Genomic DNA, 115343 nt, shown 5'->3' on the forward strand with positions numbered 1-115343 from the left:
TGTAGCATTAATAAGGTATAGATTGCTTCGTGTGCACCTGCTGCACCTAAAGAGTGACCAGTCATTGATTTGGTTGAGGAAATCGCTGGAATTTTGTCACCAAATACATTTTTGATCGCACCTAATTCTTTCACGTCACCAACTGGTGTTGATGTACCGTGTACGTTGATGTAATCAATTGGGGTATCTACCGTTGCCATTGCTTGTTTCATACAACGCTCTGCACCTTCACCACTTGGCGCTACCATGTCGTAACCATCAGAGGTTGCACCATAGCCCACGATTTCTGCGTAGATTTTTGCGCCACGTGCTAATGCGTGTTCTAATTCTTCAACCACTACAACAGCGCCACCACCAGCGATAACGAAACCATCACGGTCTGCATCGTAAGCACGAGACGCTTTTTCTGGGGTATCATTGTATTTAGTTGAAACCGCACCCATTGCATCGAATTCAGTTGCACATTCCCAAGATAATTCTTCCGCACCACCAGCGAAAACCACATCTTGTTTACCTAATTGGATTAATTCAACTGCGTGACCGATACAGTGTGCAGACGTTGCGCAAGCAGAGCTGATTGAGTAGTTCACACCACGGATTTTGTAAGGGGTTGCTAAACAAGCTGACACACTTGAAGCCATGGTTTTAGTTACTGCATAAGGACCAATTGCTTTCACACCGCGTGGACCACGCACTGCATCACAAGCCACTAATTGGTTATGTGCTGAACCAGTACCTGCACCGATTACCAGACCTGTACGGTCATTTGAAACTTGATCTTCTGTTAAACCTGAATCTTCAATCGCTTCACGCATAGAAAGGTATGCATAAGCTGCCGCATCACCCATAAAACGATACACTTTACGATCGATATGCTCGCTTGGATCAAGTTTGATTGTGCCGGCAACATGGCTACGCATTTTCATTTCAATAAACTCAGGCACGACTTCAATACCAGATTTACCTGCTTTTAATGAAGCCAAAACTTCTTCTTTGTTGTTACCGATACTTGAAATAATACCAAAACCAGTAATTACAGCTCTTTTCATTCTTTATTCCTTATGAGTTAGGGGAAATTTAATTCAACTTACAGTTGTTAGCTGAACGCAATTTACTATGAAATGAAAATATTGCAAGCAATAATTCATTTGTTCGACCAGTTAAGTTTTAACCGACTCAAAATTTCCGTGCTATTATAAAAGAATTTGATAAGGCAAAAAAGGGCTAACACATGTTCACCATTCAGCACGCAAAAATTCATTTTAACCAAGAGAATACGCCTGTTTCGGATAAATTTGATGATGTGTATTTTTCTAATCAAGATGGTTTAGCGGAAACCCACTATGTGTTTTTAGAAGGTAATCAGTTGTGGGAACGTTGGGTTCATTACCAAGAAGCCCACTTTGTTATTGCTGAAACGGGATTTGGCACAGGATTAAATTTCTTTGCGGTGACCACGCTATTCCTTGAATTTCGCCAGAAATATCCAGATTCGCCTTTAAAACGCCTTTATTTTATCTCTTTTGAAAAATACCCTTTGCCACTTGATGCATTAGAACAAGCCCATTTAGCCTATCCACAATTTTCTCGTCTTGCTCAGCATTTACAACAGCATTGGCTTAATCCCATTCAAGGTTGCTATCGTTTTCATTTTGATGAAACTACGTTAGATCTTTGGTTTGGCGATGTCGCTGAAAATCTGCCACAACTTGGCGATTATATGAATAGCAAAATTGATGCCTGGTTTTTAGATGGTTTTGCGCCGAGTAAAAACCCCGACATGTGGAATGAGCAGCTTTATCAGCAAATGTTTCGTTTTACCAAGCTACAAGGTACCTTTGCGACCTTCACTGCGGCAAGTGCGGTTAGAAAAGGCTTAGAAAATGCAGGCTTTAATATTAAGAAACGCAAAGGCTTTGGTAAAAAACGGGAATGTCTTTCTGGTCAAAAAATTCATGAAAAACCGACCGCACTTTCTATGCCCTGGTTTCATAGTCAGCCCGCCAATCTCAAAGAACAAGATATTGCCATTATTGGTGGTGGAATTGCTTCGCTTTGTACAGCCATTTCATTGGTTAAACGCGGGGCTAAAATCACAATTTATTGCGAAGATGAGCAAACTGCCCTCAATGCATCTGGCAATAAACAAGGGGCTTTTTATCCGCAACTGAGTGATGATAACGATCGCAATATTTGTTTTTATATTCATGCCTTCGCCTATGGTCATCAATTCCTACAGTGGGCAATTCAACAACAAATCGAATTTGAACATAAGTTCTGTGGTGTCGCACTTTGTGCTTACAATGAGAAAGCTGAAAGTAAATTAAATAAAATCGCTGCGCTGAATTTACCTTCTGATTTATATCAGTCATTAAGCCAATCTGAATTAAGTGAAAAAGTGGGCTTACCGTTACCTTTTGGTGGCGGTTTTATTCCTCAAGGCGCTTGGCTTGCACCAAGTCAGTTAGTTCAACATGCTTTTGTCTTTTTAGAAAAACAAGGTGTCCAGATTAAAACATCACAAAAAGTAACTGCACTTTCTCAAACAGAAAATAGTTGGCAAATCACCACAGCTAAAAATGACACTTTCTGCCATGAAGTGGTTGTTTTAGCAAACGGACATAAACTCACTGAGTTTGAACAAACACAGAAACTCCCACTCTATCCTGTTCGCGGGCAAGTGAGCCAAATTCCGACATCGGAAAACTTACTTAAACTCAAAACCGTGTTGTGCTATGACGGCTACCTGACGCCAGTCGATCAAGCGAAAACCAGTCATTGTATTGGCGCAAGTCATGTTCGTGATAATGCAACTCGTGAATTTAGCCTAACCGAACAACAAGAAAACCAACAAAAAATTCAGCAGAATATTCCTGAATATTGGACAAAAGAAGTAGATACATCGGGTAATCTTGCTCGAATCGGTGTGCGTTGTTCGGTACGTGATCTCACGCCAATGATGGGCGCTGTTCCTCATTTTTCTGCTCAGCAAACACAATATCAAAATTTGTTTAATTTGCGACGCCGTAAACATCCAATAGAACAAGCTGAAAACTACCCTAACCTCTATTTAATCGGTGCACTAGGCTCACGAGGATTAACCTCTGCGCCATTTTTAGGGGAAACACTGGCTTCCTTAATTTATGATGAACCCTTACCGATGAGTGAAGATCTGATTCATAATTTAATGCCAAACCGTAGTTGGGTCAGACGCTGGTTGAAGGGGGCGAACGTGAAATAAAAAAGTGCGGTTAAAATCAACCGCCTTTTTCTTAATACAAGCTTAAACGTTGTAATCGCTGTCTAGCGATTTCTTTAATTTCATTATTTTTTGCTGTATTCATAATTTCTAAATAAAGCAATTTGGCTAAACCAATGTTAATCTGTGTACCAATACCCTCTTCATACATCCGTGCTAAACGAAATTTACCTTGATTGCTCCCCGCATTTGCAGCTTTTTGGAACCATTCAAAGGCTTTGGTAAATTCTTTCTGATTGGTATAAATTTCCCCTAATGTAAGCATGGCATCAGGATCTTTCGTTGCACTGGTTTCAAATAATTTAATCGCTTGAGCAGTATCTTGTTTCACATAGTTATTGCCGTTAAAATACATGACCGCCAAATTATTGATGGCTTTAATACTGCCTCGCTCAGCGGCTTCGCTAAACCACCAATAAGCCAATTCTTTATTTTCATTCACACCACGGCCTAAATTATAAAGCATCCCTAAATTGCTTTGTGCTTGTAAATTACCTTCCAAAGCTAAAGGATACATAATTTCAAAAACGGCTTTCCAATCTTGTTTATCCGCTAGTTTTTGCGCCAGATTCATTTTTTGCTGATCCGTCATTTGCGCTTTATCGACCAAATCAATGGTTTTCATCGCAAATGCTGAACTGCTTAAGGTGAGCGTGGTGAGGAGTAAAAGTTTGGCTAATGTCTTCATCTTATAATGTCGCTATCAATAAAATAATCAAAAAAATGGCGGATGTTCCGAATTCTATTAGACCGACTTGCTTAACCGAAAGTTTCTTGGTGGGTAAATAAATAGCACGAATTAACGCCGGCACAAAAGCAAGTGATAAGACATATTGTTGGGTAAACAAGCAACCGAGCACGCAAAGCACATGGAAAATAATAGAGGCTTTGAGATAAAGCGGATTTTTACGCTCACGCATCATTGATTTGACGTAAAGCGTCGTACCAATAAAAAATAAGCTTGGATATAACGCGACCCACCAGATTTTTTCATCAAAAGTGCGGTCAGAAAAATAATAGGATCCCATACCTGCAAGGGCAAAAATCGCAATACCCGCTAAATCATTGAGAAGATTCCGTTCATCTTTTTTCTTAGTGTAATAGATACTCACCAACACAAAAGGAAACATGGCTGCAATAAAGAAAAGAATCTGCCAGTTATAAAAAATGGCAGGAAGCGCAAACAAAAAAGCCGCAACACCATAGATAATTGTCCACTTTTTATATTCCGCCATATTTTTGCCTTTGAAGAGACTAAGCATTGGGTAACTCAGCAAATACATCGTGAACCAAGCTAAAAGCAAAAAGAAATGCGCCCAAACAGGTGAAGCTAATAACATACCGTAAACAAAAGGCAATAATGCCATCACAATGGCGCCATATTGATTCGAAATCAGGAGTTTCATAGTTTCCTTTAGTTGATAAAAATTCTCAATTATTTTATCTCACAATTTCTTGATTTACAAAGTCTAAAACCACCTTTAGAATGGAATTATCTTCATCAAAAAGGAGCCATTATGTCGATTCAACGCATTCAACCAAGCAAACGCTTTTCTGAAGTGGTCATTCATAACAATACTGCCTATTTTGCAGGCCAAGTACCGGAAAAAACCGTTAAGCAAAATGCTTACGAGCAAACCAAAGAAGTCCTTTCACTGATCGATAAATTATTGGCTGAAATTGGTTCTGAAAAAAGTAAAATTCTTACCACGCAAATCTTCCTTGCTGATATGGCTGATTATGCTCAACTCAACCAAGCATGGGATGAATGGGTCGATAGTCAAAATCCACCAAGCCGAGCAACGGTAGAAGCAAAACTTGCGGATTCTGATTGGAAAGTTGAAATCGTGATTATTGCAGCTGTGTAAACACTGCTTTTTCAAAATGTGATCAACCGCAAAGAAACTTTTTTATTTTTCCTTTACACTAAACACTGAATTAAAAAGAAGGAGTAATGTATGCAATCATGGACACCAGAAATATGGCAAGCCGCTGTGATAGGGCTTGTCGTTGGCGTAATCTTAGGCTACGTGCTATTACGTTTAACAAAAGGTTCTGTTAAAAAACAAGCTCAGACCGAAGCTGAACTGAAAGAAGTGAAAACACAGTTAAGCGATCAACAAGCACAACTTGAAAAACATTTCGCTGAAAGTGCTGAATTATTTAAAACCTTAATTGGTGATTATCAAAGACTGTATCGTCACTATGCAGTTTCATCTGAAACCTTGCTTGGTAATAAACCCGCCAACAAAGGTTTATTCACTCAACAATTGGTGACCGCCTCATCAGAAAGTAAATCAGAAGAACCCCCACGTGATTATTCTGAAGGTTCATCTGGCTTATTAAAAACAGATAAAGAAAACCAATAATGATTAACGGTTGAGCAATAAAAAAATCAGGGATTAAATACTTAATCCCTGATTTTTTATTAATGATTACTCAACACTTGAGCCGGTTGTAATTTTACTGCCCTACTGGCTGGATAAAGACTCGCGAGTAAACTCAATACCAATGCTGCCACGAGAACTAATACAACATCGAACCAATGTAATTCACTTGGTAAGAAATCAACGAAATAAATACCATCTGATAACAGTTTTTTACCGAGTAATGTTTCAATGCCTTGAATAATCGGCGTGAGATTCAATGCGAGTACAACACCTAATACAATACCAATCAAACATCCTTTCATCCCTGCAAGTAAACCATACCAAATAAAGATTTGTTTAATAAATCCATTATTTGCCCCTAGTGTTCGCATAATCGCAATATCACCTTGCTTGTCTTTTACCGCCATAATTAAGGTAGAAACGATATTAAAACACGCCACCCCAATTACAAGCACCATCGCGATATACATCACCGTACGAATAAGCTGAATATCTCGATACATATAGCCAAATTTTGCCACCCAGTTTTGAATATAAAGCAGTTGCGGATAACTATTCAGCATCGAATAATCCATTTCTTGTACTTTAAATGGATCATCCACTTTCAATTCAACACCGGTAATTTGATCTTCTCGATACCCCATTAACTCTTGCGCTTGAGGTAATGCCAGTAAGGCATAGCTATGGTCTAGCTGACCATCTAAACGTAAAATAGCGGTCACTTGAACACGCTCACGATTAGGCTGAGCCATTTGATCTTCACCATTAGGTTGAGAAATCAATAACGACACCCAATCGCCTGCTTTAACATCTAACTCTTTGGCAATACCAGAGCCCAGCACTAATCCGCCTTCTTCTGCGAATTTCTGCCAGCCATCACCTTCCACAAACTTACCAAGAGAACTCACTTGATCTTCAGCTTGTTTATCGACCCCTTTCACTTGTACAACTTTAAGTTTATTGCCATTTTCGACTAAGGCAGTAAAACTCACAAAAGGTGAAAGTGCGGTAATTTTTTTGTTTGTTTTTAGACGTTCCGCAAGGTTCTGCCAATGGTTTAATGTGGCTTCATTGGCATGTGGATTAACGGTGATTTCCGTATGTGGTACGACAGCCAAAATACGTGAATTCAACTCACGCTCAAAACCATTCATCGCGCTTAAGCCAACAATTAAAACTGCAACACCCAGCGCGATACCGATAGCTGAAAATTTTGCAATTAACGCAACTAAAGGATTTTTCAGCTTGCCACGTTGATAACGCCAACTAATAAAAAAAGGCGTATTCATTATTCACCTTCCTTCAAAATACCATCTTGCATAACTAAACGGCGTGATAATTTTTCAGCAAGTCCCATATCGTGAGTAACTAATAAAAAAGCGATATTTTGCTCTTGGTTAAGTTGTTGAATAAGTTCAAAAATGCTTTCTGTGGTCTTGTGATCGAGATTCCCTGTGGGCTCATCCGCTAAAACTAATGATGGATTATTCACTAAAGCCCGCGCAATCGCCACACGCTGACGTTCCCCACCAGAAAGTGCAGAAGGACGATGCGTAATTCTATGACTTAATCCCACCGCACTTAGCATTTTTTCAGCACGATCTTTCGCTTCTGTTTTATTTTGATGACCAATCAACATCGGCATCATCACATTTTCAAGTGCGGTAAAGTCCGCCATTAAATGATGGAATTGATACACAAATCCTAAATAGCGATTACGCAAAGCAGCTAATTCATTAGCCGATGCTTTTTGCAAGGATTGTCCATTAATAAACACTTCTCCACTACTTGGCTGATCTAAACCACCCAAAGTATGCAATAAAGTACTTTTCCCTGAACCAGAGCTTCCCACAATCGCAACCAACTCTGCGGGTTCCATAGAAAAAGAAACGCCTTTTAATACTTGCGTTTGATTTTCACCTTCTTGATAAAATTTATTGATATTTTCGCATTTTAATAAATAGTTATTCATTTTTTACTCGTTTTAACCGCACCTTAGCAGCAAATCATCTCATTAAAAACTGGCGCGAGTCTATCACACTTTTCCCTGAGCTTAAATTTCAATGCGCCCAAAGTATTCCAATCCCGTTTCAGGAAAATGTTTTTTAAGATAACCTTTTAAATAGCCTTGTGTCTCTTGACTAATAATAGGATCGTATTCAGGATAACCGTTATACATTACGCTTAGCACTGACACACCATGAGAACGACAAGCCTCTAAACTTAACAATGTATGGTTTATGCTACCTAATTTTCCCGATGTCACTAAAATCAAAGGGTAATTATTTGACTGGATATAATCTAACGTAGTCGCCTCTTCACAATAAGGCACCATTAACCCACCGGCCCCCTCCAACAATACATAATCATATTTTTCTGCCAAAAGTGCGGTGGATTTTTCAATAATTTTTTCATTAATTTCTCGCCCTTCGAGCTTTGCCGCTAAATGAGGAGAACAAGGATATTCAAAAAGATAAGGGCAGGTGTCGCCTTCTAAATCTTCTTCCGTCAAATCAATGCCTTGAATCTTTCGATGTACAAGCAAATCATCAGCAATATTTTTACAACCTGTTTGAATCATTTTTTGTGTAATCACGGAAAAGCCTTGTTCCATCAACTTTTTAGCATAAATGCCTGTTGCAACAGTTTTACCTACATCGGTATCAATGCCCGATACAAAAATAACCTTGCCCATAAATACGCCTTACTGATTTCCAGCACGAAAATAACGTGCGATAAAAAACAATGGATGATAAGTTAACCGCACTTTACCCGATGGCAAACTAAAAGCCTTCAAGTAATCATCAATAAATTTGTTGAGATTTTTTCTTGTCCAATTTTTCTGGTTAGTCGCTGTTACACCGGTATATTTCAGATGTTTGAGTACATCCAATGGTGTATCAAAGTCTAGTATTACATTAAAATCCTCACACCATAAAAGCTCAAAATCATTGGCTAACCAATTTTGCCATTGAGATAAATTCGGATAACTTAACCCCACATTCGTCATTTGGCGAATTTCCTTTAAATTATCTTCACCAAAGGTCGTAATCGCCAATAAACCATTAAGTTTCAATCCTGTTTTACAATGGGAAATAAAATTGTCAGGATGATGGAACCACTGTATAGCTGATGCACTTGCAATCAAATCAAATTGTCGTTGAAAAGGAAAGTTCTCTGCATCACCACAAGAAAAATCAAAAGGTTGAATCAGCTTTTCAGTGAGTAGAGAGCGCACATCGCACAAATCGTTAAATAACCAATAATTCGCTGAAATCTGTTTTTGCAACAATGAACTCAACGTACCAGACCCGCAACCAAGTTCCAAAACGCTATCTAGTGACCCATTTGGTAAATAGTCTTGTAAATGCATCATTAACTTAATATTCATTTTTTGTTGAATTAACGCATGTTCATCATAGCTATTTAAGGCTTTTTGGAAGGCTTGTTGAATCCGCGATTTATCTATGGAAGTTAATGATTCCATAATGCCGACCAGTGGGTAAATCTTGAAAACACATAATGCTCCCCCTCTATTTCCTGAACCACACAACGCAATGCCCAATATTGGTGTTGATTAGCTGGCATAAAAATTTTATCGCGAGAACTAACCCATACATTTGTCCAGTGAATAAGATCGGTGCGTTTATCCTGCTGAATCATCGCAAAAAGTGCGGTGAGTTCTTGATGAATTTCGTTAAATGGTCGTGCAGAAAATTGTTGATAACGTTCAAAAGAGACTTTGTCACCACAGATTCTACGTTCAAACTTTGAACGAGTATTTTCTGCGAGATTATCTAACGTACCTTTAAAAATAGCGTAGGGAATACCGAAGCTATCATTACAAGGTAAACCTGTGCCATTCACTGCTGTTGCAGATTGTAAGGTTATTCCTTGTAATACTCGCTCTGCCACCCAAACACCCATTGACCATGCCACTACACGAATTTGCTGATAGGCAGAAAAATCAAAATCTAACTTCAAATCTTGATAATCGTAGCAAATTAATAAATCATGATCTGTTGGCAAAATCAAATGAGCTACAGCATCAAGAGGTGTCCCCCAGCCAGCAAAATAAACTATTAAATGCTCACCTTGATGATCATAAAATTTCGTTTTCACATTATTTCCTTATAAGCATGCCACAAACTGTTTTACTTCATCTATTGTCATATCTGCCGTCAAGGACAATCGTATTCTTGATGTACCTTTTGGTACTGTCGGTGGTCTAATCGGCAAGCAATAATAACCTTGCTCCTGCAGATCTTTCGCCTTAGCAAGGGTTGCTTCATTCTCGCCTAAAATATAAGGAACGATGCAAGTTTGGCTTGGCATTATTTGCGTTCTATGCTCCACTTCTTGGCGTAAAAATGCACTTAACTGCTCAAGATGCGTTCTTTCTTTTGAAAATTGTGGCAATCGTTCAAAAATAAAATGAGTCCACGCCACATTAAACGGCGGAAGTGCGGTTGAAAAAATCAATGGACGCATTTGATTAATCAAACATTCTTTTAATATTTGATCACAGACGACATAAGCCCCCATTGAAGCTAAGGCTTTTCCAAAAGTACCAACCAATAGATCTATATCAGCTATCACATTAGCTCGTTCGGCAATACCTAATCCGTTTTTACCGTAAACGCCTATTGCATGGGCTTCATCCACATAAAGATAAGTATTGGGAAACTGTTTTTTTAGTTGCACAAGATGTTTTAAATCAGCTACATCGCCATCCATACTAAAAACGGACTCTGTCACAATAAAAGTGCGGTCAAATTTTACAGCATTTTTTTCGAGCAGATCTTTTAGATGTTCATAATCATTATGACGATAACGAAAGAACGCACATTGGCTTAAACGAATACCATCAATCATACTGGCATGCACTAATTTATCTGCCAAAATTAAACTTTTTGTTGTCGTCAACGCCGGTAAAATACCAAGATTGGCGTGATAGCCACTATTAAACAATAAAGCACTTTCTCGTTGGAAACGTCGAGCAATAAGCTGCTCAAGATCGGTATATACAGGAAAATTTCCCGTTAATAAACGAGACGAAGAACTGGTAAAAGAAGGGAAATTATCGCCATATTGCAGTAAAAAAGACTGACGCAAGTTTTCATTGGATGCCAAACCTAAATAATCATTAGATGACATATTCAACATTTTGCTATTTTCTCGCGTAATATATCGTCCTTGATGAACTAAATCTGGAATTGAACGATATTGATTTTGCGCGCTAAGCTGTTCCAGTTGCTGTTTAAAAGCATCCATTTTTCATCCTAATGTTCATATTCCTGAGTTAAAGCCAGAATCATGCCTTCTGTTAATTTCTGAAGTTCATCATCTTTAATCACAAATGGTGGCATCACATAAACCAATTTTCCGAAAGGTCGAATCCAAACACCTTGTTCCACAAAACGTGGGACTAAAGTTTTCATATTTACCGCACTTTTCATTTCAACCACCCCAATCGCCCCTAATACGCGAACTTCTTTGACGTAATCTTTTTCAGCTAAAGGCGAAAGCTGTTGTTTTAAGGAAGACTCAATTCGCTGAATATTTTGCTGCCAAGGGCTTTCCAACAATAAACGGATAGATTCTGCTGCAATCGCACAAGCCAACGGATTTGCCATAAAAGTGGGCCCGTGCATAAAGCATTTAGCCTCACCGCTACAAATAGTTTGCGCAATTTCAGTGGTCGTAATGGTTGCTGATAAAGTTAAATAACCACCCGTTAAGGCTTTACCGATACACATAATATCTGGCGAAATCCCAGCATACTCCGCAGCAAATAATTTCCCTGTACGGCCAAAACCCGTGGCAATTTCATCAAAAATTAGCAATACACCATATTGTTTACAAAGCGCTTGCGCTTTCACTAAATAAGTTGGCGAATAAAAATACATACCGCCCGCACCTTGCACAACAGGCTCTAAAATAAGTGCGGCGATTTCGCTCCCTTTTTTCTTAAGTAAATCAGCTAAAGGTTCCATCACACAATCATTCCAAGATTCATTAAATGGAATGTTGGGTTGAGGAAGAAAATATTGTACGGGCAGGCTATGATGAAATAAATGATGCATCCCTGTGGTTGGATCACAGACTGACATCGCATTCCAAGTATCACCATGATAACCCGAACGAATAGTGGCAAATTTTTGTCGTTGTACTTCTCCTTTAGCGTGCTGATATTGAATAGCCATTTTCATTGCTACTTCCACAGCAACAGAACCACTATCAGCAAAAAAAATCTTATCTAATCCATTTGGCAAAATTTGTACCAATAATTGAGCTAATTCCACCGCGGGTTCATGAGTAAAACCGCCAAACATAATATGGCTCATTTTTGCCAACTGATTCTGTGCAGCCGCATTTAAACGAGGATGATTATAACCATGCAACGCTGCCCACCAAGAAGACATGCCATCAATTAAACGACGTCCATCTTTTAAGGTTATTATCACGCCATCTGCACGTTCTACCGCATAAAGTGGCATATCAGAAGAAACTGAAGAATAAGGATGCCAAATATGTTGTGTATCAAAAGCTAAAAGTGATTGTTCATCCATCATTCATTTACCATTAAAAACTTATTCGTATCTCAAAGCAGCCGCAGGTTCTACTTTCGCCGCTCGATAAGCGGGATAAAGTGTAGAAAGTAAAGAAAGCAACAAGGAAAATCCAATGACAAAAATCATTTGAACAAAGGACAATTCTGTCGGCAAGAAAACACCGTTCGGATTGACCACACTTAAAATTGCCCCAAGGTTTAAGGTGATTAATACGCCCAGTACGGCACCAATCAATGTGCCCACTAACCCCACCAATAAACCTTGATAAATAAAGATCGAACGTACTTGTGATTTAGTCACACCTTGCGTTTGCAAAATGGCGATTTCCCCTTGTTTATCCACCACCATCAAACTTAAAGAGGTGACAATATTGGAAATCGCCACGACAATGATCAAACTAATTAGCAATCCCATCATATTTTTTTCCATTCTCACTGCTTGGAAAAACTCCCCTTTTTGGACACGCCAATCGCTGATATAGCTCTCTTTAAAATAGGTCGGCAACTCTGTGATTTGGAAAGGATCATCCAGGAATAAACGATAGCCTTGAGCCTCACCTGGTTGAATACGCATTAGGCGACCAATATCAGCTAAATTAGCAAAAACTTCATAGCCTGATGCTTCGCCATAATCATAGAAAAGCTCGCTCACCGTAAATAAACGCTGCATCGGCACGCGACCAAATGGGGTATATTGGCTGTTTTCCGTAATCATTAAACGAACTTTATCGCCCACCGCTAAACCTAATTTTTGCGCTAACTTATCGCCCATAATCAACTTAAACTCACCTTGCGGTAAAAGCTGATTAAATTTACTCGGTTCGAAACCTTCCAGTAAAGGATCATCTGAAAAAGACTGAATACCAATCACTTGTCCCGCACTTACGCCTTTTACTGTTTGAAACACGACATTCGCGGTATTAATCGGCACGGCTTTTTGCACAAAGTGCGGTATATTTTCAAGCAGTTTTTCTGCCGAAATAGGCGCTTCTTGGCTAACAATCGCGTGTGGAATGCTCGAAAGTACCTGTTGTTTTTGATAGCCTTCTAATCCATTCATGACAGAAAGCACAATAATCAATGCCATCACACCCAGTACGATGCCAAAGCTTGCCAAATTAGCAACAAGTCGCCCAAAACGATCGGCACTTTTTGCACGCCAATATCGCAGGGCGACGTATAAAGAAATAGGTAAATTCATTATTTTTGATTTAATTGTTGAACGAAATCTTCAATATTTTGCGCCACTTTTTTCGTTAGCGTGGTTACCGCACTATCACTCGCCCAAGCAATATGAGGTGTGATAATTAAATTCGGCATCGTTTTCGCTAATTCAATCAGTGGATTATTTTTCTCTGGTGGTTCTTTCACTAACACATCTAATGCGGCACCACCTAATTGTCCTGATTTTAATGCGTCACAAACTGCTTGCTCGTCAATCAATGGACCACGACCAGTATTGATTAAATATGCACCTTTCTTACAAAATGACAAGGTTTCTTGATTGATTAAATTTTTGGTTGTTTCAGTCAATGCACAATGTAATGTCAGAATATCGGCCTGTTTTAGCACCTCTTCAAAAGTTGTGTAACCTTCACGGCACGTTATGGCATTTCGATGTTCAGCATAAAGCACTTTCATGCCTAAAAGCTCGGCTAAACGCCCCACTTCTGTACCTAAACAACCTTTTCCAAATACGCCTAACGTTGAACCTTTAACATCCGTAATGGGATAATCAAAATAGCAGAACTGTTTGCTTTCTGTCCATTTACCGGTTATTTGATCGCGCTGCCAGCCAGCCAAGCTGTGTTTTAACGCAAAAATCATGCCCAACACATGCTCAGGTACGGTTGTGGCAGAATAACCCGTCACATTTTTAACCGTCACACCCAATTCTTTTGCCGCGTCTAAATCCACGTTATTGCTGCCTGTTGCGGTGATAGCAATCAATTTTAATTTAGGTAGTTGTTGCAACACCTCGCGGCTTAAAATCACTTTACTGGTGATAATAATATCTGCGTCTTTTGCTCGCTCAATGGTTTGTTCCGCAGAAGTATATTCATACTCTACCCAGTTATGCGGAAAGCTTGGACGAGGAGTAGGAATATGTTTTGGAATTGCGGTGCTGTCTAAAAATACGATATTCATTGTTTTCTCCTTTTAATAGAACAAAAGTGCGGTCAAAAACAACACTGTTTTCAACCGCACTTCTCAATTAGATGGACGTATCTAATTCAGGGAAAGATTTCACTAAATCATCAATGGCTTTCATCTGCGAGACAAAACCTTCTAATGCTGAAAGTGGCAATGCAGAAGGGCCATCACATTTTGCCTGATTTGGATTTGGGTGAGCTTCTAAGAATAAGCCTGCAATGCCAATTGCTAAACCAGAACGGGCTAATTCGGTCACTTGTTCACGACGACCACCTGAAGCGGCACCAAACGGATCACGGCATTGTAATGAATGGGTCACGTCAAAAATAACTGGACTGCCTTTAGATGCTTTTTTCATTACGCCAAAACCTAACATATCCACCACTAAATTATCGTAGCCAAAGTTTGAACCGCGATCACAAAGGATAATTTTATCGTTACCACATTCTTCAAATTTATCCACGATATTACCCATTTGACCTGGGCTTAAGAATTGTGGTTTTTTCACGTTAATTACCGCACCCGTTTTTGCCATGGCTTCGACTAAATCTGTTTGACGAGCCAAGAATGCCGGTAACTGAATCACATCCACCACATCAGCAACAGGCTGACATTGATAGATTTCGTGCACATCGGTAATTACTTTCACGCCAAAGGTTTCTTTTATCTCTTGGAAAATTTTTAAACCTTCCTCCATGCCTGGACCACGGTAAGAATGAATTGAAGAACGATTAGCTTTATCGAAAGATGCCTTAAAAATATAAGGCACACCCAACTTTTCAGTCACTTTCACGTAAGCCTCACAAACTTGCATCGCCATATCGCGACTTTCAAGCACGTTCATTCCGCCGAAAAGTACAAAGGGTTTGTCATTTGCGACATCAATATTGCCAATTTTTACAATTTTATTTTGCATAATATTTCCTTTTTAATGGATGGCATTGGCATCTTTCAATGCTTCGCCTTTTAGTTCTAAAAGTTGAGTTTTTAACAGAGAAGAGGTGGGATCATTTGGACATTGATCCACAAAATATTCTAAATCCTCAATGGCGGAAGAATAAGCGCCCATTTGCGCCAACACTAAGCCGCGATCGCGAATATCATAAGGATCTTTTCTTACCGCTAACAAGAATTGGATATAATTAAAAGCAAAATCGTTTTGCTCTTCACGAATTAAGGCATTTTTGGCGAGCTGACGAAAACGTGTAGCCAGCATCGGAATATCTGCTCGAGCTAAATCTTCAGGTTGAATTTGAGCGCCAAAACCAAAGGCGCCTTCATAGAGTTTTTTCAATTCATCCACTGAAATATATTTTCCGCTCCAAGGATCAATAAATGCTACTTCTCCGTCTACTTCTGCACGTAAAATCAGCTGGGTCGGGAAATTTACGGGATAAATCGGCAATTTTAAACTTGCAGCTAAATAAAGTATTAAGGCACCAAGACTCACAGGCATGCCTTCACGCTCTTCTAAAATATACGGAAGATATAAATTGCGGGCATAGAAATAATTATCCGCATCACAATGAAAGCCCCAATCACCGTAAAATAGCTGTAGTAATTGATGAATTTTAGCTTTATCATCCCATTCCTCTGGAATAGCTTGGCGAGCTCTACGCACTAAGCCACCCACAAGCCCTCTTATACGAGGCTCATCAACTTGCTCTTTCTCATAAACACTCAGATAAAAATGAGTCATTTCAACATATAAAGCTTTTTGATCGTATTTCATTACCGCTTCCAATATCCCAACGTTACGCGCTCATTGTCGCCATAATCCCGTATGGTTGCAACCCCTTGCCAATGATTTTGCCAGAAAATTGACTGCACTTCTTCACCCTGTTTCCAGCCGTGCTCTAACAATAAATAGCCATTATCTTTTAAATATACTGGCGCATACTTAATAAGATGACGTAAATCAGCTAAACCGTTTTCACCCGCCACCAACGCTGAACGAGGCTCGAAACGCACATCACCTTGAGAAAGATGTTCATCGGTTTCATCAATATAAGGCGGGTTGCTCACGATAATATCAAACTGTCCCTCAACATGTTCAAACCAACAACTCTGTAAACATTGCACCTTGAGCTGATTTTTTTCTGCATTGGATTGTGCTAATTTGACGACTTCTGGCATTAAATCAACACCAATGACATCCAATTGAATAGCCTTTTTTTGACAAATTAGAGAAAGCTCAGAAGCCAACGCCAACGCAATGGCACCCGTGCCGGTTCCAAGATCGAGAATACGAAAGTGCAGTGGATTTTCTTCCAGTTTTTCTAACGCAATTTGTAATGCTTTTTCTACGAGAATTTCGGTATCGGGGCGAGGAATTAATGTTCCTTCAGACACATTTAAAGGCAAGGACCAGAATTCTTTTTCACCGAGGATATAAGCGATAGGTTCGCCTTTTAAACGACGATCTAAAAGTGCGGTCAATTTTAACCGCACTTTTTCATCAATTTCCGTTTCATCGAAAGCTAAAATTTGCGTTCTCGATTTGTCTGTTGCGTGTTGCAATAGCACTAACGCATCAACTTTGCTATTCTCTGTCGGATTTACCTGATTTAAGGCTTGCGCAGCATCGGCAAGCCATTGTTGATAGGTCATTAATTACTCTCAGATAACGCCGCTAATTGATCGGCTTGATATTCAGTAATAATCGGTTGAATAAGTTCGTCAATTTTGCCGTTCATCACTTCATCTAAGCGATAAAGCGTTAAGTTTATACGGTGATCTGTGACACGACCTTGTGGGTAGTTATAAGTACGAATTTTATCAGAACGATCGCCTGAACCTAATAAGTTACGTCGGGTATCCGCTTGCTCTGCTGCTTGACGCTCTTTCTCCGCTTGAACAATACGTGAAGCCAATACAGACATCGCTTTAGCTTTATTTTTATGTTGTGAACGCTCATCCTGACATTCCACCACAATACCCGTTGGGATGTGGGTAATACGTACCGCAGAGTCTGTTGTATTAACGTGCTGACCACCTGCACCAGATGAACGGTAGGTATCAATACGTAAATCTGCAGGATTGATTTCCGGCATTTCAGATTCAGGTAATTCAGGCATAACCGCAACAGTACAAGCTGAAGTATGAATACGACCTTGGCTTTCTGTTTTTGGTACACGTTGTACACGATGGCCGCCTGATTCAAATTTCAACTGACCATACACGCCATCACCGCTTACTTTCACGATCACTTCTTTATAACCGCCCTGCTCGCTTTCATTTGCGCTGAGCATTTCAACACGCCAGCGTTTACTTTCTGCATAACGGCTGTACATACGGAATAAATCGCCGGCAAAGATACCCGCTTCATCACCACCAGTACCCGCACGAATTTCTAAATAGCAGTTATATTCATCATTTGGATCTTTCGGTAATAAAAGAATTTGAAGTTGTTGCTCCACTTCTTCAATTTCGGCTTTGGATTCTTCAATTTCCATTTCTGCCATTTCTTTCATTTCAGGATCATCTAACATCAACTCTGCTTCAGCAATGTTAGAATTAAGCTGATTCCAACGATTAAAACATTTCACTACATCTTCAAGTTGTGAATATTCTTTAGAATATGCACGGAATTTATCTTGATCTGAAATCACTGACGCATCGCCTAGCAATGCCTCTAATTCTTCATAACGTTCTTTTAAACTTTCAAGTTTTGCAATAATAGAATCTTTCATATTTTTATAAAGTTAAAGCCAAAAATAAAATCGGCTTATTCTAGCCGATTTTAAGGAAAATTGACAGCAAAGAGGAGATTAAGAATCTCAGGCGCTTTGTTGGTGACTTACTCACTATTTATGAGTCTCTTCTTTTTGATTGCCAATTTTCATTATTACAATTCCCCTCTATTTAGCTTACCGTAATATTCACACCCTTTTTTTTCTCCATTATCACAAGCCTTACCAAACCATTCTTTAGCTAAAGGTTTATTTACTTGAACTCCTTTTCCGTAAATATATGCTAATCCTAATATAACTTGAGCCTTTGAATTCCCCTGTTCCGCCGTTTTGCGATACCATTTCATCGCTTCAAAATAATCCTGTTTTACTCCTTGTCCCACCCTATACATCACGCCCAAATTATATTGAGCATCAGCATCCCCCTGCTCCGCAGCTTTGCGATACCACTTCACAGCTTCAAAATCATCTTGTTTAACACCGCGCCCATCGGCATACATATTGCCCAAATAAAATTGAGCCTTTGCATTCCCCTGCTCTGCCGCTTTGCGAGACCACTTCACCGCTTCAAAATCATCCTGTTTGATGCCTCGTCCTTTGTCATACATCCAGCCCAAATTAAATTGAGCGTTTGCATCCCCCTGCTCCGCCGCTTTGCGATACCACTTCACAGCTTCAAAATCATCTTGTTTTACGCCTTGTCCCTCAAAATACATCACGCCCACCAAAAATTGACTAATTGCATTTCCCTGCTCCGCCAGAGGTAACCAAAGTTTAAAGGCGGTTTGATAATCGCCCCTTTCTGTAGCTTCAAGACCTTGTTGGAATTGCTGTTCCAGAGTATCCGCCCAAGCAGTGGAGTGAAAAGAAAATACAGAAGCACCGAAAAGTGCGGTGGTAATAAGTGTTTTTGTTAGTTTCATTTTGTTTTCCTATTAAATTGAATGAATGGATAATCTTTTATTTTTATTCACTAAAATTGGCGTATAAGTCGAAAAATCTTTAAGTACTTCGCCATGTGGGTGCCCATTTCGTCGTTGACTATCAGCTGAAAACACACTAATACAAGGTGAAAATATGTTAGCTAATCCTTGTTGCCAATTATGCTTTGAACCGTGATGGGGAACTTGCAAGCAATAAGTTCTCGCCATTCGTTCAGCACCTAATGATTGCGTTAAATCGGTTAATAATGGCAAATCATTTAAAAACGCATCGCCGGTGTATAAAATGGCATTTTTTGTTTTATCCTTTGGAATAACCGCTATTTCATTTTCATTGTCTGTCGAAACATCAAAAATATGATTATTTCCCATTCCCCAAAAAGAAGGGAGTTTTATATTTCGAATATATAAATATTGAGAAATGATATTTTTGTTTTTACTTCCATTTCCAAATGCGAGAGAGTAGAGTGTTTTTAAGGCTGGCGTTGGGTCTGTGGAATTAGACTGATGAGATTGAATAATTTGTTTAACCTGCTTTTGAAAAGCGGTCAAATTTGTTGGCACTTTTGCAAGCAAATGAAATGGCACATTATATAAAACAAATTCAAACTGTTCTTCGCCTTTTCTTAATAAAAGGGCTTTATCAGGATTGAGCCAATGTACATTTTGTTCTAAGTTATCAAATTCACCTGATAATTTTTTAGTAGTTTCAAAAGAAAGTACATCATCAGAATTACTTGGTTCAAGATTTATCGAAATTTCACTCTCAATTTCTTTTTCAGGTAATAAGAGAAATTTTGTTGTTTTTAATTCTTCAGCAAAATAAGTTTTAAAATATTGAATAGGGTTCTGATAAAACGCCCATTCCTCATCATCTGGCTGAATCTCTAAAAACAAAGCAATTACTAAACGTTGCCATAAAGGATAATAAGGCACAACCCAGCGTTTTATTTTTCGCCCATTTTTGAGTAGTTCCTTTACACCACTAATATGATCTTTATCAAAATGCGAAAGCACTAATAAATCAATATTCCCTTGATTTTTATCAGAATTATATTTATTTACTGCATTTTGAATAAGTTTTTGGCTTGAACTTGTGCCACAATCATAAACCCAATGAAAGGATGGTGCATTTCTCATTTGAATACGCCCACTTGAAAATAATCCCTGCCCCACATTCCAAAATTCGCATTATAGGATTGGCATTAGAGTTCCCCTCTATTTAACTTACCGTAAAACTCACAACCATCCTGCTCTCGATTATCACAAGCCTTACCAAGCCATTCTTTGGCGAGTGTTCTATCTTTCTGAATACCTTGTCCCAAAAGATACGACAGACCTAACTTAAGCTGGCCATCAGCACTACCATTTTCTGCTGCTTTCTTAAACCACTTCACGGCTTCGGCATAATCTTGTCTTACGCCACGCCCTGCACGATAAACCGAACCTAAATTAGCCTGAGCATCTGCATTCCCCTGCTCAGCCGCTTTGCTAAACCACTTCACTGCTTCAAAATCATTTTGTTTGACGCCTTGTCCGTTTGTATACATCAAACCCAAACTAGATTGAGCAGCGGCTTCCCCCTGATCCGCCGCTTTGCGATACCATTTCACTGCTTCAAAATCATCTTGTTTAACACCGCGCCCATCGGCATACATATTGCCCAAATAAAATTGAGCCTTTGCATTCCCCTGCTCTGCCGCTTTGCGAGACCACTTCACCGCTTCAAAATCATCCTGTTTGATGCCTCGTCCTTTGTCATACATCCAGCCCAAATTAAATTGAGCGTTTGCATCCCCCTGCTCCGCCGCTTTGCGATACCACTTCACAGCTTCAAAATCATCTTGTTTTACGCCTTGTCCCTCAAAATACATCACGCCCACCCAAAATTGACTCGTTGCATTTCCCTGCTCCGCCAGAGGTAACCAAAGTTTAAAGGCTGTTTGATAGTCCCCCCTCGTAGTGGCTTCAAAACCTTGTTGGAATTGCTGCTTGGGCGTATCTGCCCAAGCAGTAGAATGAAAAGAAGCAAGTGAAAAGCCAAGAATAGCAGTAGTAATAAGTGTTTTTGATAATTTCATAAAATCGTCCATTTATTAATCAATAATTGAAATAACCAAACATTTTTTGTTTAGCAAGATGTTTTGTTGTACTCTCTGTAAAGAGAGTACAACACCCAGTATACTGGGTGTAAAATGATTAAAAATTAGACTATTTAGTTAGGGAGGAATTAGGGGGTATTAAGACTGAAAAAAGTGAGCCATCTTGCTCACTTTCTGCTATTAAATACGCGCGACATCAAACTTCGCTAAATCAATTTCATCTTCTGTGCCATAAAATACCACTAACGCCTTGCGTAACGTTTCAGCTCGTTTTGGTAAACCTTTTTCCGCATAGATTTTCACTTGTTCATACACGGCTTGTTTAAAAGGTTGTGTATCGCCTGGATTGCCATTCAAATTATCCGCACTGGCAAAATAACGGAAACCTGCCGCTGTTGCTAAAATCCACTCTAATGCTTGAGGCTTCACTTCCACCTTTTCAAAATCACGCTGACGTTCTTCAGAACGGCCATCCGGCTCATACCAATAGCCAAAATCTTCTAATTTACGGCGTTCTTTCCCCGCCACTAACCAATGGGCAATTTCATGTAATGCACTGCTGTAAAAGCCTCTCGCAAAGTAAATGGCGTTATAAGGCACCTCATCATTTGCAGGAATGTAAATCGGCTCATCCCCACCTTTAACCAATCGCGTATTATATTCTTCTTCAAAACATTGATTAAAAATCGCAATGATATCCTCAAGTTTATGTTCCATGCTTTCTCCAAATATTTTTATAAATAAAGCCTCTTAAAAGGTTTGAGAATTATCTCATTTTTCATGTCTTTCACAAAATCTTGGTTAAATAAAAAACGTCTGAAATTAACGTTTCAGATTTTTTTCATCATAAAGTGCGGTCAAATTTTTAGGTGTTTTTAAACCTATCTTTAAGCCCCATCTATTTAATATCCCCCTTGGGCGCATGCCCGAAATACCGTTTGTATTCACGGCTGAATTGGCTAGGTGATTCGTAGCCGACTTGGTAAGCGGCTTCGGTAATACCTCGTCCTTCTTGTGCGATCAATCGTCTGGCTTCCATCAAACGTAAGGATTTTTGGTATTGCAGCGGTGAAAGGCTGGTTATCTTCTTAAAATGACTATGAAAGCCAGATAGCGACATACCACATAGATTTGCCAAGGTTTCCACGGTGATGGTTTCACTAAAATGTTGTTGCAGATAGTAGGTGGCTTGGGCGATTTTTTTGGTATTCGATCCATTGCTTACCATGGCTTTAAATTTGCCACCTTGTTCGCCTGTAAGGAGTCGATAATATATTTCTTGTTGGATAAGCGGTGCAAGAAACCCAATATCTTTTGGATTTTCGTGCAAGAGTAATAAGCGTTCAACAGCATTTTTGAGAGATTCATCCAAATGCCATTGTGCAAAACCTTCGTCGCCCTGTTGAACATCATCTGCAAGGTTTGGATTTGCTAATAAAATCTTGCTAACGCTTTCAATATCAATTTTCATCGACATCACTAAAAACGGCTTTTTCGGCTCGGCATATTTAATTTCGCCACGCATCGGTATGTTTACTGGGCAAAACATAAAATGTTGATTATCAAATCGGTAGCATTGTTCGCCTAGCTGCACTTCACGTTCTCCGCTTAACACGATGCAAATGCTCGGCTCTTGAATAATACCTTCGTAACAAAATGGTTGATCTGAATGGCGAAGAAATAAGCCTTTAATCGATGATGAATAGAGTTCGTTATGTGGAATAACCTTTAATAATCGTTCTATCATTTCAGTTGAGAACATAATTTTGTAGGAATAGGCAAGTAATTTGGATAAATCATATAACACTTAATATTGCCGTTCAATATAATGAACTCACTTTTAACGGCGGTACGCCAAACCATATTAATCAACATTAAATGAGGAAAACATTATGAAAATTTTCTACAAAACATCAGCAACAGCAACCGGCGGACGTGATGGTCGTACCCAAGTGGACGACGGTTCAATCAGCTTTGATTTGGTTTCATTTCAAAATGACGGCACCGGAGCTGATGAAAAACACCAACGCGCCGAGTATGGCAAGCACCGCCGCACCGACGAAAAACGGCCGCATGGGGTGGGTAAAAAACTTATTCATGGTTTGGCTTAATTCTGCATGAAGATGCTTTCGGATATGGATTTATTGGGCGGACAGGGTTGTATCTTGTATTGAAGAAGCAAGCCGAAGGTTTGTCAGATACTCAAATGCCCGTATCATTCATATTATTGATATTATTGTTTGAATTGTATTATTTTCAATAATAATAAATAACCCTAAACCAATATAAATAACAGCCATTATCCAACGACTAAACTTCTCTACAATTTCACCAACACCTGAAATATTAGCCAATCTTTGTGCTGTATATACTAAAACAAAAATCAATATTAAAAATACAAGAAGAGTAACTAATAAGTCGACAAGATCTAAAGTCACAAAGTAAGGAACAAAAAGTCCAATATTATCTGCACCACAACTAGCAACTGTAACCAAAGCAACAATACCGACTAATTTTGACAACCCTTTTTCATCCAATTCTTTTTTAGCTCTTTTTTCGCCCTCACAATCGTCGTAAATAGCAACTTTAATACCTAAGTAAATCGGTATTAAACCTAATAAACCCAACACCCATTTTTCCGGAACATAATTCAAAACAAAAGCTAGAAATAAACTAACTAATATTAAAATTACAGAACCTAAATATTGTCCGATATAAATATCTCGATATTCTTTTCTAGTATTTGCTCTAGCAAAAAATATTAATAGTATTACCAACAAATCTACTGCTGTAGCAATATATAAAACAGCAGCAGTAATCACAGTCGAAAACATAAAGCACCTCATAATAAATCCCCTGAAACTCTCTTGCCACCACGGCTTCTTCAAAAGCCCAATCGCGTTCGGACAGCGGCGTAGACAGGGTAATCACGTTTTGCACGTTCATGCCCTTAGTGGAAAGCAGCATGATTTCATGGCTCAGGCGTGCGGCTTCGAAGCGGTCGTGCGTTACCAGCATACACGCCATGTCCTGCCGCTCGATTTTTTCCACCAGCATGGCGACCAAAATATCGCGCAAATCGCGGTCCAAACCGACGAACGGCTCGTCCAGCAAGGCAAGGTCGCAGCCGCACAGCAACAGGCGCAAAAATGCTACCCGTTTCGCCATGCCGCCGGACAATTCGGTCGGATATTTGTTCAAATCGCCAGCAGTCAGCCCGACTTTCGCCGCCAGCGCGATGATTTCGCCTTCATCGGGTTTGTCCATAAAAATAGCGATATTCTGCATCGCGGTCAAGTTTTCCAGCAGGCGGTTTTCCTGAAACAGAAAACCCGTTTTTCGGAAAGTATTGCGTATCGTGCCCGATTTCGGCGTTTCCAAGCCCGCAATCAAACGCAAAACCGTCGTCTTTCCACAGCCGCTCGGCCCGAATGTTGATTATCAAATCGGTAGCATTGTTCGCCTAGCTGCACTTCACGTTCTCCGCTTAACACGATGCAAATGCTCGGCTCTTGAATAATACCTTCGTAACAAAATGGTTGATCTGAATGGCGAAGAAATAAGCCTTTAATCGGTGATGAATAGAGTTCGTTATGTGGAATAACTTTTAATAAGCGTTCTATCGTTTCATTTGAGAACATAATTTTGTAGGAATAGGCAAGTAATTTGGATAAATCATATAACACTTCATATTGCCGTTCAATATAATAAACTCACTTTCAACGGCGGTACGCCAAAACATATTAACTAACATTAAATGAGGAAAACATTATGAAAATTTTCTACAAAACATCAGCAACAGCAACCGGCGGACGTGATGGTCGTACCCAAGTAGACGACGGTTCAATTGGCTTTGATTTGGTTTCATTCCAAAACGAAAGCGGTAAGCACGGTACAAACCCCGAGCAGCTTTTCGCTATGGGTTACGCTGCCTGCTTTGATAGCGCGATGAACCATGTAGCACCGACACTCGGCTTGAAACCGACGAAATCTTCCACTACTGTCGGTGTAGGTATCGGTCAAAAAGCCGATGGTGCATTTGGCTTAGATTTAGATATCATGATTACCGTAGCAGGTTTGACTGAAGATGAGGCGCGCAAATTGATTACTCGTGCTCATGAAGTTTGCCCTTACTCTAACGCTACTCGTGGCAATGTCGATGTACGCTTACATGTGAATGTTATTCAATCGTTTGATTTGTAATAAAAATTAGCATAATAATTAATTTCGAAATAAAAGCCATCTGAAATTTCAGACGGCTTTTTTATAACAAAGTGCGGTCAAATTTTTAGGTGTTTTGCAAATCTCCATCAAAACTTGACCGCTTGTTTTTAAAACTTCACCGTTTCACCATCTTCTGGAATTGCTACATTTTCAAGCTTGTTTGCTTGGACAAATTGGCGTAAATCCTTACGGTACACAGACATATGATTTACTGCATCCATGTGCACCGTGATAAGTTTTGTATTTGGTAGCATGTTACGAGCATGAGCAACATCTTGTAACCCCATAATAATGCCGTCATTCGGAAAAGCTAAGGTACGCGCATCACCAGTGTTCATAATCATTACATCAGGTTTATAACGATTAATAGCTTTGTTTACTTCAGCAGTCCAAATTGTGTCACCAACCAAGTAAACCGTTGGATGGTCTTTCGCTTGGAATGTTACGCCCATCGCCTCATCTAAAATCTCAGCTAATTGTGGTACAGCGTACATTTCCGTTATGCCGTGAGAACCGCCGGTTTTATTTAAAATAATACCTTCAAACTCCACCGATTTTTCCAACGATAAACTGGTTATATTAGTAAAACCTTGCGCTTTGAGTAGGTCGCCATCCCGTTCATGTTGCACAAAAATTTTAATGGATTTAGGTAAAATTTTTTGTGCAACCTTATCCCAATGATCTTCATGTGTATGAGTCAAAATAATGGCATCAACATCTTTGAAAGTATCTTCTGCTTTCATCGGCAATTCCACAAGTGGATTACGCAAATGGCTATTTAATGTTCCTTCAAAGCCTGCATAACGTCCTTTTTCAGCAAGCATCGGATCAATTAAAAAAGTTTTCCCTGTGTAGTTCAGACGACCAGTAGCATTGCGGATATGTTGGTAGCTATCAGTGTTTTTAGAGGCAAGATCTACAGCGAAAGTATTTGCGCTAATAGCCAATGCTGTAGTGCTAATTAAGGTTTTTAAGTTCATTGTTTTTCCCTTTCTATATACGTTATTGAATGAATAAACATATTATAGTGAGAACAAAATTGCGCAAAAATAGACAAAAAATCAATAAACGTAATAATCAGGTCATTTTTGTGCTATGCTCATATCAAATAGGAGAAATAAAATGAATACACCCACAGTTGCTTTGATTGTATATGAACAAATGATGCCTATTCATTTTGCGATGGCATATTCCGTTTTTTCTATGTCGGATTTAAACGGCAAGCCGTTATTTGACTGTAAAATCGTTAGCGATTCAGACAACCTGACAAACTCGCTATTTCACATACATTTAGATGGTGGTTTAGAATGGTTAGAGAATGCCGATATTGTTGTGATGACTGGATGGCATGATACTCAAGTGATGCCGAGTGAGACTTTATTAACAGCGTTACGGCAAGCGTATCAACGTGGTGTGACAGTGGTGGGGTTATGTTATGGCGCCTATGTGTTAGCGTGCAGTGGCCTACTTAATGGCAAAAAAGCAACCACACATTGGCTAGGAGATAGTGATTTTACTCATCGTTTTCCGCAGGTGAAATGGGATTTAAATCCTATTTATTTGGAACAAGATCGACTGATTACCTCAGCAGGAACAGCCGCTTCCATGGATTGTTGCCTTTCTATTGTTCGTAAATTATATGGTGTAAAAATTGCCAATCATATTGCCCGAATACTGGTTATCCCCCCTCATCGTGAAGGCGGACAAGCACAATTTATCGAACGCCCTATTTCTCGTTCCACACCTAATCATAATATCAATGCATTACTTGCTTATTTAAATGAAAATCTGACCGCACTTCATTCGACTGATAGCCTTGCCGAACGTTTGTCAATGAGCCGTAGCACTTTCACCAGACATTTTCGCAAAGCAACCGGAATGTCATTAAATCAATGGTTAATTGAAGCAAGGCTACAACGAGCAAGAGAGCTTTTGGAAAGCACAGATTTATCTATTACTGATATTGCAGAACAAAGTGGATTTCATAGCGATACCGCCTTGCGTCAGCATTTCTTGAAAAAACATAAGATTTCACCGAATCGCTGGCGTAAGCAGTTTCAAACTGAGGATGTTTAGATCTTTTTATTTTAAAGTGCGGTCAGATTTTTGGATGTTTTTGCAAATCTCCGTCAAAACTTGACCTCTTGTTTTATCTAAACTCAGTCTATTCCTCTTCCCGTTAGGAAATTTGATTAGATAAAAATAAAAAAGGTGAGCCAAAATGCTCACCTTCTAAACTCATATTTTGTAATTATCCGAACACTTTTTCCAAATGTGCTTGGTAGTCTGCTAAGTATTGTTCTACTTGTGGATTTTTAATCACATCGTTACATAGGAATGTCGGCAGACGGGTCAAGCCGATGAATTCGTTGAGTTTGTGGAAGTGCATGTATAACGCATCCACGCCTTTGCCTTCGAAGAAATCGCCTTCGCGGGTAAAGGCTTCAATCGGCGCATTCCACGTAAGCGAAAGCATATGTTTTTTGCCTTGCAACAAGCCACCTGTGCCGTAGCCTTCTGTCGGATTGACACGATGGCGACCATCACTGTGGTAAAGCTTGCCGTGTCCAGCGGTTAATACTTCGTCTATGTATTTTTTCACTGTCCAAGGTTCGTGCATCCACCAACCTGGCATCTGCCAAATCACGGCATCCATCCACAAGAATTTTTCAATTTCTGCTTCAACATCATAGCCGGCATCAATCACGGTTTCTTTTATATTGTGTCCAAGTGCGGTCAAAACTTCTTTCGCTTTTTTATGAAGCGTGTGGTTCAACTCGCCATGTGAATGGCCGAAATCTTTACCACCGTCTAATAATAAAATATTCATTTTTTCTCCTTTAGCTGATAATTTACCGATTACTAAGCACTTTACTAATGCAACAATTTAACCAATCAATAAGCGCCAACTATTAAACTTACTACTCAAGTTCGAGAGTTTGATAGAAGTTAAAAGCGTAATAAAAAAGCCTTGAAGTCATTATTTTCAAGGCTTTAAAGTCTCTCATAGGACTTGATAGGTTTATTTTGTGGTGGAGCTGGCGGGAGTTGAACCCGCGTCCGAAATTACTCTACCTTCAGTACTACACGTTTAGTCTCGTCTTTAATTTCACTTAAGCATGCGGACAGACACGCTAAACTTAAGCTAGTTTGATTCAATTTAGTGCTTCGATCCTCAAACAGCGGCTTCCACACGATCTCGTTTTGGTTTGACTCCGCTTTATCCCCGTCTTACGAGCGGAAGCTGGGGAGCGAAGGCTATGAGCAGGTTATTAAGCTGCTAAAGCGTATTGTTCGTCGTTTGCGACTATTTTTTTGCGGTTTATTTACGAGGCCTACCGCACCTCGACGTGCACCTTGGGCTTCGCTAATCCCGTCGAATCCAGAATCAGCCCCAAAATCGTTCGACAGTTTATCAAAAAATCTAAGAAAGGAAAAGAAGCTATTTATTAACCTGAGAAGTTAGAGTAAAATTTTGCCACTTTTTTATAAGGAATCGAATAATGAAAACATTAAAATCTCTGACCGCACTTTCATTAGGTGCATTATGTTTAGCATTTAACACGCAAGTTATTGCAAAAGAAGCAACACCAGCAAAAGCGACACAACAAGTGACCAAAGCCGATGACAAAATTGACCAATATCTTGCCATTAATGTTGGAAAACGTGAAATGGTTGTCGATGAAAAAGGCCAAGCATTAAGTGCATTTAAACATGAAATCACTAACATTGGGGAAAAGCCAATCCAAAATATTCAATGGGTTGGGGTGTATGTAAATAATCGCGAGGTTATCTACAGCCAAGATATGCAAATCAATTTGGAAAACCCATTACAACCAGGACAATCCCTAGATATTAATTTGCAGATTCCATTTGTACAGTTATCAGAGAATGCTCGCAAAGCCTTTATGAATCAACAAGAAAAAATTGACGTTTATACGATTGAACGTATTGTAAAATTCTCCGATAAAACTATCCTTTCTGATCGTTAATTCTTTTATCTAGCCCACGCAATGTGGGCTTTTAACAACTGTATACTTGAACAGTTATTTTCTTTTCGATATACTAAAAACACGCCTAATTTTGACCGCACTTCAACTATGAATTCCACCCGAAAAATTATTCACATTGATATGGATTGCTTTTATGCCTCTGTTGAAATCCGTGAAAATCCAACGCTACAGGGAAAACCTGTCGCGGTGGGGGGAAGTTCTCGACAACGTGGTGTACTCACTACCTGTAATTACGAAGCACGAAAATTTGGACTGCACAGTGCGATGCCTACGGCACAAGCTATCAAAAAATGCCCGAGTCTAATTTTAGTGCCAGTTAATATGCCGCTTTATAAACAGGTATCCGCACAAATTCATCAAATCTTTCAACGCTATACTTCTATTATTGAGCCACTTTCCTTAGATGAGGCTTATTTAGATGTTACGGATTGTACACAATGTTCAGGATCCGCCACTTGGATCGCACAAGAAATTCGCCAAGCCATTTTTGATGAATTAAAGCTGACTGCCTCTGCTGGTGTGGCTCCCCTTAAATTTCTTGCCAAAATTGCTTCCGATATGAATAAACCGAATGGGCAATTTGTGATTAAACCTCATGAAGTTGAGCAGTTTGTAAAAACGTTGCCATTGAAGAAAATCCCTGGTGTGGGGAAAGTCACCTCTGAACGTTTATTGAAAATGGGGCTAGAAACTTGCGAAGATGTGCAAAAACTCGACCAATCTATTTTATTAAATATCTTCGGTAAAATGGGTAAGCGAATTTGGGATTTTAGCCATGGCATTGATGACCGTGAAATTCAAGCGCATCGGGAGAGAAAATCTATCGGCGTAGAACGCACTTTATCCGAAAATGTTCGTCATCTCGAACAAGGCATAGCATTGTTAGATAATCTCTATACCGAACTTATTCGTCGCATTGAACGAAGCGCGCCGAATATCCCTTTAACCGCTTTTCGCAAAATTGGGGTGAAATTAAAATTTGAAGATTTTCAGGTGACAACCTTAGAAAAAACTGGCCTAACTTTATCGTTAAAAAGCTTTCAGCAATTACTGGAACAAATTTGGCAACGTAGCCATGGGAAATCCATTCGTCTCGTTGGATTACACGTGAATTTACCAGAAGAAAGCCATTTAGAACAAATGAGCTTGTGGTAAAACACAAAAGAAAATGACCGCACTTTTATTCATTCCATCCCGAGTTGGATAACTAAAAAACAAAAGTGCAGTCATTTTTTGATGAACTTGTTGAGTTGGTCGATAAGCCGAGTTCTGTCGTGGACAATCATTCCTCTAGGCGACAAATTACTCTGCCGCTCAAGCAACCTACCCGAACTCTGGACGGGCCATCCATTGAGTTCCTATTTGGTCTTGCTACGAGTGGAGTTTACCTTGCTGCACGTTGTTACCAACGGCACGGTGTGCTCTTACCACACCCTTTCACCCTTACCGTTTTCACGGCGGTCTGCTCTCTGTTGCACTGGTCGTCGGCTCACGCCGCCCGGACGTTATCCGGCACTCTGCCCTTTGTAGCTCGGACTTTCCTCTCGTTTACTTGTCCCACTAGGTCGTGCGAACACGGTTAAGGGCTTCAATAAACCAGCGATTGTCTAACCAACTCGCGGCGTAGTATAGGGGGAATTCAAAGAGCGGTCAAATTTTCATTCTTATTTTTAATAACTTCCGTTAAAATAGCCCTACAAAACACGGTTATTTTCAACCGCACTTTTATCATAAGGATTTCCTATGAATTATTTACAAATCGCACAAGAAACCCTTTCCGTTGAAAGCCAAGCGCTCGCTCAACTAAGCCAACGTTTGGATGATGCGTTTTCTCAAGTTGTCGATCTTATCCTTACTTGCGAAGGTCGTTTAGTCATCGGTGGTATTGGTAAATCAGGGCTAATCGGTAAAAAAATGGTCGCGACTTTTGCCTCAACGGGTACTCCAAGTTTCTTCCTGCACCCTACCGAAGCCTTTCATGGCGATTTAGGTATGTTAAAACCCATCGACATCGTGATGCTGATTTCTTATAGCGGTGAAACCGATGATGTAAATAAACTCATTCCAAGTTTGAAAAACTTTGGTAATAAAATTATTGCTTTAACCAGCAATAAAAACTCTACGCTTGCTCGCCATGCGGATTATGTTTTAGATATCACGGTAGAGCGTGAAGTCTGCCCAAACAATCTCGCACCAACCACTTCTGCGTTAGTCACGTTAGCCTTAGGCGATGCTCTTGCGGTTTCATTGATTACTGCGCGTCATTTCCAACCAGCTGATTTTGCGAAATTCCATCCGGGTGGCAGCCTTGGTCGTCGTTTGTTATGCAAAGTAAAAGATCAAATGCAAACTCGCCTACCGATTACCACACCAGATACCAGCTTCACTGATTGCTTAACTATTATGAATGAAGGTCGTATGGGTGTGGCATTAGTCATGAAAAACCAACAACTTAAAGGTATTATTACCGATGGTGATGTGCGCCGAGCATTAACGGCTAACGGTGCTGACACACTTAATAAAACCGCGAAAGAATTGATGACCTCGTCACCAAAAACTATTCATGAAAATGAATTCTTAGCGAAAGCGGAAGACTTGATGAAAGAGAAGAAAATTCACTCTCTTGTTGTGGTCAATGATGAAAATAATGTTGTGGGCTTAGTGGAGTTCTCAAGCTAATGATTAACGAAAAATTAAAGAAAATTAAATTGGTCATCACCGATGTCGATGGCGTATTAACTGACGGACTACTCCATTATGATGCAAATGGCGAAGCGATTAAAAGTTTCCATGTGCGCGATGGACTTGGTGTCAAAATGTTGATGGATGCAGGTATTCAAGTAGCCGTATTATCGGGCAGAGATTCGGCGATTCTGCGTAAGCGAATTAGTGATCTCAGAATTAAATTGTTCTTTTTAGGTAAGCTTGAAAAAGAAAGTGCTTGTTTGGATCTTATGAAACAAGCAGGTGTTACCGCGGAGCAAACGGCCTATATTGGTGATGACAGCGTCGATCTCCCCGCTTTTGCTACCTGTGGCCTTTCTTTTGCCGTGGCAGATTCTGCACCTTATGTGCAAAATGCCGTGGATTATGTGCTTGCACTTGGAGGCGGGAAAGGCGCTTTCCGAGAAATGTCCGATATGATTTTACATGCTCAGGGCAAAGATGAAGTCTATACTTCAGCCAAAGGCTTTTTAAAATCAGTCAAAAATATGGGTCAATAGCACTCCTCAAAACACCTAAAAAAATAACCGCACTTTGATGATTCAAAAGTGCGGTTATTTCTTTTTATGTTTTATTGATTTGCCGGTAAAGCACCTGAATTCCAAGTTGGCGCTTCAGCTGGTTTCTTCACTTGTAACATAAAGCGCTGATTTGCCGTTGCTTGTGGTTGAACGATCGTACCCGATGGAGTCGAGAACGAAATACCACCTTTCAACAATTGTTGTACACTACCGGTATTAAATTCAGCCCCTTTCCAACCAAGGTTGAAATCATAACCCGATGAAACCCAGAATTCTGAATTTTTACGTACCAAATGTTGATACTTCGGTGTAATCGCAATATGTACCAACACACGATCGCCTAAAGAATTTAATTCAAACTTACGAACGGTTCCCACTTCAACACCGCGATAAAGCACTGGTGAGCCTTCCGTTAAATTCATCGCATCACTGGTTTCCAAAATAAATGGCACGCCATTGCTGTATTTATTTCGAGGTTGTGCAGTTTGCGCTAAATTAAACTGTGTTTTTGGTTGACCTTTGCCTAATTCAATATCAATGTAAGGCTGTAAAAGGCTATCTAAGTTTTCAATTCCACCCGCTGAGATTTGTGGGGAAATCACTTTAAATACCGTCCCCTCTTTTGCAATCATCCCCATATAACTTGGGTTAATTAATGCTTTCGCTGTGATACGGTTTGTCTTTTGATCAAGAGCAATCTGCTCGACCTCACCCACATTCATACCAAGATAACGTAAGCTCATTCCTTTACTTAAAGCCGTTGCATCATCTGTGAGTAACGTAATCACTTGCCCTGCTGATTTTGCTCGCAATTCACTTGGATAAAGCGTTTTATTTTTACCTGAACCTGTATTATCAAAGCTTATTGCACCTTTTAATGATCGCGCAACCGGTGATGCCTGGATACTAATACCTTTTGGCGTAATATCAATTTGTGCTGCACTTTCTACCCAGAATACACTTTTATCTGTCAGAAGATGTTGATAAGCCGGATAAATATACACATCAATATCAAAGTTATTGGCTTTCGGTCTTACGTTAATAATTTTACCCACTTCAAACTGACGATAAAGCACGATTGAACCTTTACTAATACTTGGTAAATTAGTCGAATGTAATACTATAGTTGGATTTACCAAATTACCCGTAATGCCCGTTTCTGCACTACTAATATCTTTATAAAGTGGATAGCTTGAATGTGGGGCACCACTTCCTTTTTTGGGTAATACTCTCACCCCACCTTGTAGCCATTTTGATGGCGTTGCTGATTCAAAACGTAATCCGTCGATACCAAAACTGACATCAAAATTAGAGGCTGCCACAAATTGAGTATTTTCATGAATAAGATTGCGGTATTCCGCCGCAATTGCCGCTTCAAATTTCACACCATCAACATTTAAGTGCTGCTTCACAATTTGACCAATGGCAATATTGTTATAAAACACCGATTGCCCTTCAGTAATACCATAAGTTTCTGGTGCGGTTAAAGTTAAGACTAAAGTATTCGGTGCTTTGAGCAATAACTCATATTCTCGAATCACATCAAATTGCGTTTTGCTTTCTCCACTACCCGGAATAATTTCAAAATAATCTCCACGGAAGAATTTTTTCGGATTAGCCACATCACCCAAATCTAACTTACGATTTTTTAACACAATACGTGTATTTGTTTTTAACAGGCTAGCTTGACTTGGATCAATTAATAATGTGCCTTTTAAAATTTCTTCATTATTTTCAACCGCACTTAAAGATGAAAGAATACCTACCGGTTCATTACCATAATAAACCGAAGTCTGCTCTGCCTGTAAACCCGCTGTGACCGGAATTGTTATACTTACTTCAATCCCTCGTTTGGCTGCTTGTAAATTAGAGTAAAGCTTGTAATTACTGTCTGTAACGGCCTGTGTGCTATCTGCTGGCGAGTCAAATGATACCGCACCTTGCACCACAGAATTTAAACTTTCTATTGCCACATGCATCCCTGATGAATTAATGTTTGCGTTAATACCACTAATATTCCAAAAACGTGAATCTTTCTTCACAAAATGTGCAAAAGATTTATCAATTACCACATCAATTTCTACTTTATTCTCTTTATTGAAGCGGTAATCATAAATTTTCCCGACCGGCATTTTTTTGAAATACACGGAAGCGCCAATCGAAATTGAGCCTAAATCATCTGAAATTAAATGAATGAGCAAATCGCCAGGATTGACTTGTGCAATAGGGCCTTGCTCTTCAGCAATAAATTCATCTTCTGAATCGCCATCACCCGGTTGAAGCGTAATGTAATTTCCTGACACTAAAGAGTCTAAACCCGAAATCCCCGCAAGCGATACACTCGGTTGGACAAGCCAGAATTTGGTATTTTCCTTTAACACATCGGTGGCTTCAGAATAAACGTTAGCCTCAACTTTCACTTTTTGCATGTTGTCGGTAAAGTTAACCTTCTTCACAACACCGATTTGCAAACCCTGGTAACGTATAGGCGTTTTATCTGCAACGAGCCCTGCGCCATTGGAAAACGTGATCGTAATAGTCTTCCCTCGTTCTTGCACAATTTGGAAAAATAAAATGGCACCAATACATAATGCAATAAAAGGCAACAACCAAAACGGTGAGATGCGTTTATTCTTGCGTAATAACGCTTCTACATTGTTATATTGCTCATCAATAGATTGAGATTCTGGTTTATTGTTTTCTGTCATAAATTTTCCAAATTAATCGACTATCAAACTGAGAAGTTGAAATCATAGTTAAAAACACAGCTGCGCCAAAATAAAATGCGGCAGGGCCTACAGTAAAATTAATAATCTGTCCGCGTGTTACTAGAGACATCATCAAAGCTAACACAAAAAGATCCAACATTGACCAACGTCCTACAAAATGAACAATATGTAATAACCGCATTTGCCATTTGATCGAATGTCGCCATTTAAAATGTACACTCGCAAGCAAATATACCATAATGAGAATTTTACTTATTGGAACAAAAACACTGGCGAAGAATACCACGAAGGCAACAAAATAGCTGCCCATACTAACAAAGGAAATAACACCAGACATTAAAGTATCTTCTGATAGACTACCGGTTAAATAAACACCTGATATAGGAAGTAAGTTTGCGGGAAAAAGCATGATAACCCCTGAGACTAATGTTGCCCAAACTCGCTGTAACTTAATACTATCGGGTATATCAATAACTGATTCACAACGAGGACAAATCGCACGATGACGATGATCATATTCTTGATCTTCTTTTAAAAAAGTGTAATCACAAGCTGTACAAAGTTCTAACGGCTTATCACTTTGAGTAACGGGTTTCTGCTCGGGATAAAAATCATGCCATAAGTCATCTAAATTAATTTTAATAAACAATAAAGTGGTTAAAAGTGCAGTAAAAACAAAAGCAATTAAATATACATCTACTTCTAACGTGGCATATTCGCGCACTTTAAACATAGTAACAGCGAGTGCAACTAAATACACGTCAAACATGACCCAAGGCTTAATATAACCCAAAAATAATAAGACATTACGAGGCTTAATTTTGAGTAATTTAGAAAGCTGCAACATAATGACTAAAATCGCAAAAGATACAGGCATTAAAACAGCACAGATAAAAATCATAAATGCAGTATAGGAATATCCCTCTACTGCCATTTTCCAAATCCCTTTCCAAACAGAAGCATCAATTTTAGTACCCAGTAAATCTAAGCTCAATAAAGGATAACCTAAAGCAAATGGCATTAAAATTAAGATAGAAAGGGCGATTAATGAACAACGTTTAAGAGACCAACGACTTCCCGATTGCAATTTATGATGGCAACGCGGACATTGCGCATACTCACCTTCTTGCGGACGACAAACAGACACCGTTGCATCACATCCGATACAACGCACGAGTTTATAAGTGGCATGAGAAAAATCAGGTGTTTTTGTCATTATGTTTTGAGAAATTATAAAAGTGGACTATTTTAGCCTGAATTAAGGGAATTTGTGAAGTTATACATTTGAGCTAGAAACGGAATTATTCTGTCCAGACATTGTCAATTCTTATAAAAGTGCGGTAAACTGTGCAAGTTTTTATTTTTTATCCTAGGAAAACTCAGAAATGACAGATTCTCAAGTTGAAGCCCAAGTTGAAAATAGTGCTGAAGGCATTCAAAAATTAACTGATACAAAAGCGATCATTGCATATCTTGTGGAAAAATTCCCACTTTGCTTTATTGCAGAAGGTGAAGCTAAACCATTAAAAATTGGTCTTTTCCAAGATCTTGCTGAAGCATTAAAAGATGATGAACGTGTCAGCAAAACTCAATTACGTCAGGCTTTACGTCAATACACCTCTAACTGGCGCTATTTACACGGCTGTCGCGAAGGTGCTGAGCGTGTGGATTTATACGGCAATCCTGCAGGTGTCTTAGATGCAGAACATGTTTCTCATGCGGCTCAGCAATTAGCTGAGGCAAAGGCAAAATTTGCAGAAAAGCGCAAAGCAGAATTAGCAGCGAAAAAAACACAACAAAAACGCCCTGCTCGTAAACCAAATACAAATCAAACAACTCGCAAACCGAAAGCACCACAAGTGAAACTAAGTGCGGTTGATTTCACGACACTTTCTACTGGCAGTAAAGTTAAAGTAAAAGTTGGTGAGCAAGCAAAAAATGCGACCGTATTAAATGTGGAAAAAGATGGCGCACGCGTAGAACTTGAAAATGGTTTAGTGATGACAGTCACCGCAGATCGTTTATTTGCCTAATAATTTATTTCTTATCGGGATAAGGTTAAATGAAATTACATACAACCAAAAGTCTTATTGCGACAGCAATTTTAGGTGCGTTATTTCTTCATTCGTCTGACACATTTGCTGTGCAGCCGAAATTAAAGCAAAATGATATTACGATTCCTTCCGCAACTGATGCAAATCAGTTGGCAACAAAGCGTGCAACAACACGTTTAACCCAATCACATTATCGCAAATTCCAGCTTGATGACGCCTTTTCCGACAAGATTTTTGATCGTTACATTAAAAGCTTAGATTACAGCCATAACACCTTTTTAAAATCAGATATTGATGATTTACGTGCTAAATATGGTTCTAAATTAGATGATCAACTTAATGAGGGTGATCTTTCAGCTGCATTTGCGATTTACGATCTGATGATGAAGCGTCGCTATGAGCGTTATGCTTATGCACTATCCTTATTAGATAAAGAACCTGATTTAAAAGGTAATGATCAAATTGAGATCGACCGTGAAAAAGCACCTTTTCCAGCAAGCGAAGAAGATGCAAACAAGCTTTGGGAACAACGAGTCAAAAATGATGTAATCAGTCTGAAGTTAAAAGATAAAAAATGGCCTGAAATTAAAGAAAAACTGACTAAACGTTACAATTTAGCCATCCGTCGATTAACTCAAACCAAAGCGGATGACATTGTTCAGATTTATATTAATGCCTTTGCTCGAGAAATCGATCCGCATACAAGCTATCTTGCGCCACGTACCGCAAAAAGCTTTAATGAAAGTATGAACCTTTCTTTAGAAGGAATTGGTGCAACATTACAATCTGAAGATGACGAAACCAGCATCAAGTCTTTAGTGCCAGGTGCGCCTGCTGAACGCAGTAAAAAATTACAAGCGGGCGATAAAATCATTGGTGTAGGTCAAGAAAAAGGTGAAATCGAAGATATTATCGGTTGGCGTTTAGAAGATATCGTTGACAAAATCAAAGGTAAAAAAGGGACAAAAGTTCGTCTTGAAATTGAACCTGCAAAGGGTGGAAAAAGCCGTATTATCACTTTAGTACGCGATAAAGTCCGTATTGAAGATCAAGCAGCCAAACTCACTGTTTCTAAAGTTGAAGGTGAAACGATTGGCGTCATTAAAATCCCAAGTTTCTATATTGGTCTAACTGATGATGTGAAAAAATTATTAGTGGATGCTGAGAAGAAAAAAATTGGTGCCCTAATTGTGGATCTTCGTGAAAATGGCGGCGGTGCGTTAACGGAAGCCGTCGCATTGAGTGGTTTATTCATTACTGATGGTCCGGTGGTTCAAGTTCGTGATGCTTATCAACGTATTCGTGTACACGAAGATGACGATAATGCTCAGCAATACAAAGGGCCATTGCTGGTAATGATTAATCGTTTCAGTGCATCTGCCTCTGAAATTTTTGCTGCCGCAATGCAAGATTACAACCGTGGTATCATTATTGGGCAAAATACCTTTGGTAAAGGTACAGTACAACAAAGTCGTTCATTAAACTTTGTTTATGATTTAGATCAAACACCACTTGGTGTGTTGCAATATACTATCCAAAAATTCTACCGAATTAATGGTGGTTCAACCCAATTAAAAGGTGTGGCAGCAGATATCAATTTCCCTGAAATTATCGATGCAAAAGAAATTGGTGAAGAAAAAGAAGATAACGCATTGCCTTGGGATAAAATTCCTGCAGCGACTTATTCTGAAACCAATAAAGCGCGTAAAGATGTTGAACCATTAAATGAAAAACATCTTGAGCGTATTGCAAAAGATCCTGAGTTTATTGCGTTAAATGAAGATCTTAAAATCCGTGATGAACGTCGTGAGCGCAAATTCTTGTCATTGAATTTCCAAGAACGCAAAGCGGAAAATGACAAAGATGATGCAAGACGTTTAAAAGATCTCAATGATCGTTTTAAACGTGAAGGTAAAAAAGCATTAAAAGATATTGATGATTTACCGAAAGACTATGAAGCGCCAGATTTCTTCTTAAAAGAAGCGGAAAAAATGGCAGCTGATTTAGTGAAACTCAATGCTAATCAACAAAAAGTGGATGCTGAAATAAAACAAGAAGCGGCAAAAGCAACAAAATAACGATTATTTTGACCGCACTTTAGCAGATAAAAAAACTGAAGTGCGGTTATTTTTATGAATATTTTTAAAGGTACAGTAATGTTAAAAGGAACAATGAAATTAAGCACATTAGTCTTATCATTATCAATGATGACATCAGGTTGTGCGTTAGCAGACTGGGCAAAAACAGTTGGGCAACCTCAACAAACCGAGAATAAAGGCGTTGATATGTCTAAATTAAGCCCTGAAGAGCGTGCAAAACTTGAAGCGGAAATCAAAGAAGACCAAGCTCGTCTAGCAGCTGAAAAGCAAACCATGCTAGAGATGTCATTAACTCATGAAATTGGTGAACAAAATCTGCAGTTCAAACCAATTTTGGCAAAATTATATGCCGATAACAAATATGACTTAATGTGGAAAGACAAGGCTGCAGAAAAACAATTCCTACGCGAATATGCGGCCATGGTAGCGTCTGGTATTTCTAAACGTTCCGCGCAATCATTAATCAATTTACATAACGCTGAAAAGACTGGCGGCCTTACCTACGATGTGTTATTAAGTGATGCTTTCCTTGATTACTTGTATTACAGCAAGAACGTAAATCAACAAGCACAACGTTGGTTATATGCAACGAATGCTTACAAACCAGAATTACCAAATCAAGAAATTATTGACCAATGGCAAAGTGCGGTTAAAAACAATGCTGTTTCTGACTTTGTGAATGGATTATCGAACCATAATCGTTTATACCGTGAAACTGTACAAGCACTTCCATCAATGATTTCAGCTTCTGGTATTTCTGCAATGGGTAAAAAACTTGCTCTCAATGCGCAGCGTTTACGTGTTATTCCTGATTTTGAAAATGGCATTTTTGTCAATATTCCGAGTTATAAATTAAAATATTACCGTGATGGGAAAGCAATCTTAGAATCACGTGTTATCGTAGGAAAAAATGAACGCCGTACACCAGTAATGTACAGCCGTTTAAGTAACGTGGTGGTGAATCCACCTTGGAATGCCCCAACACGTTTAATCAATGAAGATATTTTACCAAAACTAAAACGTGATCCTAGCTATGCAACAGCTCACAACTATTCTATTTTGGATAGTCGAGGTAATGCCATTGATCCTCACTCTATTAATTGGAGTCGTATTGGTGATAAATTTCCATATCGCATCCGTCAAGCTGCTGGCGACAGTGCGTTAGGTAACTATAAATTCAATATGCCAAGTTCTGATGCAATTTATCTTCACGATACACCAAATCATAGTTTATTTAGTAAAAAAGATCGCGCATTAAGTTCTGGCTGTGTACGCGTAGAAAAATCCGACCAACTAGCCTCCCTTTTATTACAAGAAGCGGGCTGGTCAGATGATAAAAAGCGCAATGTTTTAGCAAGTAAGAAAACGACTTCTGCGAATATTCGTACAAATGACCCTGTATTCTTATATTATGTCACCGCATGGGTGGAAAATGGTCAAATACAAGTTTTACCCGATATTTATAAATATGATGATGCGGCAAGTTTTAGCGGTATTGACTGGAATATCGTAAAAAAATACCTTTAGAAAACATACAAATTAGAACTTTTTCTGATAGACATTGTCTAAAGTTAGACATTAATAAAAAAGAAACTAGCAAATGAGTAAAATTGATAATAATCGCCGCAAATGGATTTCATTAGGCGGCATTGCTTTAGGTGCAAGTATAATGCCAAGCTCAGTGTTAGCCATGGTCTCTACGACAAAGCCTCGCATCCTTAGCTTTTATAATCTCAATACCAATGAACGATTAAGCGGAGAATTTTCTGCAACCTCTGGGTTTAGTCGCTCATTACTGGTTAAACTTGATTATTTTATGAGAGATCGCCGTACTGACCAAGTCCATCATATGGATCCTAACCTCTTCATGAAATTTTATCATTTACAAAATAACTTAGGTTTACGTACGGCACAAATTGATGTAATTTGTGGTTATCGTAGTGCTAAAACAAATGCTGTACGCCATCGCCAAAGTCATGGTGTAGCAAGTAATAGCTATCATATTAAAGGACAAGCCATTGATTTTAGAATACCCGCTATCCCTTTAGCTAAATTACGTCAGGCCGCTGAAAATCTCAAGAGTGGTGGCGTAGGATATTATCCCTATAGTAATTTTATTCATGTTGATACTGGACCAATAAGAGCATGGCGTGGTGCATAGAAAAATGTGATTAAAACCGCACTTCTGTGTGGTTTTTTGTTATCAACAATAAGGAAAAAAGATGAATATTGAAATTATTCCAGTTACAGCCTTTCAGCAAAATTGCTCACTTATTTGGGATGATGAAAAAAATGCAGCAATTATCGATCCTGGTGGTAATGCGGAAAAGCTTATTCAACGCATTGAAGAACTCGAATTAAACCTTAAAGCAGTCCTATTAACGCATGGACATCTTGATCATGTGGGTGCCGCTGAAGCGATTCGTGATCATTTCAACATTGAAATTTGGGGTTCGCAAGAAGAAGATCGTTTTCTATTTGAAAGTCTACCACAGCAATCTCAACAATTTGGTTTACCTTATGTTTCCGCATTTACACCTGATCGCTGGTTTAATCAAGAAGGCGAAGAAATTCAAATTGGCACATTAACCTTTGAAATTTTTCACCTTCCAGGCCATACCCCAGGTCACATTGGCTTTATTGAGCATGAAAAAAATATCGCTTTTACTGGCGATGTCCTTTTTCAAAATAGCATTGGGCGTACAGACTTTCCTCGTGGGAATTTCGATACATTGATCTCATCAATTAAAAATAAATTATTTACATTAAACGACGACATGGTTATTGTTGCAGGGCATGGTCCTTACACAACTATTGGACAAGAGAAACAAAATAATCCGTTTTTGAAGTAAAGATCTGAATTTTGGCTAAAAAAAAGCTCCTAATTTCTTAGGAGCACCAAAAAGGAATTTATGAATAAAATCTCTAAAGTTTAGCTTTATCAAAGGAATCTCGATAAAACATTAACTATTATATTGTTACGCTATAACAAATGCAAGTTTTTTCTTTACATTAATTTACAAACCTTTACAATTTGTAGTATTACTTCAACCGATTTTCCCATTCCTTCTAGAGTAATTAATTCATGCTTACTATGGAAATTATAGCCACCAGTAAAAATATTTGGACAAGCTAATCCTTTTTCCGCTAAAAATGCCCCATCCGTTCCACCGCGTATTAGTTTGTGATTTGGTGTAATACCGCAAGCTTTCATTGCTGCATCCGCAAGTTTAATCGCCAGTGGAACATTTTTAACTGTGTCATACATATTTTTGTAACTGTCTTCAATGACACATTCCACGGGCTCTTTCAGGCTTTTCTCTCTATTAAATTTTTCCACTAATTGATAAATAAACGCCTTGCGTTGCTCAAAATGAGCTTGGTCAAAATCTCGAATGAGATAATGTAGCTCAACTTTCTCAATATCCCCTTTAAAATCATCTAAATGGAAAAAACCCTCTTTACCCGATGTTTTTTCAGGAACATCATCTTTTGGAAAACCTTGTTGAAATTCACAAGCTAACGTAAGCGCATTCACTAATTTGTTTTTAGCATAACCTGGATGAATGCTCCGACCTTTAAAGGTAATTTTTGCGGTCGCAGCATTAAAGTTCTCATACTCTAATTCGCCCACTTCTCCACCATCAATGGTATATGCCCAATCACAAGGAAAATCGTCCAATGGAAAATAATGCATCCCTAAGCCAATTTCTTCGTCTGGTGTAAATGCAACCCGAATATTACAATGTGCTATATTTTCTCGTTGCAAGATAGAAAGTACAGTCATAATTTCTGCGATTCCAGCTTTATTATCTGCACCAAGTAGAGTCGTTCCATCTGTCACAATCAAGGTTTTACCAATAAGCTGATGTAAAAATGGATAATACACGGGACTAATAAATTCAATTCCTAAACCTAATGCAATATCTCCCCCCCGATAATTTTCAATCACTTCGGGTTGAACATTTTTTCCGCTGCATTGTGGTGAGGTATCAAGGTGGGAAATAAATCCAATAGTTTGTGTTAACTCGGGATGATTTGAAGGTAAATAAGCTGTGACAATGGCATGCTTAGTCACATTGACATCTTGTAAACCAAGTTCAATTAATTCTTGCTGCAAATGTAAAGCCAACTTCATTTGCCCTACTGAACTTGGTGAATGCTTTGCAGACGATTTAGATTGCGTATCAAACGCAACATAAGTTAAAAATCGCTCCAGTAATTTATTATAATCTTGTTCTTCCATTTTGACATTCTCCTTTGTTTTACTGCTAGTCTAATCCCAAAAATCCTTGCTGTTCTTGATATATAACAAGAAAGTGAAGAGTTATAAAATTTTCTAAAAAAAGTGCGGTCAGTATTTCAATAAAATTTTTCCTAAAAACGTGATTAAATCCTTTTCATCATTAACAATTCGCTATATCATAGCTGTTCAATTTTATGTCGCCCCTGCATCATTTTTGCAGGTTCATTTCTACTCAGTACCGATTAAATTGGTGAAATTAGGGAGAAAACCAAAGCTAGTGGAAAATCTGGTTCAAAAGCCTATTATTGAGCTTCGTTCAATCAAAAAATCCTATGGTTCTAACACAATTATTAATGATTTTAATCTAACCATTAATAACGGTGAATTCGTCACAATTCTTGGCCCGTCAGGCTGTGGTAAAACTACAGTGCTACGTTTATTAGCAGGTTTAGAAGAATTAGATGAAGGTCATATTATTTTGGACGGTGAAAATATTACTAATGTTCCGGCAGAAAAACGCCACATTAACACCGTATTCCAAAGTTATGCATTATTCCCGCATATGACTATTTTTGATAACGTGGCTTTTGGTTTGCGTATGCAAAAAGTGGCAGAAAGCGAAATTAAACCTCGCGTTCTGGATGCATTGCGTATGGTGCAATTAGAAGAAATGGCCGACCGTAAACCAACTCAACTTTCTGGTGGTCAGCAACAACGTATCGCGATTGCTCGTGCAGTAGTGAATAAGCCGAAAGTGTTGCTACTTGATGAATCTTTATCTGCGCTGGATTATAAGTTACGTAAACAAATGCAAAATGAACTTAAACAATTACAGCGTCAACTTGGCATTACCTTTATTTTCGTTACCCATGATCAAGAAGAAGCGATCACCATGTCTGACCGTATCGTCTTATTACGTAAAGGTAAAATTGCACAAGATGGTTCACCTCGTGAAATCTATGAAGATCCAGCTAACCTATTCGTCGCTCGCTTTATTGGTGAAATTAATGTATTTGATGCCACTGTGATTGAGCGTAAATCTGACGATGAGTTACTTGCTAACGTAGAAGGTCGTGTATGCGATATTCACACGAGTATCTCTGCTGAAAAAGGTCAAAAACTACAAGTGTTATTACGCCCAGAAGATATTGTGATTGAAGAGCTTGACGAAAATGAGCACTCAAATGCAATTATTGGTCGCATTGTGGATCGTACCTATAAAGGGATGACACTTGAGTCTACCGTAGAATTTGATCATAACGGCAAACGCGTATTAGTAAGCGAATTCTTTAACGAAGATGACCCACATATGGATCACAGCGTTGGTCAACGTGTAGGTATTACATGGCACGAAGGTTGGGAGGTTGTACTCAACGATGAAGATAATCAATAATAAATTCCAGAAAATTACTGTTGCAATTATCTTTAGTTGGTTAATCTTCTTTGTGCTAATTCCAAACTTATTAGTATTAACCGTAAGTTTTTTAACCCGAGATGGTAGCGACTTTTATGCTTTGCCATTTACTTTAGATAACTACACTAACCTGTTTAATCCGCTTTATGCACAGGTTGTGTGGAATTCATTGTATATGTCTGGTATTGCGACGATTATTTGCTTACTCATTGGCTATCCATTTGCCTTTATGGTCAGCAAAATTAATCCAAAATATCGTCCATTTTTGTTATTCCTTGTGGTATTGCCATTCTGGACAAACTCACTTATTCGTATCTATGGAATGAAAGTCTTCCTTGGTGTGAAAGGGGTGTTAAATACCATGTTAATGGATATGGGCATTTTGAGCGAGCCTATTCGTATTTTAAATACCGAAGTAGCTGTAATCATTGGTTTAGTGTATCTCCTTTTACCATTTATGATTCTACCGCTTTACTCTGCTATTGAAAAATTAGACGGACGTTTATTAGAAGCGGCAAGAGATTTAGGGGCAAATGCAGTTCAACGTTTCTTCCGTGTTATTCTGCCATTAACCATGCCAGGTATTGTTGCAGGTTGTTTATTAGTACTACTACCAGCAATGGGTATGTTCTACGTAGCTGACTTGCTTGGTGGGGCGAAAGTATTATTAGTAGGTAACGTGATTAAGAGTGAATTCTTAATTTCCCGTAACTGGCCATTCGGTTCGGCAATCAGCATCGGTTTAACTATCTTAATGGCATTGTTGATTTTCGTTTACTATCGTGCAAATAAATTGTTGAATAAGAAAGTGGAGTTAGAATAATGAGTCGCTTACTACGTAATATTTTTATGTTTGTGGTGTACGCTTATTTGTATATCCCAATTATTATCTTGGTGACTAACTCCTTTAATGAAGACCGTTATGGTTTAAGTTGGAAAGGTTTTAGTTGGAACTGGTATGAGCGTTTATTTAATAACGATACCTTAATCCAAGCTGCGTTCCACTCTGTCACGATTGCTTTCTTTGCCGCAACCTTAGCAACTATTGTGGGTGGTTTAACCGCGATTGCACTTTATCGCTATCGTTTCCGCGGAAAACAAGCGGTAAGTGGCATGTTATTTATTGTCATGATGTCACCAGATATCGTGATGGCGGTTTCTCTACTTGCCTTATTCATGGTTGTAGGAATTTCGTTAGGTTTCTGGTCATTATTATTGGCACACGTAACGTTCTGTTTACCTTATGTTACCGTGACGATTTTCTCTCGCTTAAATGGCTTTGATGCCAGAATGCTTGAAGCAGCAAAAGATTTAGGTGCGAGTGAAGTCACGATTTTACGTAAAATTATTCTACCACTTGCCTTACCGGCTGTCGTATCTGGTTGGTTGTTAAGCTTTACTATTTCACTAGATGATGTTGTTGTATCCTCTTTCGTAAGTGGTGTAAGCTATGAAATCCTACCGTTGCGTATCTTCTCACTTGTAAAAACAGGTGTAACACCGGAAGTAAACGCATTAGCAACGATTATGATCGTGCTTTCATTAGGGTTAGTCATTTTAAGCCAATTAATTGCACGTAAAAATAATCATTAAACATTGATATAAAAAGGTTTCACAAATCTTTTAAGATCAAATAGAATACGCCTTGACGCACAATCAAGGCGTTTTTTTATACCTGCATTAATGCAGGTGGTTTTTTACCCCTCTTTTACGGAGAACAGAGAAAAATGAAAAAATTTGCAGGTTTGCTTACTGCGGGTTTAGTTGCCGCTACATTAACTGCTTGTAACGACAAAGAAGCCAAGTCTGATGCAACAAAAGCACAGGCTCCAGCAAATGATACTGTGTATTTATATACTTGGACTGAATATGTACCAGATGGTCTTTTGGATGACTTCACAAAAGAAACTGGTATCAAAGTTATTGTAGCAAGTCTTGAATCTAATGAAACGATGTATGCCAAAATGAAAACCCAAGGTGATGCAGGCGGTTATGATGTGATTGCACCATCTAACTACTTCGTATCTAAAATGGCACGAGAAGGCATGCTACAAGAATTAGATCACAGTAAATTACCTGTTATCAAAGAATTAGACCCTGATTGGCTCAACAAACCTTATGATAAAGGCAATAAATACTCACTTCCTCAGTTGTTAGGTGCGCCAGGTATTGCATTTAATACCAATACCTATAAAGGTTCTGACTTCACTTCTTGGGGCGATTTCTGGAAACCTGAATATGCAAACAAAATCCAATTATTAGATGATGCGCGTGAAGTGTTCAATATTGCGTTATTAAAAATTGGTCAAGATCCAAACACCAAAGATCCTGCAATTATCAAGCAAGCTTATGAAGAGTTGTTAAAACTACGTCCAAACGTACTTTCTTTCAATTCTGATAACCCTGCAAACTCTTTTATCTCTGGTGAAGTGGAATTAGGTCAGTTATGGAATGGTTCTGTACGTATCGCAAAAAAAGAACAAGCGCCATTAAATATGGTGTTCCCAAAAGAAGGTCCTGTTCTTTGGGTTGATACTTTAGCGATTCCTAAAACCTCTAAAAACCCAGATGGTGCACACAAGTTAATTAACTACTTATTAGGTGCAAAAGCAGCGGAAAAATTGACTTTAGCAATTGGTTACCCAACAGCTAACCTTGAAGCGAAAAAAGTACTTCCAAAAGAAATTACAGAAGATCCATCTATTTATCCACCAGCAGAAATCCTTCAAAAAAGCTACTGGCAAGATGATGTAGGTGATGCAATTCAATACTATGAACAGTATTACCAAGAGTTAAAAGCAGCAAAATAATGCGTTTTTAAGTGATAACAAAAAGAGCGGTCAGATCAATTTGACCGTTCTTTTTATATTTACTGTTTTTAAAGAAACTATTTATAGCGTTTTTTTAACGAGTTTTTATCTTGCTCTTGTAAACGCTCAAGTTTTTCTTTAATCTGAATTTCCATGCCTCGGTTAGTTGGGAAATAATACTGCGTATCTTTCAGTTCTGGTGGGAAGTAATTTTCTCCTGCAGCATAAGCATTTGGTTCATCATGTGCATAACGATATTCAGCGCCATAACCTAATTCTTTCATTAAAGCCGTTGGCGCATTACGTAAATGAGGTGGCACATCGAAATCAGGAAACTCTTTTGCATGTTGTTTGGCTGCATTAAATGCGTTGTAAACCGCATTACTCTTCGGAGCTACAGCCAAATAAATAATGGCTTGCGCAATGGCTCGCTCTCCTTCATAAGCGCCCACTCTTGTAAAACAATCCCAAGCCGCTAGTGCAACTTGCATTGCTCTTGGGTCAGCATTACCCACATCTTCTGAGGCAATCGCTAATAAACGTCGTGCAACATAAAGCGGATCGCCGCCTGCAGTAATAATTCGTGCATACCAGTAAAGCGCCGCATCTGCTGCTGAACCTCGAATGGATTTATGTAAAGCAGAAATCAAATCATAAAAACGATCGCCTTGTTTATCAAAACGCGCTTGTCTCTCACCTAATACTTCTTTCAACAAAGTGCGGTCTAATTTTTTACCGTTTTCTGTGTCAGAAGCCATATCCACCATCAGTTCAAGACAGTTTAAAGCCAGGCGAGCATCACCATTCACATATTCGGCTAATACCTGTAGTAAATTCTCTTCTAAAATTAACCGTTCTTTACCTAATCCTCGCTCAGGATCAGAAATCGCCAGCTTTAGAACTTGTTCGATTTCAGCAACTGTCAATGACTTAAGGAGATAAACTCTCGCACGAGAAAGCAATGCATTATTTAATTCAAAGGAAGGATTTTCCGTTGTTGCACCAATAAAAATAATCGTCCCATCTTCAATATGGGGTAAAAACGCATCTTGTTGGCTTTTGTTAAAGCGATGCACTTCATCCACAAATAAAATCGTTTGGCGATCTGCAAGTCGATTTTGTTTCGCACGCTCAATTGATTCTCGAATTTCTTTCACGCCACTTGTTACCGCTGAAATCCGTTCAACTTCTGCATTGATACGATGAGCAATAACTTCTACCAGTGTTGTTTTACCTGTACCCGGCGGTCCCCACAAAATCATAGAATGAACATGCCCTGCTTGAATTGCTTTACGAAGAGGCTTTCCTTCCCCAATTAAATGCGTCTGTCCATAATATTGTTCCAAATTTGTTGGACGCATACGAGCAGCTAAAGGGCGAAAGTCATTTTCAGCAAAATCAAAATTCAGATTAGACATATTCTTTCCTTAATAAGCAAAAGATGTGAAAATTATCATTCACACCTTATGAATTATTTTTTACTTTTACGTTGGTCATCCAATTCCACACCTTTCGGTACGCTAAATTGGAATAAGCTATCAGCTAGTGTTTGATTCGTAATGTTACGCAACACATAAAGATTGGTTTGGCCATCTTTTTCTGTGGTGCTGAAATTTTTTAACACACCATTTGTATCTACACGAATATCAAACTGTTTAATGTTGCTATTTTTTGCCTTTGGTTTTAGCACAAATGTATCTGCATTCTGCGTCACTGAATACTGATTCCAGTGGTTTTTATCGTTACTGGTTAAAAGGACGAAAGGGGTATTATTTACCGCATCCTTTACCCATTGAGCTGTCACTTGTTGCACAAATGGATCGTAATACCAAAGGGTTTTGCCATCTGCAATAATTTGTGTTTCTTGCGGTAATTTGGTATCCATACGGAAAAGATTTGGACGTTTAATTTGAAGTTTCCCACTTCCTTGTTGAACGTTTTTACCGCCAGCAGACGTCACAATTTGAGAGAAATCAGCACTTAATACCGTCACTTGATTTAAGCGATTTTGCAGCTCATCTGCGGCATCAGCAAAAGCAAAGTTACTTGCGCTTAAAAGTGCAGTAAGTGCGGTCATTTTTATTAATGTTTTTTTCATTCTACTTTCCTTTTTGTAAAGTGAAATTTAAGAGAATTAATATTCGGAACGTCGGGCTAAAATTTCTCGTTTTCCATTTGTCATAGGACCTAAAATGCCTTGTTCTTCAAGCTGATCCATAATTCGAGCTGCTCGGTTAAACCCCACACTAAATTTACGTTGAACATAAGAGGTTGACGTATTGCCAGTACTTAATACAAACTCCACAACGTCATCAAATAACACATCAAGATCGCCACTGCTTGCCGTTGATTTCTCACCTGAGTATTCATCATCCGCGCCGTCTAAAATGCCATCAATATAATTCGGTTTACCTCTTGCTCGCCAATCATCAGCTACTCTTGCAACCTCATCATCGCTCATAAAGGCGCCATGTACTCGAATAAGATCCGACGAACCTTGACCTGAATATAACATGTCACCACGCCCCAATAAGGCTTCAGCACCGCCTTGATCCAGAATCGTTCTAGAGTCAATTTTGCTTGCTACCGTAAAAGCAATACGACTCGGAATATTGGCTTTAATTAAACCAGTTATAACATCAACTGAAGGACGTTGCGTTGCTAAAATAAGGTGAATACCAATGGCTCGGGCTTTTTGTGCTAAGCGAGCAATTAATTCTTCAATTTGTTTACCCGCTACCATCATTAAGTCAGCAAACTCATCAACAATTAGGACTATATAACTTAATTTTTCTAATGGTGGCGGCATTTTATCCATTGTATCACCTGGCTTCCAAATTGGATTTGGAATAGGCATATTCAGTTTTTCATATTCTTCAATTTTTTCATTATAACCTTCAATATTACGCACACGTAAAGCTGATAGTAATTGGTAGCGACGTTCCATTTCATCTACACACCAACGTAGTGCATTCGCTGCTTTTTTCATATCAGTCACAACTGGAGTCAGTAAGTGAGGAATATCGTTATAAATAGAAAGCTCGACCACTTTTGGATCTATCATAATAAATTTCACTTCATCGGGTCTGACACGGAAAAGTAAACTTAAAATCATAGTATTCACTCCAACAGATTTCCCTGAACCTGTTGATCCCGCAACCAGCAAATGAGGCATTTTAGCCAAATCTACAATGACAGAATTTCCTCCAATATCTTTCCCCAAAGCCATTGAAAGTAATGATGTTGACGAGCGGAACTCATTACTATCAAGTACATCACGCAATGGTACCATTTGTCGATGAGCATTCGGTGTTTCAATACCAATATAAGGTTTGCCTGGAATCACTTCCGCTACACGGATCGCGCGGAACATTAAGGCTCTGGCTAAATCGGTATCAATACTCGTTACTTTTGATGCTTTTACGCCTGGTTGTAACTCCAATTCATAGCGAGTCACTACAGGCCCCACCAACACATCTTGTACTTTCGCTTTTACATTAAAATTCTTTAATTGTTGTTCTATACGTGCGGATGTGTCTAAAATTTCTTTACGCGTAATATCTTGAGCCTGTGTAGGACGATGCTCAAGTAAATCTAAACTTGGTAAAGGTGTTGTCGGTTTCTCTCGTTTATTCGTTGGTTGTTGAAATGCTGGATGAATAAGCGTATCAGAATATGGCTTATAGGTTATTTCATCGCTATTCTCAGTATAAATTTCACGCTCTTTAGTTGGTGAAACCGCTGGCTCATGTAAGATCACTTTTAATGCATCTTCAGCATTTGAGGCTTTCGCTCGAGCTTCCATTTCTTGCAAACGAGCTTGCTCTTGCTCTGCAAACTGACGAGCTAATTCATCTTCTAAACCATCATTGTCTGATTCTAAAGATTCATCATAAGTTGGATAAAGTGCGGTTGTGTTTTCAGGTATTTTGAGTGACACTTTGGGCATCATATTTTCTTCAAAAATATCATCTGAATCATCCACACTTTGGTGATTCACTTGTGAATTTTTCCATGTGACTGAAAAATCTTCTTTTGTTGGTAATTCAACGGAAGAGGCGGTGGAAATAGATACATGAGGTAAATGGTCAGATTCAACCGTAAAACCTTTAAACTTATCTTCTAATTTTTCAACATCTGCAGACTCTGAAGCACTTGTTGAGGATAGCCCACTGATATTTATCAGTTGTTCTGATTTAAAAAAGGTATTATCTACCTCTTCCTCTTTTTTATTTTCTGTATATCCAGTTCCTAATTGAGAATGGGAGAAAGAAAGCGCTTGAGAGGAATCAACCACGATTTGTTCAAGATCATCCACAGAAGTATGCTCGGTTTGCTTTTCTTCTGCTGGCTGATTTTTCATGGTTAACCAATGATAGAACTTCACCATTAAACGGATTAATGATGCACCTGAACAGAAAATAAAGCCAATTACTGCACAAATAAAACCGACTAAGATGCAACCAAACTTACCAAGCAAAGGGTATAAATTTACTACTAAGCTACCACCCAAGACACCTCCAGCTAAGTAATAGTTCGTATTTGAAAGCAACAGTGTCGCCATCATCGTTAAACCAACGATGAAAATAATAAATCCAAAAGAACGCAATAAAATGCGAGTCACAGAAATAACATGAACAGCTTTTGTTTTTAATAAAAAAATAGGTACAAGGAAGATTATAAATGGGATAAGATGGCCCATATAGCCTAAAAAAATAAAAAACGTATCAATCATCCAAGCACCCAAAGCACCTGCCTTATTAATAGTTTCAGTCTGAAAACTTGCTGTTGACCAAGAATTGTCCAATGGTGTATAACTTGACCATGCGACAATTAGATATAAACCTAAGAGTGCAACCAATCCGAGTAATAACTCGGCTAAATATTGTTTAGGCGTAAATCTTTTTGTAATTCGTTTAATCATTTTTTATTTTAGTACGAGATAATTAGTTTGTTTCACTTCTTCCATTACAACATAAGTTCGAGTGTCATTCACACCTGGCAAATGCAACAATGTAGTACCTAATAATTTTCGATATTCTGCCATATCCGCTACACGTGTTTTGAGTAAATAATCAAAATCGCCCGATACCAAATGACATTCAAGAATTTCATCAAGCGCTTGAATCGCCGCATTAAATTCTTCGAAAACATCGGGTTTACCACGCACGAGCGTGATTTCAACGATCACCAATAAAGGGGCATCCAATAATTCAGGATTTAATAGGGCACGATACCCCATTATGACACCTTGTTTTTCTAGGCGTTTTACCCTTTCTAAACAAGGTGTTGGCGATAACCCAATTTTTTTTGATAAATCGATGTTCGAGATTTTACCATTGCGTTGTAATTCATTTAAGATTTTGATATCAATGCTATCCAACGCTTTATTTAATTTCTTTTCCATAACCTTTCCTTATGTACGGCGCATATTCTATCTAATTTATCAAAAACTTTCAGTAATCAGACAACAGTAGGACAACGTTTTTTTAGAAATTATCCAAAATGGCAAGTGCATCAGCGAGTTTTTTCACCGTAAAAACGTCCATATTCTCAACCGCACTTTTCGGCTTATTGGCAAAAGGGACGATCGCGCGTTTAAAACCATGTTTTGCCGCTTCACTAATACGTTCTTGACCACTGGTTACCGGTCGAATTTCACCGGCTAACCCAACTTCCCCAAAGACAACTAAATCTTGTGGCAACGGTCGATTACGGAAACTGGAAATTAATGCAAGTAACAATGCAAGATCCGCCCCAGTTTCCCCGACTTTTACACCACCAACGACATTGACAAAAACATCTTGATCTGACATTTGTAATCCACCATGGCGATGCAATACTGCAAGCAATAAGGCTAAACGATTTTGTTCTAGTCCTACTGCCACACGACGCGGATTAGCGAGCATGGAATGATCCACCAATGCTTGAATTTCAACCAAAAGCGGACGGGTGCCTTCCCAAAGTACCATGACCGAGCTACCAGGCGTTTGTTCATCTCCTCGGCTTAAGAAAATCGCCGATGGATTTTTCACTTCGCGCAGGCCTTGCTCTGTCATACCGAATACACCCAGCTCATTCACTGCGCCAAAACGGTTTTTATGGCTACGTAACGTACGGAAACGGGAATCTGCCTCCCCTTCCAGCAATAACGAACAGTCAATGGCATGTTCCAATACTTTCGGACCTGCGAGGGTGCCGTCTTTAGTGACATGCCCAACCATAATGATAGCAACCTGTCGTGTTTTAGCATAACGAGTCAGGAAAGAGGCACATTCACGCACTTGTGCCACACTTCCTGGAGAAGATTGAATATCTGAAAGGTGCATAACCTGGATCGAATCCACCACAATAATTTGAGGTTTCAACTGATCCGCCAAATTACAAATTTGCTCAACAGACGTTTCAGATAACATATTTAATTTATCTGTCGGTAGATTTAAGCGATTAGCCCGCATTGCCACTTGTTGAAGCGACTCTTCCCCTGTTACATAAAGTGCGGTCATATTTTTTGCTAATCCACACATCACTTGAAGTAACAAAGTACTTTTCCCCGCACCAGGATGCCCACCAATTAAAATGGCACTCCCTGGTACGATCCCGCCGCCTAATACGCGATCTAATTCTTTAAATCCACTGGTGAAACGCGGTGTTTCTTGTAAGCTAATTTCAGAAAGTGTTTGGATTTTTGCACGGGTTTCTCCTGCATAACCACTAAAACGATCATTTTTTGCGGAATTTGAGGCTGAAATTAACCGCACTTCACTAATGGTATTCCACGCTTTACAGGCAGAACACTGCCCTTGCCAGCGCGAAAATTCAGCGCCACAATCATTACATACATAAGCGGTTTTAGGAGCTTTTGCCATTTTTATTATCCTTTCGAGAAACTGTTTTATGCCATCAACATCATTAAACCAAGCATTCTTTCAAAATACGCACGGCTCTTTAATAACGCTTTTAACTTCTCAATAGTTTGAAAATTATCTTTTGTTTCGCTATGAAAGGTAATCAAGCCTTTTATTTCATTAAGGAAAAATTGATTACTTACTAATAACTCAACTGATCGATTTTCTTCCAGTTTTTCAAACAAGGCTTTGTGGTCATCATAATAATGATAAAGATTGAAAAATGCGCCAACACGTTCAACGGTTTTCATAAAATCGAAAGCAAACACATCTGTTGGGAATGAAAGCGTTTCCTCAATCAATTGCTGCTCCATTTTCATGACAGTACTTAATTGTTCGCGAGAATTAACCGCACTTCCCTCACGTTCTTCTTTTAAGAAATCCCGCCATTTATTTAACCAATCTGTCAGAAGTGGTTTACTGGCTAGTTGGTAGCCTCGTTTCGCTTTACTTGCCGAACTAAAATACACATCCTGTTCAAAAGGTAAAAGTGAGACAAAATAGAAAAGATCTGAAACAAGCCCTTCTTTTAATTCAAATTCAATTTCGCAGATAGGCTGCGTTTTCTCCCCTGACAGAATCTTCCCTTGATCAAAAGCCACTTCAATTTTTGATGCACCAAATGCAATCAACCAAAAAGTGCGGTTAAAATCTGTTGAGAAAATCGGCTGTAATGCAGCGGAAGGCAAGTGTTCAAATGGATACAATGACGTTAATTGTGCCGATGTAGGTACTGAATCATCAAGTATAGATAAATTATATTCTGGACGGCTATGCAATCCACCAACCACTTTTCCGTCAGTTTTTAAGGTAAGTGTGAAATCATTATTTTCTCGACGGATACGCAATCCCATTTTTTGTTTCGCTAAAAAATGATCAGGATAATCAAAATAAGTATTTCCTAGAAAGATCGTATTTTGCTCTAAGATATTGAATTGATTTAGGTGTGTTTTTAGGATATCAAAAGCATCAGAGGTGACTGCAAGCTTTAATTCAACTTCATTACTCATTTTATTTTTCCTTATCAATTTTAACTGTTTAAATATACAGATAATTTTATACAAATCAAGATCTTTTTCGTGTATTTCCTTATAAAATCAGGTAATATGCAACGGAAATTTTAACCCTTGTTATGGAGTAAAACACCTATGGCAATGAATAATATTCTCGGATTATTTGCCCATTCTCCTTTGAAGCCTCTGCAAAAACACTCAAAAAAAGTAACAGAATGCTGTGACTTACTGGTTCCATTTTTCAAATATACGTTTTTAAAACAATGGAATGATGCAGAAAAAACACGTTTGGATATTTCTCAATGTGAACGTGAGGCTGATAGCTTAAAACGCGAAATTCGTTTGAAATTGCCTCGTGGTTTATTTTTACCTATTGATCGTACTGATTTGCTCGAATTAGTTACACAACAAGATAAATTAGCTAATTATGCTAAAGATATTGCTGGTCGTATGGTTGGTCGACAATTTGGTATTCCTGAAGAAATGCAGGAGGAATTTTTACATTATGTTCAGCGTAGCTTAGATTCTATTCATCAAGCACACTTGGTGATTGAAGAAATGGATAAATTACTTGAAACGGGTTTCAAAGGACGTGAGTTAACGTTAGTTAATAATATGATTCAAGAGCTTGATAGCATTGAAGATGATACAGATCAAATGCAAATTAAGCTACGTAATATGCTCTATACGATTGAAAGTCATTACAATCCTATTGATGTGATGTTCCTATATAAAATCATCGAGTGGGTAGGCGTATTAGCTGATCAGGCTCAACGTGTTGGCTCTCGTATTGAATTAATGCTTGCTCGTTCCTAATTTTGACGACATTAACTACAACATAGGAAATCACTATGGAAATTATTAATGCATACGGCTCGTGGTTAGTCTTAATTACTGCGGTATTCGGCTTTTTTATGGCATTTGGTATTGGTGCCAACGACGTATCAAACTCAATGGGAACTTCCGTAGGTTCGGGAACCATTACAGCAAAACAAGCGATTATTATTGCTTTAATTTTTGAATCTGCCGGAGCATATTTAGCCGGCGGTGAAGTCACTGAGACTATTAAAAGTGGCGTTATCGATCCGACTCAATTTATCGAATCTCCAGATCTCTTAGCGCTAGGGATGCTTTCGACTCTCTTTGCATCAGGTGCTTGGTTATTTATTGCCACTAAAATGGGTTGGCCTGTTTCTGGTACCCACACCATCATCGGTGCTTTAATCGGTTTTGCTTGTATTACCATTGGCCCTGGTTCCGTTGACTGGTCTACAATCGGTGGAATTGTTGGTAGTTGGTTTATCACACCAGTAATTGCGGGGCTTTTAGCTTATACGATCTTTGCGAGCATCCAAAAACTCATATTCGATACGGATAAGCCTCTACAAAATGCTCAAAAATATGGTCCATACTACATGGCTGTTACTGTATTTGTGCTTTGTATTGTGACCATGGCAAAAGGTTTAAAACACGTTGGATTAAACCTATCAACAAATGAAACGCTCGGTATTTCATTTTTAATCAGCGTCATTGGTATGATTTTCTGCCACTTCTACTTCCGTAGTAAAAGATTCACTGAAAAAGCGACAAAAGGCACATTCGGTTCAGTAGAAAAGATTTTTAGTATCTTAATGCTTTTAACCGCTTGTGCTATGGCATTCGCACATGGTTCTAATGATGTAGCCAATGCAATCGGTCCGCTTTCTTCTGTGGTATCAATCGTAGAAAATGGTGGGCAAATCCTCAGCGGTGGGAAATTAACTTGGTGGATTTTACCCTTAGGTGCATTAGGTATCGCAGTCGGTCTTATTGCGATGGGACAAAAAGTGATGGCGACGGTAGGCTCAGGTATTACCGATTTAACTCCGAGCCGTGGTTTTGCCGCACAATTTGCAACTGCGATGACTGTTGTTGTGGCATCAGGTACTGGTTTACCAATCTCCACTACACAAACTTTAGTAGGGGCAATCTTAGGTATCGGTTTCGCTCGCGGTATTGCGGCGCTTAACTTAACGGTTATCCGTAACATCATTAGTTCATGGGTTGTTACATTACCTGCTGGTGCATTCTTTGCAATTATGATTTTCTACGTTCTTCGAGCAATTTTTCACTAATATAATTATTAAAAGTGCGATGATTTTTCATTACATTTTTTAATCGCACTTCGCTTATTTACAGTTTTGGGAAATATTATGTCAAAAATCAATAAAGTTTTATTTTCTTGTGTTGTATTGATTTCAGCTATTGGAACAGTACAAGCAGAGACAAAATATGTGACAGAAAATCTGAATACATATTTACGTCGTGGTGCTGGCGATCAATTTAAGATCGCAGGCGCCATTCAATCTGGTGAAGCTGTGACCGCATTGGAACAACAGGGAAAATATACCCTGATTCGTGATAATAAAAATCGCGAGGCTTGGATTTTAACCTCTGAACTAAGTTCTACACCAAGTAGCCGCGAAGAAAATCCAAAATTAAAAGCTCAAATTCAAGAACTGACTTTAAAATTAAATCGTGTTGATTCTGATTGGCAGCAGCGCACAAGTGAAATTCAACGTCGTAATAAGCAATCTGAGCAACAAAGTGGGGAGTTACTTGAACTAAATTCACAACTTAAACGTGAATTAGACATGATAAAAAATAAAAATCGTGATTTAGAAGCAATGCTTGATGCTGGTAAACGTGAAATTGCGATCCAATGGTTTATTTATGGTGGCTCGGTATTAGGTGTAGGTTTATTAATCGGTTTAATATTGCCTCACCTTTTACCAAGACGTAAACGTCGTGATAGCTGGTAATGATTTATCGTTGAGGTAGGCATTCGCCTACCTTTTCTTTATATTTTGACGGGAGAGCAAAATGGAAATTTATATTGTAGGCGGTGCAGTTCGAGATCAACTTTTAGGTTTACCAGTGAAAGATCGTGATTGGGTCGTCGTCGGTGCAACACCTGAAATCTTGCTTGCTCAAAGTTATCAACAAGTTGGCAAAGACTTCCCTGTTTTTCTCAATCCTGAAAGCCATGAAGAATACGCACTTGCCCGTACAGAACGAAAATCAGGAAAAGGTTATACGGGGTTTATTTGTGATTTTTCAGATGATATTACGCTTGAACAAGATTTAATTCGCCGAGATCTTACCATTAATGCCATTGCACAAGATAAGGAAGGCAAGCTGTACGATCCTTATCATGGCGTAGAGGATATTCATCAACGTATTTTACGTCACATTTCGCCTGCTTTTGCTGAAGATCCACTTCGTGTATTACGTGTCGCACGCTTCGCTGCTCGTTTTCATCATTTAGGTTTCTCAATTTCCGAAGAAACCCTTAAATTAATGACTGAACTCACTGAACAAGGCGAACTCGCCCACCTAACGGCTGAGCGTGTTTGGATGGAAACAGAAAAAGCATTAAACGAACCAAATCCTGAAATTTATTTTGAAACGCTTCATCATGTGGGGGCACTCAAAGTGCTCTTCCCTGAGATTGCCGCCTTAGATGGCGTACCGAACCCAGCCAAATATCATCCTGAAATTGATAGCTTTGTTCATACCATGCTCGTATTGCAGCAAACCGTTAAACTCACTGAAAATACCAATTTGAATAAAAGTGCGGTCCGTTTTGCAGCGATTTGTCATGATCTTGGAAAAGCCCTTACACCAAAAGAAATATGGCCTAGTCATCATGGACATGAAAAAGCGGGGATTAAACCGACTCGTTCATTATGCAAACGCCTTAGAATTCCTAATTATATTCAAGAATTAGCTGAATTAACTTGTGAATATCACACGCATGTACATAAAGCCTTAGAGCTTCGCCCAGAAACAGTAGTGAAACTCTTTAATACGTTTGATGTTTGGCGCAAACCTCAGCGCTTTGAGGAATTTTTATTAGTATGTTTATCTGATACTCGCGGACGAACTGGCTTTGAAAATAAAGAATATCCGCAAATTGATTACCTCAAAACACTTTATCAAGCTGCTCTAGCCGTTGATGTGCAACAAGTCATTGCAGATGGTTTTGAAAAGCAAGGTATTCGAGATGAATTAACCCGTCGAAGAATTGACGCAGTGAAAGCCGAGAAAACTCGCTTAAATGCTTAATCCAGCTTTACTAAAAGTAAACTAACCCTTACAATATGCGCAATTTTTTAGTAAATATTTTGTTATGAAATTATTAAAATCGCTTCTCGCACCTGCATTTGCAAGCGTGATCTTATCTGCTTGTACCCTTGATGCAGAGCGCCCAATAGATGTTCAACATATTGATAAAAATGATATTACATGGCAACAGCATCTCAAAAAAATCAAACAAATTCAATCTTATAGCACAAAAGGACAAATTGGTTACATCAGTCCACAAGAGCGTTTTTCTAGCCGCTTTGAGTGGCAATATCAAAATCCGAAAGCCTATAAGCTAAAACTTTATTCTCTCATTAGCAAAACGACGCTAACTATGGAGATGCATCCAAATGGTATGACGATTTCAGATAATAAAGGCAACCAGCAATCTGATAAAAATGCCAAATTATTGTTACGTGAAATCATCGGAATGGATGTACCACTAGAGCATTTATCTTATTGGTTAAAAGGTCAGCCAGCTGATAATGCGGATTATCAAGTTGGAACAAATCACCTTTTATCCGAATTTAGCTATCCACTTGATGGCTCAATGTGGACAGCCGATTACTTAAGTTATCATGCAGATAATTCGATGCCTGAAAATATTCTGTTAAAGAATAAAAGTACATCACAAACCCTAAAAATTCGTGTGGATGAATGGGCGTTCTAATGAAAACACATCACTTTTCGACCGCACTTTCAACTTCGCTTGGAAAGCCTAACCGCTTTCCAAGCCCCGCAAAACTCAATTTATTTCTCTATATAAACGGTAAACTGCCAAACGGCTACCACGAATTACAAACCCTTTTCCAATTTCTTGATTTCGGCGATTGGCTTACCATTGATATTCACCAAGATAAACAAATTCGGATCACTCCTGAAATCCCTGGCTTACCTCTAGAGCAAAACTTAATCTATCGTGCAGCTACGCTCCTACAAGAAAAAACAGACTGTACACTCGGTGCGACAATTCATTTAGATAAAATTCTGCCAATGGGTGGTGGGATTGGCGGCGGCTCATCCAATGCCGCAACGACTCTGCTTGCTTTAAACTATTTATGGCAAACCCATCTATCCATTGATGAACTTGCCGAGCTTGGGCTAAAACTTGGGGCTGATGTGCCGATTTTTGTCCATGGACAAGCCGCTTTTGCAGAAGGTGTGGGTGAAAAAATTCAATACTGCGAACCACAAGAAAAATATTATGTGGTACTGAAACCTGAAACTGCGATTTCTACTGCAGTAGTTTTTAGCGATCCCGATTTGCCACGCAATACAGAAAAAAGCTCCCTTGTACAGCTTTTAAACCAACCGTTTGCAAACGATTGCGAAAAAGTTGTGCGGACTCAATATCCTGAAGTTGAAAAAGCCCTACTATGGTTGTTACAATATGGACCAGCCAGATTAACAGGGACAGGGGCTTGTGTTTTTGCTGAATTTGATGATGAAAAATCAGCACAAGCGGTTTTCCAACAAAAACCGAAGGAATTTTTCGGCTTTGTTGCTAAAGGATTAAACGTTTCACCATTGCATACCATGCTGAAACAACTCTCGACCAACTAATTTATCTATACTCAACCTGAGGTTATATAAAATGCCAGACATTAAACTCTTTGCTGGAAATGCTACGCCTGAGCTAGCAAAAAAGATTTCTGAACGTCTTTACATTTCATTAGGCGATGCCACCGTTGGACGCTTTAGCGATGGTGAAATCCAAGTGCAAATTAATGAAAATGTGCGTGGTGCAGACGTATTTATTATTCAATCCACCTGTGCACCAACGAATGACAACCTGATGGAATTGATTGTAATGGTTGATGCTTTACGTCGTGCATCTGCCGGTCGTATTACAGCCGTTGTTCCTTATTTTGGTTATGCTCGTCAAGATCGTCGTGTGCGTTCTGCTCGTGTACCTATCACTGCAAAAGTGGTGGCAGATTTACTCTCAACTGTAGGAATTGACCGCGTATTAACCTGTGACTTACATGCTGAGCAGATTCAAGGCTTCTTTGATGTACCAGTTGATAACGTATTCGGTTCACCAGTTTTACTTGATGATATCTTGAAGAAAACCGATCTTGTAAACCCTATTGTTGTTTCGCCAGATATCGGCGGTGTGGTACGTGCACGTGCGGTAGCGAAATTATTAAATGATACCGAAATGGCAATTATCGACAAACGTCGCCCACGTGCAAACGTATCGCAAGTTATGCACATTATCGGGGATGTCGCAGATCGTGATTGTATCCTTGTCGATGATATGATTGATACAGGTGGTACATTATGTAAAGCCGCTGAAGCATTAAAAGAACGCGGTGCAAAACGCGTATTTGCTTACGCAACTCACGCCGTATTCTCTGGTGCTGCAGCACAACATTTAGCAAGCGATGCGATTGATGAAATCGTGGTAACGGATACTGTTCCACTTTCACCAGAAATGAAAGCACTTGGTAAAGTACGCGTGCTGACTCTTTCTACCATGCTTGCTGAAGCAATTCGTCGTATCAGCAATGAAGAATCTATTTCAGCAATGTTTGAATAATTCTTTCGCTTAGTATTCATTTTAAAAGTGCGGTCGGAAAGTCTTGTGTTTTTCGACCGTACTTTTTTATACTTTTGCTAAAAATAGACATAAAAAAAGTGCCCCATTGGGGCACTACTCGGAAAGCAAAATAGATGTCGGCTATTTAAAAATAGCACTTGTTTTTAGTGGTTTAAGAATACGGCAAAGTACTTTTTATTGCAAATAGCAATGTTCAAATTTGTGAGCTAAATCACGATTTTTCTTCACTTTTTTATTTTTAATCGTTTATGTATAAAAAAGAGGAGCATATAGCTCCTCTTCTCTAGAAATAGAATTAAATTAGCCGTTAATAAATTTTTCGCCTAATTCAATATCAGCACGCAATGTTGGTAACATTGCTTCTAAAGCTTCTTGTTCAAATTTGCTTAAGGTGCCGATAGGTAAAATTTCTTCTACACCTTCCTTACCTAAACGTACTGGTTGAGCGAAGAAACGTGCGTATTTACCGTCACCTTCTACATAAGTACATTCAACGACAGTCTCACCACTTAAGCCTTTCACTAATGAACGAGCAAAACGTGCTGCCGCTTGGGCCATAGAAAGTGTTGCAGAACCGCCACCTGCTTTTGCTTCAACCACTTCGGTACCTGCGTTTTGGATACGTTTAGTTAATGGTGCAATTTCCTCTTCTTTCCATTCAGCATATTGAACTTGTGAAAGTAATGGAAGAATGGTTACACCTGAGTGACCGCCAATTACCGGTACACTTGTACGAGAAACATTTAAGCCTTTTAATTCAGAAACGAATGTTTCAGAACGTAACACGTCTAAAGTGGTGACACCGAATAATTTACGTTTGTCGTAAACACCCGCTTTTTTCAATACTTCTGCAGCAATCGCAACAGTCGTGTTCACCGGGTTGGTGATAATACCTACACAAGCTTTTGGACAAGTTTTTGCAACATGTTCAATTAAGTTACGCACGATACCTGCATTGATATTGAAAAGATCTGAACGATCCATGCCCGGTTTACGTGCTACCCCTGCAGAAATTAAAACGACATCAGCACCTTTAAGTGCAGGGGTTGGATCTTCACCCGCAAAACCTTCTACTTTCACCGCTGTTGGGATATGACTCACATCTTTAGCCACACCTGGTGTCACTGGTGCAATATCATAAAGTGCTAATTCACTTTCAGCGGGTAATTGTAATTTAAGTAATAAGGCTAATGCTTGACCAATACCGCCTGCTGCGCCTAATACTGCAACTTTCATAAAATACTCCTTATGTATTAATTAATACTAACTAGGTAGAATTCTAAAGTTTTGGTCGTTAAATTACAAACAGAGAAATGCAATAATGCGATCTAGCTCAAACTTTTCAACGAATAATTTCATTTTAATTGCATAAAATGAATTTTTATGCAACTCTTATGCAAATTTCCCTGTACGAGAATAACTATGTCTGATCAATTAACAAAAGCATTTAAAGAACTGCTAAACCAAGAGCGATTTGCCTCTCAAAGTGAAATCGTTGAAGCCTTAAAGAATCAAGGATTCCAAACCATTAACCAATCCAAAGTTTCACGAATGTTAAGCAAATTTGGTGCGGTTCGTGCGAGAAATACTAAAATGGAGATGGTGTATTGCTTACCAAGCGAATTAAGTGTGCCCGCTACCAGCAGTCCATTAAAAAATCTGGTTTTAGATATTGATCATAATGATTTTGTCATCGTCATCAAAACCTCTCCAGGTGCTGCACAGCTGATTGCTCGATTATTGGATTCCATTGGTAAACCCGAAGGAATTTTGGGCTCGATTGCAGGAGACGACACGATATTTGTCACCCCTACCCAAAATACAACAATTAAAGCGCTTTTTGCACAAATTCAAGCGCTCTTTGAAAGTAGCTTATAATGAATATCTTAGTGACTGGTGGGACAGGATTTGTTGGGAAAGCCTTGGTTACGACACTACTATCTCGTGGCGATAGTGTTACCGTATTAACTCGCTCCATTGAAAAAAACCAATCTATTTTTCCTGAAAAAACACTTCAATTTTTGACCACACTTTCAACACTCAAAGACTTGAATACCTTTGATGCGGTTATTAATCTTGCTGGTGAGCCAATCTTCGATAAAAAATGGACGGTTCAACAAAAAGAGAAACTGCGTCATAGCCGAATTAATTTAACACAACAACTTGTCCAACTTATTAACCAAAGTGAATATCCCCCAGCCCTGATTTCAGGTTCCGCAACCGGAATTTATGGAAACTGTGGTAACGAGCAGATCACTGAAAACACAAATCCAAGTACTCAATTTACCGCACAGCTTTGTATTGATTGGGAAAATGCGGCAAAGCAAGCCAACACAAGAGTCTGTTTAGTGAGAACCGGATTAGTACTTTCTCCAAAAGGCGGGGCTTTTGCTAAAATTCTACCGCTCTATCGCTTTGGATTAGGCGGCAAATTAGGGAATGGTGAGCAATATTGGAGTTGGATCGCGTTAGAGGATATGGTAAAAGGACTTCTCTTCTTACTTGATCATAATGATTGTGAAGGTACATTTAATTTTACGGCGCCACATCCTGTTAAAAACAAGACATTCAACCAACTATTAGGTCAAGCATTACATCGCCCTTGTTTTGCTCATGTGCCTCAATTTTTACTCACCTCTCTTCTCGGTGAACGAGCTTGTATTCTATTAGACAGTCAAAATGTCTATCCAACACATTTGTTGGATTACGGATTTACATTCGAATACTCTGAATTAAATGATTACTTTCACAAAATACTTTAAAAAAACAAAAGGCTGGTCAAAACCAGCCTTTATTTTTTACAATCCTATTATGCTAATTCTAAAAACTCTCCCACGGTGTGGAAAGATCCAAATACCAGAACAATATCATTTTTATCTGCATTTTTAACCGCACTTTGCACACCTTCAACTACAGAATCTTCAGAAACACTTTTTGCTGATGGGTAAACTGATGTTAATTTTTCATTTAAGTCATCACCTGATTGACCACGGTGACCGCCTAATGTGACACAGTGCCATTGGTCAATAACGGAAGTAAGTTGGGTAAACACCGACTCGGCATCTTTATCTTTTAACATTCCGCAAACTGCAATAATACGCCCTGAAATTTGTGTTTTAAGTGCGGTCAATTTTTCGGCTAAATATTTTGCCGCATGAGGATTATGCCCAACATCGATGATCACTTTTGGCAACTGTGAATTGGATACCTTCAAGCGTTCTGCCAATTTTTCTAATTGATTACCTTTTAATTGTTGGAAACGTCCCACCAATTCCACTTCAATTAATGAACGTTTAATGGTATCGACAGAAATATCAAAAGGCAGCTGTTCAACAGCAGCCAAAGCTGTTGCCGCATTAGCTAATGGAATTTGGCAAAACGGCAGATTTTCTAACCGCACTTTGTTGCTCTGCCACATCCAAGTTTGCTCATTGGCTTTAAACGACCAAGTGACACCTCGGCGTGAAACGTGGCAATGTAATTTCTCCGCTTGTTCTAGCATTGATTGCGGAACATTGGGTTCGCCAATTACAACCGGTTTATTCGCACGGAAAATCCCTGCTTTTTCAAAGCCAATTTCTTCGCGAGTTGAACCTAGAAAATCTGTATGATCAATATCAATACTGGTTATAACCGCCAGATCATTATCAACAATATTCGTTGCATCCAAACGTCCACCAAGTCCCACTTCTAAAATGACGACATCAAGCTTCGCTTGTTTGAATAAATGCAAAGCTGATAAGGTGCTAAATTCAAAATAAGTGAGGGACTGCGTTTTATGCTTTTCGATGAAATCAAAAGAAGCAGTATGCATTTCATCAGTCAAGTCTTGATTTTGAATACGAACACGTTCGTTATAACGCAATAAATGAGGTGAGGAATACACACCCACACGCAAGCCGTGATTTAACAAAATGGTTTCAAGCAAACGGCAAGTTGTGCCTTTACCATTTGTGCCTCCCACTGTGATCACATAGGGTGCGGGATTCAAAAGATCCAATTCTTCTGCCACGGATTTAATACGATCTAGCCCTAAATCAATAGCTTTAAAGTGACTGTTTTCCAAATAAGAAAGCCACTCAGCGAGTGGCGAAGTGGCTTTTAAATTCATTGTATTACTCATGTTCAACAACTTCTACTTCAACAAAAGGTGAAGGTTGATTGGTGAGTTTACTTAAAAGGTTTCCAAGGGTTGAACGCATTTCTGAACGTTTCACGATCATATCAATCGCCCCTTTCTCGAGTAAGAATTCACTACGTTGGAAGCCTTCCGGTAATTTCTCACGTACAGTTTGTTCGATAACACGTGGGCCTGCAAAACCAATTAATGCTTTTGGTTCAGCTATGTTCACATCACCTAACATCGCAAAACTTGCAGATACACCACCTAATGTTGGATCCGTTAATACAGAAATAAACGGTACACCTTTTTCACGCATTTTTGCTAACACCGCACTGGTTTTCGCCATTTGCATTAATGAGAAAAGTGCTTCTTGCATACGCGCACCACCACTTGCAGAGAAACACACAAATGGACAATTTAACTCAATGGCTTTTTCCGCGGCTTTCACGAATTTTGCACCTACAACAGAACCCATTGAACCACCCATAAAGCTAAAGTTTGAAGCAGCAACGACTACGGGCATATTGTAAAGTGTACCCGTCATTGTGATTAGCGCATCTTTTTCACCGGTTTCTTTTTGTGCCGCAGTAATACGATCTTTATATTTTTTTAAATCTTTAAATTTAAGAATATCTTTTGGTTCTAAATCAGCTGACAATTCTTGGCTTGAACCTTCATCTAACAAGGCTAAAAGGCGCTCACGAGCATCAATACGCATATGATGGCCGCATTTTGGGCAAACATATAAATTACGTTTTACTTCTTCGCCGTAAAGAACTTGTTCACAAGAGGTACATTTTGTCCAAACCCCTTCAGGTACGTTAGCTTTACGTGACGCAGAGGAAGAGGTTCCTTTGCTAAAAATTCTATCAATCCAGCTCATTTTTTACCTTTTTTATTAACTAGAAAAGTCTGCGTATTTAATCATAATTTAGCGAAATTTGCTAGTCAGATGAGATTATCTTCTAAAAACAACGGCCCTAAATTTTTCTGTGGAATCGCAAATTTTTCAGGGTAAATCACATTCACTAAATATAAGCCTTCGGATTTCGCTGTTGGCGCCGCCAATTTACGATCTTTTTGCTCTAGCAACCATTTCATCCACTCAACAGGTTGATTGCCCGCACCAACTTCAATCAAGCTTCCCACTATATTGCGTACCATATGATGCACAAAAGCATTGGCTTGAATATCCACAATAATGTACTGTCCTTTTCGCACCACATTTAAATGATGCACATTTCGCCAAGGGGTATTTGATTGACATTGTGCTGCACGGAAAGAAGAAAAATCATTTTCGCCCAATAAAAGTTGCCCTGCTTGGTGCATTTTCTTTTCGTCCAAATCTAAATGACAATGGGTAATTCCCTCCGGTAAAATGGCTGAGCGTAATTTATTACAATACAAAATATAACGATAACGACGCGCAGTTGCCGAAAAACGGGCATGAAATTCATCATCCACCACTTTTGCCCAACTTACTGAAATATCATCGGGTAAATTCGCATTAGTACCAAATGCCCAGGCTTTTTCAGGGCGAACCGCTGTGGTTTCAAAATGCACCACTTGCCCCGTGCCATGCACACCAGAGTCTGTTCTGCCTGCACAAAACACTTCAATTTTTTCATTTGCCACAGAAGATAACGCGTTTTCTAATTCTTCTTGTACACTATGCACTTTCTCTTGTCGCTGCCAGCCACAATACTGTTTTCCGTTATATTCAATGCCTAAGGCTATCTTCATTGGAAAATACTCCTAAAACGATTTCAAATTTGACCTCACTTTGCCCGAAAAGAAAAAACACCAATAACTCATCATTATTGGTGTTCTTATCACAAGCTAAAAATTAAGCACGTTTGAAGTCAATGTGAACCAATTTTGGTTTGAATGGGTGACGTTGCATTGCTTGAACTTTCACTGCAACTTCTTTACCTTCAACCACTAAAGTGATTACATCGCTATAGAAAGAATCGTGAACTTGTGCGTTGTTTAATTCATCGTGATTTAAGATGATTGAAACAGGTGCTTCGCTGCCACCATAAATAATTGCAGGGATTTGACCGTTGTGACGCAGGCGGCGGCTCGCACCCTTACCTTGCGCTTGACGAACTTCAGCGTTAAATTTAAATGCCATTTTAATGTTCTCTTGATTAAAAGTTTAAAATAAAAAATTGCAGGCGACCCAGCAATTTTCCTAAATTTGCTCAAAGACAAACTTTGAGAGCGACGGATTATAAAATATTCAGCCCCACAATGCAAATTTACTCAGCAAATTTTTTCTGGGCTTTTCAAGGCAAAGCGATTAAAATAAACCCCAATTTTTAATTAATTTTAACTAACTGATTGTAAGTGGGTTTCAAATGGAATTTCTTATCAGCTTTTTTACCGATTACGGTTATTGGGCGGTGCTATTTGTTCTTATTATTTGTGGTTTTGGTGTACCCATTCCAGAAGATATCACGCTTGTATCCGGTGGCGTAATTGCTGGCCTTTATCCTGAAAGTGTAAACTCCCATTTAATGTTATTAGTCAGTATGATCGGCGTACTTGTTGGCGACTCTTGTATGTATTGGCTTGGTCGCATTTACGGCACCCGAATTCTTCGTTTCCGTCCAATGCGCAAAGTGATCACTCTACAACGCTTAAAAATGGTACGTGAAAAATTTTCCCAATACGGCAACCGCGTACTATTTGTGGCTCGCTTCCTTCCAGGATTACGTGCGCCAATTTATATGGTTTCTGGTATTACCCGCCGCGTCAGTTACACACGCTTTGTATTAATTGATTTCTGTGCTGCCATTATTTCCGTACCAATTTGGGTTTATCTTGGCGAATTAGGTGCTCAAAACTTAGATTGGTTACACGAACAAATTCAAAAAGGTCAGCTTGTAATTTATATCCTTGTTGGCGCATTAGCGGTTTTCTTATTTTGGAAATGGAAAAAAGCGAAGAAACAGGCTAAATAATTTCGTATAAAGTGCGGTTAAAATTTTATAAATTTTCGTCAATTAAAAAACGCTTAATAATTTTATTAAGCGTTTTTTATTTCTCTAAACAACTCTATTAATCTCTCACAAAACACCTTGTCTATCTTTTAATATATTTTCTGAGTTAATTATTATGAAAATCATTGCCAAAGAAACTTCCCAAATCACTATTAAAAGGACCTCCTAAATCATGAAAAGAAGTATCAATAGAGCTATTAAAATCTGTTTCGATAGGATTACCTAATATATCTACACCACTGTAAGAAGGGAGTCCTGTAGCTGGATTTATTTCAATAGTATCCAGTAATTCATTTTTTTGATTATCCACCAATTCTACTTCATTTTTTGGTTAAATTCTTCTAAACTCTTGGTCTCAGAAGAATATTGAATCAATGGATTAGATACTGTTTCTTCTGATTCACTTAATATATTTTTAAAAAAAATCATAAAATTTTTTTATCACATTATTCTCCTCGTATTTCCTATAGTAGTATTTTTTACGATTATTAGTGTGTTCATCTATCTCGTTATCATTACTTGATTTGAATCAGATTTTATCATGCAAGTCGCTTTTAAGGCTCTCTTTATTAATAACTAAACTCAAATAATCAAATTTCTTCCCTTCAAATATCGTTCCACAGTATCCACAATCGCTTGAGTTTGCGGATCAATTTCAATATTCACTAAATCACCAATTTGGCGTTTGCCGATTAGGGTTCGGTGTAAGGTTTCAGGGATTAAATTCACGCAGAATTCATCGCCTTTCACTTCACCAATAGTAAGACTGATGCCGTCAATCGCAATAAATCCTTTTGTTAGGATATATTTCATCATGTCTTTAGTAGGTAATTTAAACCAAACCTGACGATTATTTTCGCTTTCGATAATTTGTGAAACACTTGCGGTACAATAAACGTGCCCAGATAAAATATGTCCGCCAATTTCTGCCCCCATTTGCATTGCGCGTTCGATATTGACAAAATCCCCCTCTTTTAAGCAGCCAAGATTGGTAATGCGCAAAGTTTCCTGCATTAAGTCAAAGCTCACAAGATCATCATTAATTTCAGTTACGGTTAAACATACCCCATTATTCGCAACAGATGCGCCAATTTCTAAACCTTTTCGAATTTCAGCTGGTAATTTCACAATCTGAGTTCTAAAATTAGTGCTATCTTTAATTACATGAATTCGGGCTATGCCCTGTACGATTCCAGTAAACATTGTCGTTCCTTTTTGGTAAAAATTTTCAGTATTATAGCAAACTTTATGAATTATCGTCTTTTTTCTCAATACCGTATTGATATTAAAAAACTTATCCGAATTGCGACACCTATCGGACTTGCCCAATTAGCTCAAACTGGCATGGGTACCGTGGATGTGGTTATGGCGGGGCGTGTGAGCTCGGCTGATGTAGGCGGTGTCGGTATTGGTGCCTCTATTTGGCTACCTTTGGTTCTTTTCGGGCAAGGCTTATTACTCGCCTTGCCTCCAACAATTTCCTATTTAAATGGTTCAGGGCAGCGCCATCGCATTGCTCACCAAGTGAGACAAGGCCTTTGGATTTCATTTTTAGTGATGATACCCCTTGCACTCATCATCTATCATAATGATTTCATATTGCAGTTTATGAATATGGATGCCCATATGGCAGATGTGACGATGAATTATTTGCGTGCGATGGTGTGGGGCTTACCAGCCTATTTATTGCTGATTAATTTCCGCTGTTTGAATGATGGCATTGCTAAGACCAAACCGGCCATGGTGATTACCTTCATAGGGTTAATGCTGAATATTCCGCTGAATTATATGTTTATTTACGGAAAATTTGGTGCCCCTGCATTAGGTGGTGTAGGTTGTGGTGTGGCAACGGCTATTGTTAACTGGGCGATGGCGATTTTGATGATTACCTACTCGGCCAAAAACTATAACGAACGTAGTTTGAAAGTCTTTGAAAAGATTATTGAAAAGCCAGACATCAAAACACTGAAAAAATTGACTGCACTTGGCTTGCCTATTGCCATTGCTCTGTGCAGTGAAGTCTCACTGTTTGCCTTAAGTAGTTTATTACTTTCCCCATTAGGTGCGGATGTGGTTGCCAGCCACCAAATTGCCTTAAACACTAGTGCTGTAGCCTTTATGTTTCCCATGTCTATTGCAATGGCGGCCACTATTTTGGTCGCTCAAGAACTCGGTAATCATGCACCACAAAAAGCCAAGATAATGGCTTACGCTGCTATTATTCTTGGCTTAATTGTGGCAACGGGATTAGCTTTGGTTATTTGGTTATTTAGCGATAAAATTGCGGTATTAATTGTTGGCGATAACACGACGGTTATTGCTCTTTCGGGAAGCTTATTAGCGATAGCTGCAATTTATCAATTCTCAGATTCAGTACAAGTCGTTGTGAGCGGTATTTTACGTGGCTATAAAGACACTAAAATTATCCTTTACATCACACTACTTGCCTATTGGGGCGTAGGTATTCCCGTTGGGTATATTCTTTCCCGCACGGATTGGATTATTCCAAGCATTGGTGCAAAAGGTTTCTGGGTTGCGTTTATCATTGCATTAACCATTGCCGCTACTTTGCTCTTTATACGTATGCGAAAAATCCAATCACAACCTGATGAGGCCATTATTCAACAGTTAGAAAGATTGAAATAGTTAAAATAAAAAGTGTGGTCAATTTGATTTGACTGCACTTTTGTCTTTTACATCACCACCACATCAAACTGTTCTTGGTTGTAGTACTGCTCTGTTTTGACCTGAACCTGTTTGCTGATGAACATTTCGATCTCTGGCAATAAACCGTGCGATTCTTCTTTGATTAAGTAATCCGCTACAGCGGGAGAGGCATAAACCACAAATTGTTCACTCGAGAATAAGTGATTAACACGAATGATCTCACGCATAATTTCATAGCATACTGTTTCAACCGTTTTCACACGTCCACGACCTTGACAAGTTGGACACTCATCACACAAAACGTGTTCTAAACTTTCGCGAGTGCGTTTACGGGTCATTTCCACTAAACCAAGTTGAGTAAAACCATTTACATTCGTTTTTACGCGATCTTTCGATAAGGCCTCTTCCAAGGATTCAATCACGCGATTGCGATGCTCATCGGTTTGCATATCAATAAAATCAATAATAATAATACCGCCTAAATTACGCAATTGTAGCTGCTGTGCAATGGCTTTAGTCGCTTCAATATTAGTGTTAAAAATCGTTTCATCTAAATTTCGATGTCCCACGAACGCCCCCGTATTGATATCAATGGTCGTCATGGCTTCGGTTTGCTCAATAATGAGATAGCCGCCTGATTTTAAATTCACGCGTTTTTCAAGTGCATTTTGGATGCCTCGTTCTACACCATAAATATCAAAAATCGGCTGACTGCCCGTATAAAGCATTAATTTTTCACTTAATTCAGGTATAAATTCATCGGTAAATTCTTTAACCTCGTTAAAACAAAGTTTAGAATCAATATGAATTTTCTCTAAATTAGAGCCGATAAAATCACGCAAAATACGCTGTGGCAATGCGGGTTCGCCATAAATTTTAGAACGGATTGGATATTTGCCTTTACGCTCAAGCACTTTACGCCATAAACGTTTTAAAAATTCTGCATCTTGGTGCAATTCTTCTTCCGTTGCACCTTCGGTCGCTGTACGAACAATAAAGCCACCTAACTCATCACAAAAAGGCTCAACCAATGCTTTTAATCTTGCGCGCTCTTCTTCACTTTCAATACGTTGTGATACACCAACATGGCTATTTTCAGGCATAAAAACAAGATAACGAGAAGGCAATGTAATATCCGTGGTTAATCTTGCGCCTTTTGTACCCAAAGGATCTTTTACCACTTGCACGACTATATCCTGACCCTCGCGTACGAGTTCAGAAATGCTTTTTGCTCGGAATTGCTTTTGTTCGTTCACATCCACACATTCGGTATGTGAAACAATATCAGAAGCATGTAAAAATGCCGCTTTTTCTAAACCGATATCCACAAATGCGGACTGCATTCCGGGTAAAACACGGGTTACTCGCCCTTTATAAATATTCCCCACAATGCCACATTTGGCTTGACGTTCAATATGAACCTCTTTTAAAACGCCCGTTTCCACCAACGCAATACGGGTTTCATTGGGCGTAACATTCATTAATAATTCAACTGAATTCATTTTTGTAACCTTCGTTTCAATCGTACTAGTCTATCGAAAAGGGAAATAGAATAATAGTCCCAAATAAGGTAAAATATGACCTTTCTCAAATTTTCATGACTTGTTTTGGGGTATTTAATGTTTGGTTTAGACCCAACACTTATTACTTTTAGTATTTATATTTTCGGCATGATTTTAATCGGTGTCCTTGCCTATTATTATACAAACAACTTATCCGATTATATTTTAGGTGGCCGTAAACTCGGGAGCTTTGTAACAGCCATGTCTGCTGGCGCTTCTGATATGTCTGGCTGGTTATTAATGGGCCTACCCGGTGCAGTATATGTATCTGGATTAGTTGAAGGTTGGATCGCCATTGGTTTAATTCTCGGCTCTTATTTTAACTGGTTGCTCGTGGCTGGTCGCTTAAGAATTTATACCGAATTCAACAACAACGCACTCACATTACCGGAATATTTCCATCAACGTTTTGGTACATCACATAATCTCTTAAAAATTGTGTCAGCAACAATCATCTTAGCCTTCTTCACGATTTATTGTGCTTCAGGTGTGGTTGCGGGTGCTAAATTATTCCAAAACTTATTTTCTGTCGAATACTCTACGGCGATTTGGTACGGTGCATTAGCAACCATTATTTACACCTTTATTGGTGGATTTTTAGCGGTAAGTTGGACTGATACGATTCAAGCGACATTAATGATTTTTGCCTTAATTTTAACACCACTTTTTATCTTTTTAAGCTTCAGTGATGCATCACAATTTACAGAAGTATTACATCAAGCTGAACTCGCTGCCAATAAAGATTTTACTGATTTATTGAGTTCTACTACGCCATTAGGTTTATTAAGTTTAGCAGCTTGGGGAGTCGGTTATTTTGGACAACCACATATTCTAGCCAGATTTATGGCCGCTTATTCAGTGAAATCTTTAATCAAAGCTCGCCGCATCAGTATGACATGGATGGTCATTTGTCTAGTAGGTGCGATAGGTATTGGTTTTTTTGGTATTCCTTATTTCTTTGCCAATCCAGAGATTGCAACTTTAGTTAATTATGAACCCGAGCAAGTCTTTATTGAACTAGCCAAATTGCTCTTTAATCCATGGGTTGCTGGTATTCTATTATCCGCAATTTTAGCGGCAGTAATGAGCACACTTTCTGCACAATTATTAATTTCTTCAAGCTCTATTACTGAAGATTTTTACAAAGGTTTTATTCGTCCCAAGGCCTCTGAAAAAGAATTAGTTTGGCTAGGTCGAGCAATGGTTTTGATCATTGCGGCAATTGCCATTTGGATTGCACAGGATGAAAACAGCAAAGTTTTAAAACTTGTTGAATTTGCATGGGCGGGCTTTGGTTCTGCATTCGGACCTGTCGTACTTTTATCTTTATTCTGGAAAAGGATGACTTCTGCAGGCGCCATGGCTGGTATGATTGTTGGTACTGTCGTCGTATTTAGTTGGAAATCTGTAATTGTCGAAACGAGTGAATGGTTTAATGTTTACGAAATGATACCCGGATTTATTCTTGCGAGCCTTGCAATTCTTATCGTATCTCTCATTTCTACTGAACCGAATAATGAAGTCAAAGAAACCTTTGAAAAAGCAGAAAAAGCCTATAAGGAAGCAAAATAATGGTTAATTTTCGTCCTTTTTATCAGCAAATTGCCACCACCAATTTATCTGCCTGGCTAGAAACGTTACCTTTACAGTTAAAAGAATGGGAAAAGCAAACCCATGGTGATTATGTCAAATGGTCAAAAATTGTGGACTTTCTCCCTGATTTACAGGCAGATACCATCGATTTAAAAAATTCGGTGAAATCTGACTGCACTTCGCCACTCTCAGAGGGCGAAAAACAACGTATTATCCATCATTTGAAGCAATTGATGCCGTGGCGAAAAGGACCTTATCATTTATTTGATATTCACGTAGATTGCGAGTGGCGCTCTGATTTCAAATGGGATCGTGTTTTGCCTCATCTTGCGCCATTAAAAGATCGTACCATTTTAGATGTAGGCTGCGGTAGCGGCTACCATATGTGGCGCATGGTTGGTGAAGGTGCAAAAATGGTAGTGGGTATTGATCCAACCGAACTTTTCCTTTGCCAATTTGAAGCCGTTCGAAAATTATTAAATAATGATCGACGAGCTAACTTAATCCCACTAGGTATTGAAGAAATGCAACCTCTTGCGGCATTTGATACCGTGTTTTCAATGGGGGTGTTTTATCATCGTAAATCACCGCTCGATCACCTCACTCAACTAAAAAATCAATTAGTAAAAGGTGGCGAGCTTGTCTTAGAAACCTTAGTGGTTGATGGCGATGTGAATACGGTATTAGTGCCTTCAGATCGCTATGCAAAAATGAAGAATGTGTATTTTATTCCTTCCGTTGCCTCACTCATTAATTGGTTGGAAAAAGTCGGCTTTACTAATGTGCGTTGTGTGGATGTCGCCACCACAACATTAGAAGAACAGCGTAAAACGGATTGGTTAGAAAATGAAAGTTTGATTGATTTCTTAGATCCAAATGATCACAGTAAAACCATCGAAGGTTATCAAGCCCCAACTCGTGCAGTGATTTTAGCGAATAAATAATGGTTTAAATAAAAAGAGCGGTCAAAAATTCAATGTTTTTTTGACCACGCTTTGCTTTTCTATTTTAAGGCAATATGCACTGTAATCTCTTCGCGATCGTGATATAAATGCTTCGCTTGAATATCAAATTTCAGTTCTTTTTCTGCTAACATCGCCGCAAGATTTTCTAAACACAACATCACTTCTTGATAGCGTTTTTTCATTGGCAATTTCAAGTTGAAAATAGTTTCTCGGCACCAACCATTAATTAACCATTTTCCTATTAAATTCACAATTCGACTTGGTTGCTCCACCATGTCACACACAAGCCAATCAATATGCTTACGTTTTGGTGGTTGGAATTTAAATCCGTCTTCCGGGCAATGTTCTATTCTGCCAGTATCATGCAAACTAGCTGCCATTTTGCCGTGATCAACTGCATACACAAATAAACCACGTTTCACTAATTGATAGGTCCAGCCGCCAGGGCATGCACCGAGATCAACGCCAACCATATTTTCATTTAAGCGTTTACTTTCTTCATGTCGAGGAATAAAAGTTAAAATCGCTTCTTCCAATTTCAAGGTGGAACGACTTGGTGCATCCGCTGGGAATTTCAAACGTGGTATCCCCATAAAATAGGTAGAGTTATTGCCAAGATAGGAATACCCTACATAACAGCAATTCGGCTGAGTGAAAAAACAATGTAAAATCTGACCGCGCTTTACATTCGGCTTACCTTGTAACCAACCTTGTTTTTTCAACGCTTGGCGTAACGGCACGGTAAATTTTCGGCAAAATGTCAAAAGCGCTTTGGCTTCATTCGTATCTGCTGTTTCGACAAATAGCTCTACCGCTTGCTTAAGATTAATATCTTCTGCAATGCGTTTATATTGAGCAAGAATTGGCGAGATACGATCTTGAGGATCGAGATTCTCTAAGAAATCTGAAACAACGATCATTTGACGCGCAAAAATCAAGCGATTAAAAGGGATTTCTCGCGCTAAACGATCTGCATCGCCTGGTTGATAGCATTCAAAAATGACATAGCCGCTGTTTTCTACTACTCGAGCAAAACCAAATACACCACGCTCAGAGGCTCGGTCGGTAATTTCTGCGGCGACTTCTTTTTCAAAGCCAATTCGACAATATAAGGCTAATTTATTCATGTTTTCCTAATTTAATTGAATCTTTAATCCATTTTCTAAAGGCTTGAATTTGTTCATCATCTAAACGATCTAAATGATTGACCACATAGAATGATTTTGGATCCCGCAATTCGGTTGGTAACACAATTTGCAAATGACCGTTTTCAATTTCTTGCTGAGCCAAAATACGATTAGCTAGCGCAATACCCTGCCCATGAACGGCAGCTTGCAATGCCATAAAGGTGTGGCTAAATAACGGACCTTGTTGAATATTTAAATCATCTAATTTGAGATAATCCGCCATAGTTTTCCAGTTATCTCGGGTATGCGTATGAATCAGCGTATGCTTTTTCAAATCATTAGGACAACTTACTGGTGTTTTCTCAAGCAATGAAGGCTCGGCTAAAATCACGAGGTTTTCTTCGCCTAAACGATCAACCTGTAAATTTTCCCAATCACCTTTACCATAATAAATGGCAATATCTATTTCTTTATCCAATAAACCTTCATCTTGATCAACGCCTTTTAAGCGTACTTCTATTTCAGGATACTGCTCATTAAAATCATTTAAATGCGGTACAAGCCACTGAATACCAAAGGTCTGTGGAACACTAATGGTTAAATGGGGCTCGGCCTTAAATGTTAATAATCGTTCCGTCGCTTCGTTTAATTTTCTTAAAATTTTATTAATATCGATAAAATACGCTTTCCCAAACTCAGTCAATTCTAGCAAACGATTCTTACGAATAAAAAGCTCAACGCCTAAAAAATTTTCTAGTGATTTAATTTGATGGCTTACTGCTGCTTGTGTTACACACAACTCATCAGCTGCTTTTGTAAAGCTTAAATGCCGTGCAGCTGATTCGAAAGACTTCAATGAATTAAGGGGAGGCAAACGTTTATACATAATTCTTCCCAAGGGTTAAATTTTAGTTTATAATTAAAAAATATATATCGGATTAGTTTTTTTTATGCTTCAAATAAAAAAACATCACTTGCCCTTTCAAAACCTTCTATCTAAAATACGCACATACTTAATGATTGGTAATTCCTTACAAGTTAATGAGTTTCGGACTTAAGTATGATGTTGTGTTTGCATATAGTTCGGTCTCCGAACTAGAGTAACGATTAAGTTACTCATTTACTTCCTGTATATATTGAACCATTTTGGTTAAGCGCTGCTCACTCAGAGCAGCGTTTTTTTATGCCTATCATTCTAACATAAGCTGCATTTTATTTCCTAACCGAGTTCACAAATTTAAAAATCCACACAAAATTTTTGAAACATTATCATATTTTACGTTTAAATATTTTCATTCTGGTGATTATGGTGTAGATTAATTAATGTTCTCATTTCATTATTTATTTGTACAACAACATATTAAGGAAGCAAAATGAAAGACTTAGACTGGAAAAATCTTGGATTTAGTTATATCAAAACGGATTACCGTTTCATTGCTCATTGGAAAGATGGTAAATGGGATAAAGGTAAACTGACCACTGATAATATGCTGCATATCCATGAAGGCTCAACGGCAATTCACTATGGCCAACAATGCTTTGAAGGCTTAAAAGCCTATCGTTGTAAAGACGGTTCAATCAATCTATTCCGTCCAGATCAAAATGCAAAACGCATGCAACACACCTCTGATCGCTTATTAATGCCACAAGTACCAACCGAATTATTTATCCGTGCTTGTAAAGAAGTAGTCAAAGCAAACCAAGAATGGTTAGGCCCTTACGGTTCTGGTGCAACGTTATATTTACGTCCCTTCCTATTTGGTACCGGTGAAAATATCGGTGTGAAAACTGCACCTGAATTTATTTTCTCTGTATTCTGCTGCCCTGTGGGTGCATACTTCAAAGGTGGTTTAGCACCATCTAACTTCATTACGACTGATTACGACCGTGCTGCCCCTATGGGTACGGGTGGCGTAAAAGTGGGTGGTAACTATGCTGCAAGTCTACTTCCACATGAATTAGCGGCAGAAGCAGGTACACCTGAGCGTAAATTTGCAGATGCGATTTATCTTGATCCAAAAACTCACACGAAAATTGAGGAAGTGGGTGCAGCAAATTTCTTCGGTATCACCAAAGATAATAAATTTATCACTCCTGCATCTGAATCCATTTTACCAAGTATCACCAAATACTCTTTGCTTTACATTGCAAAAGAACGTTTAGGTATGGAAGCTATCGAAGGTGATGTGTATATCGATCAACTTGATCAATTTGCAGAAGCGGGAGCTTGTGGTACTGCTGCAGTGATTACGCCAGTAGGCGGTATTCAACACAAAGGTAAATTCCACGTGTTCTATTCAGAAACTGAAGTGGGTCCTGTCACACGTAAACTTTACAATGAATTAACCGGTATTCAATTCGGTGATGTTGAAGCGCCTGAAGGCTGGATTGTAAAAGTAGAATAATTTTTGCTTTCTATCATAAAAGTAAGACTCATGTAATCCAAGGACTGAGTTCTCTCACGACAGGACTTAGTCCTTTTAGTTTTTTACACGCTTCGTATAAAGTATATTTCGATAAAAATACCTCATTAATAATATTTAGAGCTCACTGTGTAAATCCACTAAAACAACAAAACAAAAATCAAATAGGGATTTGGCGAAATTTTAAGGACGTAAGTGGGCGGAATTATTGAAAAATGGGGCTTTGCGATGCATTGCCCCTTTTTTATTGAAAAGAAAACTAAAAACAATGAATTGCGAAAAATTGGCGAGAAATGACCGCTTAAGCCATTAAAACTGCGAAAATATAAAGCACGTTTAAAAGCGTTTAAGCGGCGTTTAAATTATCTGGAAGATCCTGAAGTAAGTTTTCCATTGAAACAATATGCCCAGACAACTACGCAAGACATTATTGCGTTAGGGCGTGAAAAAGAAATTGCAGATCTTGCTCTTAACGATGCGAGCTATGACAGCACAAATAAAATTGTGTTAAGTGGAACATCGCAATTCTCTGATTATAAAAATTCAGACCCGTTTTCTGTGATTGAAGCAGACAAAACAGCCATGAAACGCTCTATAGGTCACGCCGTTAATGTTTGTGTTATTTCTGACAATGTGTGGGCGGTCATCAAATCGCACCCTGCAGTGATTGAAAAAATCAAATACTCACAAAAAGCAATTGTTACCCCTGAATTATTTGCCGAATTGATTGACGTGAAGACCGTGAAAATTGGTGAAGCAGTGTATGAAGATCAAGGTGCATTAAAAGACATCTGGTCGGGTGCGATTGTGTTGGCTTATGTGCCTGAAAAAGGTGATGGTCAGAAACACAATATCTACAAGCCATCATTTGGTTATACCCCACGTCGTAAAGCTGGTTTACACCTATCACCCAAACACTTTGTAATACTTCATTCGGATCATCTGATGCCACATAATGTGCTTCAAAGAAGAAAGAAAAAGCAAAAGAACTAAATAGAAGGGCCATAATAGTAAGCGCTTGAATGATACCGTTTGCCATACCGATATTTTCAGTGCCTACAATCGATTTAATAATGCTATATTTGGCAGGAGAATAGACCGCACTTTGCGCTGCCAAAATAAATGTCAATACAAAGGAAATGGCAAACATTCCCGTCATATAACTCAATAAAATCCCAGCACTGATCACCACAGCTGCTAAACTGCTATAACGAATGACTTTAGTGCGGGAAAATTTATCATTAATAAATGCCGAAGGCGAAAATAAGAAAATAAATGGCAATAAAATCATCGCATTAATTAATGCCGTTAAAACGACCAAACTCTCGCCTGAAAAACTTTTCAGTAACACATTTTGAATGGTAATTTTATGTGCCAAATCCACACTGGCATTAATAAAGGCAATGGCTAAATAAGGTACAAAGCCAGCATATTTTAAGAGTTTCATTTCGCACTCTCCGCTTGATAAAGATTAAAGGTTTTCATATTCAAGAGATAAGGTTTTAACACCAACAATAAATCAAATAAATGTTTTAATTTTTCATCTTTTTGTTCACTATTGGCTAATGCCGCTAAAGTCACATTCACCTCTTTTTCCGCTAACATTTTTGCTGCAGCTAAATAAGCTTTCACTACATCCATTTCGGCTTCATCACAACGAGCTAAGATCGCCAAAATATCACGTTCTTTTGCTGTAAAAATGCCTTCACGAGGATTCAATAAGCCTTCCGCTACCATGTCTTCGATTTGTTTAGCAGAAAGATGAAATTCTTCACATAATTGCTCAATGGTGAATACTTCATTTTCTGCCCCCATGATGATATCTAATAATCCAATAAGGCTTTCATAAGGATTATTCCAATCAAAATGAGGATGAGCAAAAAGTGCTTTAATTTGTGAAATCGTCGCATTGAAATTGTTTTGTAGATATTTAATAAAACTGAGCAACTCTACACAATATTCATCATAGAGATGAAAATTCGGTTTATCTTTTACTGGTTCTGGCAACAAACCTTCTTTCACATAGTACAGCACCGTGGATTTTGGTGTCTGACTAAGTTTAACTAGGTCATTCATTTTTAACATAAGGATTTCCCTCTAGGTTGATTTGTTGTGTATTGTATCGGATAAAAATAAAAAGTAAATAGTGTAGCTCTACACTTCTTGTTGAGTTTAATAAAAAAGTTGTTCACCACATCATGAACAACTTTCTTAATCAGCTTTAGCTTTCAATTTTTCGCCATAAATCCTTACTGTAAATGACGCCCACTGGATTTTTCTTCGATCCCATAATAGTTGGAGAAAGATAAACAGGCGTGGTATATTGGAAAATCGGTAAAGCAAGGTTTTCCTGTTGGATCTTCTCACTTAATTTTAAGTAAATTTCTGACCGCTCTTTTTCATTTAAGCTTTTCAATGCTTGCTCAAAAAGTTGGTCATATTCCGCATTGGCATAGCCATTTTTATTATCAGGACTTTTAGAATAGAACAAACCCAAGAATGCCATCGGATGATTAAAGTCCGCACACCAACCAGAACGAATGACTTGGAAATCACCTTTTTGACGTTTAGTCTGTAATGTTTGCCAACTGACTGGTTGTGCATCCACACGCAACATATCTGATTGCGTTAATTGCCCGACTAAACGTTGCGCGATATTCACATGCAATGGCGCTTCATCATAAAGCACATTTAAATACAGTGGATGTCTTTCATTAATTTTATTTTGAGCCAATAATTGCTCGGCAACAACAGGCTCCCATCTTGAATCTTGACCATTTAACATGGCTTTCGGTAAAAAATATGAACTCGGAATTGCTGTTGGAATTTCATTATTAACAATATTGGTGACGGAGACCAACGAAGCAATCGCCTTACGCACATCTGTCTTGGCAACATTAGGATCGTTGAGATTAAATTCATAAAAATAACTGCAAAGCTGTGGAAAATACTGAAGATCTTTATGTACTTCCGGCACATCAATGACTACATCAAATTCAATCAATTTAGGTAAAACAAAAGGCAAATAGGCTACACGCTCAAAAGCCACATTATTTTTTTGCCAATAATACGGGTTCTTAATTAAATGTATACCTTGTTGGTTTTCACTTTGCAACATATAGGCGCCATTTGTTACTGCGATTACATTTGGATGTTTATATTGAGGCACAAGACTAATATGTGCTAACATTTCCGGTAAGTAAGGCGTGGCTTTATCCAGTTCAATACGTAAAGTGCGTTCACTTTCCGCATAAATTCCCAAACTCTTAAAAGGTTTATTTTTCTCTAAAACACCTTTTGCATTTTTTAAATTGAGATAAGCTAAATAGGATCTTAATGGGCTATTTGATTGAGATAACGCTTGCCAAGAAAGTATGACATCTTGGGCGACTAAAGGATCACCATTTGACCAACGAAGCCCTTCACGCAAGGTAAAAATCCAGGTTTTATTATCTTTCGTTTGCCAACGTTCTGCGATACCTGGCACGATTTTTCCCTCTGGATCATAAGCCGTTAAGCCTTCATACAAATCACGCAATAAGCTCTCTTGTTCTGGATAACGAACAAACCAAGGCTCAAAAGAAGGGGAATGAGTAAACGCCCGAGTCAGTAATGTACGATTCGATTTTGAAGTATTCTCTTGTTTGATAGGCTGGCTTTGTGTTGGTTGATCATCCGTTTCTGTGTTTATCGATTTCTGGCTGTTTAATTTATCACAACCACTCAATCCCAAAACGACACCGAAAATGACCGCACTTTTAAGCCAAGTAAGGAAAGAATTATCCATTTTCAACGTCTTCGGTTTTAATCCAAAAGAAAAAGAACCAATATTTTACCGCAATTAAAATAGCAATGATCGCTCGCCCCACAACGCTTGGAGTAAAATAAAAGCCAATTAAAAGCATTGTGGTTGAAAACGTTAGGATAGAAATTTTTGCTTTTTTCGTCAATGCACGACGTTCATTAAAGGATTTTAGGTGTTTTTGATAAAGCTTCGTCCCTAAAAACCATTGCTCTAAACGAGAAGAACCTTTCGCAAAAGAATAAAGTGTAAGCAGTAAAAAAGGAGTTGTCGGGAGAATAGGTAAAAAAATACCAATAACACCTAATATTAAAGAAATGCAACCAAGAACAATATACATGACTTTGGTTAAAGAAGTCTTTGAGAAAAACTTAAGTGAAACCACACCTGCAACGATAGCAATAGCAATGATTCCAAAAAAAATGATAATAGAAAAAAAAGAAGTGTCGTCCATCATAAATCCTAAATAAAAGTGATACGCAATTATCACTGATTTTTTAGATTTTTCAACCTTGATATTATAGAATTTGTCGCAATTTACTAAACAAACTATTAGCAAAAGGAATATTTATGTCTAATCCATTACTTCATATTGAAGGCTTACCTCCATTTTCTCAAATTAAACCGGAACATATTCAACCGGCAATCCAAGAACTTATCGAAGAAAATCGTCAAGCTATTGAACAAGTTTTAAAACAACCGCACTCTACTTGGGAAAACTTTATTGAACCGCTTTCTGAAGCAGGCGAGCACTTAAGTCGTGCTTGGTCACCAATTTTCCATTTAAATTCGGTTAAAAACAGCCCAGAATTACGCGATGCATACCAATCCTGCTTACCACTACTCTCTGAATACAGTACTTGGGTAGGCCAGCATAAAGGATTATACAATGCCTACTTGGCCCTAAAAAATAGCCCTGAGTTTGCGACTTATTCCGTCGCGCAAAAGAAAGCCATTGAAAATGCATTACGTGATTTTGAGCTTTCAGGTATCGGTTTATCCGAAGAAAAACAAAAACGTTATGGAGAGATTGTCGCGCGCTTATCTGAGTTAAGCTCACAATTTAGTAATAATGTACTCGATGCCACCATGGGCTGGGAAAAAGTCATTGAAGATGAAAGTGAATTAGCAGGTCTTCCTGAATCTGCATTACTTGCGGCAAAACAATCTGCCGAAAGTAAAGGCTTAAAAGGCTATCGCTTTACGTTAGAAATCCCAAGTTATTTGCCAATCATGACCTATTGTGAAAATGCAGCACTGCGCGAAGAAATGTATCGTGCTTATGCGACTCGCGCTTCTGATCAAGGTCCAAATGCCGGTAAATGGGATAATACGGCGATTATTGAAGAAATCATGACGTTACGCGTGGAATTAGCTAAATTGCTAGGTTTCAATACATACACAGAACGTTCACTTGCCACCAAAATGGCTGAAAACCCACAACAAGTGTTAGACTTCTTAAATAACCTTGCGGATCGTTCAAAAGCACAAGGTGAGAAAGAATTAGCGGAACTCAAAGCTTATTGTGAAAAAGAATTTGGCGTCACTGAACTTGCGCCTTGGGATATCAGTTTCTATTCCGAAAAACAAAAACAACATTTATATGCGATCAATGATGAAGAACTTCGTCCTTATTTCCCTGAAGATCGCGTTATTTCGGGTTTATTTGAATTAATTAAGCGTATTTTTAATATTCGTGCAGTTGAACGTTTTGGCGTAGATACTTGGCATAAAGATGTGCGTTTCTTTGATTTAATTGATGAAACTGATGAAGTACGCGGTAGTTTCTATCTCGATCTTTATGCACGCGAAAATAAACGTGGTGGCGCATGGATGGATGATTGTATCGGCAGAAAACGCAATGCCGACGGTTCAATTCAAAAACCTGTTGCCTATTTAACTTGTAACTTCAATGCGCCTATTGGTGATAAACCTGCGCTATTCACCCATGATGAAGTCACGACTCTCTTCCACGAGTTTGGTCATGGTATTCATCACATGCTCACCAAAGTTGATGTTCCAGATGTCGCGGGTATCAATGGTGTACCTTGGGATGCGGTAGAGCTTCCAAGTCAATTTATGGAAAACTGGTGTTGGGAAAAAGAAGCCCTTGATTTTATTTCGGGTCACTTTGAAACGCACGAACCATTGCCAGAAGAAAAATTAAATCAACTTCTCAAAGCGAAAAACTATCAAGCGGCAATGTTTGTGTTACGTCAGCTTGAATTTGGCTTGTTTGATTTTACCCTTCATCATACTTTTGAAGTGGGTAAAGCTAACCAAGTGCTTGATACCTTAAAAGCTGTGAAAGATAAAGTTGCCGTGATTAAAGGTGTTGAATGGGCAAGAGCGCCACATAGCTTTAGCCATATTTTTGCGGGCGGTTATGCGGCCGGTTATTACAGCTATTTATGGGCTGAAGTGCTATCTGCTGATGCCTTCTCTCGTTTTGAAGAAGAAGGGATTTTCAATCCAGTTACGGGGAAATCCTTCTTAGATGAAATTCTCACTCGCGGTGGCTCTGAAGAACCAATGGTATTATTCAAACGCTTCCGTGGACGTGAACCTCAACTAGACGCATTACTTCGTCATAAAGGCATTGCAAACTAATGAACTAAAAAAGAGCGGTCAAATTTTTGACCGTTTTTTATTTTTCTAATATGTAGAAAATAAAAAAGCCCTCGGTAATCCGAAGGCTTTTATTTTTACTATCGTAATAAAAATTAGCGACGTAAACCTAAACGAGCGATAGTGCTTTGGTATAAAGCAAGATCAGTACGTTTTAAGTAGTCTAAAAGTTTACGACGACGAGAAACCATACGTAATAAACCACGACGACCATGGTGGTCTTTTTTGTGTTCAGCAAAGTGAGCTTGTAAGTGGTTGATTTGTGCAGTTAATAATGCGATTTGAACTTCAGAAGAACCAGTATCTTTCGCATCGCGACCAAATTCAGCAACGATAGCTGCTTTTTTTTCAGTACTTAGAGACATTTTTTACTCCTAAAAGGTAGTGTTATTAATACATCATTCGCCGATCCCTAACTCAGCGATGACAAGAAGCCTGAATTTTAACGATTGAGTAGGATAAAGGCAAGCTTTATTCCACTCATTCCTTAATAAATTAATCTTTCAGCGCTTTGATTTTCTCAATCACGTTCGTAGTTGAACAGCCATTTTCGAAATTTAATACGCGAACATCGCCGCCATTCGCCCACACTTCTTTACTGCCTGCAATCTCTTCTGGTTTGTAATCGCCGCCTTTTACCAATAAATCCGGTAAAATATCGCCGATTAAACGTTGTGGTGTATCTTCATCAAAAGAGGCCACCCAATCCACAGAAGCTAAACCAGCCAATACTGCCATACGTGCATTCAGATTGTTAATTGGACGACTTTCACCTTTTAAGCGTTTGACTGAATCATCCGTATTCACCGCAACAATTAAACGATCACCAAGTTTGCGAGCATTTTCTAAATAAGACACATGACCAGGATGAAGAATGTCAAAACAACCGTTTGTCATCACAATTTTCTCACCGCGCGCTTTAGCATGAGCTACCGCAGTTTTTAATTGGCTTTCTGACATAATACCAAAGCCTGTTTCAGAACGTCCATGAATTGCATTCTCTAATTCCACAGTAGAAACGGTTGATGTACCTAATTTACCAACCACTATACCTGCCGCCACATTGGCTAAGTAACAAGATTCTTCAAAAGAACGGCCATCTGCAAGTGCAGTTGCTAAGACACTGATTACGGTATCACCTGCACCCGTTACATCAAACACTTCTTTTGCAACGGTTGGTAAATGGAACGGTTCTTGATTTGGGCGAAGTAATGTCATGCCTTTTTCAGAGCGCGTTACTAAAAGTGCGGTCAATTCAATGTCTGAAATTAATTTTAAACCTTTTTCAATGATCTCTTCTTCAGAATCACACTTACCTACTACGGCTTCAAACTCTGACATATTTGGTGTCAGTAAAGTCGCACCACGATAACGCTCAAAATCCGTACCTTTTGGATCGATTAACACTGGTATGTTCGCTTTACGTGCAATTTGGATCATCTTTTGCACATCTTTTAACGTACCTTTACCGTAATCAGAAAGCACTAACGCACCAAAGTTTTTCACTTCCGATTCTAATTTCCCAAGCAACTCATTGCATTCCACGTTTTGAAAATCTTCTTCAAAATCTAGACGAAGTAATTGTTGATGGCGAGACAAAATACGCAATTTCGTAATGGTTGGATGGGTATCCAATGCCACAAAATTACAATCAATTTTTTGGTGCTGTAATAAATTAGTTAAGGCTGTCCCTGTTTCATCTTGACCAATTAAACCTAAAATTTGCACAGGTACATTAAGAGAAGCAATATTCATTGCCACGTTTGCTGCACCACCTGCACGCTCTTCATTATCTTGTACACGAACCACAGGAACCGGTGCTTCCGGTGAAATACGATTAGTCGCACCAAACCAGTAACGGTCAAGCATGACATCGCCTAACACTAATACTTTTGCTTGATTAAAATTGGCAGAATATTGAGCCATTTTGAAATCTCTCTGTTGGAATAATAAAAATTCGGCGCAATTTTACCACAACTCAAATTTGCGATAAACTACATGCCAAACTAACCAGAAAAGAATTATGAAAAACGAAAAACTCCCTCAATTTCAACCGCACTTTCTTGCACCAAAATACTGGGGATTTTGGCTTGGTGTGGCGATTTGGCGAAGCCTTTTGTTACTTCCCTATCCAATTCTACGCCACATCGGTAATGGCTTAGGCTGGCTTCTCTCAAAATTAAAAGTAGGAAAACGCCGTGCCGCTATCGCACGCCGAAATCTTGAGCTCTGCTTCCCAGAAATACCCGAGCAAGAACGTGAAACCATTTTACAAGAAAACTTGCGTGCTGTCGGTATGGCGATTATTGAAACCGGCATGGCATGGTTTTGGTCTGATGCGCGCATTAAAAAATGGTCAAAAATTGAAGGCTTAAATTATTTAAAAGAAAATGTTCAAGACGGCATTATCTTTGTGGGAGTTCATTTCCTCACTCTTGAGTTAGGCGCCCGTATTGTGGGCTTAGATCATCCTGGTGTAGGTGTTTATCGTCCCAACGATAATCCAGCTTTTGATTGGTTACAAATTAAAGGTCGCTTACGTTCAAATAAAGATATGCTAAACCGAAAAGATCTGCGTGGCATGCTCAAAGCCTTACGCAAAGGTGAAACCATTTGGTATGCGCCCGATCATGATTACGGCAGAAAAAATGCCGTATTCGTGCCTTTCTTTGCCGTACAAGAAGTGGCAACGACTACGGGGACTTATTATCTGCTTAAATCCGCGCCAAATTGTAAAGTCGTCCCTTTTGCGCCACTACGTAATAAAGACGGTTCAGGCTATACGGTCAGCATTTCTCCACCAGTGGATTTTTCTGATCTTTCAGATGAAACTGCAATTGCTGCAAGAATGAATAAAGTCGTGGAAAAAGAAATCTTAAAAGGCGTGGAACAATACATGTGGTTACACCGCCGATTTAAAACACGTCCAACTGAGGATCAGCCAAGTTTGTATTTGTAAAAAAGATGGTTCTACTAAAAAAATCTGAAAAGGCTAGATGCTATAAAGAATCTAGCCTTTTATTTTATATTAAAATAGGCTATTATTTTTTTGGAAAAAACTCCTTACCTAATAACCAGAGATATCGATCAATTTTTTTTAAGTTAAATCTCTCTAATTTATAATATCTTTGAAAATCTAACAAAATCCCTTTAAATTTTCTGTAGTTTTTTAAATCTTCCTTTCTAAAGGATGAAAACTTATCTACTTTATTAAAATAGAGGAGAACTCTCTCCACATAGCTATCATAAATTGGGAAAGCAATTGGATTATGATGGCTACAATATTTAGTCGCAAAAGAATAAAAATACCTTTTGTTATCACCAATTTTTACGTTTCCTAATTCACTAACCAAATTAATATCGCCAGACTTTAAACGTTTATCTAGATCTTTAACACTTAAAATATGCTCTACAACAGAGTGAATAGCAAAAATATTTGTACTATAAAAATCATTTAAACATGATGCCTTTAATAAAATATCAGCTATTTCAGAATTTCCAGGTAATAACTCTAGAAAAAGTTTATTTAATGCCTCTTCTTGTGAAGTATAACCTTCAAGATTTTTCCATTTATTTAGATATTTATTAACTTCTGAAAAACAGGGTTTAGGAGGTAAAGACTTTTCCACATTTTCTCCAATACTTGATATTTATTTAAATATGGGAACACCAAAACGAATAAGTAATATTTCTTTCTATATACTTGCCATTCCACAATAAAAATAATAAACACCGCATGTATTACACACGGTGTTATTTATAAAGTCAGTCAATCGTAAATCCAACTTATTATATGCTATACCGAATTTTACAATTTGGTAATGCACTTTGAAGTTGATTACACTCATCACTATCAGGTTCTATGCTGTAGTAATCAAAATTCTTAGTATCTTCTAAATAAAGAGTGCTTAAATTAGGCAAAGACGCTAATTTAGCTAATAATTGAATATCTACTTTATTACCAGAAAGGTCTAATTCTTTAATACTAGAGAATGAAATTATCAAATCTATTACATCTTCTTTTACAGACTCATCCCAATCTCTGAATGAAAGTGATGATACATTAAGGTTTTTTAATGCAGCAAGATTACTAATATCCTCATAAGTACCAACATGTAGATTAATTACACAATTTGGTAATTTATCACCTAATGCGGCTAACATACTACACTCATCAGCACTCCAATCCCCCGAATATGGTAAAGAAAGAGTTCTTAAATTAGTCAACGAGGATAATTTTTCTAGAGCATCTCCAAAAACACTATTAGTAGTAAGATCCAGTTCTTTTAGTTGAGGAATTTGAGCAAGCAAATCAATTTCCTCCGAACCAAAACCGCCACCCCAACCATGGAACGATAATGAAGACAATTGCTTAATATGTGACAATTTAGGCAACTCTCTAATATTATACACATTATCCGGAATGACAAATTTATGAGTTATTCCAGGTTCAAAATTACCATCTGAGAAATGCACACCTACAATATAATCTTTCAAATAGAAAGCGATTGCACCATTTCTGTCATAAAGATCTAGTTCTGTAGAAATTTCCTGACTTAAATCATCATATTCAGGAGTTAGGCCATAGTCTTCATCAAGAAATTTATCTTCAATATTCCATAGCACAATATATTTTAGTGTATCTGATAATCCACACCACCATTCCCAATCCTCATCAGAAATATACTCTGTAGTATCAGTATCTGAGATAAGTTCTTCTGGGAATTTATCCTCTGCGAGTTTTGTAGTTTCTCTACGGGTATCAACGCCGTTGATGAAATTAATTAATCGATGGCCAAAATAACGAGTATTCCATTCGTCAGAATATTCAAAACCAAGATCTTCAGAAATTTCTCTTAACATGTTTCGTGTTTTTCTGTCACGGCATCTGATAGTAACGGTATAATCTTCAGCAGATTCAATAATTAAATCTTTATAAATTGCAGAATTTCTAATTTTTTTAGACATAATTACCTCTATCTTACCAAAGTTTTAAAACAACTTGACCAAAAGCAACTAGGATAGGGCTACCATTTAATTCATAGGTATTATTGGATGATGGACTATATTTAGGCTTAATTTTATCTCCATCTACGACCCAAACATCTTTAGACGTGCCTACATATTTAGGCTTTAATTCCCGTCCATCCCACACCCAAACATCTTTAGAAGTACCAACATATTTAGGTTTAATTTCTCTACCAGTTAAAATCCAAACATCACTAGAACTACCACCTGATTTAGGTTTTAACTCACGTCCATCACAAGACCATTTACTTGATAATGAAATTTTTGGCATGATTTACTCCGATTACTTATGTTAAATGTTAATTAAAAATATTTTTATCAGTGTTTGTTTAGTTGGTATGTCAATACCAACTAAAAGAAGTATACTTCTTGGAATAAAACAAAATTAAAACAATTAGTTACATTCTTAATCATATCTTGAGTTAATTGCTCTATTATGCAACTAACTGAGCGAATTCTGCCTATAAAATTTTGTAAAAAAGCTACCATTGAGAGCTGAAAAATCTGTCAATGATTCGATTAAAAAATATCTAAAATTTTTCTTGATCTTTATATAATTTAATATATAGTGAATATCGTTTTAGTTAGATAGTAAACTTGTGTTATGACAAACACACTACTGGCTAGTGCATTCCCCCCCCACTCCTTTTGCACTAGCCATTTTTTTTGAAATCTCTTACCATATCTCACCTTTTTCTTTTTCTTAAAAATCATGAACAACCTAGAACTTGAACGTTTACTAAACGAAAAACTTAGCACAGACAGAATTAACGATTATGCACCTAACGGTTTGCAAGTAGAAGGCAAAACGGAGATCAAAAAGATCATTACGGGTGTCACCGCAAGCCAGGCTTTGATTGATTATGCCGTTACACAACAAGCTGATGCGGTACTTGTCCACCACGGCTATTTTTGGAAAAGTGAAAATCCATGTATTCGCGGCATGAAAGGCAAACGTATCAAAACTTTGCTTGTGAATGACATTAATTTATACAGCTACCACTTGCCTTTGGATGTTCACCCAGAATTAGGCAACAACGCAAAACTTGCTCAGTTATTGGGAATTGACGATCTTCAACCTTTAGAAAATGGCTCAACCAGCATTCCTGTTTGGGGAACATTAAAAGATCCTGTTACCTCTGAAGAGTTTGCGCAACGTATTGAACAAGTGCTTCAACGTAAACCATTAATTTGCACCGAAAACGGACCGCACTTAATTCATAAAATTGGCATTTGTACCGGAGGCGGACAAGGCTATATTGATTTAGCTGCAGCACAAGGTTGTGATGCCTTTATTACCGGTGAGGTTTCGGAGCAAACAATTCACTCTGCTCGTGAGCAAGGTATTCATTTCTTTGCGGCTGGTCACCATGCGACTGAACGCTATGGCATTAAAGCATTAGGTGAATGGTTAGCGGCTGAATATGGCTTGGATGTAGAATTTAAAGATATTGATAATCCGGCGTAACTGGTACAAAGTGTGATTGATTGCTGAAAGCATACAAAACAAGTATAATCTCGTCGATTTTTTTAACTCAAACATAGGAAAAAATATGGGTTTCTTAACTGGTAAACGTATTTTAGTAACAGGTCTTGCAAGCAACCGTTCTATTGCTTACGGGATTGCAAAAGCAATGAAAGAACAAGGCGCTGAACTTGCTTTCACTTATTTAAACGATAAATTACAACCACGCGTAGAAGAATTTGCAAAAGAATTTGGTTCTGACATCGTACTTCCTTTAGACGTAGCGACCGATGAAAGCATCCAAAACTGCTTTGCTGAATTAAGCAAACGTTGGGAAAAATTTGATGGTTTCGTACACGCTATCGCATTTGCACCAGGCGATCAATTAGATGGTGATTACGTACATGCTGCAACGCGTGAAGGCTATCGTATTGCTCACGACATCAGTGCATTCAGCTTCGTTGCTATGGCACAAGCGGCACGTCCTTACTTAAATCCAAACGCTGCATTATTAACGCTTTCTTACTTAGGAGCAGAGCGCGCTATTCCTAACTACAACGTCATGTGTTTAGCAAAAGCATCTCTTGAAGCGGCAACTCGCGTAATGGCAGCAGATTTAGGTAAAGAAGGTATTCGAGTGAATGCAATCTCTGCAGGTCCAATCCGTACTTTAGCCGCATCAGGTATTAAAAACTTTAAGAAAATGCTTGCTACATTCGAGAAAACCGCAGCGTTACGCCGCACTGTTACTATCGAAGATGTGGGCAACTCAGCAGCATTCTTATGTTCTGATTTAGCATCGGGTATTACCGGTGAAATCGTTCACGTAGATGCAGGTTTCAGCATCACTGCAATGGGTGAATTAGGCGAAGAATAATTTTCCATTAAATTTACTGGCAGGTTTGAATGACCTGCCTTTTCCTTTTGTAAGGGCGGACTCCGATCCGTCATTATTATTTTTACTCTATTTAGCAGACTAAGAATTAAAGTCTACTCTATGATTGATAATTATGTTCCAAGATAATCCACTACTTGCACAACTTAAACAACAAATCCATGACAGCAAAGAACGCGTTGAAGGCGTGGTAAAAGGTACTGATAAAGCTTATGGCTTTCTCGAGTGCGATAAGAAAAGCTACTTCATTGCACCTGCCGCAATGAAAAAGGTTATGCACGGTGACAAAATCAAAGCTACCATTGAAAAACAAGGCGATAAAGAGCAAGCTGAACCTGAAGAATTAATTGAACCAATGCTCACTCGCTTTATTGCCAAAGTGCGATTCAATAAAGACAAGAAATTGCAAGTTTTGGTTGATCACCCAAGTATCAACCAACCCATTGGTGCACAACAAGTTAAATCCGTAAAAGAAGAATTACAAGAAGGCGACTGGGTCGTAGCAAATTTGAAAACGCACCCATTACGTGATGATCGCTTTTTCTATGCCACTATCAATCAATTTATCTGCCGTGCTGATGATGAATTTGCCCCTTGGTGGGTAACATTGGCACGTCATGAGCAATCTCGTTATTCTGTGCAAGGTGCAGAAAGTTATGAAATGTTAGATCAACAAACCCGTGAAGATCTGACCGCACTTCATTTTGTCACTATTGACTCTGAAAGCACACAGGATATGGACGATGCTCTTTACATCGAACCTATCGAACAAAATGGTACGCAAACCGGCTGGCGATTAGTCGTTGCGATTGCTGATCCAACAGCTTACATTGCATTAGATTCACAAATTGAAAAAGATGCGAAACAGCGTTGTTTCACCAATTATTTGCCAGGCTTCAACATCCCAATGCTGCCGCGTGAATTGTCTGATGAATTATGCTCATTAATGGCAAATGAAACTCGTCCTGCATTAGTGTGTTACATTGAAACGGATCTTGCAGGTAACATCACGGCTAAACCGCATTTTGTATCGGCTTATGTACAATCTAAAGCAAAATTAGCCTATAACAAGATTTCAGATTATTTAGAACAAGTACCTGATGCATGGCAACCGGAAACATCTGAAATTACCCAGCAAATTGATTGGTTACATCAATTTACTCAAGCGCGTATTCAATGGCGTAAAACGCATTCTCTTTTATTTAAAGAAAAACCGGATTACTCCTTTATTCTCGCTGAAAATGGCAAAGTGAAAGAAATTAAAGCGGAATATCGTCGTATTGCAAATCAAATCGTAGAAGAATCCATGATCATTGCCAACATTTGTGCTGCTCAATTCTTAGCTGAACAAGCACAAACCGGTATTTTTAATACACACTCGGGGTTTGATAAGAAATTCTTAGAAAACGCGCATAATTTCTTAATGGCAAATTTAGCTAATGAAGAAAATCAAGCTGAGCTTGCTGAGCGTTATTCTGTGGAAAATTTGGCAACCTTAAAGGGTTATTGCCAAATGCGTCATGATATTGAACCAATTGAAGGTGACTATTTAGAATTCCGTTTACGTCGTTATTTAACCTTTGCGGAATTTAAATCGGAACTTGCTCCACATTTTGGGCTTGGATTAGAAGGTTATGCAACCTGGACATCGCCTATCCGTAAATATTCCGATATGGTGAACCATCGTTTAATTAAAGCCGTGCTCACACAGCAAGCTTGTGAAAAACCACAAGATGAAGTCCTTGCTCGCTTACAAGAAGCCCGTCGCCAAAATCGCTTGGTTGAGCGTGATATCGCAGACTGGTTATATTGTCGCTATCTTGCTGACAAAGTCGCTGAAAATACTGAATTTGATGCAGAAGTGCAAGATGTAATGCGTGGCGGTTTACGTGTTCAATTATTGGAAAATGGTGCATCAATGTTCGTACCGGCCTCTACACTGCATCTGAATAAAGCTGAAATGCAAGTGAACACTGATGAATTGGCCTTGTATATTCAAGGAGAACGTCGCTACAAAATCGGCGATTTAGTGAAAGTGAAACTCACCGAAGTGCGAGAGGAAACTCGTAGCATTGTAGGAAATATTATGATATAGGCATATAAAATTTGCACCTCAATTATTGGCTGTTTAGTCCAACTTTTGGGGTGCAAATCATTTTTTAACCGTACTTTTTATTTAAATTACTTTAACCAAAATTGTCCTTTGAAAATTTTTCCTAGTGTTATCAGTACTAAACCACTCATCATCAGGTTAGCAAAGATAAATGCACCATTTGCCAAGCCACTCAGTACATTATGATGAACGAAAAAAACGGCCCCATTCGCTAAAGAAGCTAATCCGAATGAAAAAGCCCAGAAGCCAATATTTAGCCCTTTTTCACTAATCCAAGGGAACAGGCGAATTAAAAAGAACATTTGTAAAAAACCGTATCCCCATAAGAACTTAACGAAAAGATCGATCTCTCCCCCATTAAGCGATAAGTAAGCCGACGATCCCACGAATGCCGGCGCTAAAATGATCCCCATGGTTGGACGAAATTGTGGTTCAATTTGCAACACGCGTAAGCGCTGGAATAACACCGGTTCATAAATAATCCAAGCAATCATCCCCGCCCCTAAGAACAAATAGCCTAAATCGTGATAGCCTAACAAGGCCAATGATGATGCACTGGTGAAATTAGTTGCGACAGAGGGCAAATAAAATGGTGGCAATGTCGATTTTTCCTCAAATGTGCCATCTTTCCATAACGCACTAATACGCACGGAAGCAAACAATAATTGTCCAATTGTCCCGATCCAAATTAATCCCTCACCAATGAGAGGAAACCAACGATACAGAATATCCCCGCTTAACATCGTTGTAATCGGTATTAAAGCGAGAAAAGAAAAACGTATCGGACAACAATATTCATCGCGTACTTCGTGAGAGAAATAAATCATTTTATAAATATAAAGTAAGACGAAAAGTGCCCATACTGAAACAGACGTTACGCCAATAATATCACTCACATTCCGAGAAAAAGAGAGCGTATCGCCCATATGTAGCCAAGCTAAAGACAAGGCACCTAAACCTAATGGAATCGCAAAATATCCAGTTGGTAATGGAAACGGTCGTTTATCAGTCATTATGATTCTCCTAAAAATTGATACCTTGTAAGATTACCCATAAATGCGCAAATATTGATGTGGATTTATCTCAAAGACTAGAATAAAAATCTCATTTCTCTAAATGAAAGAAAGGGCTAATAAACATTAGCCCTAAATTGAATTAATATATTGTTAATTATTTGCCAATCACTTCTAATCCGCCCATGTAAGGACGTAATACTTCTGGTACTGTAATTGAGCCATCTGCATTTTGATAGTTCTCAAGCACAGCCACTAATGTACGTCCTACTGCTAAACCAGAGCCGTTTAATGTGTGCACTAAGCGAGTTTTCTTATCCCCTTTCGCTTTGCAACGAGCTTGCATACGACGCGCTTGGAAATCCCACATGTTAGAGCAAGAAGAAATCTCACGGTAAGTATCTTGTGCAGGCACCCACACTTCTAAGTCGTAAGTTTTGCAAGAACCAAAGCCCATATCACCAGTACAAAGCAATACTTTACGATAGGGTAAATTTAAAAGTTGTAGTACTTTTTCTGCATGGCCTGTTAATTCTTCAAGCGCTTCCATAGATTTATCAGGATCGACGATTTGTACCATTTCCACTTTATCAAATTGGTGCATACGAATTAAGCCACGGGTATCACGGCCATACGATCCCGCTTCAGAACGGAAACATGGTGTATGTGCGGTCATTTTGATTGGCAATTCTGCTTCATCAATAATCACATCACGTACAAGGTTAGTCACTGGCACTTCCGCTGTTGGAATTAATGCGTAAGGTTGCTCACCTTCTAACGCTAAAGTATGGAATAAATCTTCACCAAATTTTGGTAATTGACCTGTTCCATAAAGAGTCGCATGGTTAACTAAATAAGGTACATAAGCTTCTAAATAACCATGTTGTTCGGTATGAAGATCTAACATGAATTGTGCTAATGCACGGTGCATTTTAGCAATTTGACCTTTCATGACCGCAAAGCGCGCACCCGCTAATTTAGCCCCTGCTGCAAAATCTAAGCCATTAGCATCTTCACCTAATGACACGTGATCTTTGATCTCAAAATCAAACGTACGCGGTGTACCCCAACGTAAAATTTCTTTATTTTCAGTGTCGTCTTTACCTAATGGCACTTCATCTGCCGGGATGTTTGGAATGCTTAACGCAATTTGATTGATTTCTGCTAACACGGCATCAAGTTGCGTTTTCGCTTCGTTAAGCTGTTCACCCATGTTATCCACTTCGGCCAATAATGGCTCAATGTCTTCACCACGTGCTTTTGCTGCACCAATAGCTTTGGAACGTGCGTTACGTTCAGCTTGTAATGTTTCAGTTTTTACTTGTAAATCTTTGCGTTGTTCTTCTAATGCGGTAAGTTTTTCCGTATCAAGAATAAAGTTACGTTTTACTTTTAATTTTTCTGCTACTTCAGCCAGATTATTACGGAGTAAATTTGGATCGATCATTGGAATTCCCTATTTTTCATTATGAAACAGATACCTTTATTCTAGCGTGCTTTGAGCAAATAAACCAGTTAAAAGCCTGATATTTCTTTTATTAATCTCGTCAAAAACATCCCATTTTATGACCGCACTTAGCCATGATTTAATTTTGTGATCTCTGTCAAATTCTGAGAATGAGACACTAGAAACAGAAAAAAAAAGTTCTATAATGAAAATGAACGTTAACCAAGAGGAGTAACCTATGTTTCCTGAATTTCGCGATTTAATCACTAAGCTTAAAAACAAAGATGCTTATTTTGATCGCTTGTTTGAAAAACACAATGCATTAGACCAAGAGATCAAAAATAAGATTGATAACATAGAACTCGCTACTCATACGGAAATTGAGAACTTGAAAAAAGAAAAATTACGGATTAAAGACGAGCTCTATCAATACTTGAAAAAGAAAGCAGCTGAGTAATTGGTTTAATGTAAAGACAAAGTGCGGTGAAATTTACCGCACTTTTTTGTTTTAAGAGATTTTGCTTTATCCATTAAATAAACATCGCCCAGACTGGCAAGCTACTAGTCATAAAGAATAAAATGAGTAGGCTGTTATAGCTGAGCTTCCATTTATTTACACTGTGTAAGAGCAATACACCCGCTATCACTAAGTGAAGCAGGAAATAAATGCCGTATGCCCAAGCACTGATAAAACTGACCGTACTTACACCTTGATAAATAATAAAAATAAGTACTGCCAATGCATTAAGCGCAAGCAGTAAAATCATCAATAATGGCAGCAATGCTATAAAACCTTGTAAACGATTACGAGAAACGGACAAGCATAAATTCGCCAACAATACGCCCACCACAGCTTGTGCCAGTGGGTTATATTGCATGAAATTCGGTGTTGGATTGCCAAAGAAAATCATCAGATAGGCAATGACACCAAATCCACTCACCAAAGATGCCATTAAGAGAAAACCACGGCGAGCGACGTCATCTTTAGGTTGTTTCCACACTGCATATACGGCAGATAATCCGCATAAGCTGACAATATCCGTTATCACGTAATGATGTGGTGAGGCCAAGCTCATCCCTAGCCAAACGAACCAATAAAGTGCAAAACAAGCATTTGCTTTGATTAAACGTCCACGCTGCCCTGGACAAATTTCCCCTTTAATAAAGGCAACTAAACAAAGCAATTGGGCAATCAGCACGCTAAAGGCTAAATGAGGAATCAATTTTTCAGCAAGTTGCAAAGATTCTATAAAAAAATCGACCATTAATAGCAACCCAATTGGCAATATCGCAAGAAATACTGCCAAGGGTTTGGATTGTTCTTCTGACATAAAATTCTCGATTAGAAAAAGAAGGCGTCATTATGCCAAAATTTACGGCTTTTTTTAATGGCTTTCGTGCATTTTGCCTCATTCCCTTTTAAAATAAGCAAAATGATACCCCTACTTTAGGAACCACAAAAAAAATGCTATTAAGCATACTTTATATTATTGGCATTACCGCCGAAGGAATTACCGGCGCATTAGCTGCCGGACGAGAAAAAATGGATATTTTCGGGGTCATTATTATCGCCTGTGTCACGGCGATTGGCGGTGGATCGGTACGCGATGTATTACTAGGGCACTACCCGCTTGGCTGGGTTAAACATCCTGAATATTTCATTATGGTGGCTGGTGCAGCTGTATTAACCGTTTTTATCGCGCCCTTCATCAAACATTTTATGCGCTACTTTCGCACCATTTTCTTAGTATTAGATGCTTTAGGATTAATCGTGTATTCCATTATCGGTGCGCAAATTGCCATTGATATGGGTTATGGCTTTACCGTGACATCCATTGCGGCAACCGTAACAGGGGCATTTGGTGGTGTGTTGCGTGATTTACTTTGTAACCGCATTCCTCTTGTATTCCAAAAAGAACTTTACGCGAGCGTGTCTTTCTTCTCCGCTGCGATGTATATGGCACTCCAACATATTCAATTAGATCATACATTTACGATTTTACTGACTTTATTCAGTGGTTTTTCATTGCGTTTACTTGCTGTTCGATTTGGCTGGGCCTTACCCGTTTTCGATTTCCAAGAGCAAGAAGATGAAACAAATGATAAATTACCGAAGAAAACGAAATAATTAAAAGGAATAATTATGTTAGAACAAATGGGCAAACAGGCTAAAGATGCAGCGTTTATTTTAGCGCAGTTAAACACTACTGAAAAAAATCATGCGCTCAGTATCATTACGGAACAATTAGAACAACAAGCTGACCGTATTCTAGCCGCAAACCAAAAAGATATTGAAATTGCGAAACAACATGGCTTATCTGAAGCATTAATTGATCGTCTTTTATTAACTGAAGATCGCCTAAAAGGTATTGCGAATGATGTGCGCCATGTGATTTCTCTTGCCGATCCAGTAGGTAAAATCATTGATGGTGGCACCTTAGATAGCGGATTAAAGATCGAACGAGTTCGTACCCCGCTTGGCGTGATAGGTACCATTTACGAAGCGCGTCCAAATGTCACCATTGATGTGGCGAGCCTTTGCTTAAAAACGGGCAATGCCGTGATTTTACGTGGAGGAAAAGAAACACAACATTCCAACAAAATTTTAGTGGAAGTGGTACAAAATGCCCTTGAACAAGCGGGATTACCGCGCCATGCAGTCCAAGCCATTACCGATCCGAATCGTGAACTTGTGATGCAACTGCTTAAATTGGATCGCTATGTGGATATGATTATTCCTCGTGGCGGTGCGGGCTTACATGAGCTTTGCAAACAACATTCCACCATTCCGGTAATTGTCGGTGGTGTGGGTGTTTGCCATCTTTTTGTGGAAGAAAGTGCTGACCAAGAAAAAGCCCTTGCGGTGATTGCTAACGCAAAATGCCAACGTCCAAGCACATGTAATACGTTGGAAACGCTTTTAGTTCAACGTTCAATTGCAAAAAGCTTCCTGCCAAAACTCGCGAAATATTTAGCCGAGAAAAAAGTGAAATTCCATGCTAAATCGACCGCACTTTCGACTCTTCAAGCTGCAAATGTTGATGTGCAAGAAGTGACTGAACAAGCGCTACGCCAAGAATGGGGCTCATTGGATCTCAATGTTGTAGTCGTTGAAGATATGGATGCGGCGATTGCTCACATTCGTGAATATGGCACACAACATTCAGAAAGTATCTTGACGGAAAATCAACGACTAGCCGCACAATTTATCAATCAAGTGGATGCAGCAGCCGTGTATGTTAATGCAAGTACTCGATTTACCGATGGCGGACAATTTGGTTTAGGTGCAGAAGTGGCGGTAAGTACTCAAAAACTTCATGCTCGAGGCCCAATGGGATTAGAAGCCTTAACCAGTTATAAATGGGTTTGTGTCGGCGATTACACTTCTCGCAAATAGTCTGTTTCATCTATAAAAAAACCGCACCTTGAAAGCATCAAAGTGCGGTTATTTTTTATCTCGTTTTTAGTGTTTACCGAATAATTTCATCGCGGGTAATACAATCGCACAAGCAATCGCGCCTACAATCACACCCACGACTAACGTCGCCACATTACCTAATAGGCCATCTGCCAATTGATAATCAGCGAGCAAATGATGAATGAAATCCACATTATGTACGAAAATACCACCACCGACTAAGAACATCGCAAGCGTACCGATAAAACTAAGTGAACGCATAAATTTAGGCATAATCACTAAAATTGCGTTCCCAATTGACTTCGCTACGCCACCTTTTTTGATAAGGTATAAACCGAAATCATCTGCTCTAACAATCAATGCGACCAAGCCATAAACAAAAATAGTAATCCCAATACCCACTACCGAAAGGGAAATAATGCGAGTCAGCAAGCTCGCTTCGGTTAATTCGCCCAATGCAATAATGATAATTTCAGCGGAAAGAATAAAATCAGTACGAATTGCCCCCTTAATTTTAGCGGCTTCATTAAAGGTTGTTTTTTCTTCATGCTCTTCATGAGCAATAAATTTATGTAGAATTTTCTCTACACCTTCAAAACATAAATACGCCCCACCAATCATCAGAAGTGGCACGATCAACCAAGGTAAAAACGCAGAAAGCAGTAAAGCAATTGGAATTAAAATGATTTTATTGACTAACGATCCTTTGGTGACAGCCCAAACAATAGGTAATTCACGATCGGAAGATGCCCCTGTTACCTGATTAGCATTTAAGGCTAAGTCATCGCCTACCACGCCAACGGTTTTCTTGGCTGCCATTTTGGTCATCAAGGCGACATCATCAAGAATCGATGCAATGTCATCAATAAGAGTAAAAAGAGAGCTAAACGCCATATTCTTTCCTTTGTAAAGTTAAAATTTAGAGAAATGAGTTTTAGACTGGTCGAATGCTTTCGACATCCAACTTCGCATCAAACTCTTTTTGTAATAAAAGCAGTTTTTTATCTTGCTGTAAATCCGTACTCGCCTGTTCACGCAAGTTTTGATAAACCTTTTTACGGTAATCCATCGGTGTTAAAACATCGGAATCTTCAACAAAAATCGACAATTTGACTGGTTTTTCATATAAACGTTCAAGATGTTCCACTAAATTTTTAATATTTCGATCTTGTTTTAAATGCGCTTTTTCAGAATGAAGTCCGAGTTGAATTTCATCTTCTGTTTGCGACTTAATAAAGCAATTTAATGCCAACTCTTTTGAAAAGCCAATCACACCAGAACGTTCGACAATATCCGTCCAAGGATCTTGTTTTTGCGTAATTTGAATAATTTTCTCACGCAATTCTGGTGTCACATCTTTCAACATTGCCTGTTTAATATCAGAAGGACGCACACCGCTATCCACTTTAGCTAAATCCGGATTACTCCACTCCCAACGATAGGTTTCCGCATCCAGAGTTTCTTGCTCTTCCGCGTCCATTTCAGCGTTGTCATCAATGGTATTTTCAACCGTCTCAATACCTTGCTTTAACTCGTCAGCTTGTTGACTAATCGGATTTAACACCGCTGCTTTCGTTTGCGTAGCTTTCGTTTGCGCAGCTTTCGGTGGTGTCATCTCTCGCACAGGAAGTTCGGTCATTTTGGGTGAATTTTTTTGCTCATCTAACTCTTGAAGATGATGCAAGGTTTCTTCCACTGCGGCTTGCTGTTCATCATGATGATGTTGGCGTTCTGATTGCTCAATTTGCGTTAATTGATTCAATGCTTCTAATGCCGCAAGACTGGCTAAATTTAATGAAGACGTTGTTTGAGTGGAAACAGGTTGAGAAGGTGAAGAATGCACAATCGCCGATTGAGCCATTGACTTTTTCGCTTGTGCAGAATAATTTGCTTTGATGTTTTGCGACAGCACCGGCATATCCACATAACCAGAAACAGGCTGATTTTCAACCGCACTTTTCTGTGTATTTTGTTCAGGGGATAGCCCGCCTTGTTTAGGCGTTTGTGCTGCCGTAAGGAACTTTGGGTGGAATGCCAACGCCCTCAATAATGTCATTTCTGCGCCAATTCGACGATTTGGTGCGGAGGCCAATTCTTTTCGACCTGATACAATCACTTGATAGAAAAATTGTACGTCTTCCGGTGAAATATGTTTAGCCAGAAAGCCTAAGTGATCGTTTTCATCGGTAGCACTTTTAGCGAGTAACTGCATTAATGCAATTTGATGTAATTTCTCAGCTGTTTCTGCCAATAATTCATCCCAATCGCCCGCTTTTTCTGCCACTGTTTGGATGGTTTTCATTAAACGCTCACCGTTACCTTGATGTAAGGCGTAAATGATTTCAATTGGCTGTTCTTCATCTAAAAGCCCAAGCATGGTATTCACCACATCAGTGGAAACTTTACCGTTGCCCATGGCTATCGCTTGATCCGTTAAACTTAAGCTATCACGAATACTCCCCTGCGCCGCTTTGGCTAATTTATCCAATGCAGGTGCATCAAAAGGAATATTTTCGGCAGTAAGCACGCGATTAAGATGCGCTGAAATTTGCGGTTCATCTAATGCTTTGAGATGAAATTGCATACAACGGGATAAAATCGTAATCGGTAATTTTTGAGGATCCGTTGTAGCGAGTAGAAATTTCACATATTCAGGTGGCTCTTCCAAGGTTTTTAACAACGCATTGAAAGAATGGCGGGAAAGCATATGCACTTCATCGATGAGATAGACTTTATAACGCCCCACTACCGGCTTATATTGCACATTGTCTAATAGCTCACGCGTATCTTCTACTTTAGTACGAGAAGCCGCATCGATTTCAATTAAATCAATAAAGTTGCCCGCTTCGATCGCTTTGCAGTTTTCACATTGACCGCAAGGATCGGCAGTAATACCATTTACGCAGTTCAAGCCCTTCGCAAATAAACGAGCAATGGAGGTTTTACCCACGCCACGGGTGCCGGAAAATAAATAAGCATGATGTAAACGGTTTTCTTTTAAACCGTTTTCCAAAGCAGTGAGTACATGGCTTTGCCCCACTACTTCAGAAAAGTTTTTTGGTCGCCATTTTCTGGCTAAAACTTGGTAGCTCATCGCATCTCTTTAAAAATTAATGGCCTTCAAAATTGACTAAGGTGTAGCAATCAATGCCTAAATCACGTAAGCGTTTTTCGCCCCCTAATTCTGGCAAATTAATCACAAAGGCAGCATGTTTCACATCTCCACCTAAACGTTGAACTAATTTTACGGTTGCTTCAACTGTACCACCCGTTGCTAACAAGTCATCAATGATTAACACGTTATCACCTTGTGAAATCGCATCTGTATGCAATTCAAGGGTATCTTGACCGTATTCTAATTGATAAGACTGTGCAATCACTTCACGCGGTAATTTGCCTGGTTTACGAACGGGGATAAATGGCAAGCCTAATGCTAATGCAACTGGCGCACCAAAAATAAATCCACGAGACTCGGTACCAATTACTTTTGTGAGTCCTTGATCTTTATACTTTTCAACAATCAAATCGATTGTGGCTTTAAAAGCTGCAGGCACTTCAAGTAAGCTCGTGATATCACGGAAAATAATGCCTTCTTTTGGATGATTTGGAATAGATTTGATAGATGATTTGATTAATTCAAGTTGTTTGTTCATAAATAATTGCTCAAAAAAGAGTAAGAAAAAATCCTGTTTTTAGGCTCGCATTCTAGCATATAAAAATGCAAAAGTGCGGTGAATTTTGACCGCACTTTTGTAAATAAAATGAATTAATCTGGGTAAATATCTTCCCCGTCTTTTCGAGTACGAAGAAGCTGTAAAATCCAGACATATTGTTCGGGTGTTGGCGTGACGAAATACTCTATTTCTTCGTTCATCGCACGGGCCGATTGCTCAGGATCGTCGCTTAATTGCATCGGTGGGCGAATTTCCATTTCATACTTGCCACGCTTGGCGTTATAGCGAGGGAACATTGGAATAACCACCGCTTTCGCTAATTTTGCCATTTTGTTTAACCCAGGAAGCGTCGCCTTATAAGTAGCAAAGAAATCCACAAAGACACTTTGCTCGGCACCAAAATCTTCATCGGGAAGATAATACCCCATTTGGCCTTGTTTGATGTGTGCTAAAAAAGGCTTAATACCATTTTGGCGAGCATGCATTTTTCCGCCAAAACGTTGACGCGCTAAAGTCCACAACCAGTCCACCAACGGATTTCGATGCGGGTTATACATTGACGTCATCGGCATGCCGTGTGTATGCAAAATAATGCCAGAGGCATCTATCGCCCAACCATGTGGTACCATCAAAATGATGTTATGCCCTTCAGCTTTAGCTTGCTTGATATGCTCAAGGCCAATGAATTCACTGCGTTTTTGTAAATGTTTTTTAGAACGAATGGCAATTTCACCAATACCAAGCATGACTTGTGCGACCGTTACAAACATCTCTTCAATTACTTTATCATGCTGCTCAGCCGTCCAATCTGGGAAACAGAGTTTCAAATTAATCTCGGCACGAATACGTGGTTTACCGATTTTTTTCGTCAGCGCACGAGCCAGTTTCTCGGCCATTTTATCGCGTAAACGAAATGGCACAAAAGCGAGTAACAACAGCACAAAAATACCAAGCCAAATGCCCCAATTTTTAGGATGCAAATATGACCATGAAAAATGTGGTTCATAGCCTGTTCGTGCTGTAATACGTAATTTTTTCTGAGAATCTGTCATAATCAATTGTTAAAAATGAAACCAACCTTGATCATACGCCATTTTTATTGTCATGATAAATGACACAATCACCACCATCGGTCTAATTAATTGTTTGCCTTTTGCCATCACCATTTTGGCGCCTAAATTTGCACCTATCAGACTTCCTGCCATCATCACTAAACCGACAGTCCAAATGACATGACCACCAATAAAGAAGAAAATTAATGACGCAAAATTTGAGGTTAAATTCATCACTTTAGCATGCGCAGTTGCTTTGGTGAGATTAAATCCAAGCAATGTGACACAAGCCAAGTTCATTAATGAGCCTACACCTGGTCCAAAAAAACCATCATAAAAACCCAGCAATGAGCCAAAACATAATGCAAAAACAGCGTAAGAAATTCGTTGTTTGCGATCACTTTCGCCCAATTTAGGCGTAAACAAAAAGTATAAGCCGATCGCTAAAATGAGAAATGGAAGCCCTTTCTTAATTAATGACGCATCTAAACTTTGAATAAGCAAGGTACCAATCACCGAACCGATAAAAATCACCAGTAAGATGAAAGAAAACTCCGATAAATTGACCGCTCTTTTACGTAAAAAGTAAATACTTGCCGACAATGCGCCGCCAAATGCTTGTAATTTATTCGTGCCCAACGCCATTGCTGGTGGCATACCTGTCATTAATAAGGCAGGGATGGTAATTAAGCCTCCGCCACCCGCTATCGCATCAATAAATGCGGCAATAAAGGCAGCAGCAAAAAGCATGGCTAAAATATCAATCCCCAACTCCATTATTTAACTCCTACTCTAACCATTCGCTACTATTTGGCGAATTCAACACTTGTTGGCACAAGAACGGTTCTGGTGGTGTCACTTTTGGTTTAGAAGCGCTTGAACCTGGTTTTGCGGGTTCAAACCAAGAATAAAGCTCATCACCACAACCATCGCCTGCTGGTACAGGTGCTTGATCTTCACAATAAGCCGCATCTTTCGGACAAGCAATGCGCACATGGAAATGTGAATCATGGCCAAACCATGGACGAATTTTATGTAACCAAGCACGATCATCACCTGCAGTTTGACAAAGTTTTAATTTAATTGCTGGATTCACAAAAATACGGGTCACTTTGGGATCTTGTGCGGCCAATTTAATTAGCGTTGCATGATTGTTATTCCACACATTTTCATCAACTCGTTGTGCTTGGCGATTCACCACGAGCAAGCCTTTTCCGTCAGAATTTAACGCTTCACTGTCTGTCATGGTACCCATGCGCAACCAAATATCTGCGTCTAATCCCATTTGATGACTTGCATGCCCCGTTAAAAAGCGACCACCACCGGGCATAGCAATATCCCCAACCAACATTGTTGGTAAGCCTACTGACTTCGCTTTTTGTCCAAGACGCTGTAAATAGGCAATCATATCCGGATGACCATAATAGCGATTTTTATTCATACGAATCACTTGATAGCCCTCACCTTTATAAGCCAAAGGTTCAGCTCCGATAATACAACCATTCGAATAGCTACCGATTGGATTTGCCTTACCGTCTGTTGCTGGAATTGGACGTTTAATTCGTTGCCAGTCTTGTGGTGAGGCTGTTGTTTGTAACGAGAAAAAAACGCTCCCTAAAACAACCGCACTTGAAAGTAATTTTGCTAAAGATCTACTCATAAAATTTCCTAAAACGAATCTTCTTATCTTTAATGAAAGAAAAATAAGCTTAATTTAAAAGAGTTATTTGCATTGCGCTTTAAAACGTAATAAATGATCGAGTAACACAATTGCGACCATGGCTTCTGCAATAGGGACTGCACGGATTCCCACACAAGGATCATGACGGCCTTTTGTCACCACTTCGACAGGATCGCCCTCTAAATTAATAGAACGCCCTGGAATGGTAATACTAGATGTTGGTTTTAGAGCAATCGTTGCAATAATTGGCTGACCTGAGCTAATCCCCCCTAAAATACCGCCAGCATGGTTGCTTTCAAAGCCATTTGGAGTCATTTCATCACGATGTTCACTTCCACGCTGTTCAACCACCGCAAAACCATCGCCAATTTCTACACCTTTAACGGCATTAATCCCCATTAACGCATGGGCTAAATCAGCATCAAGTCGATCAAAAACAGGCTCGCCTAAACCGACAGGAACATTCTCTGCAATCACTGTTAGTTTAGCCCCAATCGAATCCCCTTCTTTTTTCAATTCACGGATTAATTCATCAAATTTTTCGACCGCACGTTCATCCGGACAGAAAAATGGATTGCTATTTACTTTATCCCAATCAATTTTTCCTACAGTCTGTGGGGCAATCTTCACCTCGCCAATTTGACTCAAAAAGCCACGGACTTCAATGCCAAACTGCTCACGTAAATATTTCTTCGCAATCGCTCCCGCAGCAACGCGCATAGCGGTTTCACGCGCAGAAGAGCGCCCACCACCGCGATAATCACGAATACCGTATTTTTGTTGATAGGTAAAATCCGCATGCCCTGGACGGAGACGATCTTTGATATCGCCATAATCTTGTGAACGTTGATCGCCATTTTTAATGATCATTCCAATACTGGTACCCGTTGTTTTACCCTCAAATACCCCAGATAAAATCTGCACTTCATCGTCTTCACGACGGGGTGTGGTGTAACGCGATGTACCGGGCTTACGGCGATCTAAATCCGGTTGAATATCAACTTCAGATAATTCAAGATTGGGCGGAATACCATCTACAATACAGCCTAATGCAATGCCATGTGACTCTCCAAAAGTTGTCACACGAAAAACTTGTCCGATAGTATTCCCTGCCATATTTTTTCCTTTTTAATTAATGACTTTTCGCTAATTTTGCCACATCAATAAATGGGATCTCTTCGCCTGTATCGTTATTTTTAATAAAAATATCTAATTGATTGAAGGCGATATCAATATTATTTTCTGCAAATAACTCATTCACTCGGCGATTGAGCGCATCAAGCGTATCGTTTCGTTCTCCTACCTGTCCTACATAGACTCGTAACTCATGATCTAGCGTACTCGCACCAAAAGTTAAGAATAATGCTCTTGGCTCCGGATCTTTTAAGACGCTTGGTTGCTCATTTGCAGCTTGCAATAATAAACGTTTCACCAACTCTAAATCTGATCCATAAGCCACCCCAACGGATATAACCAAACGAGTAACGGTGTTAGATAATGCCCAGTTAGTCACTTGTCCAGTTACAAAGGATTTATTTGGCACAATCACTTCTTTTCGGTCCGGATCGATCATCGTAATGGCGCGAATACGGATTTTCGCTACTGTACCTGTTACATCGTTAATTGTCACAGTATCGCCCACACGAATTGGACGCTCAAATAATAAAATGATGCCGGAAACAAAGTTCGCAAAAATTTCCTGCATACCAAAACCGAGACCAACGGAAAGGGCGGCAAATAACCATTGTAATTTAGACCATGACATCCCAAGGGTAGAAAATGCCCATGCGCCACCCACTGCAACCAAGATATAGGTTAATAATGTTGTAATGGTATAAGGCGTACCTTGTGAAAGTTTCACTCGGGAGAAGAGTAATATTTCTAAAATACCTTGAATATTACGCACTAAAATATAGGTAATCACAACAATGATTAACGCAACAATCAAGTTAAAGAGTGAAATCGTTTCGGTCACCACGCCCGCTTCAGTTGTTGAAGTTTGTTGCCACAAGGTAATATCACGCAAATAACTTACCACCGTAACTAAATCTGACCAGACATAATAAAAGATGACAAAAAGTGCGGTCCAAATAAAGAGATCGGCAAAGCGTAGTAACTGGCTACGCACTTCATTTAAGTCCAATCCCTCTTCTTGTTCGGTAATCACGACCACATCATCAGAGGCTGAAGCATCACTTGAATCTTGTTGTTTTTGCTGACGTTTTTCTTGTAAACGACGATAAGCTAAACGTCTTGATGCTACGGTGACACCACGATAAATTGTATGACGCACCAACGACCACACCACCCATGCAATGTAGGTATTAATAATATGCGTAATTAAATTTAAGGCGGTGTAATAATAGCCTAAAGCAATTAGTGCAATTAAAATAACAGGGACCAATTGCAATAAGATTCGTACAATTTTGAAAATGGTTCTATCACGCTTATCTGTTGTCGTTGAACTCAATGATTTTTCAGTACGAATAAAACGTGGTGCAATAATTACAATGCAGAAAAGCAAAGCAACAATGGTATTAATTTCACCCAATACGTCATTTGCTAAACCTGTATCCATGACATTACTGAAAATTGACGTATTCAGTAATAACACAACAGAAACAATAATACGTTTCGTGACGTCTTGTAGGCTCGCTGCACTCTCTTTAGTAAAACCAAAATGGCACACTAAAATACCATTCGGACGAAGAATAGCTAAGATAAAACTAAAGAACCACCAATAGCCCGCCATGCTAAGCGACCACTCCCAAAACTCTTGTGGATTTTTCACAAAGAAAAAGCCTAAAAGTTGGCAAGTCGCTAAGAACCACAGGGTGCCTGATAACGATAAAAGCGCCGTATAAAATAACGCAAGTGGCGTATGCCATTGGCTATCCGAACGAAGCGTGTTAATCTCACCATTAATCACAGCTAAGCGTTGTTTAATCGACTCTTTAAATTTAAAAATCAATCCACCAATCACAAACAAAATAAAGACGTAAGTGAGTAAATACGGCAAATTATCAAAGTTTGTCGGAAAGCCGATTTTCTTTCCAATGCCATCAAATTGTGCTTTGAGTGACATCGGTAATTTCTTGAACCAATCAAGATTAATTGGATTATTACTTTTTACCCAGAAACTTTGTTGGTCGAGTTTAGACTGAATCTGATCACTGATTTGAGTAATTTGCTGTTGAGTTAACTCTAAGGAAATCGCCAAATTCAATTGGTTATTCAACGACTTAATTAAATCTGACCCTACTTTACGACGTTCAGTGAGTAAATTGGTTAATTGTGTTTTTTCTGCCGGTGTAAACGATTTGTTTTCATCCTGCTCTATTTTACTGATGTAAGCATCAATATCATAAAGCTCATTACGTTTCTGCGTAATATCGAAGATCTGTACACGCAAATCGGCAATTTGCTTTGAAAGACCTTGAATATTTAAATTGGTCGGTAATTTTTGTTTTTGTTGCTGAATAATGCGAGAAAGCACCAACGTGCCTTGTAACGCACTGATTTGCTCATCAATGGTACGCTGTGTCTGCGTCAAGTTATCCAATACATTTCGCATGCGCAATTCATCTTGCGTTAATGTATTGGTTTTCTCAGTTTGCTCAAGTAAATATTGGCTAAGCTGTGCATTCAAATTCAATTCTTTCTGAATCAACGGATTTTGCTCAACATTTTGGCTTTGTTGTTGTGCTTGCTCAACTTGGTTTTGTGTTTTAGCCAAATTCTTTTGGTTTATCACGTCTTGAATAGCCGCAATTTGTTGCTGCAATGCTTGAACTCGCGTATTCAACAGTTCATATCGACTTTGATAAAGCACAGTCAACTGATCGCTATTTTTTAATAGCACTTGATTATAGATATTTTTTAGTTCTATCAGTTGCAATTCAAGCTGAATTTGCTGTTTTAATAGCGAACTGGTTGTTGGGTCAGCCAATTTCTGATTCAATTCTTGCGTACGTTTAACATTATCTGTTAAGGCTGTTTGGGCGCGTTCGGATACAGCGCTTTGCCCTGCAAGTTGTGCATTCACTGCACTTAATGCAGATTGAGCATCTTGTTGTTGATTGGTCAGTTTCTCAACCTGAGCCTGTAAAGTCGCTAAACTTTGCGAAGCATAATCGGTGTTATTTGGCGTGCTTAGCTGTTTTTTAAGATTTTGAAGATCGCTATTGTTTTTCTGAATTTCAGAATCCGCATCAATGAGTGTCTCTTGTAGCTCATTATTGCTTTTTTGCTGCGTTTGAATTTGTTGTAAGAAATCGAGTGACGCCTGAATTGTGGCCACTTTACTTGTTTTTTCCTCACCATCCGGTAACTTTTCCGCCTCAGCTAATTCACTTTTAAGTATTTTTTCAGTTGGTAAATCAGCATTATTCTCTGCCCAAACGGGCTGAGAAAGCGCCAGCGTAAAAACAAATGAAAGACCAAGTGCGGCCAAAACTCGAGAGATATTTTTCATTAAATCAACTTTCCTATTGTTGCGACAGCCAATCGGCGAGTGCTTTGCGAGAAATCTTTATTGCCCCTTGGATTAAATCCTGAGGGAGTTCATAGTAGGTAACGGGTTGCTTAAATCGCTCCAATCGCCCTTGTAAAAAAACGTTGAGAGATTCGACCGCACTTTCATTAAACGGCATATGAAATTCCACCAACGCCACTGGGCGTTGACCAAATTCCTCATCACGTTTAGGTAAAACAAAGACTTGTTTCACCAAATCTGATTGTGCAATCACCTTTTCAATTTCTTCCGGTTGAATATTTTCACCGCCAGAAATAAACATATTATCCAATCGGCCTTGAATAACTAATTCGTCATCAAGCCATTGAGCTTTATCTTTTGTTTGGAACCAACCTTCGGCATTGGTAAGTGGAACAATATATCCTTCTCGCCAATATCCCATGGCAAGCCCGGCACCTTTTAGCCAAACTTCTTCATTCACTAACTTGAACTCTCGGCCAAGTAAAGGTTGACCTACACCAATTTTTCCATCCGATTGTTTAGCGAATACGGTAGAAGCCATTTCTGTCATACCATAGCCTAAATAGCTTCGAATATCTAATTCACTTAACATTTGGGTTAATTTTACAGGGATTTGTGTCCCACCTAATAACACGGCTTGTATTTGAACTGGCTGAGGATGCTCCGTCAAATAATCAAACCAACGCTGTAATTGCGTTGGCACGAGAGAAACATGGGAAACTTCACCAATAGATTGATAAAAATCTTCTGTAGGTAAAACTAAAATTGCTCCTGCGTAAAGCCAGCGCCAAACAATACCTTGTCCAGAAACATGATAAAGCGGTAAAGAAAGTAGCCATGATTGATCTTTGCCAAAATTCATTAAGGTACAAACGCCTTCTGCATTAGCCAAATGAGCTGAAACATTATGCACCACCGCTTTAGGTAAACCAGTAGAACCTGATGTGAGCGTCATCGTTGCCGCTTTTGCAAAATCCGCTTTATGTTCAGGGAATGCTTCAGCAGCTAAATAATGAATATCTTCGGTCTGATAACAAAAATCTACACCATATGCTCGACACAATTCCTCTCTTTTTTCTTGAGGAAATGCAGGATTGATACCTAAAATTTTTGCACCAAGCTGAATCACCGCTAAATAAAGAAATAAAATCTGTTCTGAATTTTTACCACAAAAAGCAACAACACTTTTTGCCGTCACCTCTTGTTGCAAAAGGAATGCTTCTACCTGGTTAATTTTTTCATAAAGTTCACCCCAAGTAATATGAATACCTTGCGAGTTTCGCAACGCTACCTTATGAGCATGCAGTGGACTTTGGGCAAATATTTGCCAAGGAAATTTTTGCATCGCACTAATTATTGATAAAACAAGGACGAACCTCATCAATTAAACATTCTGGCAAATGCATAGATTGCATTGCGCTCTCTAACATCAACATCTTACGAGCACTATTGGTATTCGTAATCACCCAGTACGGCGTATCCGGAATTTGCTTCGGTTTTGTATGATTACCCGCAACTAGTAAGGTTGCTTCATCTCGAGCAAAATAGACTCGAGTACGACCTTGTAAACTTTCTGTTGCCAAAGCAAAACTTTCTGGATTTGTACGATAAAGAATGCGTAATATACTTAAAAAACGTACAACTGCTTTTGTTTCAGCTTTAAAGTCAGGTGAGTTTAGTAACGTGCGAACTTTATCCACTATATGGCTTATAGCTTCATCCGATTGCTTTTTCACTGCTCTCTGCGACTCTACCGACTTAACCTTTTGTTGAGGTATTTCCATTTTTTTTTCGACAAAAACAGACGCTGAATGTTCTTTATTTTTTGAAATTTGAGAAGATCCCTCTGAGTCAAAGACATCATTCTGACTTATCGCATGATGAGGTAAATTCAACAAACGGCGAAGAATATCTGAAGCACTTTCTCCGATTGACTGAGTTTTTCCAGCAATATATTGATATAACTCTTCATCGACTTCAATTATCTTCATTTTTTTCTCTCCGTTTGCTAAAATTTCTGTCCATTATAACGATTTCCAAGTAAATTCTCACGTAAAATATATGTTATCTTACCAATTATTAAACTATCAATTTCATCAAACAAAACAACAAATTAATTCACCTACTTTAGTTTTTATTCATGGCTTATTTGGGGATATGAATAATCTTGGGGTTATCGCTCGTGCATTTAGCGATAAGTATAACATTTTACGTGTGGATTTACGTAATCACGGACAAAGTTTTCATTCAGAAACAATGAATTACGACGTCATGGCTGATGATGTATGGCAACTTATCGATTATCTTCAATTAGATAAAGTGATTTTAATTGGCCATTCAATGGGCGGAAAAACGGCCATGAAAATGACCGCACTTCAACCACTGCGCGTAGAAAAATTAGTTGTCATCGATATTGCCCCTGTGGCGAATAGCAGCACTGGACATAATGATGTATTTCGCGGGTTATTTGCTGTAAAAAAAGCTCAACCAAAAACTCGTCAACAAGCCAAACCTATTTTAGAAACTGAAATTGCCACTCCTAATGTGGTGCAATTTATGTTGAAATCTTTTGATGCGACTTCACCTGAATATTTTCGTTTCAATTTGACCGC

The 115343-nt window shown here is 38.7% G+C and carries 108 protein-coding genes, 2 other RNA genes and 2 pseudogenes (2 of these 112 cut by a window edge); 43 read left to right on the forward strand and 69 right to left on the reverse strand.

Annotated features, from left to right (window positions below; translation table 11 throughout):
- Positions 1–1049, reverse strand: partial view of a beta-ketoacyl-ACP synthase I gene (gene fabB, locus EL215_RS08905; RefSeq protein ID WP_126471598.1) — the 5' portion only. The gene continues 172 nt to the left of window position 1, outside the view; 1049 of the gene's 1221 nt are visible here — the first part of the coding sequence; its start codon is at positions 1047–1049; the stop codon falls past the left edge of the window.
- Between the two features lie 182 nt (positions 1050–1231).
- On the opposite strand from fabB, the gene mnmC reads away from it, so the two are divergent.
- Positions 1232–3241, forward strand: a complete 2010-nt coding sequence (gene mnmC, locus EL215_RS08910) for a bifunctional tRNA (5-methylaminomethyl-2-thiouridine)(34)-methyltransferase MnmC2/FAD-dependent 5-carboxymethylaminomethyl-2-thiouridine(34) oxidoreductase MnmC1 (protein ID WP_126471600.1) — start codon at positions 1232–1234, stop codon at positions 3239–3241.
- Positions 3242–3272: 31 nt separating this feature from the next.
- On the opposite strand, the gene EL215_RS08915 is transcribed toward mnmC, so the two are convergent.
- Complete coding sequence (locus EL215_RS08915; RefSeq protein ID WP_126471602.1) at positions 3273–3947, reverse strand: tetratricopeptide repeat protein; 675 nt, start codon at positions 3945–3947, stop codon at positions 3273–3275.
- 1 nt (position 3948) lies between these two features.
- Entirely contained in the window at positions 3949–4665 is a 717-nt protein-coding gene (locus EL215_RS08920; protein WP_005695874.1) for a YwiC-like family protein, read from the reverse strand.
- Between the two features lie 111 nt (positions 4666–4776).
- Here EL215_RS08920 and EL215_RS08925 point away from each other — a divergent pair, with 111 nt between their 5' ends.
- Positions 4777–5127, forward strand: coding sequence for a RidA family protein (locus EL215_RS08925; RefSeq protein WP_126471604.1), 351 nt, complete (start codon positions 4777–4779; stop codon positions 5125–5127).
- Positions 5128–5217: 90 nt separating this feature from the next.
- The gene (locus EL215_RS08930; RefSeq protein ID WP_126471606.1) at positions 5218–5628 is read left to right on the forward strand and encodes a Z-ring associated ZapG family protein; all 411 of its coding nucleotides are present in this window, start codon (positions 5218–5220) and stop codon (positions 5626–5628) included.
- Between the two features lie 59 nt (positions 5629–5687).
- Here the strand turns inward: EL215_RS08930 and lolE are convergent, their stop codons facing one another.
- From lolE to EL215_RS09020, 18 genes are all read right to left on the reverse strand, one after another.
- Positions 5688–6938: a lipoprotein-releasing ABC transporter permease subunit LolE gene (lolE, locus tag EL215_RS08935; protein WP_126471608.1), complete on the reverse strand. Its 1251-nt coding sequence runs from the start codon at positions 6936–6938 to the stop codon at positions 5688–5690.
- Entirely contained in the window at positions 6938–7621 is a 684-nt protein-coding gene (gene lolD / locus EL215_RS08940) for a lipoprotein-releasing ABC transporter ATP-binding protein LolD (RefSeq protein WP_005637962.1), read from the reverse strand. The genes lolE and lolD overlap by 1 nt, the downstream gene beginning before the upstream one ends.
- A gap of 81 nt (positions 7622–7702) precedes the next feature.
- Positions 7703–8344, reverse strand: coding sequence for a dethiobiotin synthase (bioD, locus tag EL215_RS08945; protein ID WP_126471610.1), 642 nt, complete (start codon positions 8342–8344; stop codon positions 7703–7705).
- Positions 8345–8353: 9 nt separating this feature from the next.
- The gene (gene bioC, locus EL215_RS08950) at positions 8354–9136 is read right to left on the reverse strand and encodes a malonyl-ACP O-methyltransferase BioC (protein WP_126471611.1); all 783 of its coding nucleotides are present in this window, start codon (positions 9134–9136) and stop codon (positions 8354–8356) included.
- Positions 9124–9771, reverse strand: coding sequence for a DUF452 family protein (locus tag EL215_RS08955; protein ID WP_126471613.1), 648 nt, complete (start codon positions 9769–9771; stop codon positions 9124–9126). Before EL215_RS08955 ends, bioC begins: the two co-directional genes overlap by 13 nt.
- Positions 9772–9780: 9 nt before the next feature.
- Positions 9781–10923, reverse strand: a complete 1143-nt coding sequence (gene bioF / locus EL215_RS08960) for an 8-amino-7-oxononanoate synthase (protein ID WP_126471615.1) — start codon at positions 10921–10923, stop codon at positions 9781–9783.
- A gap of 8 nt (positions 10924–10931) precedes the next feature.
- Positions 10932–12221, reverse strand: coding sequence for an adenosylmethionine--8-amino-7-oxononanoate transaminase (gene bioA / locus EL215_RS08965; protein WP_164757098.1), 1290 nt, complete (start codon positions 12219–12221; stop codon positions 10932–10934).
- Between the two features lie 21 nt (positions 12222–12242).
- Entirely contained in the window at positions 12243–13424 is a 1182-nt protein-coding gene (locus EL215_RS08970) for a lipoprotein-releasing ABC transporter permease subunit (RefSeq protein ID WP_126471619.1), read from the reverse strand.
- The gene (locus tag EL215_RS08975) at positions 13424–14371 is read right to left on the reverse strand and encodes a 2-hydroxyacid dehydrogenase (protein ID WP_126471621.1); all 948 of its coding nucleotides are present in this window, start codon (positions 14369–14371) and stop codon (positions 13424–13426) included. Before EL215_RS08975 ends, EL215_RS08970 begins: the two co-directional genes overlap by 1 nt.
- Positions 14372–14438: 67 nt before the next feature.
- On the reverse strand, positions 14439–15293 hold the full coding sequence (gene kdsA / locus EL215_RS08980; protein ID WP_126471623.1) for a 3-deoxy-8-phosphooctulonate synthase: 855 nt from the start codon (positions 15291–15293) through the stop codon (positions 14439–14441).
- A 12-nt stretch (positions 15294–15305) separates the two neighbouring features.
- Positions 15306–16109: a SirB1 family protein gene (locus tag EL215_RS08985; protein ID WP_126471625.1), complete on the reverse strand. Its 804-nt coding sequence runs from the start codon at positions 16107–16109 to the stop codon at positions 15306–15308.
- Complete coding sequence (gene prmC / locus EL215_RS08990; protein ID WP_126471627.1) at positions 16109–16987, reverse strand: peptide chain release factor N(5)-glutamine methyltransferase; 879 nt, start codon at positions 16985–16987, stop codon at positions 16109–16111. Before prmC ends, EL215_RS08985 begins: the two co-directional genes overlap by 1 nt.
- Positions 16987–18069: a peptide chain release factor 1 gene (gene prfA, locus EL215_RS08995; protein ID WP_126471629.1), complete on the reverse strand. Its 1083-nt coding sequence runs from the start codon at positions 18067–18069 to the stop codon at positions 16987–16989. The genes prmC and prfA overlap by 1 nt, the downstream gene beginning before the upstream one ends.
- A 155-nt stretch (positions 18070–18224) precedes the next feature.
- Entirely contained in the window at positions 18225–18992 is a 768-nt protein-coding gene (locus EL215_RS09000; RefSeq protein ID WP_126471631.1) for a tetratricopeptide repeat protein, read from the reverse strand.
- 12 nt (positions 18993–19004) lie between these two features.
- On the reverse strand, positions 19005–20150 hold the full coding sequence (locus EL215_RS09005) for an MBL fold metallo-hydrolase (protein ID WP_232013306.1): 1146 nt from the start codon (positions 20148–20150) through the stop codon (positions 19005–19007).
- Between the two features lie 65 nt (positions 20151–20215).
- A complete protein-coding gene (locus EL215_RS09010; RefSeq protein WP_126471633.1) occupies positions 20216–21091 on the reverse strand; it encodes an SEL1-like repeat protein in 876 nt (291 codons plus the stop codon).
- Between the two features lie 201 nt (positions 21092–21292).
- On the reverse strand, positions 21293–21829 hold the full coding sequence (locus EL215_RS09015; RefSeq protein WP_126471635.1) for an elongation factor P hydroxylase: 537 nt from the start codon (positions 21827–21829) through the stop codon (positions 21293–21295).
- 181 nt (positions 21830–22010) lie between these two features.
- Entirely contained in the window at positions 22011–22874 is an 864-nt protein-coding gene (locus tag EL215_RS09020) for an AraC family transcriptional regulator (protein ID WP_126472056.1), read from the reverse strand.
- Positions 22875–23004: 130 nt separating this feature from the next.
- On the opposite strand from EL215_RS09020, the gene EL215_RS09025 reads away from it, so the two are divergent.
- Entirely contained in the window at positions 23005–23223 is a 219-nt protein-coding gene (locus tag EL215_RS09025; RefSeq protein ID WP_126471637.1) for an OsmC family protein, read from the forward strand.
- A gap of 108 nt (positions 23224–23331) precedes the next feature.
- Here EL215_RS09025 and EL215_RS09030 read toward each other — a convergent pair whose 3' ends face one another.
- From EL215_RS09030 to EL215_RS09040, 3 genes and pseudogenes are all read right to left on the reverse strand, one after another.
- Positions 23332–23946 (reverse strand): CadD family cadmium resistance transporter, encoded by a 615-nt coding sequence (locus EL215_RS09030; protein WP_003766668.1) that lies wholly within the window; start codon positions 23944–23946, stop codon positions 23332–23334.
- Entirely contained in the window at positions 23861–24511 is a 651-nt protein-coding gene (locus tag EL215_RS09035; protein ID WP_126471639.1) for an ATP-binding cassette domain-containing protein, read from the reverse strand. The genes EL215_RS09030 and EL215_RS09035 overlap by 86 nt, the downstream gene beginning before the upstream one ends.
- A gap of 32 nt (positions 24512–24543) precedes the next feature.
- Positions 24544–24798 (reverse strand): annotated as a pseudogene (locus EL215_RS09040) (AraC family transcriptional regulator N-terminal domain-containing protein); the annotation flags it as partial.
- An 85-nt stretch (positions 24799–24883) separates the two neighbouring features.
- Here EL215_RS09040 and EL215_RS09045 point away from each other — a divergent pair.
- Positions 24884–25315 carry an organic hydroperoxide resistance protein gene (locus tag EL215_RS09045; protein WP_126471641.1) on the forward strand — a complete coding sequence of 144 codons (432 nt, stop codon included), beginning with the start codon at positions 24884–24886 and terminating at the stop codon, positions 25313–25315.
- A 128-nt stretch (positions 25316–25443) separates the two neighbouring features.
- Here EL215_RS09045 and EL215_RS09050 read toward each other — a convergent pair whose 3' ends face one another.
- Positions 25444–26316, reverse strand: coding sequence for an MBL fold metallo-hydrolase (locus tag EL215_RS09050; RefSeq protein ID WP_126471643.1), 873 nt, complete (start codon positions 26314–26316; stop codon positions 25444–25446).
- Between the two features lie 142 nt (positions 26317–26458).
- Between EL215_RS09050 and EL215_RS09055 the strand changes: the two genes are divergently transcribed.
- Positions 26459–27412, forward strand: a complete 954-nt coding sequence (locus EL215_RS09055) for a GlxA family transcriptional regulator (RefSeq protein ID WP_126471645.1) — start codon at positions 26459–26461, stop codon at positions 27410–27412.
- Between the two features lie 175 nt (positions 27413–27587).
- Here EL215_RS09055 and EL215_RS09060 read toward each other — a convergent pair whose 3' ends face one another.
- Positions 27588–28166 (reverse strand): NAD(P)H-dependent oxidoreductase, encoded by a 579-nt coding sequence (locus EL215_RS09060; RefSeq protein ID WP_049356558.1) that lies wholly within the window; start codon positions 28164–28166, stop codon positions 27588–27590.
- Between the two features lie 200 nt (positions 28167–28366).
- Positions 28367–28732: a transfer-messenger RNA gene (gene ssrA, locus EL215_RS09065) on the reverse strand.
- Between the two features lie 107 nt (positions 28733–28839).
- Here ssrA and EL215_RS09070 point away from each other — a divergent pair.
- Together EL215_RS09070 and dinB are read left to right on the forward strand one after the other, a co-directional pair.
- Positions 28840–29328 carry a hypothetical protein gene (locus EL215_RS09070; RefSeq protein WP_049356557.1) on the forward strand — a complete coding sequence of 163 codons (489 nt, stop codon included), beginning with the start codon at positions 28840–28842 and terminating at the stop codon, positions 29326–29328.
- A 108-nt stretch (positions 29329–29436) separates the two neighbouring features.
- Entirely contained in the window at positions 29437–30504 is a 1068-nt protein-coding gene (gene dinB, locus EL215_RS09075; RefSeq protein WP_126471647.1) for a DNA polymerase IV, read from the forward strand.
- Between the two features lie 87 nt (positions 30505–30591).
- On the opposite strand, the gene rnpB is transcribed toward dinB, so the two are convergent.
- Positions 30592–30968, reverse strand: an RNA gene (rnpB, locus tag EL215_RS09080) — RNase P RNA component class A.
- 124 nt (positions 30969–31092) lie between these two features.
- Between rnpB and EL215_RS09085 the strand changes: the two genes are divergently transcribed.
- Both EL215_RS09085 and EL215_RS09090 read left to right on the forward strand, forming a co-directional pair.
- Complete coding sequence (locus EL215_RS09085; RefSeq protein WP_126471648.1) at positions 31093–32028, forward strand: KpsF/GutQ family sugar isomerase; 936 nt, start codon at positions 31093–31095, stop codon at positions 32026–32028.
- Positions 32028–32573 (forward strand): KdsC family phosphatase, encoded by a 546-nt coding sequence (locus tag EL215_RS09090; RefSeq protein ID WP_164757079.1) that lies wholly within the window; start codon positions 32028–32030, stop codon positions 32571–32573. The genes EL215_RS09085 and EL215_RS09090 overlap by 1 nt, the downstream gene beginning before the upstream one ends.
- A 71-nt stretch (positions 32574–32644) precedes the next feature.
- On the opposite strand, the gene EL215_RS09095 is transcribed toward EL215_RS09090, so the two are convergent.
- Positions 32645–35302, reverse strand: coding sequence for a PqiB family protein (locus EL215_RS09095; protein WP_126471650.1), 2658 nt, complete (start codon positions 35300–35302; stop codon positions 32645–32647).
- On the reverse strand, positions 35286–36539 hold the full coding sequence (locus EL215_RS09100) for a PqiA/YebS family transporter subunit (RefSeq protein WP_049356548.1): 1254 nt from the start codon (positions 36537–36539) through the stop codon (positions 35286–35288). The genes EL215_RS09095 and EL215_RS09100 overlap by 17 nt, the downstream gene beginning before the upstream one ends.
- 169 nt (positions 36540–36708) lie before the next feature.
- On the opposite strand from EL215_RS09100, the gene proQ reads away from it, so the two are divergent.
- The 5 genes from proQ (at position 36709) to EL215_RS09125 (ending at position 42328) form a co-directional block, all read left to right on the forward strand.
- The gene (proQ, locus tag EL215_RS09105; protein ID WP_126471652.1) at positions 36709–37356 is read left to right on the forward strand and encodes an RNA chaperone ProQ; all 648 of its coding nucleotides are present in this window, start codon (positions 36709–36711) and stop codon (positions 37354–37356) included.
- A gap of 29 nt (positions 37357–37385) precedes the next feature.
- A complete protein-coding gene (gene prc / locus EL215_RS09110; RefSeq protein ID WP_126471654.1) occupies positions 37386–39455 on the forward strand; it encodes a carboxy terminal-processing peptidase in 2070 nt (689 codons plus the stop codon).
- 78 nt (positions 39456–39533) lie between these two features.
- Complete coding sequence (locus EL215_RS09115) at positions 39534–41003, forward strand: L,D-transpeptidase family protein (protein WP_126472060.1); 1470 nt, start codon at positions 39534–39536, stop codon at positions 41001–41003.
- A gap of 73 nt (positions 41004–41076) precedes the next feature.
- Positions 41077–41637, forward strand: a complete 561-nt coding sequence (locus EL215_RS09120; RefSeq protein WP_126471656.1) for a peptidoglycan L,D-endopeptidase MepK — start codon at positions 41077–41079, stop codon at positions 41635–41637.
- 61 nt (positions 41638–41698) lie between these two features.
- Complete coding sequence (locus EL215_RS09125) at positions 41699–42328, forward strand: MBL fold metallo-hydrolase (RefSeq protein ID WP_049356542.1); 630 nt, start codon at positions 41699–41701, stop codon at positions 42326–42328.
- A gap of 155 nt (positions 42329–42483) precedes the next feature.
- Here the strand turns inward: EL215_RS09125 and pepT are convergent, their stop codons facing one another.
- Positions 42484–43722, reverse strand: a complete 1239-nt coding sequence (pepT, locus tag EL215_RS09130) for a peptidase T (protein ID WP_049356540.1) — start codon at positions 43720–43722, stop codon at positions 42484–42486.
- A gap of 277 nt (positions 43723–43999) precedes the next feature.
- On the opposite strand from pepT, the gene potA reads away from it, so the two are divergent.
- The 4 genes from potA to EL215_RS09150 all read left to right on the forward strand — a co-directional run bounded on the left by potA (position 44000) and on the right by EL215_RS09150 (position 47946).
- Complete coding sequence (gene potA / locus EL215_RS09135; protein WP_049356537.1) at positions 44000–45115, forward strand: spermidine/putrescine ABC transporter ATP-binding protein PotA; 1116 nt, start codon at positions 44000–44002, stop codon at positions 45113–45115.
- Positions 45099–45959: a spermidine/putrescine ABC transporter permease PotB gene (gene potB / locus EL215_RS09140; RefSeq protein ID WP_005695833.1), complete on the forward strand. Its 861-nt coding sequence runs from the start codon at positions 45099–45101 to the stop codon at positions 45957–45959. Before potA ends, potB begins: the two co-directional genes overlap by 17 nt.
- Positions 45959–46729 carry a spermidine/putrescine ABC transporter permease PotC gene (potC, locus tag EL215_RS09145; protein ID WP_049356535.1) on the forward strand — a complete coding sequence of 257 codons (771 nt, stop codon included), beginning with the start codon at positions 45959–45961 and terminating at the stop codon, positions 46727–46729. Before potB ends, potC begins: the two co-directional genes overlap by 1 nt.
- Before the next feature lie 134 nt (positions 46730–46863).
- Positions 46864–47946 carry an extracellular solute-binding protein gene (locus EL215_RS09150; protein WP_005698550.1) on the forward strand — a complete coding sequence of 361 codons (1083 nt, stop codon included), beginning with the start codon at positions 46864–46866 and terminating at the stop codon, positions 47944–47946.
- Between the two features lie 77 nt (positions 47947–48023).
- Here the strand turns inward: EL215_RS09150 and EL215_RS09155 are convergent, their stop codons facing one another.
- From EL215_RS09155 to EL215_RS09180, 6 genes are all read right to left on the reverse strand, one after another.
- Positions 48024–49364: a replication-associated recombination protein A gene (locus tag EL215_RS09155; RefSeq protein ID WP_049356533.1), complete on the reverse strand. Its 1341-nt coding sequence runs from the start codon at positions 49362–49364 to the stop codon at positions 48024–48026.
- Positions 49365–49417: 53 nt separating this feature from the next.
- Entirely contained in the window at positions 49418–50044 is a 627-nt protein-coding gene (gene lolA / locus EL215_RS09160; protein ID WP_126471658.1) for an outer membrane lipoprotein periplasmic chaperone LolA, read from the reverse strand.
- 36 nt (positions 50045–50080) lie between these two features.
- Positions 50081–52870, reverse strand: a complete 2790-nt coding sequence (locus EL215_RS09165) for a DNA translocase FtsK (protein WP_126471660.1) — start codon at positions 52868–52870, stop codon at positions 50081–50083.
- A 3-nt stretch (positions 52871–52873) separates the two neighbouring features.
- Entirely contained in the window at positions 52874–53353 is a 480-nt protein-coding gene (lrp, locus tag EL215_RS09170) for a leucine-responsive transcriptional regulator Lrp (RefSeq protein ID WP_049356528.1), read from the reverse strand.
- Positions 53354–53435: 82 nt separating this feature from the next.
- Positions 53436–54815, reverse strand: coding sequence for a DNA repair protein RadA (gene radA / locus EL215_RS09175; RefSeq protein ID WP_126471662.1), 1380 nt, complete (start codon positions 54813–54815; stop codon positions 53436–53438).
- 26 nt (positions 54816–54841) lie between these two features.
- The gene (locus tag EL215_RS09180) at positions 54842–55864 is read right to left on the reverse strand and encodes a CYTH domain-containing protein (protein ID WP_126471664.1); all 1023 of its coding nucleotides are present in this window, start codon (positions 55862–55864) and stop codon (positions 54842–54844) included.
- A 138-nt stretch (positions 55865–56002) separates the two neighbouring features.
- On the opposite strand from EL215_RS09180, the gene EL215_RS09185 reads away from it, so the two are divergent.
- The 7 genes from EL215_RS09185 to EL215_RS09215 all read left to right on the forward strand — a co-directional run bounded on the left by EL215_RS09185 (position 56003) and on the right by EL215_RS09215 (position 62534).
- The gene (locus EL215_RS09185; RefSeq protein WP_049356522.1) at positions 56003–56683 is read left to right on the forward strand and encodes a TIGR00153 family protein; all 681 of its coding nucleotides are present in this window, start codon (positions 56003–56005) and stop codon (positions 56681–56683) included.
- Positions 56684–56718: 35 nt separating this feature from the next.
- Positions 56719–57981 (forward strand): inorganic phosphate transporter, encoded by a 1263-nt coding sequence (locus EL215_RS09190; protein WP_049356520.1) that lies wholly within the window; start codon positions 56719–56721, stop codon positions 57979–57981.
- A gap of 78 nt (positions 57982–58059) precedes the next feature.
- A complete protein-coding gene (locus EL215_RS09195; RefSeq protein ID WP_126471666.1) occupies positions 58060–58668 on the forward strand; it encodes a TIGR04211 family SH3 domain-containing protein in 609 nt (202 codons plus the stop codon).
- Between the two features lie 61 nt (positions 58669–58729).
- The gene (locus EL215_RS09200; protein WP_126471668.1) at positions 58730–59974 is read left to right on the forward strand and encodes a multifunctional CCA addition/repair protein; all 1245 of its coding nucleotides are present in this window, start codon (positions 58730–58732) and stop codon (positions 59972–59974) included.
- Positions 59975–60038: 64 nt separating this feature from the next.
- Positions 60039–60662 carry a lipoprotein insertase outer membrane protein LolB gene (gene lolB / locus EL215_RS09205; RefSeq protein WP_126471670.1) on the forward strand — a complete coding sequence of 208 codons (624 nt, stop codon included), beginning with the start codon at positions 60039–60041 and terminating at the stop codon, positions 60660–60662.
- Positions 60662–61555: a 4-(cytidine 5'-diphospho)-2-C-methyl-D-erythritol kinase gene (gene ispE / locus EL215_RS09210; protein WP_126471673.1), complete on the forward strand. Its 894-nt coding sequence runs from the start codon at positions 60662–60664 to the stop codon at positions 61553–61555. Before lolB ends, ispE begins: the two co-directional genes overlap by 1 nt.
- 31 nt (positions 61556–61586) lie before the next feature.
- The gene (locus tag EL215_RS09215; protein ID WP_005698775.1) at positions 61587–62534 is read left to right on the forward strand and encodes a ribose-phosphate pyrophosphokinase; all 948 of its coding nucleotides are present in this window, start codon (positions 61587–61589) and stop codon (positions 62532–62534) included.
- A gap of 321 nt (positions 62535–62855) precedes the next feature.
- Here the strand turns inward: EL215_RS09215 and mdh are convergent, their stop codons facing one another.
- A complete protein-coding gene (gene mdh, locus EL215_RS09220; RefSeq protein ID WP_005698784.1) occupies positions 62856–63791 on the reverse strand; it encodes a malate dehydrogenase in 936 nt (311 codons plus the stop codon).
- A gap of 186 nt (positions 63792–63977) precedes the next feature.
- On the opposite strand from mdh, the gene argR reads away from it, so the two are divergent.
- Together argR and EL215_RS09230 are read left to right on the forward strand one after the other, a co-directional pair.
- The gene (gene argR / locus EL215_RS09225) at positions 63978–64433 is read left to right on the forward strand and encodes a transcriptional regulator ArgR (RefSeq protein WP_126471675.1); all 456 of its coding nucleotides are present in this window, start codon (positions 63978–63980) and stop codon (positions 64431–64433) included.
- Positions 64433–65317 (forward strand): TIGR01777 family oxidoreductase, encoded by an 885-nt coding sequence (locus tag EL215_RS09230; RefSeq protein ID WP_126471677.1) that lies wholly within the window; start codon positions 64433–64435, stop codon positions 65315–65317. Before argR ends, EL215_RS09230 begins: the two co-directional genes overlap by 1 nt.
- A gap of 47 nt (positions 65318–65364) precedes the next feature.
- Here the strand turns inward: EL215_RS09230 and folC are convergent, their stop codons facing one another.
- The 4 genes from folC to rplY all read right to left on the reverse strand — a co-directional run bounded on the left by folC (position 65365) and on the right by rplY (position 68812).
- Entirely contained in the window at positions 65365–66666 is a 1302-nt protein-coding gene (folC, locus tag EL215_RS09235; protein WP_126471679.1) for a bifunctional tetrahydrofolate synthase/dihydrofolate synthase, read from the reverse strand.
- 4 nt (positions 66667–66670) lie between these two features.
- Positions 66671–67561, reverse strand: a complete 891-nt coding sequence (accD, locus tag EL215_RS09240) for an acetyl-CoA carboxylase, carboxyltransferase subunit beta (RefSeq protein WP_126471681.1) — start codon at positions 67559–67561, stop codon at positions 66671–66673.
- A 65-nt stretch (positions 67562–67626) separates the two neighbouring features.
- Entirely contained in the window at positions 67627–68421 is a 795-nt protein-coding gene (gene truA, locus EL215_RS09245; protein WP_126471683.1) for a tRNA pseudouridine(38-40) synthase TruA, read from the reverse strand.
- A 103-nt stretch (positions 68422–68524) separates the two neighbouring features.
- A complete protein-coding gene (gene rplY / locus EL215_RS09250; RefSeq protein WP_014065570.1) occupies positions 68525–68812 on the reverse strand; it encodes a 50S ribosomal protein L25 in 288 nt (95 codons plus the stop codon).
- 226 nt (positions 68813–69038) lie between these two features.
- Here rplY and EL215_RS09255 point away from each other — a divergent pair, with 226 nt between their 5' ends.
- Positions 69039–69644, forward strand: coding sequence for a DedA family protein (locus EL215_RS09255; protein WP_126471686.1), 606 nt, complete (start codon positions 69039–69041; stop codon positions 69642–69644).
- 145 nt (positions 69645–69789) lie between these two features.
- On the opposite strand, the gene EL215_RS09260 is transcribed toward EL215_RS09255, so the two are convergent.
- Together EL215_RS09260 and EL215_RS09265 are read right to left on the reverse strand one after the other, a co-directional pair.
- The gene (locus tag EL215_RS09260) at positions 69790–69993 is read right to left on the reverse strand and encodes a hypothetical protein (RefSeq protein ID WP_126471688.1); all 204 of its coding nucleotides are present in this window, start codon (positions 69991–69993) and stop codon (positions 69790–69792) included.
- Positions 69994–70265: 272 nt separating this feature from the next.
- Positions 70266–70886, reverse strand: a complete 621-nt coding sequence (locus EL215_RS09265; RefSeq protein ID WP_049356496.1) for a riboflavin synthase subunit alpha — start codon at positions 70884–70886, stop codon at positions 70266–70268.
- Between the two features lie 45 nt (positions 70887–70931).
- On the opposite strand from EL215_RS09265, the gene EL215_RS09270 reads away from it, so the two are divergent.
- Positions 70932–72329 carry an MATE family efflux transporter gene (locus EL215_RS09270; protein ID WP_126471690.1) on the forward strand — a complete coding sequence of 466 codons (1398 nt, stop codon included), beginning with the start codon at positions 70932–70934 and terminating at the stop codon, positions 72327–72329.
- Between the two features lie 47 nt (positions 72330–72376).
- Here the strand turns inward: EL215_RS09270 and rng are convergent, their stop codons facing one another.
- Positions 72377–73852: a ribonuclease G gene (gene rng, locus EL215_RS09275; protein WP_126471692.1), complete on the reverse strand. Its 1476-nt coding sequence runs from the start codon at positions 73850–73852 to the stop codon at positions 72377–72379.
- Between the two features lie 117 nt (positions 73853–73969).
- Here rng and putP point away from each other — a divergent pair, with 117 nt between their 5' ends.
- The gene (gene putP, locus EL215_RS09280; RefSeq protein ID WP_126471694.1) at positions 73970–75484 is read left to right on the forward strand and encodes a sodium/proline symporter PutP; all 1515 of its coding nucleotides are present in this window, start codon (positions 73970–73972) and stop codon (positions 75482–75484) included.
- A complete protein-coding gene (cmoB, locus tag EL215_RS09285; protein WP_126471696.1) occupies positions 75484–76449 on the forward strand; it encodes a tRNA 5-methoxyuridine(34)/uridine 5-oxyacetic acid(34) synthase CmoB in 966 nt (321 codons plus the stop codon). Before putP ends, cmoB begins: the two co-directional genes overlap by 1 nt.
- A gap of 59 nt (positions 76450–76508) precedes the next feature.
- Here cmoB and rlmM read toward each other — a convergent pair whose 3' ends face one another.
- Both rlmM and EL215_RS09295 read right to left on the reverse strand, forming a co-directional pair.
- Positions 76509–77597 (reverse strand): 23S rRNA (cytidine(2498)-2'-O)-methyltransferase RlmM, encoded by a 1089-nt coding sequence (gene rlmM / locus EL215_RS09290; RefSeq protein ID WP_126471698.1) that lies wholly within the window; start codon positions 77595–77597, stop codon positions 76509–76511.
- A complete protein-coding gene (locus EL215_RS09295) occupies positions 77590–78483 on the reverse strand; it encodes a transcriptional regulator GcvA (protein WP_126471700.1) in 894 nt (297 codons plus the stop codon). Before EL215_RS09295 ends, rlmM begins: the two co-directional genes overlap by 8 nt.
- Positions 78484–78970: 487 nt before the next feature.
- Here EL215_RS09295 and EL215_RS09300 point away from each other — a divergent pair, with 487 nt between their 5' ends.
- Both EL215_RS09300 and EL215_RS10305 read left to right on the forward strand, forming a co-directional pair.
- Entirely contained in the window at positions 78971–80002 is a 1032-nt protein-coding gene (locus EL215_RS09300) for a branched-chain amino acid aminotransferase (protein ID WP_126471702.1), read from the forward strand.
- Positions 80003–80413: 411 nt separating this feature from the next.
- The gene (locus EL215_RS10305; protein WP_164757038.1) at positions 80414–81013 is read left to right on the forward strand and encodes a major capsid protein; all 600 of its coding nucleotides are present in this window, start codon (positions 80414–80416) and stop codon (positions 81011–81013) included.
- Here EL215_RS10305 and EL215_RS10410 read toward each other — a convergent pair.
- The 4 genes and pseudogenes from EL215_RS10410 to EL215_RS09320 all read right to left on the reverse strand — a co-directional run.
- Positions 80919–81467, reverse strand: a pseudogene (locus EL215_RS10410) (acyl-[ACP]--phospholipid O-acyltransferase); the annotation flags it as partial. The gene EL215_RS10305 and the pseudogene EL215_RS10410 overlap by 95 nt on opposite strands.
- Positions 81464–82105, reverse strand: a complete 642-nt coding sequence (locus tag EL215_RS09310; protein WP_126471704.1) for a MerR family transcriptional regulator — start codon at positions 82103–82105, stop codon at positions 81464–81466. The gene EL215_RS09310 and the pseudogene EL215_RS10410, both read right to left, overlap by 4 nt.
- A 136-nt stretch (positions 82106–82241) precedes the next feature.
- Positions 82242–83807, reverse strand: coding sequence for a peptide ABC transporter substrate-binding protein (locus tag EL215_RS09315; protein ID WP_126471706.1), 1566 nt, complete (start codon positions 83805–83807; stop codon positions 82242–82244).
- Positions 83800–84162: a YbaN family protein gene (locus tag EL215_RS09320; protein WP_232013330.1), complete on the reverse strand. Its 363-nt coding sequence runs from the start codon at positions 84160–84162 to the stop codon at positions 83800–83802. Before EL215_RS09320 ends, EL215_RS09315 begins: the two co-directional genes overlap by 8 nt.
- A 230-nt stretch (positions 84163–84392) precedes the next feature.
- On the opposite strand from EL215_RS09320, the gene prlC reads away from it, so the two are divergent.
- Positions 84393–86432 carry an oligopeptidase A gene (gene prlC / locus EL215_RS09325; protein ID WP_126471708.1) on the forward strand — a complete coding sequence of 680 codons (2040 nt, stop codon included), beginning with the start codon at positions 84393–84395 and terminating at the stop codon, positions 86430–86432.
- A 113-nt stretch (positions 86433–86545) separates the two neighbouring features.
- Here prlC and rpsO read toward each other — a convergent pair whose 3' ends face one another.
- Positions 86546–86815, reverse strand: a complete 270-nt coding sequence (gene rpsO / locus EL215_RS09330) for a 30S ribosomal protein S15 (protein ID WP_005628925.1) — start codon at positions 86813–86815, stop codon at positions 86546–86548.
- 130 nt (positions 86816–86945) lie between these two features.
- Complete coding sequence (gene hldE / locus EL215_RS09335; protein ID WP_126471710.1) at positions 86946–88376, reverse strand: bifunctional D-glycero-beta-D-manno-heptose-7-phosphate kinase/D-glycero-beta-D-manno-heptose 1-phosphate adenylyltransferase HldE; 1431 nt, start codon at positions 88374–88376, stop codon at positions 86946–86948.
- Between the two features lie 97 nt (positions 88377–88473).
- On the opposite strand from hldE, the gene EL215_RS09340 reads away from it, so the two are divergent.
- Positions 88474–89409: a Kdo(2)-lipid IV(A) acyltransferase gene (locus EL215_RS09340; protein WP_126471712.1), complete on the forward strand. Its 936-nt coding sequence runs from the start codon at positions 88474–88476 to the stop codon at positions 89407–89409.
- An 82-nt stretch (positions 89410–89491) separates the two neighbouring features.
- On the opposite strand, the gene EL215_RS09345 is transcribed toward EL215_RS09340, so the two are convergent.
- From EL215_RS09345 to EL215_RS09355, 3 genes are all read right to left on the reverse strand, one after another.
- A complete protein-coding gene (locus tag EL215_RS09345) occupies positions 89492–90079 on the reverse strand; it encodes a Dag1 family anti-phage DNA glycosylase (RefSeq protein ID WP_126471714.1) in 588 nt (195 codons plus the stop codon).
- Positions 90080–90239: 160 nt separating this feature from the next.
- On the reverse strand, positions 90240–91418 hold the full coding sequence (locus tag EL215_RS09350) for a leucine-rich repeat domain-containing protein (RefSeq protein WP_126471716.1): 1179 nt from the start codon (positions 91416–91418) through the stop codon (positions 90240–90242).
- A gap of 13 nt (positions 91419–91431) precedes the next feature.
- Entirely contained in the window at positions 91432–91749 is a 318-nt protein-coding gene (locus tag EL215_RS09355; protein WP_126471717.1) for a hypothetical protein, read from the reverse strand.
- A 441-nt stretch (positions 91750–92190) separates the two neighbouring features.
- On the opposite strand from EL215_RS09355, the gene EL215_RS09360 reads away from it, so the two are divergent.
- From EL215_RS09360 to rnb, 3 genes are all read left to right on the forward strand, one after another.
- Positions 92191–92946, forward strand: a complete 756-nt coding sequence (locus EL215_RS09360; protein ID WP_126471719.1) for a Nif3-like dinuclear metal center hexameric protein — start codon at positions 92191–92193, stop codon at positions 92944–92946.
- A gap of 85 nt (positions 92947–93031) precedes the next feature.
- Positions 93032–93820 carry an SDR family oxidoreductase gene (locus EL215_RS09365; protein ID WP_049357586.1) on the forward strand — a complete coding sequence of 263 codons (789 nt, stop codon included), beginning with the start codon at positions 93032–93034 and terminating at the stop codon, positions 93818–93820.
- A gap of 133 nt (positions 93821–93953) precedes the next feature.
- Entirely contained in the window at positions 93954–95933 is a 1980-nt protein-coding gene (rnb, locus tag EL215_RS09370) for an exoribonuclease II (RefSeq protein ID WP_126471721.1), read from the forward strand.
- 86 nt (positions 95934–96019) lie between these two features.
- Here rnb and tehA read toward each other — a convergent pair whose 3' ends face one another.
- A complete protein-coding gene (tehA, locus tag EL215_RS09375) occupies positions 96020–96964 on the reverse strand; it encodes a dicarboxylate transporter/tellurite-resistance protein TehA (protein WP_049357590.1) in 945 nt (314 codons plus the stop codon).
- Positions 96965–97121: 157 nt separating this feature from the next.
- Positions 97122–98411 carry a serine--tRNA ligase gene (gene serS / locus EL215_RS09380; RefSeq protein WP_049357592.1) on the reverse strand — a complete coding sequence of 430 codons (1290 nt, stop codon included), beginning with the start codon at positions 98409–98411 and terminating at the stop codon, positions 97122–97124.
- 238 nt (positions 98412–98649) lie between these two features.
- Here serS and EL215_RS09385 point away from each other — a divergent pair, with 238 nt between their 5' ends.
- Positions 98650–98868 (forward strand): HP1242/YdcH family protein, encoded by a 219-nt coding sequence (locus EL215_RS09385; RefSeq protein WP_049357594.1) that lies wholly within the window; start codon positions 98650–98652, stop codon positions 98866–98868.
- Positions 98869–98941: 73 nt separating this feature from the next.
- On the opposite strand, the gene EL215_RS09390 is transcribed toward EL215_RS09385, so the two are convergent.
- Positions 98942–99742 carry an HI_1241 family integral membrane domain gene (locus tag EL215_RS09390; protein ID WP_126471723.1) on the reverse strand — a complete coding sequence of 267 codons (801 nt, stop codon included), beginning with the start codon at positions 99740–99742 and terminating at the stop codon, positions 98942–98944.
- A 134-nt stretch (positions 99743–99876) separates the two neighbouring features.
- Here EL215_RS09390 and EL215_RS09395 point away from each other — a divergent pair, with 134 nt between their 5' ends.
- Positions 99877–100539 (forward strand): trimeric intracellular cation channel family protein, encoded by a 663-nt coding sequence (locus tag EL215_RS09395; RefSeq protein WP_126471725.1) that lies wholly within the window; start codon positions 99877–99879, stop codon positions 100537–100539.
- A gap of 15 nt (positions 100540–100554) precedes the next feature.
- Positions 100555–101808 carry a glutamate-5-semialdehyde dehydrogenase gene (gene proA / locus EL215_RS09400; protein WP_126471727.1) on the forward strand — a complete coding sequence of 418 codons (1254 nt, stop codon included), beginning with the start codon at positions 100555–100557 and terminating at the stop codon, positions 101806–101808.
- A 66-nt stretch (positions 101809–101874) separates the two neighbouring features.
- Here the strand turns inward: proA and EL215_RS09405 are convergent, their stop codons facing one another.
- From EL215_RS09405 to seqA, 10 genes are all read right to left on the reverse strand, one after another.
- On the reverse strand, positions 101875–102723 hold the full coding sequence (locus EL215_RS09405) for a DUF808 domain-containing protein (protein WP_126471729.1): 849 nt from the start codon (positions 102721–102723) through the stop codon (positions 101875–101877).
- A gap of 40 nt (positions 102724–102763) precedes the next feature.
- The gene (gene dnaX, locus EL215_RS09410; RefSeq protein WP_126471731.1) at positions 102764–104923 is read right to left on the reverse strand and encodes a DNA polymerase III subunit gamma/tau; all 2160 of its coding nucleotides are present in this window, start codon (positions 104921–104923) and stop codon (positions 102764–102766) included.
- A gap of 16 nt (positions 104924–104939) precedes the next feature.
- Positions 104940–105482, reverse strand: a complete 543-nt coding sequence (gene apt, locus EL215_RS09415) for an adenine phosphoribosyltransferase (protein WP_049357606.1) — start codon at positions 105480–105482, stop codon at positions 104940–104942.
- A 113-nt stretch (positions 105483–105595) separates the two neighbouring features.
- Positions 105596–106555: a lauroyl-Kdo(2)-lipid IV(A) myristoyltransferase gene (gene lpxM, locus EL215_RS09420; protein ID WP_126471733.1), complete on the reverse strand. Its 960-nt coding sequence runs from the start codon at positions 106553–106555 to the stop codon at positions 105596–105598.
- Between the two features lie 9 nt (positions 106556–106564).
- A complete protein-coding gene (locus EL215_RS09425) occupies positions 106565–107332 on the reverse strand; it encodes a TSUP family transporter (RefSeq protein ID WP_126471735.1) in 768 nt (255 codons plus the stop codon).
- A gap of 10 nt (positions 107333–107342) precedes the next feature.
- Positions 107343–108215, reverse strand: a complete 873-nt coding sequence (gene mepA, locus EL215_RS09430) for a penicillin-insensitive murein endopeptidase (RefSeq protein WP_126471737.1) — start codon at positions 108213–108215, stop codon at positions 107343–107345.
- 63 nt (positions 108216–108278) lie between these two features.
- A complete protein-coding gene (gene aroC, locus EL215_RS09435) occupies positions 108279–109352 on the reverse strand; it encodes a chorismate synthase (protein WP_126471739.1) in 1074 nt (357 codons plus the stop codon).
- Between the two features lie 16 nt (positions 109353–109368).
- Positions 109369–112710, reverse strand: a complete 3342-nt coding sequence (gene mscK, locus EL215_RS09440) for a mechanosensitive channel MscK (RefSeq protein ID WP_126471741.1) — start codon at positions 112708–112710, stop codon at positions 109369–109371.
- A 13-nt stretch (positions 112711–112723) separates the two neighbouring features.
- On the reverse strand, positions 112724–114076 hold the full coding sequence (gene menE / locus EL215_RS09445; protein ID WP_126471743.1) for an o-succinylbenzoate--CoA ligase: 1353 nt from the start codon (positions 114074–114076) through the stop codon (positions 112724–112726).
- Positions 114077–114080: 4 nt separating this feature from the next.
- Positions 114081–114722, reverse strand: coding sequence for a replication initiation negative regulator SeqA (gene seqA / locus EL215_RS09450; RefSeq protein WP_049357617.1), 642 nt, complete (start codon positions 114720–114722; stop codon positions 114081–114083).
- A gap of 70 nt (positions 114723–114792) precedes the next feature.
- Between seqA and EL215_RS09455 the strand changes: the two genes are divergently transcribed.
- Positions 114793–115343 carry the 5' portion of an alpha/beta fold hydrolase gene (locus EL215_RS09455; RefSeq protein WP_126471745.1) on the forward strand. It continues 235 nt past the right edge of the window, so 551 of the gene's 786 nt are visible here — the first part of the coding sequence; it begins with the start codon at positions 114793–114795; its stop codon lies beyond the right edge, outside the window.

This window comes from Haemophilus parainfluenzae (assembly GCF_900638025.1).
Lineage (GTDB): Bacteria > Pseudomonadota > Gammaproteobacteria > Enterobacterales > Pasteurellaceae > Haemophilus_D > Haemophilus_D parainfluenzae_J.

What these genes read in the sequence shown, in the direction of transcription:
- prlC (WP_126471708.1), top strand. Translation starts at nt 84,393, where the DNA reads ATGTCTAATCCATTACTTCATATTGAAGGCTTACCTCCATTTTCTCAA.
- EL215_RS09070 (WP_049356557.1), top strand. Translation starts at nt 28,840, where the DNA reads ATGAAAACATTAAAATCTCTGACCGCACTTTCATTAGGTGCATTATGT.
- EL215_RS09385 (WP_049357594.1), top strand. Translation starts at nt 98,650, where the DNA reads ATGTTTCCTGAATTTCGCGATTTAATCACTAAGCTTAAAAACAAAGAT.
- bioD (WP_126471610.1), bottom strand. Translation starts at nt 8,344, where the DNA reads ATGGGCAAGGTTATTTTTGTATCGGGCATTGATACCGATGTAGGTAAA.
- EL215_RS09100 (WP_049356548.1), bottom strand. Translation starts at nt 36,539, where the DNA reads ATGACAAAAACACCTGATTTTTCTCATGCCACTTATAAACTCGTGCGT.
- menE (WP_126471743.1), bottom strand. Translation starts at nt 114,076, where the DNA reads ATGCAAAAATTTCCTTGGCAAATATTTGCCCAAAGTCCACTGCATGCT.
- EL215_RS09050 (WP_126471643.1), bottom strand. Translation starts at nt 26,316, where the DNA reads ATGAACTTAAAAACCTTAATTAGCACTACAGCATTGGCTATTAGCGCA.
- lolB (WP_126471670.1), top strand. Translation starts at nt 60,039, where the DNA reads ATGAAATTATTAAAATCGCTTCTCGCACCTGCATTTGCAAGCGTGATC.
- serS (WP_049357592.1), bottom strand. Translation starts at nt 98,411, where the DNA reads ATGATCGATCCAAATTTACTCCGTAATAATCTGGCTGAAGTAGCAGAA.
- EL215_RS08975 (WP_126471621.1), bottom strand. Translation starts at nt 14,371, where the DNA reads ATGAATATCGTATTTTTAGACAGCACCGCAATTCCAAAACATATTCCT.
- EL215_RS09030 (WP_003766668.1), bottom strand. Translation starts at nt 23,946, where the DNA reads ATGTTTTCGACTGTGATTACTGCTGCTGTTTTATATATTGCTACAGCA.
- putP (WP_126471694.1), top strand. Translation starts at nt 73,970, where the DNA reads ATGTTTGGTTTAGACCCAACACTTATTACTTTTAGTATTTATATTTTC.
- EL215_RS09180 (WP_126471664.1), bottom strand. Translation starts at nt 55,864, where the DNA reads ATGAGTAATGAAGTTGAATTAAAGCTTGCAGTCACCTCTGATGCTTTT.
- EL215_RS09115 (WP_126472060.1), top strand. Translation starts at nt 39,534, where the DNA reads ATGTTAAAAGGAACAATGAAATTAAGCACATTAGTCTTATCATTATCA.
- EL215_RS09405 (WP_126471729.1), bottom strand. Translation starts at nt 102,723, where the DNA reads ATGGCGTTTAGCTCTCTTTTTACTCTTATTGATGACATTGCATCGATT.
- EL215_RS09295 (WP_126471700.1), bottom strand. Translation starts at nt 78,483, where the DNA reads ATGTATAAACGTTTGCCTCCCCTTAATTCATTGAAGTCTTTCGAATCA.
- EL215_RS09315 (WP_126471706.1), bottom strand. Translation starts at nt 83,807, where the DNA reads ATGGATAATTCTTTCCTTACTTGGCTTAAAAGTGCGGTCATTTTCGGT.
- pepT (WP_049356540.1), bottom strand. Translation starts at nt 43,722, where the DNA reads ATGGAAGAACAAGATTATAATAAATTACTGGAGCGATTTTTAACTTAT.
- aroC (WP_126471739.1), bottom strand. Translation starts at nt 109,352, where the DNA reads ATGGCAGGGAATACTATCGGACAAGTTTTTCGTGTGACAACTTTTGGA.
- prc (WP_126471654.1), top strand. Translation starts at nt 37,386, where the DNA reads ATGAAATTACATACAACCAAAAGTCTTATTGCGACAGCAATTTTAGGT.
- tehA (WP_049357590.1), bottom strand. Translation starts at nt 96,964, where the DNA reads ATGACTGATAAACGACCGTTTCCATTACCAACTGGATATTTTGCGATT.
- EL215_RS08930 (WP_126471606.1), top strand. Translation starts at nt 5,218, where the DNA reads ATGCAATCATGGACACCAGAAATATGGCAAGCCGCTGTGATAGGGCTT.
- EL215_RS09090 (WP_164757079.1), top strand. Translation starts at nt 32,028, where the DNA reads ATGATTAACGAAAAATTAAAGAAAATTAAATTGGTCATCACCGATGTC.
- rpsO (WP_005628925.1), bottom strand. Translation starts at nt 86,815, where the DNA reads ATGTCTCTAAGTACTGAAAAAAAAGCAGCTATCGTTGCTGAATTTGGT.
- EL215_RS09425 (WP_126471735.1), bottom strand. Translation starts at nt 107,332, where the DNA reads ATGGAGTTGGGGATTGATATTTTAGCCATGCTTTTTGCTGCTGCCTTT.
- lrp (WP_049356528.1), bottom strand. Translation starts at nt 53,353, where the DNA reads ATGGAAAAGAAATTAAATAAAGCGTTGGATAGCATTGATATCAAAATC.
- EL215_RS08920 (WP_005695874.1), bottom strand. Translation starts at nt 4,665, where the DNA reads ATGAAACTCCTGATTTCGAATCAATATGGCGCCATTGTGATGGCATTA.
- EL215_RS08985 (WP_126471625.1), bottom strand. Translation starts at nt 16,109, where the DNA reads ATGAAATACGATCAAAAAGCTTTATATGTTGAAATGACTCATTTTTAT.
- EL215_RS09230 (WP_126471677.1), top strand. Translation starts at nt 64,433, where the DNA reads ATGAATATCTTAGTGACTGGTGGGACAGGATTTGTTGGGAAAGCCTTG.
- accD (WP_126471681.1), bottom strand. Translation starts at nt 67,561, where the DNA reads ATGAGCTGGATTGATAGAATTTTTAGCAAAGGAACCTCTTCCTCTGCG.
- EL215_RS09025 (WP_126471637.1), top strand. Translation starts at nt 23,005, where the DNA reads ATGAAAATTTTCTACAAAACATCAGCAACAGCAACCGGCGGACGTGAT.
- cmoB (WP_126471696.1), top strand. Translation starts at nt 75,484, where the DNA reads ATGGTTAATTTTCGTCCTTTTTATCAGCAAATTGCCACCACCAATTTA.
- EL215_RS08970 (WP_126471619.1), bottom strand. Translation starts at nt 13,424, where the DNA reads ATGAATTTACCTATTTCTTTATACGTCGCCCTGCGATATTGGCGTGCA.
- kdsA (WP_126471623.1), bottom strand. Translation starts at nt 15,293, where the DNA reads ATGCAAAATAAAATTGTAAAAATTGGCAATATTGATGTCGCAAATGAC.
- EL215_RS09255 (WP_126471686.1), top strand. Translation starts at nt 69,039, where the DNA reads ATGGAATTTCTTATCAGCTTTTTTACCGATTACGGTTATTGGGCGGTG.
- seqA (WP_049357617.1), bottom strand. Translation starts at nt 114,722, where the DNA reads ATGAAGATAATTGAAGTCGATGAAGAGTTATATCAATATATTGCTGGA.
- EL215_RS09010 (WP_126471633.1), bottom strand. Translation starts at nt 21,091, where the DNA reads ATGAAATTATCAAAAACACTTATTACTACTGCTATTCTTGGCTTTTCA.
- EL215_RS09020 (WP_126472056.1), bottom strand. Translation starts at nt 22,874, where the DNA reads ATGTTCTCAACTGAAATGATAGAACGATTATTAAAGGTTATTCCACAT.
- prmC (WP_126471627.1), bottom strand. Translation starts at nt 16,987, where the DNA reads ATGACCTATCAACAATGGCTTGCCGATGCTGCGCAAGCCTTAAATCAG.
- EL215_RS09340 (WP_126471712.1), top strand. Translation starts at nt 88,474, where the DNA reads ATGAAAAACGAAAAACTCCCTCAATTTCAACCGCACTTTCTTGCACCA.
- rlmM (WP_126471698.1), bottom strand. Translation starts at nt 77,597, where the DNA reads ATGAATAAATTAGCCTTATATTGTCGAATTGGCTTTGAAAAAGAAGTC.
- hldE (WP_126471710.1), bottom strand. Translation starts at nt 88,376, where the DNA reads ATGGCTCAATATTCTGCCAATTTTAATCAAGCAAAAGTATTAGTGTTA.
- EL215_RS09165 (WP_126471660.1), bottom strand. Translation starts at nt 52,870, where the DNA reads ATGATTAAACGAATTACAAAAAGATTTACGCCTAAACAATATTTAGCC.
- radA (WP_126471662.1), bottom strand. Translation starts at nt 54,815, where the DNA reads ATGGCAAAAGCTCCTAAAACCGCTTATGTATGTAATGATTGTGGCGCT.
- dnaX (WP_126471731.1), bottom strand. Translation starts at nt 104,923, where the DNA reads ATGAGCTACCAAGTTTTAGCCAGAAAATGGCGACCAAAAAACTTTTCT.
- mscK (WP_126471741.1), bottom strand. Translation starts at nt 112,710, where the DNA reads ATGAAAAATATCTCTCGAGTTTTGGCCGCACTTGGTCTTTCATTTGTT.
- lolD (WP_005637962.1), bottom strand. Translation starts at nt 7,621, where the DNA reads ATGAATAACTATTTATTAAAATGCGAAAATATCAATAAATTTTATCAA.
- EL215_RS09155 (WP_049356533.1), bottom strand. Translation starts at nt 49,364, where the DNA reads ATGTCTAATCTGAATTTTGATTTTGCTGAAAATGACTTTCGCCCTTTA.
- EL215_RS09000 (WP_126471631.1), bottom strand. Translation starts at nt 18,992, where the DNA reads ATGAAACTAACAAAAACACTTATTACCACCGCACTTTTCGGTGCTTCT.
- EL215_RS09190 (WP_049356520.1), top strand. Translation starts at nt 56,719, where the DNA reads ATGGAAATTATTAATGCATACGGCTCGTGGTTAGTCTTAATTACTGCG.
- rplY (WP_014065570.1), bottom strand. Translation starts at nt 68,812, where the DNA reads ATGGCATTTAAATTTAACGCTGAAGTTCGTCAAGCGCAAGGTAAGGGT.
- bioF (WP_126471615.1), bottom strand. Translation starts at nt 10,923, where the DNA reads ATGGATGCTTTTAAACAGCAACTGGAACAGCTTAGCGCGCAAAATCAA.
- EL215_RS09125 (WP_049356542.1), top strand. Translation starts at nt 41,699, where the DNA reads ATGAATATTGAAATTATTCCAGTTACAGCCTTTCAGCAAAATTGCTCA.
- ispE (WP_126471673.1), top strand. Translation starts at nt 60,662, where the DNA reads ATGAAAACACATCACTTTTCGACCGCACTTTCAACTTCGCTTGGAAAG.
- EL215_RS09120 (WP_126471656.1), top strand. Translation starts at nt 41,077, where the DNA reads ATGAGTAAAATTGATAATAATCGCCGCAAATGGATTTCATTAGGCGGC.
- EL215_RS09390 (WP_126471723.1), bottom strand. Translation starts at nt 99,742, where the DNA reads ATGTCAGAAGAACAATCCAAACCCTTGGCAGTATTTCTTGCGATATTG.
- folC (WP_126471679.1), bottom strand. Translation starts at nt 66,666, where the DNA reads ATGAATTTAAAAGCCACTTCGCCACTCGCTGAGTGGCTTTCTTATTTG.
- lpxM (WP_126471733.1), bottom strand. Translation starts at nt 106,555, where the DNA reads ATGACAGATTCTCAGAAAAAATTACGTATTACAGCACGAACAGGCTAT.
- EL215_RS09270 (WP_126471690.1), top strand. Translation starts at nt 70,932, where the DNA reads ATGAATTATCGTCTTTTTTCTCAATACCGTATTGATATTAAAAAACTT.
- rnb (WP_126471721.1), top strand. Translation starts at nt 93,954, where the DNA reads ATGTTCCAAGATAATCCACTACTTGCACAACTTAAACAACAAATCCAT.
- EL215_RS09310 (WP_126471704.1), bottom strand. Translation starts at nt 82,105, where the DNA reads ATGTTAAAAATGAATGACCTAGTTAAACTTAGTCAGACACCAAAATCC.
- lolA (WP_126471658.1), bottom strand. Translation starts at nt 50,044, where the DNA reads ATGAAAAAAACATTAATAAAAATGACCGCACTTACTGCACTTTTAAGC.
- EL215_RS09015 (WP_126471635.1), bottom strand. Translation starts at nt 21,829, where the DNA reads ATGGAACATAAACTTGAGGATATCATTGCGATTTTTAATCAATGTTTT.
- EL215_RS09060 (WP_049356558.1), bottom strand. Translation starts at nt 28,166, where the DNA reads ATGAATATTTTATTATTAGACGGTGGTAAAGATTTCGGCCATTCACAT.
- mepA (WP_126471737.1), bottom strand. Translation starts at nt 108,215, where the DNA reads ATGAGTAGATCTTTAGCAAAATTACTTTCAAGTGCGGTTGTTTTAGGG.
- EL215_RS09005 (WP_232013306.1), bottom strand. Translation starts at nt 20,150, where the DNA reads ATGAGAAATGCACCATCCTTTCATTGGGTTTATGATTGTGGCACAAGT.
- EL215_RS09095 (WP_126471650.1), bottom strand. Translation starts at nt 35,302, where the DNA reads ATGACAGAAAACAATAAACCAGAATCTCAATCTATTGATGAGCAATAT.
- proA (WP_126471727.1), top strand. Translation starts at nt 100,555, where the DNA reads ATGTTAGAACAAATGGGCAAACAGGCTAAAGATGCAGCGTTTATTTTA.
- EL215_RS09395 (WP_126471725.1), top strand. Translation starts at nt 99,877, where the DNA reads ATGCTATTAAGCATACTTTATATTATTGGCATTACCGCCGAAGGAATT.
- truA (WP_126471683.1), bottom strand. Translation starts at nt 68,421, where the DNA reads ATGAAGATAGCCTTAGGCATTGAATATAACGGAAAACAGTATTGTGGC.
- EL215_RS09195 (WP_126471666.1), top strand. Translation starts at nt 58,060, where the DNA reads ATGTCAAAAATCAATAAAGTTTTATTTTCTTGTGTTGTATTGATTTCA.
- bioA (WP_164757098.1), bottom strand. Translation starts at nt 12,221, where the DNA reads ATGGATGAACAATCACTTTTAGCTTTTGATACACAACATATTTGGCAT.
- EL215_RS09300 (WP_126471702.1), top strand. Translation starts at nt 78,971, where the DNA reads ATGAAAGACTTAGACTGGAAAAATCTTGGATTTAGTTATATCAAAACG.
- proQ (WP_126471652.1), top strand. Translation starts at nt 36,709, where the DNA reads ATGACAGATTCTCAAGTTGAAGCCCAAGTTGAAAATAGTGCTGAAGGC.
- dinB (WP_126471647.1), top strand. Translation starts at nt 29,437, where the DNA reads ATGAATTCCACCCGAAAAATTATTCACATTGATATGGATTGCTTTTAT.
- mdh (WP_005698784.1), bottom strand. Translation starts at nt 63,791, where the DNA reads ATGAAAGTTGCAGTATTAGGCGCAGCAGGCGGTATTGGTCAAGCATTA.
- bioC (WP_126471611.1), bottom strand. Translation starts at nt 9,136, where the DNA reads ATGGAATCATTAACTTCCATAGATAAATCGCGGATTCAACAAGCCTTC.
- EL215_RS09150 (WP_005698550.1), top strand. Translation starts at nt 46,864, where the DNA reads ATGAAAAAATTTGCAGGTTTGCTTACTGCGGGTTTAGTTGCCGCTACA.
- EL215_RS09365 (WP_049357586.1), top strand. Translation starts at nt 93,032, where the DNA reads ATGGGTTTCTTAACTGGTAAACGTATTTTAGTAACAGGTCTTGCAAGC.
- EL215_RS09200 (WP_126471668.1), top strand. Translation starts at nt 58,730, where the DNA reads ATGGAAATTTATATTGTAGGCGGTGCAGTTCGAGATCAACTTTTAGGT.
- rng (WP_126471692.1), bottom strand. Translation starts at nt 73,852, where the DNA reads ATGAATTCAGTTGAATTATTAATGAATGTTACGCCCAATGAAACCCGT.
- argR (WP_126471675.1), top strand. Translation starts at nt 63,978, where the DNA reads ATGTCTGATCAATTAACAAAAGCATTTAAAGAACTGCTAAACCAAGAG.
- prfA (WP_126471629.1), bottom strand. Translation starts at nt 18,069, where the DNA reads ATGAAAGATTCTATTATTGCAAAACTTGAAAGTTTAAAAGAACGTTAT.
- EL215_RS09085 (WP_126471648.1), top strand. Translation starts at nt 31,093, where the DNA reads ATGAATTATTTACAAATCGCACAAGAAACCCTTTCCGTTGAAAGCCAA.
- EL215_RS09045 (WP_126471641.1), top strand. Translation starts at nt 24,884, where the DNA reads ATGAAAATTTTCTACAAAACATCAGCAACAGCAACCGGCGGACGTGAT.
- EL215_RS08915 (WP_126471602.1), bottom strand. Translation starts at nt 3,947, where the DNA reads ATGAAGACATTAGCCAAACTTTTACTCCTCACCACGCTCACCTTAAGC.
- potB (WP_005695833.1), top strand. Translation starts at nt 45,099, where the DNA reads ATGAAGATAATCAATAATAAATTCCAGAAAATTACTGTTGCAATTATC.
- EL215_RS09320 (WP_232013330.1), bottom strand. Translation starts at nt 84,162, where the DNA reads ATGTATATTGTTCTTGGTTGCATTTCTTTAATATTAGGTGTTATTGGT.
- EL215_RS08925 (WP_126471604.1), top strand. Translation starts at nt 4,777, where the DNA reads ATGTCGATTCAACGCATTCAACCAAGCAAACGCTTTTCTGAAGTGGTC.
- EL215_RS09265 (WP_049356496.1), bottom strand. Translation starts at nt 70,886, where the DNA reads ATGTTTACTGGAATCGTACAGGGCATAGCCCGAATTCATGTAATTAAA.
- EL215_RS09355 (WP_126471717.1), bottom strand. Translation starts at nt 91,749, where the DNA reads ATGCCAAAAATTTCATTATCAAGTAAATGGTCTTGTGATGGACGTGAG.
- potC (WP_049356535.1), top strand. Translation starts at nt 45,959, where the DNA reads ATGAGTCGCTTACTACGTAATATTTTTATGTTTGTGGTGTACGCTTAT.
- apt (WP_049357606.1), bottom strand. Translation starts at nt 105,482, where the DNA reads ATGAACAAACAACTTGAATTAATCAAATCATCTATCAAATCTATTCCA.
- EL215_RS09215 (WP_005698775.1), top strand. Translation starts at nt 61,587, where the DNA reads ATGCCAGACATTAAACTCTTTGCTGGAAATGCTACGCCTGAGCTAGCA.
- EL215_RS09350 (WP_126471716.1), bottom strand. Translation starts at nt 91,418, where the DNA reads ATGTCTAAAAAAATTAGAAATTCTGCAATTTATAAAGATTTAATTATT.
- EL215_RS09185 (WP_049356522.1), top strand. Translation starts at nt 56,003, where the DNA reads ATGGCAATGAATAATATTCTCGGATTATTTGCCCATTCTCCTTTGAAG.
- EL215_RS09055 (WP_126471645.1), top strand. Translation starts at nt 26,459, where the DNA reads ATGAATACACCCACAGTTGCTTTGATTGTATATGAACAAATGATGCCT.
- EL215_RS09360 (WP_126471719.1), top strand. Translation starts at nt 92,191, where the DNA reads ATGAACAACCTAGAACTTGAACGTTTACTAAACGAAAAACTTAGCACA.
- mnmC (WP_126471600.1), top strand. Translation starts at nt 1,232, where the DNA reads ATGTTCACCATTCAGCACGCAAAAATTCATTTTAACCAAGAGAATACG.
- lolE (WP_126471608.1), bottom strand. Translation starts at nt 6,938, where the DNA reads ATGAATACGCCTTTTTTTATTAGTTGGCGTTATCAACGTGGCAAGCTG.